We start from the raw sequence: 94,724 nt of genomic DNA, 5'->3' as shown, positions 1-94,724 counted from the left end.
CGAAGCGCATGCGACGAAGTCGCGAGTCTCGACGGCTCGGACGCGAGACACCAGGGGGCCGCGAACCCGCCGCGCCGCAGGCGCGGCAATTAGACACAGCCGCAGGTGCGGCAAATCCAACACAGTAGTTTGTTCGCATGGCCCGAACTCTGCTGGTTACCAACGATTTCCCGCCGCGGCCGGGCGGTATCCAGTCGTATCTGCAGGCGTTGGCTGGTGAGCTGCCGCCCGATGATCTGGTCGTTTACGCTCCGCGGTGGCGTGGTGACAGTCATCTGAAATTCGATGCGAAGCAGAAGTTCCAGGTGGTGCGCCATCCGACCACGTTGATGTTGCCGACCCCGCTGGTGCTGCGGCGGGCGGCACGCCTGCTGCGCAGCGAGAACTGCGACACGGTGTGGTTCGGTGCGGCGGCGCCGCTGGCGCTGCTGTCACCGAGGCTGCGGCGCGCGGGCGCCTCCCGGATTCTGGCCAGTACGCACGGCCACGAGGTCGGCTGGTCCATGCTGCCGGGTGCGCGGCAGGCGTTGCGCGCGATCGGTGAGCACACTGATGTCGTCACCTATGTCAGCAGATATACGCGCGGGCGGTTCGCTTCGGCGTTCGGACCGAATGCCTCGCTCGAGTATCTGCCGCCGGGAGTGGATACCGAGGTGTTCCGACCGGATCCGGCCGCGCGCGCGGAATTGCGTGAACGCTACGGACTCGGCGATCGCCCGACTGTCCTGTGCCTTTCCCGACTGGTTCCGCGCAAGGGCCAGGACGCATTGATCGTCGCCATGCTCGAGATCCGCGCGCGGATTCCCGGTGCGGTGCTGGTGATCGCGGGCGGCGGACCATACGAGGAAAAATTGCACGCGCTCGCGGCGGCCATCGGTGTCGGCGATGACGTGATCTTCACCGGCCGGGTACCGTCCAGCGAACTGGCGGCCCACCACACCCTGGCCGATGTGTTTGCCATGCCGAGCCGTACCCGCGGGGCCGGCCTCGATGTCGAAGGTCTTGGCATCGTGTATCTGGAGGCCTCGGCGTCTGGAGTGCCGGTGGTCGCCGGACGGTCCGGTGGTGCGCCGGAGACCGTGTTGGAGGGCAAGACCGGCCGCGTCGTCGATGGACGCAAGACCACCGAAATCGCCGCCGCCATCGTCGAGATCCTGTCCGATCGCGATGCCGCCGCCGAGATGGGCGCGGCGGGACGCGCGTGGGTCGAGGAACGGTGGCGCTGGGATAGCCTGGGCGCTCGGCTGCGTCAACTGCTGCAATAAAGGCGACGGCGGCTCACAGGTCGGGACTGTGATCTACTACGCTCGGGCTGTGAACGAGCGCCGGCGAGTGAACCAAAGACACAGCGCGCATTTGCGCACGGCGGAGCCGAGCGTCAGCGAGGCGCAGCCGTGAGCGAGCGAACCATGTGCCAGCGCGCTCTGCGCACGGCGGAGCCGAGCGTCAGCGAGGCGAAGCCGTGAGCAGTATTCAGGTCGCTGATCAGACGTTTGTCGCCGCCCCCGGGGCGGCGGTCGCCGAGATCCTGTCCGGGGAGAACAATTGGCGCCGCTGGTGGCCCGATCTGACCCTCGGCGTCCGGGAAGACCGGGCCGACAAGGGTATTCGCTGGTCGATCACCGGTGCGCTGACCGGAACCATGGAAGTATGGCTGGAGCCCGCTCTGGATGGGGTGATCCTGCATTACTTCCTGCACGCCGAACCGAAGGCGCCGACACGGGATCTGGCCGCAGCCAATCGGGCGCGCCGGGTGGCGGGCAAGGATATGTCGTTCGAGATCAAGGCCAGGCTGGAGGCGGGCCGCGCGGCCGGTGTCGCACCGGCACACACCGTCCCGACCGCCCGCTGACGCACACGAGCACAGCAGAAGCAGCTGAAAGGAATCGTTGTCCGCCATGGCCGACAGGACCCAGAGGTCGATCATCATCGATGCACCGTCGCAGCGGGTGATGTCCGTCATCGCCGATCTGGAGTCCTACCCGCAGTGGGTCTCGGCGGCCAAAACCGTTGAGGTGCTGGAGAAGAGCGCTGGCGGCCGGGCCCGGACCGCGCGCTTCGTTCTGGATGCCGGAGTTGTCAAGGACACCTATGTGCTGTCCTACACCTGGCGGCCCGACGACAAATCGGTCAGCTGGACGTTGATCAGCGGTGAACTGCAGAAGGCGCAGGACGGCACCTACCAACTCGTCGACCAGCCCGACGGCACCACCGAGGTGACCTATGAGCTGACCGTCGACCTGAATATCCCGATGATCGGCATGTTCAAGCGCAAGGCCGAGAAGGTGATCACCGATACCGCGCTCAAGGAACTGAAGAAACGGGTCGAAGGCTGATCGCGCACAAACCCGAGGCGGCCGGTACTCGGGTCGAACTATTCATCGGCAAAGGCGGGGTCGGCAAGACGACATTGGCCTGCGCTACCGCCATGGCCTATGTCAGGGCGGGGCAGCGGGTGCTGGTGGCCTCGCTGGATCAGGCGCATTCGCTCGGTGACGCACTCGGCTTCCGATTTCCGCACGATCCAGGCACCGTGCCCGGGGTCGCGAGCGTACTGCCCGGCCTCGATGTGATCGAGGTCGATTCCCTTGCGCTGTTGGAGGATCGGTTCCGCGAGGTGGTGCGCGTGCTCGCGACCGGAACCGACCACGATCACGGCATCGACCTGGCAGCACTGGATCCGGCGGAACTGACCGGACTGCCCGGCGTGCAGGAACTGCTGATGCTGGTGGAGATCACCCAGTTCGCCGCCGAGGACGACTGGGATGTGATCGTCGTGGACTGTCCGCCCTCGGCGGACATGTTGCGCATCATCACCGCGCCGGAAACCCTGCTCGGTTATGTGGAGCGGATATGGCCGCCGCATGAGCGGGCGATGAGTATGGTCGGCACCGATCTGCGGCGCGTGGTGCTGGCCACCACGGTCGAACGGATCGTCAAGGCGGTGACCGAGGTACGCGACCTGCTCGCCGATCACGGCCGCACCGGTGCGCGACTGATCACCGTCGCCGAACAGGTCGCCATCGCCGAATCGGAGCGGGTGCGTTCGGCGGCGGCGCTGCTCGGGCTGCGGCTGGACGCGGTGGTGGTGAACAAGGTGCTGCCCGCCGTGCCCCCGCCGACCGCACTCGAGGTGGCCGCCCATCCCGCCGTGCAGTGGTATGTGAATCGACGCGCCGAACAATTGGATGTGGTGAACCGGCTGCAACGGGGTATGAACGGGACACGGGTGCTGATCGCACAGCACACCGGGCCCGAACCGGTCGGGCTCACGTCCCTGTCCGCGCTGTCGTATGCGATGGATTCGGGTGAGCGGTTGAATGCCGACTCGAAGCTGAGCGACAATCCGGCGGAGGTTCGCACAAGTTCCGGCGAGCCGGTGGTTCGATTGGAATCGGGCACCGGTCTGCATTCGGTGTACGCGTTGCGGATGCACCTGCCCGTCGTCGATCCGGCGACGTTGCGACTGGGACGAGTGGAGGACGATTTGATCGTGGGAGCGGACGGGGTCCGACGCCGGGTGCGCCTGGCGCCGGTATTGCGGCGGTGCACGGTCGACGGCGCCGAACTCGACGACGGCTATCTGATCGTGCGTTTCCACCCGGACCCGGAAGTGTGGCCGGTATGAGCGAGCTCAGCGAGGCGCAGGCATGAGCGAATCGAATGACTGGCCCGGCGCTGCCGAGCCCGGTGACGGCCTCGGCGAATTCGCCGAGGAATTGAAGCTGCTGGCCGAGGCGGTGCTCGAACGGGTCGAACCCGTACTGCGCCGCGCGGCCGACGGACAGCCGGACTGGTCGAGCTGCAGTTGGTGCCCGGTCTGCGCGGCCGCGGCGCTGGTGCGCGGTGAGCATCACGATGTGCTTGCGGTGGTGGCCGAGCACGGAACCGCGATCGTCACGGTACTGCGCGAGGCGCTCGCAGGGGTCCCGGTCGATCCGGTCATGCCCGAAGACGGTGTGCCGCACGATCATTCGTTCGCTCCCGAAAAGCACGACGACGCACCGGATACGGAATCCACACCTGCCGAAGCGGATATCCGCACGCGGCAGTCGAACTCGTCCGGGCGCAAGCGATCCCGCTATATCGGCATCCCCGTAACGATCAAGGCATGACGGCGCGAGTAGCGGATGCGCGACCACTGACCGTCGGAATCGACGTCGGCGGCACCAATATTCGCGCATCGGTGGTCGACGGCGACGGCGAGGTGCTCGACACCGTGGTGGCGCCGACACCGCATTCGGCACGCGCGCTGGAGAACGCGCTGGATCGCGCGGTCCGCGAACTGTGCCGCAGACATCCGATCGGCGCGGTCGGCCTGGCAGTCGCCGGGTTCATCAACGCCGATCGCTCGACGGTGCGCTTCGCACCGCACCTACCCTGGCAGGACACCCCGGTCGCGCAGCGGCTCACCGAACGCCTCGAACTGCCGGTGATCCTCGAGCACGACGCCAATGCCGCCATGTGGGCCGAGTACCGATTCGGTGCGGCCGCGGGCGGACACAATTCAGTGCTCGTCGCGATCGGCACCGGCATCGGCGCGGCGCTGCTCATCGACGGCGAACTGTATCGGGGCACGCACGGTGTCGCACCCGAGCTGGGACATCTGCAGGTAGTGCCCCAGGGCCGGTCCTGTCCGTGTGGCAAGCGCGGCTGCTGGGAAAGGTATTGCAGCGGAACGGCTCTGGTCGATACCGCGATCGAAATGCTGGCCACCGATCCGGTGCATTCGACCGTGCTGGCGCGTGAGGTGCTGCGCGATCCCGGTTCGCTGACCGGACGCCGGGTGGCCGGGGCCGCCCAGGACGGCGACCCGTTGGCCGTGGCGGTCATGGCCGATTTCGCCCGCTGGCTCGGGCTCGGGCTGGCATTCGTCAGCGATATCTTCGATCCCGGGCTGATCGTGATCGCCGGTGGCGTAAGCAGTTCGGCGCCGCAGTTCCTGGACGAGGCGCGCGAGGAGTACGCGCGGGCGATCACCGGTGCGGGGCATCGACCACTCGCCAGGATTCGGACCACGCAGCTCGGTGAGGCGGCGGGGATGATCGGCGCGGCGGAGCTCGCCAGGGCCACCCTCGCCGAGACCGGCCGCGGCCGTTCCTGGGTGGCTCGTTCCACCCACTGAGTGGTCGGTTATCAGTACTCGAGAACATGTGGTGAGATACGCCGCTCGGCTTGGATGTGATCTCTACCCAGCGGTAAAGTCGGCAACAGACGGTTGTACCCGTAAACGATCCCGGCCGCGGGGGTTAGGACGCCATGCTCTACTGGATGCTGAAGTACCTGTTCCCAGGACCGTTCATGCACCTCTACAACCGTCCGACGGTCGAAGGCGTGGAACATATCCCCGCCGACGGACCGGCCATCCTGGCCGGGAACCACCTGTCTTTCTCCGACTGGTTGTTCGCTCCCCTGATGAGCCCGCGTCGGATCAGCTATCTCGCCAAGGCCGAGTACTTCACCGCCCCTGGCTTCAAGGGCCGGCTGCAGAAGTTCTTCTTCAGCGCCACCGGCCAGTACCCGATCGACCGCAGCGGCGCCGGCGCGGCCGATGATGCGCTCAACGCCGCACGCAAACTGCTCGACAAGGGTCACCTCGTCGGCCTCTACCCGGAGGGCACCCGCTCCCCCGACGGTCGGCTGTACAAGGGCAAGACCGGCCTGGCCCGTCTCGCGCTCGAGACCGGCGTCCCCGTTATCCCGGTCGCGGTCATCGGCACCTTCGAGGTCTGCCCGCCCGGGCCGTTTCGTTGGCGCCGCCACAAGGTGACCGTCAAATTCGGCGCCCCCCTCGACTTCTCCCGCTACGAAGGCATGGGCGGCAACCGCTTCGTCGAACGCGCCGTCACCGATGAGGTCATGTACGAACTCATGCAACTCGGCGGCCAGGAATACGTCGACGTCTACGCCGCCAGCCTGAAGAAGGGTGTCCCCAGCGGTCCGGCCCCCGAACCCACCCGCATCCCGGAGACGGCCGCCAGCTAGCCCTCCTACCTCCACGAGCCCGGTGCCGAACGCACCGGGCTCGTTCGGTTTTCGGTGGTTGCACAGCCCGGCGCATATCGTTTAGTCGTGACTGTGCGGGCAAAGATTTGCGGGATCAGGTCCGAAGACGATCTGCGGATCGCGCTGGCCGCCGGTGCCGACGCCATCGGATTGATCTCCGGTATTACCCATTTCAGCGAAGATGCCCTCGACGCCGAACACGCCGAGGCGCTGTCGCGGCTCGTTCCCCCCTTCGTCACCCGTGTCCTGGTCACCCATCTGGAGGACGCGGCCGCGATCGTGAACCTAGCCGACCGAATCGGCGTGGACGCAATCCAGGTGCACGGTCTCGTCGCCATCGACACTGTTCGTGAAGTCCGCAAGACCGCTGGTGGCCGGAAGATCATCAAGGCGGTGCACGTCACGGGACCGGAGGCGACTGACGCCGCACGTCAGGCCGCCGCGGATTGCGATGCGGTACTACTCGATTCACGCACCGCGGACCGCTTGGGCGGCACCGGACGAACCCACGACTGGTCGGTGAGCGCGGCCATCGTGACAGCGCTGCACGAACTGGGCTGCCCGGTCATCCTCGCCGGTGGGCTCGGCCCGGACAATGTCGCCGATGCCATCGCACGGGTGCGTCCGTTCGCGGTGGACGTCAATAGCGGGGTCGAAACAGCCACCGGGGCTAAACAATCCGAAGCATGTGCGGCGTTCGTGGCGGCAGCGCACCGGATGCCCGGGGCGTTCGCGCCTCGAGTCCTACGGCCATGAGCACCAGCAGTAGTGCACGGGATTCGGTACCCTACCGGCCGATCGGCGGCCCGCCGCTCGCGGATGGGCGATCTCGGCAACACCGGGTCGCCGCATTGAACGAACTCCCCGAGCCCTGACGAGATCTCCGTCACACGGCGGTGCCTCCCATCAGGGGCATTCGCCCGCTGATTCGCACTCCGGCAAAACCTCTCACATCCACGCCGTCACGTTTCGGACCGCTCAACCGTCTTATGCGTACCGGTTTCCGATCGAGGAGGAGATGACAATGCCTGTGCTGTCCATTCGTCACGAGGTGGCGCCACTCGGCTCGGACGGGAGCCAGCGATGAGTTCGAAGGCGGCGCGGCATGCCGACGCCGCGGATGAGCGGTACAGCGCCGCGGCCTTCGTGAAACGCTCGATCAATAAGGTCTTTCCGACGCATTGGGCCTTCCTGCTCGGCGAGATCGCCTTGTACAGCTTCATCATTCTGCTGATCTCGGGCATCTACCTGACGCTGTACTTCGATCCATCGATGACCGAAGTGGTCTACGACGGCGCGTATCAACCGCTGCGCGGTGTGCATATGTCGGCGGCTTATGCCAGCTCCCTGGACATTTCGTTCGAGGTGCGCGGCGGTCTGTTCGTCCGGCAGGTACACCATTGGGCCGCGCTGATGTTCCTGGCCGCGATAATCGTGCACTGCCTGCGGATCTTCTTCACCGGCGCGTTCCGCAAACCGCGCGAAGCGAATTGGGTGATCGGGTCGACGCTGTTGATACTGGCCATGTTCGAGGGCTACTTCGGTTACAGCCTGCCCGATGACCTGTTGTCGGGGACCGGCCTGCGTTCACCGCTCGGCGGGATCACGATGAGCATCCCGATCGTCGGCACCTGGATCCACTTCGCCCTTTTCGGCGGCGAATTTCCGGGCGAGGTGCTGATTCCTCGTCTGTTCATCACGCATGTGCTGCTATTCCCGGGCATCATGCTCGCGCTGATCGCAGCGCATATCGCGCTGGTCTGGTATCAGAAGCACACGCAGTTCCCGGGGGCGGGTCGCACCGAGCGCAATGTCATCGGTGCGCGCATCGTGCCGGTCTTCGCGGCGGACCAGGGTGCGTTCTTCATGTTCACCCTCGCCACGGTCGCGGTCATGGGCGGTGTCTTCCAGATCAATCCGATCTGGGAACTCGGGCCCTACAACCCAGCGCAGGTGTCGGCGGGTTCGCAACCGGACTTCTACATGATGTGGACCGATGGCCTGGCCCGGCTCATGCCGCCGTGGGAGATATACCTCGGCAACTACACCATCCCGGCGGCGTTCTGGGTGGCGGTCGTGATGGGGCTGGTGCTCGTGATCCTGCCCGCCTATCCATGGATCGAGAAGCGGCTCACCAAGGATTACGCGGCACACAATCTGTTGCAGCGGCCGCGAGATGTGCCGGTGCGCAGCGGAATCGGCGCGATGGCGATCACCTTCTATGTGGTGCTGACGCTCAGCTGTGTCAATGACATCATCGCGTTGAAGTTCGATATCTCGCTCAATGCCACCACCTGGATGGGCCGCATCGGCCTGTTGATCGCACCCCCGATCGCGTACTTCATCACCTATAGGTTCTGCATCGGTCTGCAGCGCAGTGACCGGGCGGTGCTGGAGCACGGCATCGAAACGGGCATAATCAAGCGACTGCCGCACGGTGAGTATGTCGAGGTGCACCAGGCGCTCGGGCCGGTCGACGAGCACGGTCATCCGATCCCACTGGCCTACCAGGGCGCGGCGATCCCGAAGAAGATGAACAAACTCGGTTCCGCGGGCAAACCGGGCACCGGTAGCTTCCTGCGACCCGATCCCGCGGCGGAATCCGAGCGGTTCTTCGAGATCGAGCACGCCGAGGAACGCAAACAGCTCGCCGTGCTGCAGAAGTACCAGGACCGAAGCACCGACGGCGAAAGGCACACCCCATGATGTGGCTCACGCGCTCGCATGAGCCGGTCACCGAGGACTACGGGCTGCTCGTCGCGGCAGCGACGGTCGCCACTGAAGCCACCGCCCGCACGGTCCGCGGCCTATTGCGTGATAACGGGATCCGCGCCACCATCGGCCCGGCTCACCCGGCCCGCCACCGGGTACTCGTCTTCCCGGAAGACGCCGTCCGTGCATTCGAAATCCTCTGCGACAACACCATCTGAGGCGTGCACCAGAAGACCCGAACCATCGGTTCGGGGTCTTCTGTCATCTGGCGTCCGGCCCCGAAATGATCACCGAAGTGGAATGCTGTTAGGCGGACAGTTCCGAGCGGTAGGGGAGCGAATCATGAGTTTTCAAAAGATTCCGGCGGGCACCCGAGGTTCCCGACCGCCCTCACCCAATCCGGTATTCCGTTTCTTCATCCGGGCGATGGAGCGATATCACCGCTTCCGCCACGACCGATTCATGGGGATGGACCTGCTGTATCTGACCACCGTCGGCGCGAAGAGCGGTGCGGAGCGTCAGGTGACGGTGAGCCGGTTTCCGGCCGATGACGGCGGCTGGCTGATCGTCGCCTCCATGGGCGGCGCGATCCAGCATCCGGGCTGGTATCACAATATCGCCGCACATCCGGATCAGGTCTGGGCCGAGGTGGGCGGTACGAAGTACCACGTCACGGCTGAACAGTTGGACGAGCAACGCCGTGAGCAGGCATGGAAGCAGATCACCGCCGTGCAACCGCGCTATCTCGGCTACCAGAAGAAGACCGACCGACTCATTCCGATCATCGAACTCCGACCACGCAGCTGATACCGGCCGCTTGTTGGCCGAGCCGATGATGGGAGTTCACATGGTGTTGGACTCCCTGCGCCAAGGTGAGCCAATGACTGGTTCGGACTTCGGCATCTCCCGGCGCACCCTGCTGCGCACCTGCGCCCTCGGTCCCGTCGCGGTCCCCGTGCTCGCCGCTTGCTCGAACGACGGACCCACGCTGGTCCGTCCTCGCCCGAATCTCACCCACGGCGTCGCGGTGGGCGATCCGCGCACCGATGGCGCGCTGATCTGGGCGCGCTCCGATCAGCCCGCGAAACTGATCGTGGAGACCGCCGCTACCGAATCGTTCACCGACGCCAAACGATTCACCGGCCCACTGCTCACCCCGGATTCCGATGGCACCGGGCGTGTGCGCGTCAACGGTCTGCCCGCGGGCCAGCTGGTGCACTACCGGGTCAGCCTGGAAGGCGAGGACGGCGCGACCTCCGAACCGATCACCGGGGTCTTCCGCACCGTGCCCGCTGCCGCGTCGGATATCAAACTGCAGTGGTCCGGCGATGTGGTCGGCCAGGGCTACGGCATCAACCCCGACCTCGGCGGTATGAAGATCTTCTCCGCCATGGCCGCGCGCGACCCGCACCTGTTCATCCACTCCGGTGATTCGATCTACGCCGATGGTCCGCTGCGGGAATCGGTGACGCTGCCCGACGGCCGGATCTGGCGCAATACCGTCTCCGAGGCGAAAAGCGCTGTCGCGCAGACGCTGGAGCAGTTCCGCGGCAACTATGCCTACAACCTGACCGACCAGAACTACCGCCGCTTCAATACCTCGGTCGCCCAGGTGGTCCAGTGGGACGATCACGAAACCGTCAACAACTGGTACCACGGCGGACTGGTCGCCGAGACCAAGGGTTACAGCGACCGCAGCATGGACATCCTCGCGACGCGCTCCTGGCAGGCCTTCCACGAGTGGATGCCGTTGGAGCCCAGGGAGGCCGTCGACGGCCGTCTCTACCGCAAGATCTCCTACGGTCCGCTCTTGGAGGTCTTCGTGCTCGATATGCGGACCTATAAGGACATCAACGACACCGACAACGGACCCACCGGTCGCATTTTCGGTCCGGAACAGACGAAGTGGCTCATCGCAGGTCTGCGCGATTCCAAGGCCACCTGGAAAATCGTCGCCAACGACCTACCGCTCGGACTTGTCGTCAAGGACGGTGAACAAAAAGTGACGGCCTATGAGGGCCCCGCCAATGGCGACAACGGCGCCCCATCCGGCCGGGAAACCGAAATCGCCCAAGTGCTCTCGGCGATCAAGGCGAACAAGGTGGGCGGCGTGGTCTGGCTGACCGCGGATGTGCACTACACCGCGGCCCACCACTACTCGCCCGAGCGCGCCTCCTTCACCGACTTCGACGAGTTCTGGGAGTTCGTGTCCGGACCGCTGAATGCCGGCGCGTTCGGCCCGAATCCGCTCGACGGCACCTTCGGGCCGGAGGCGGTATTCGTGCACGCGCCCGCCGTTCAGAACGCCTCACCGCTGGACAGCTTCCAACATTTCGGCGAGGTACTGATCGATGGCAAGTCAAGAGAACTGACGGTCAATCTGTGCGATGCGACCGGATACGTCCTGTTCAGCCAGCGGCTGGCGCCGCCAGTCCGGTAACAGTAGAGATCGAACGAGCATCGGAGACCGCGCTGTGGTTAGCTTTCGATCCATGAGCACGCCGCACACTGTCGCCGCCGAAGAATATCTACCTCGTGACACCGCGGATGTCGTTCGTACGGTGCGGAATTCACGCGGTCGCGCGGAAAACCTCACGGTGCGTGGCGGCGAACCGATCGACGATGGTCTGTCGTTACCCGATCCGCGCGCTGTGGTGTCGCTGCGGAAGATGAATGCGGTGCTCGATATCAACCTCGGCAGACGGACCGTCCGCGTGCAGGCGGGCGCCAAACTCTCCGATATCGATCGACGCCTCGGCGCGCACGGGCTCGGGCTGCCGATCGTCGGCGACCACCGCGATATCACCGCGGGCGGTTTCGCCTCGGTCGGCGGTGTCAGCACGGCATCGCACAAGTACGGCATGTTCATCGATCAGATCGTGGACCTGGAGTACGTCGATCCGGACGGACGCATCGGCACCTGCGGTCGCAACCACCACACCGAGCGCTTCCACCGGATCCTCGGCGCGGGCGGGCGCGCGGGCATCATCACCGCACTCACCCTCGATGCGGTCGACATCGATAAGGACCACACCTGGCTCACCACCGACGCCGACCGCTTCCTGGACTTCGACTCCTTCGTCGAACACGCCTACGCCGAAATCGCCCGGCCGGGCAATGTCGCACTGCAGGTCGGTCGTTGGGTCGATACCGCGCCGCTGAAGGTGTCGCGTCCGGTCGGCACCGGCCACGTGCAGTTGGGGACCGTGCGGTTCGGTCAGTGGTCGAGCCTCTACCCCACCACGCCCACCCGCTCGCTGCGTGCGCGACGTGAGGTCGGCACCAAGACCAGGAAGTCGTTGGGCGTCATCGCCTCTGCCGCGGGCGGGCGCGCGGGCGCACCGGTGCGCAATGCCGCGGCGGGCGCGCTCATGTTCGCCCCGAAGGTGCTGACACTGCGCGATGCGGAGTATCTGGCCGACACGGTCATCAGCTCCTCCGAACGCGGACCCGCCTACCGGGTCGCGATTTTCGCGCCGCTGTCGACCTACGCCTCGGTTTTCTACAGACTGCACGATTTATTTGCTGGACACCGGGAGCGGACCGGATGCTTCACCGTCATCTCCGCGATGACCTACGGCGTGCGCTCGAAGTACCTGCGTGAGGAGGCACAAGCGCACGGACTCGCGGTCGAGGACCACGGACTGATCACCTTCACCTGCCGTTTGCGGCCCTCCGCGCTGCCCTCAGAACTGTTGCGCGACATCGTTACCGGAATCGATGAGATCTGCGCATCCGAACACGCCCTGAGGTACGACTCCACGGATTAGACTGTGTCGCGCCGCATATAGTCGCCAGCAAATAGCCTCACCGTCCCTTCGGCGGTCGGCTATCTGTCGGCGGCGGCGGTCGCCTTCGGCACTGTCGGCGGGGTGTCGATGCGTTGGTTCAGCCCATCTACGGTGAAGGTTGCTCTGATGCTCGAATTCCGCACTGCCCCGACCCATCTGCCGGATCGTAAGCGTCAGCGGCCCGAATCCGTCGAGGGGCTACGGGTTCTCGTGACGGATGCGTGCTCCGAAATCGGTCGCGCCACCGCCACGCTGCTTGCCGCACAGGGGGCGCAGTTGCTGCTGGTCGCCCGGCGCGGGGATCAACTCGTCGCCACCTGCAATCAGATCGTCGATGCGGGCGGTGCGGCGAATTGGTTCCGCTGCGATATCTCCGCACTGGGTGATGTCGATCAGCTGGTCGAGTGGGTGCTCAGCGATTTCGGCCGGGTCGATGTGCTGATCAACAACGCGGGCCGACCGCTGCGCCGACCAGTCTCGCAATCACTGGATCGCTTCCGCGACTACCAGCGCATGATGGCGACCAACTACTTCGGCCCGCTGCGCCTGACGCTCGGCCTGCTGCCCGCCATGCTGGAATCCGGCTCCGGCCATGTGATCAATGTCGGCCCGTGGAGCCTGAAGACCGGCGCCACCCCGAATTTCGCCTCCTACGCCAGCTCCCAGGCCGCCTGGACCACCTTTGGTCAATGCGTGGACGCCGAACTCTCGCCGCGCGGCATCCAGGTGACCGACGTCCAATATCCGGCCGTGCAACCCGATACCGGCACCATCGCGCACTACGTCACCGAACCCGCACTGGAACCGTCCGACGCCGCCCGCCTGATCGAAACCGCCATCCGCACCCGCCCAGCCCGTCTCGAACCCCGCTTCGCGCGCACCCTGCGCGGACTGGCCGGCGTCGCACCCCGCTGCACCAACCGCATCCTCTCCCGCTTCGCCCGAGCGGACATGTCCGCGTGAACACTTTCGACGAGCATCCGGGATTCGTGCTGCGCGCACCGATCGACACACTGGTCCCGAAGCCCGATCGCGATCATTCATTACGACGCCGCGCGAGCCTCGGCCGTCGCACGTGGCAGACTGCGCCGAAACGCCGAAGCGCCTCACCGGATTCCGGTGAGGCGCTTCGGAAAGAGCTATTCGCTCAGTGCTTTTCGGGGCCGAGGTAGTACTCGAACACGAGACCGGCGGCCGCACCGAGGATGCAGACCACACCGATGCCGATCAGCCAGAACTGGAAGAACGCCAGGCCGAGAGCGGTGATGGAGCCCGCGCCGGCCAGGGTGATGGGCCAGAAGCTGCCGGGCGAGAAGAAACCCAGATCGCCCGCGCCGTCCACGATCTCGGCATCCTCGTAGTCCTCCGGACGCAGGTCGAGGCGACGTGCGACGAAACGGAAGTAGGTGCCGATGATCAGCGACAGACCGGCGGTCAGCACCGTCGCGGTGGTGCCCGCCCACTCGACACCGGTCCGCGACTGGCCGGTGAAGTAGCCGTACACGACTGCCACGATGATGAAGAACACCGTGAGCAGTTCGAAAATCCGCGCTTCGATCTTCATTTCAGATCAGTCCTCACTTGCTCTCTACCGCGGACGCGCTCTTGGTGTCGCGCTTGGTGTTGAACGGCTGGGTGGAGGTCGCGACCGGGGATTCACCGATGGACTCGAGCGCCTCGGCGTTGGTCTTACCCGCCTTGCGCGCATCGATGTACTTGGTGAACTTCTCCGGCGATACCGCGCGGACCTCGAAGTTCATCATCGAGTGGAAGGTGCCGCACATCTCGGCGCAGCGGCCGACGAACGCGCCTTCCTTCTCGATCTTGGTGATCTGGAAGACGTTATCCGAGTGATTTTCCTTCGGATTCGGCATCACGTCGCGCTTGAACAGGAACTCCGGCACCCAGAAGGCGTGCACCACATCGGCGGCGGCCAGCTGGAATTCGATGTTCTTGCCGGTCGGCAGCACCAGCACCGGGATCTCACTGCTGGAGCCGACGGTCTCGACCTTGTCGTAGTGCAGGTAGGACAGGATGTCGTTCTCCGGCTTGCCGTGCACCGGGCCCGGCTGCGGGTGACCGTCCTTGGTCCGCTCCTTGTACTCCTCGAGCTGCTCCTGGTTGGCGTCCTCGCGGGCCTTATCGATGCCGTCGAAGCGGTAGCCGTCCTTGAAGTCGACATTGCGATAGCCGAACTTCCAGTTCCACTGGAAGGCCGTCACGTCAACAGTCACGTCCGGGTCGGCGACCTTCTCGTGCACGTAGTTCTGCACGACCACGGTGAAGTAGAACAGCACCGCGATGATGACGAACGGGACGGCCGTATAGGTCAGCTCCAACGGCACGTTGTAACCGGTCTGGCGCGGGAACTCCGGGGAGTCCTTCTTCTTGCGGTGGAAGGTGACGGTCCAGAAGGTCAGCCCCCACACCAGCACACCCATCGCCAATGCCGCGAGGACCGACCAGGTCCACAGTTCCCGCATCCGGGTGGCCTGCGGCGTGATGCCCGAGGGCCAGCCGAATCGCAGCCAAACATTGTCGATCGAGCAGCCCGAGACGAGCATCGCGGTGATCCCCAAGGACACCGCCAAGCCGACCCGCCGAAGGAGACGGCCCTGCCGACCCTTCACGGGTCGTGCCCCGATCTCTTCGCTCGCCTTGTGCGCCACGCTCACGCCTTCCTGGTCGCCACACATTCCGACAGTGCACCGCTCGGGTTGCGATCGCCCGGCGGTACGTCCTAAGCACGTTTCAGGGCATTCCGGTCTGCGCACGCGCCACCTAAGAATGTCCTGAGTACTACGCAGCGTAGACCAAACCGGCGCCCCGTTTGACGTCGGGTCGCATTCGACACTCCGCCGCCTCCGGGGGTGGGTCCGGTCACCCGGACATCGTCCCAGGACAGGGCGCGCGCCGCGACCGGATCCGATGCATGCGACGCACTCGGACACGACATTTCGGGTGCCAGGCGAGCTGCGCGTTCCTGCGCTCGACGCCGCACCGTCCACGCGGGACACGGCAGGCTGATCCGGTGGGGTGCGACGCACTCGGATATGAAATTTCGTCGCGCCGTCGGACGCCAACGAGGCATCGGTAGATAGCGGCACCCAGCGGGCCACGGCCTTCATGGAACACGGTGGGCGCGACACACGAATCCACCCAGTGCGGCATACTCGGACACGAGATTTCGTCCTGTGCGCCCACCTATCGGGCGCAGCCACCCAATGAATCGGGCCAGCGCCCGTACCAAGTAGGAAACGAGGTTGCCGACGCCGTGTGTGGACTGCTCGGATTTCTGACATCTGATGCGGCAACCGACGACGTGGTCGGGAGGGTGTACGACGCCCTGCACTGCGTGCGCCATCGCGGCCCGGACGAGCGCGGGACCTGGCACGACGATCACGTGATCTACGGTTTCAACCGGCTGTCGATCATCGATATCGAGCATTCGCACCAGCCGCTGCGCTGGGGACCAGCGCAGAACCGGGAGCGCTACGCGCTGACCTTCAACGGTGAGATCTACAACTACATCGAGATCCGCGAGGAACTCGCGAAGGCGCATGCCGAGGAGTACCCGGACGGCAGGATCTTCGAGACCGAGGGCGATAGCGAGGCGATCGTCGCGGCCTTCCATTACTGGGGTCCGGAGGCGGTGCGCAAGCTGCGCGGCATGTTCGCGTTCGCGATCTGGGATACCGAAACCCAGGAGCTGTTCCTGGCGCGCGATCCGTTCGGGATCAAGCCGCTGTTCCTGGCGACGGGGCCGGGCGGGACCGCGTTCGGCAGTGAGAAGAAAAGTCTGCTGGAGTTGCTGCCCTCGCTCGGGCTGTCCGATGCGCTGGACCCGCGGGCGCTGGAGCACTACACGGTGCTGCAGTACGTGCCGGAGCCGGAGACGCTGCACAAGGACATCCGTCGGCTGGAATCCGGGCACTACGCGACCGTGCGTGCGGGTGCGGCGCCGCAGATCACGCGCTACTTCAACCCGCAGTTCAGGGTACGGCCCTTCGCCCCCGGTTCGGCGGCCGCCCGATATCGCGATATCGCCGAAGCCCTCGAGGACTCGGTCGCCAAGCATATGCGCGCGGATGTGACGGTCGGATCGTTCCTGTCCGGCGGCATCGACTCCACTGCCGTCGCCGCGCTGGCCATGCGGCACAACCCGAAGCTGATCACCTTCACCACCGGCTTCGAACGCGAGGGCTATTCCGAGGTCGATGTGGCCGCCGAGAGCGCGGAGGCGATCGGCGCGCGGCACATCGTCAAGGTGGTCTCCCCCGCCGAGTTCGCGGCCGCTATTCCCGAAATCGTCTGGTACCTCGACGATCCCGTGGCCGATCCGGCGCTGGTTCCGCTGTACTTCGTGGCCAAGGAGGCTCGCAAGCACGTCAAGGTGGTGCTCTCCGGTGAGGGCGCCGACGAGCTGTTCGGCGGCTACACGATCTACCGGGAACCGTTGTCGCTCAAGCCCTTCGAGTACTTGCCGGGCGGGGTGCGCAAGCTGGCGGGCAAGCTCTCGGAGCGGATTCCGGACGGCACACGCGGTAAAAGCCTGCTGCACCGCGGTTCACTGCCCTTGGAGCAGCGCTACTACGGCAATGCGCGCAGCTTCAGCGATGCGCAGCTGCGCGCGGTGCTGCGCGAATTCCGGCCGGAATGGACGCACCAGGACGTCACCGCGCCGATCTACGCGCAGTCACGCGGCTGGGATCCGGTGGCGCGCATGCAGCATCTGGATCTCTACACCTGGCTGCGCGGCGATATCCTGGTCAAAGCCGACAAGATGACCATGGCGAATTCGCTCGAGCTGCGCGTACCTTTCCTGGACTCCGAGGTGCTGCAGGTTGCCGAGCAGCTGCCCTACGAGCAGAAGATCACCAAGGAGACCACGAAATACGCACTGCGCCAGGCGCTCGAGGGCATCGTGCCGCCGCATGTGCTGCACCGGGCGAAGCTGGGTTTCCCTGTCCCGCTGCGGCATTGGTTGCGCGGCACCGAACTGTACGACTGGGCGCACCTGCAGATCGCCGAATCGCAGACCGATCACCTGCTGGACAAGGGCGCGATCAAGGGCATGCTGGAAGACCACCGCGCGGGCCGCGGCGACCACAGCCGCCGGTTGTGGACGCTGCTGGTCTTCATGGTCTGGCACGGGATCTTCGTCGAGAAGCGCATCACTCCCGATATCCAGGAGCCGGTCTACCCGGTCTCGCTCTAATCGCTGCCGCCGCGCACGTTTCGCCCGCCGCGCACCGATTCACGAGCAAACCCGTGCGCGACGCGACACAACACGCGCGGCACCGTCGATGCAATGCGACTGTGCCGCGCATCTTTTCGCGCGCCGCGCATGGATTGGCCCGGTGAATTCGTACGTGTCGCGCGAAAACGTCCGCGGCAGCGGAGTCCGCGTGGGGAGTAATGCGAACGACCGCACCGGGGACGGTGCGGCCGTGGAGGTTGGCGTCGCTCAGAGCATGGGTTGCTGTCGACGGGAGCGCAACACAACGCGCGCAGCACCGGTGTGAGGAGGTGTCGTCACCTCGGTGCGATGCGCACTGTAGCGCAGAGCTTTTCGCGCGACACGCATGGTTTTGCGCGACGCGCATGGTTTTGCGCGACGCGCATGATTTTGCCCGATGTATCGTGCGTGGCGCGCGAGAACGTGCGCGGCAGCGGTATCGGCGCGGGGAGTAGACGCGAACGGCCGCACCGGGGATGGTGCGGCCGTGGAGAGCGGTGCGGGTCAGAGCAAGGGCTTGATGTCGGCGGCGGCTTCGGGGCCGTAAGCCTTGGTGAGGCGCTCGAGCGCGTCGTCCTTGTTGAGGGTCCACTCCTGGGTGCCCATGGTCTCGAGCACGAGAACCGCGATGAGCGAACCCAATTGGGCGGAGCGCTCCAGCGAGAGTCCGGTGGTGTGGCCGGTGAGGAAGCCCGCGCGGAAGGCGTCGCCGACGCCGGTGGGCTCGACCTTGTTCACCTCGGGAACCACACCGACGATCACCTCGGTGCCATCACGGTCGACGATCTGCACACCGTCCTTACCGAGCGTGGTGACCCGGATGCCGACCTTGCGCGCGATCTCTTCCTCGCTCAGACCGGTCTTCTGCAGCAACAGCGCCCACTCGTACTTATTGGTGAAAAGGTATGCGGCGCCTTCGATCAGCTGCACTGACTGATCGCCGTCGAGGCGGGCCAGCTGCTGGGACGGGTCGGCGGCGAACGGAATGCCGAGTTCGCGGCATTCGGCGGTGTGGCGCAGCATGGCCTCGGGATCGTTGGCACCGATGAGCACCAGGTCGAGGGTGTGCTGCTCGGCGAGTTCGCCGATCGAGATATCGCGGGCCTCACTCATCGCGCCCGGATAGAACGAGGCGATCTGGGCCATATCGTCATCGGTGGTGCAGACGAAGCGTGCGGTATGGGCCTGGTCCGAGATCTTGACGGTGGAGCAGTCGACACCATGCTTCTCCAGCCAGGCGCCGTACTCGGCGAAATCGGCGCCGACCGCACCGACGAGCAGCGGCGTCCGGTTCAAAACGCCCATGGCGTAGGCGATATTGCCCGCGACACCGCCCTTGCGGATCTGCAGATCATCGACGAGAAAGCTCACCGAGACGTGGTCGAGCTGATCGGCCAGCAGCGCGTCGGCGAACCGTCCGGGGAAACGCATGAGATGGTCGGTCGCAATGGACGCGGACACGGCGATAGACACGAGGCTGAGCCCCTTCGGGTAGGCGGCAGACGACGAAAGGCGCGGGATTAACCCGCGCCTTCACCGTAGCTCACCCGACTCGCCGAGTCTCTTGCCGATCGGTGAGTGCCCGAGGCTTTCATGGCGGACCAGCGGCCGGTGCCCAGTTCAGTTCTGGACGTCTCCGACGACTTTCCCCCGCATCCCCAGACTATTGCCGACGGTTGGGTACGTTTCGTCGCGGGCCCACGGTCGAGTTCGCCGCCGAGTTCTGGGCGCGCCCGGCGAGTTACCCATATTCGTACGAAGTCAGCCGTTTCGCCGACGGCGGTGGCCACTATGGCCGATGCCGTTCGGGGAAACCGGCCGAGGCGTCAGTTGAAGGAGTCGCCGCAGGCGCAGGAACCCGTGGCGTTCGGGTTGTCGATCGTGAAGCCCTGCTTCTCGATGGTGTCGACGAAGTCGATCGAGGCGCCCTGCACGTACGGCGCGCTCATCCGATCGACGGCCAGCTTTACGCCGCCGAAGTCGACGGTCAGGTCACCGTCGAGCGAGCGGTCGTCGAAGAAGAGCTGGTAGCGCAGGCCCGCACAGCCGCCGGGCTGCACGGCGATACGCAGGGCGAGGTCGTCGCGACCCTCCTGGTCGAGCAGCGCCTTCGCCTTGCCGGCGGCGGCATCGGTCAGGGTCACACCGTGGGTGGTCGTCTCGTCTTGCACAGTCATGAACTCTCCTCAGGACAGCTGTGTTCAACCCGTGAACAGCGCACGGCTCGTGGCTGTCAACACCACTCAGCGGGCTGTTATTCCCCCATCTTGCCACCACCGGCTACTGCGGTGGACACAACCTCCCACCGACCTCATTTCCTGCGGGGTACCGCATCGAATAGCCTGGTCGCGTGAAATTGTTCCGTCGCGGCGAGTCCAGCACCACCGACGAGAGCGCCGACAAGACGGCGGGCTCGGATGGCGGCTCGGCCGCAGTCTCCACCACTAAAGCGGCCACCGTCACCGAGGGCAAGGGCCGACCGACGCCGAAACGTCGTGACGCCCAAGGCAAGCGGCGCGGTCCGGTGGCTCCGGCGCCACTCACCGCGAAGGAAGCGCGCGCCCGGCGCAAGGCGACCCGCGGCAGTCGCGAGGACCGTAAGACCGCCTCGGCCGAGCGTCGGCTGGCGGCCCAGGACCGGCGCGCCAGGATGCTGGCCGGTGAGGACAAGTACCTGCTGCCTCGCGATCAGGGCCCGGTTCGGGCCTTCGTGCGCGATATCGTCGATGCCCGGCGCAACCTGGTCGGATTGTTCATGCCGATGGCGTTGGTCTTGATCCTGTCCATGTTCGTCGCGCCCGCGCTGCAGACAATTGTGACGTTGGCCATGCTGGTGATGATGTTCTTCATGATCGCCGAGGGCTTCCTGCTCGGCCGAATCGTCAACGGACGGGTGCGTGAGCGCTTCCCGGAGAGCACCGATACCGGCTACAAGCTGGGTTGGTACGCCTTCGTCCGCGCCTCACAGATCCGCAAGATGCGGGCGCCGAAGCCGCGGGTCGGACCGGGCGACGCTGTTTGATTTGCAGCGCCAGCGGCGCCGCGTGTTCGCGGCCCTCTGGTGTCTTCCGTCCGCCCCTTTGGAGCGGCCTGCAAGCTAGCGGCGCCGTCGAGAGTCGCGACTTGGTCGCAACGCTTCGACGACTCGGACCGCGAGACGAGCCGCGCGTAAAACTCGCTCCCTAGTGGTCGGGAGAGCGGCCCTGTCCATCGTGCGGCCTCAGTGGTGATGTGAGTGGGCGATGATGGCGGACAGATCGGACTGCAGGCGCTGGGCGTCGCGATCGATGACATTCGCTGATCCGGCGTGACCGCCTCGTGTGACGAGGACCGCGAAGCCCACTACGACCGCCATGCTTACGAGAAAAGTTATCATGGCAGTAATTTTGCGCTCGGTGATTTACCGCCGAAAGTGGCTGTTCTGACATTGTTCGTAAAGATTCAGCCAGGTACGCTCGATGCATGCTGTCCAAGGTCGCGGTGGTGCTCTCCGAGCGCCTGGCAATGTTCGAATTCGGTGTGGTCTGCGAGGTTTTCGGACTCGACCGAACCGCGGACGGACTGCCCGGATTCGATTTCAAGGTGTGCGGGGCCGAGCCGGGGAAGCCGCTGCCGTCCACGACTCCCGGTATCACCGTCACACCGGAGTTCGGGCTCGAGGAGCTGGCGAAGGCCGATCTGGTGGCGATTCCGGCTTTTCCCGCATCGGCCTTCGAGAAGGGACTCGATCCGCGGGTCCTCGACGCGATCAGGGACGCGTCGGATAGTGGAGCGATCGTGCTCACCGTATGTTCCGGTGCGTTCCTGGCCGGGGCAGCCGGGCTGCTCGACGGTCGCAAGTGCACCACGCATTGGCGCTATGTCGACCAATTGGCAGCACAGTTCCCTGAGGCCACGGTCGATCCCGACGTGCTATTCGTCGACGAGGGCAATCTGATCACCTCGGCGGGCACGGCCGCGGGCATCGACGCCTGCCTGCACCTGGTGCGCCGGGAGATCGGCAGTTCCGTCGCGAATGCGATCGCGCGGCGCATGGTGGTGCCGCCGCAGCGCGATGGCGGGCAGCGCCAATTCATCGAGCGTCCGGTGCCCGAATGCACCTCCGACAGTCTCACCTCCACGCTGCAGTGGATGAACGAAAACCTCGACCTGCCGCACACCATCGACGATCTGGCCGCCCGCTCGATGATGTCCACCCGCACCTTCGCCCGCCGCTTCGCCGCAGAGACCGGAACCACACCGGTGAAATGGCTGACCAATCAGCGTGTGCTTTACGCCAAGCATCTGCTGGAGGACACCGACGAGGGGCTGGAACAGATCGCCGCACAAGCGGGTTTCGGATCCGGTGCGCTGTTGCGGCATCACTTCCAGAAGGTCGTCGGTATCGCGCCGACCGAGTACCGCCGTCGGTTCGGAGGCACGGAGGCGACTGAGCAGCGCGCCTGAGGGAGCGATCTATCAAACAGCGCTTATGCGGTCGTGCCGGAACCGGGCGCCAGCGAGGTGCAGGCATGAGCGAGCGAAGCGAGTGATCTATCAACACAGCCGCTTATGCGGTCATGCCGGAACCGAGCGCCAGCGAGGTGCAGGCATGATCGCGGCGGATTGATACGGTGCTGCCGTGTCGGATCGCTTATCTATCAGCAGCCGCGCGCACCGCATCCTCGTGCTCGGCGGCGCGCGATCCGGTAAGTCGGCATTCGCGGAGGTGTTGGCGGCCGAGGGCGGCCCGGTGCGCTATATCGCCACCGCGATTCCCGATCCCGCCGACCTCGACTTCGCCGAGCGCATCGCGCGCCACCGCGATCGCCGGCCCGCGGACTGGACAGTCCTCGAAAGCGCCGATCCGGCAACGGTTCTCACCGCCGCTCCCCCAGCCGGAACCACACTGATCGACGATATCGGCACCTGGCTCACCGCCCGAATCGACGCGCGCGAGGCCTGGGATGCCCCGCGCGGCACCATCGCACCAGACACGGACGGCTTGGTCGCCGCCGTCACTGCCTACCCCGGTCGCTTGGTGATCGTGACCCCCGAGGTAGGTATGGGCGTCATCCCCGCCACCCGCTCCGGCCGCCTCTTCCGCGACGAGATCGGCACCCTCAACCAACGCCTCGCGCAAACATGCGACGAGGCCTTCTTAATCGTCGCCGGGCTCCCTCTCCGCCTGAAATAGGACCGCACAGCTGCGGCGATCACGTCGCGTCACTCGCGAGAGCCGCGACGTATCGGGTGTCGTGCCAACCGAACAGGATGCGCCGCGCGGACGGCCGGGTGGGCCGCGAGCGCGCGGGAGGAGGCATCGGGTGCGGGGTGGGTGGTGCGGATGGGTGGGGGTGGCGGCAAGATTGGGCCGGATATGGACTGCGCGGTGTAGGAATGAACTGCCCCGACCCGGAAAGGCTCGATAGTGACAGACGGATTCGGACCGGTTGTGCCACCCGATGCGGGGGCTCGGGCGACAGCGGAGCAGCGGCAGGCGCAGCTGACCAAACCCGGAGGGGCGCTCGGGCGGCTCGAGACGCTTGGGAATTGGGTGTCGGCATGTCAGGGCGTGTGCCCACCGAAGCAGTTCGAGCGGGCGCGGGTGGTGGTGTTCGCCGGAGATCACGGCATTGCGCGCCACGGTGTTTCGGCATATCCGAGTGAGGTGACCGCGCAGATGGTCGCCAATTTCCTCGGCGGCGGCGCGGCGGTGAATACGCTGGCCGGAGTAGCGGGTGCGACCGTGCGGGTCGTCGATATTTCCGTCGATGCCGATACCGATCCGCAGGTCGCCAAGCACAAAGTGCGGCGCTCGAGCGGGGCGATCGATCGCGAAGACGCGCTCAGCGAGGACGAGATCCATGCCGCGCTCGCCGCGGGCAAGGCGATCGCCGACGAAGAGATTGATGCGGGCGCCGACCTGCTCATCGCGGGCGATATGGGCATCGGCAATACGACACCGGCCACCGTCCTCATCGCGACCCTTACCGATACCGAACCCATCGCCGCTGTCGGCCGGGGTACCGGCGTGGACGATGCGGGCTGGATCCGCAAGGTCGCCGCGATCCGCGATGCCATGCGCCGCGCCCGCCCGGTCGCCAAGGACCCGGTCGAATTACTGCGCGTAGCCGCAGGCGCCGACTTCGCCGCCCTGGCGGGCTTCCTCGCCCAGGCCGCAACCCGACGGACTCCGGTCATCCTCGACGGCGTGGTCGTCACGGCGGCCGCCCTGGTCGCCGAGGATCTGGCCGCGGGTGCCAGCGCCTGGTGGCTCGCGGGCCACCGCTCCACCGAACCCGCGCACACCCTCGCCCTGCGCCACCTCCGCCTCGAGCCCCTCCTCGACCTGGACATGCGCCTCGGCGAAGGATCCGGCGCCCTGACCGCCCTCCCCGTCCTCCGCGCCGCCGTGGCCACCCTCGCCGAAATGGCCACCTTCGTGGAAGCCGGTGTGAGCACAGCCGATTCGGTCGCCGAAGCCGAAGCCGAAGCCGAAGCCGAAGCCGAAGCCGAAGCCGAAGCCGAGACCAGCATCGCCGCCGAAGCGACCGCGCAACCGGACTTGCGGAAATAGACGGTGACCGCACGCGCCTTCCGCAACGAGCGAGCGTTGCGCTTCGGGCAAGCGGACCGCGCTCTCGGTCCGAAGCTCCGCGACAACCGCCATCGGCAGCCGACGGTTCCGACTCGCAGGGCGACCCCAACCACCGGCGGCAACACACGCCTCCGGCGACAGGCGGGCCGGGCACTCCGAGCCGACGGAACGCTCAGCATGAACGATGCACGGCGTAGGGCGTGCGCGACGGCGGTTTCGCTGCGTGGATCGGACGATGGCGATGGTCGAGCGATTACAGGTCGGCAAATATGAACGCTGTGCGGCTTGCGGTGTCGTGGCTGACGGTGCTGCCGGTGCGGGGGCCGGAGAGTGTCGATCGGAGCGCGGCGGGGCGGGCGATTGCGTTGGCGCCGTTGGTGGGGGTGGGACTCGGGGCCGCCGGGGTCGGGGTGCTGTGGGTGTTGGTGTGGGGTGGGGTGAGTGCTGCGGTCGCGGGGCTGGTGGTGGTTGCCGGGTTGGCGCTCATCACTCGGGGGATGCACCTGGATGGGTTGGCCGACACGCTGGACGGGTTGGGGTCCTATGGGTCGCCCGAGCGGGCCAGGGAGATATTGAAGCGTGGTGACACGGGGCCGTTCGGGGTGGCGGCAATTGTGTTCGTCGTTGGGATCCAAGCGTTTTCGTTCGCCGCACTGGCCCAGGCCGAGCGTTGGTTCGCGGTGCTGCTCGCGGTGGCAGTCGGCCGAGTGGTCGTGGTCCTCGCATGTCGGCGTGGCATCGCTGCCGCGCCCGGCACCGGCTTCGGCGCATTAGTCGCCGGGACCCAGCACCTGATCACCGTCGCGCTCTGGTCCGCCCTCGCCGTTGCCGCGGGCATACTCGCCGTCCCGAACCACCGCTGGCTCGGCCCCGCCGTTGTCCTTGTCGCCCTGGGCATTTCAGCTCTATGGGCCCGACACTGCACTCACCGCTTCGGCGGACTCTCCGGTGACATCCTCGGCGCAACACTCGAGATATCCGTCGCCATCACCGCCGCCGGACTAACCCTGGGCACCTGACTCACAACAGCGTCGCCAGCAACGCGTTGCCATGCCGCCCTTGATATTTCAGGTTTCATGACCCACATCGGCCCCCACGCCGGGATAGCGGATCGGGCCTGAGCGTGCGTTCTCGCGTGGACCACGCGGAAAATGCAGGCTCAGACCCACTTCGCCCGTCAACTGGACAGGGCAGCGGCGGTATTCACTCGCATCGGGCCGGCGCCTGCCAACACGGCGGCTTCGTCAGTCCGGTGACCACGTACACGCGCACGCCCGCACTCGCACCGGACACATTGCCCGCGATGAGATAGCTGGCACGGTGCGCGAATTGTCTGGGTCAGGCAATACAGTGGACGGTATGCCTTCCGAGCGTCTGTATTTTCGTCAACTGCTGTCCGGTCGAGATTTTGCCGTGGGTGATCCGATCGCGACACAGATGCGAAATTTCGCGTATCTGATCGGCGATCGGGAGACCAGCGAGTGCGTGGTGGTGGATCCGGCGTATGCGGCGGCGGATCTGGTAGATATCGCCGAGGCCGACGGACTGCGGCTGACCGGGGTGCTCGCCACCCATCACCACCCGGACCATGTCGGCGGCACCATGCTGGGATTCACCCTGCGCGGAGTGCGGGAGCTGCTGGAGAAGACGAGCGTTCCGGTGCACGTCAATGCCGAGGAACTGTCCTGGGTCGCCAATGTCACCGGCATCGCGCCGAGCGAACTCACCGGACACCAGCACTGTGACAAGGTCAGTGTCGGCGCCTTCGATATCGAACTGCTGCACACCCCCGGCCACACGCCCGGCAGCCAGTGCTTCCTGTTCGACAATCGCCTCATCGCGGGCGACACCCTGTTCATCGACGGCTGCGGCCGCACCGACTTCCCGGGCGGCGACTCCGAGGCAATGTTCCGCAGCCTGCGTTACCTAGCGGACCTATCCGGCGACCCGGTCGTCTACCCCGGTCACTGGTACTCCCAGGACCCCTCCGCCGCGCTCTCCACGGTCAAGGACGCCAACTACGTCATGCGCCCGCAAACCCTGGAGGAATGGCGCACATTCATGCCCAGCTGACCCGCGACCGGCACACGGCTGCGGTATTTCGTGAGAGTGCCGCAGTCACATACCGCGCATCCACCCGTGGATATCGGCGAAGGTGCCGCGCTGGATCCCGGTGAGAGTATCGCGCAGCGCCATGGTGACCTCGCCCGGTTCGCCACCGCCGACGGCGAACTCACCATCGGCGGAGCGAACCCAGCCGACAGGTGTGATCACGGCGGCAGTACCGCAGGCGAACACCTCGGTGATCTCGCCGGATTCGGCGCCCTTGCGCCACTCCTCCACCGAAACCTTGCGCTCCTCAACCACATAGCCCGAGTCGGCGGCGAGGGTGAGCAGCGAATCGCGGGTGATGCCGGGCAATAGCGAGCCGGACAGTTCCGGGGTGACCAGCCGCGCCTCGGAACCGGACCCGAAGACGAAGAACAGATTGTTGGTACCCATCTCTTCGACATAGCGACGCTCACAGGCATCGAGCCAGACGACCTGATCGCAGCCCTTCTCCGAGGCCTGCGCCTGGGCTAGCAGCGAGGCCGCGTAGTTACCGGCGACCTTCGCCTCACCGGTGCCGCCCGGTGCGGCTCGCACGTATTCGGTCGACAGCCAGATCCGCACCGGCTTCACACCGCGCGGGAAGTACGCGCCCGCAGGCGATCCCAGCAGCAGGTATTTGTAGGCGGCGGCGGGCTTCACACCCAGCCCGGCCTCGGTGGCGAACATGAACGGCCGCAGGTACAGCGACTCCTCACCACCGGCCGCTGGCACCCAGCCGCTATCGACCTCGAGCAGTTGCCGCACGGATTCGATGAATAGTTCCTCGGGCAGTTCCGCCATCGCCATCCGGCGCGCGGACTTGCGGAAGCGCGCCGCATTCGCGTCGATGCGGAAGCAGGAGACGCTGCCGTCGTTCTGCCGGTAGGCCTTCAGACCCTCGAAGATGGCCTGGCCGTAGTGGAACACCATCGTCGCCGGGTCCATCGCCAACGGAGCGTACGGCTCGACCCGGGCATTGCCCCAACCTTCACCCTCGATGTAGTCGATGGAGACCATGTGGTCGGTGAAGAAGCGTCCGAATCCCGGTGCCGCCAGAATCTCCTGTACCCGCTGCGCCGGGGTGGGCGCGGGATGCGGAACATGGGTGAACTGTGCAGCAACGGTCATGAGGCAGATCCTATCGGTCGCGGTTTCGCCGCGGTGCGAGTGTCGGCGCGCGCGAATGTACCCGCGTCACCCGCCGACCTCCGCAGTACAAGACAGACGCCGACTATTTGGTCTTCGTGTCGACGAACGGCGGGCGTACGACCTCGCAGCGCAACCGTCGCCCACGAACATCGACATCGACCTCCGTGCCGGGTTCGATAGCCGCTTCGGTATCGAGCATGGCGAGGGCGATACCGATCTGCAGCGTCGGCGAGAAGGTGCCGGAAGTGGTTTCGCCGACGGGCTCGCCGGCACGCAGCACGGCCTGTCCCTGACGCAGCACACCGCGATCAAGCGCCTTCAGCCCCAATAGGATTCGACGCGGACCGGCCGACTTCTCCTGCTGCAGTGCGTCTTTGCCCCAGAACTCGGACTTCTTCCAGCCGATCGCCCATCCGCAGCGCGCCTGCACGGGCGAAATCTCCAGCGACAGTTCATGTCCGTGTAGCGGATAACCCATCTCGGTGCGCAACGTGTCGCGGGCACCGAGCCCGGCGGGCTGCCCATCGTGGGCGCGGACCTGCTCGACGAGTGCGCGGAACAGCGGCTCGGCATCGGCCCACCGCGGCAGCAGCTCGTAGCCGTGTTCACCGGTGTATCCGGTGCGACAGACCCGAATCCGGCGGCCATCCCAATCGGCGTCGGCGTAGGCCATGTACTCCATATCGGTCGGCAGCCCGAGCGCGGTGAGCACCTCGGTCGAGCGCGGTCCCTGTACCGCGAACACCCCGTACTCGCGGTGCTCATCGGTCACCGTGATGCCCTCCGGCGCGACCTTCTGCAGTTCGGCGACGACCGCCGCGGTGTTGGCGGCGTTGGGCACCAGGAAGATCTCGTCATCGCCGACGTAATAGGCGATCAGATCGTCGATCACACCACCGTCGGGCGCACAGCACAGCGTGTACTGCGCCTTGCCCGGTCGGATCCGACCGAGATCGTTGGTGAGGGCCGAGTTCACGAACTCGGCCGCACCGGCGCCGTGCACCGTTGCCTTGCCGAGATGGCTCACATCGAACAGGCCGACCGTCGTGCGCACCGCCTGATGCTCGCCGATCGTCCCCGCATACGACACCGGCATCTGCCACCCGCCGAACGGCGCGAACTTCGCCCCGAGTTCGACGTGGACGTCATGGATCGGCCCTTGCAGCGGATTGGTATCGGTCACCCGGCGAGCTTATCCCGGCGTTGTCCGCCCCTGGGCTCGTACTCGACCTGCTGGCGCGGCGATCTCGATCAGCCGCGGAACCACATGGGAATCAGCGTCGGGCCGTCCTCCGGGAGGGTGTGGGTGTGCCCTTCGCGCACGAATCCCTTGCGCGTGTAGAGCCGGGCCGATCGTTGCGTACTGGCTTCCAGGAATGCCGGAATACTCGCATCGGATGCGGCCTTCAGCCGGTCGGTCAGGATGGCGCCGCCCGCGCCCTTTCCGCGATGCTCCGGAACGGTGACGATCACCTGGAGGTAGCGGTGCGGGAATTCGCGTGGATGTTCCCTGGCGAGCAGGCCGGTGACATAGGCCGCGCGGCGCAGCGCCGAGACCTCGGGGGCAGCATCGGCGGCGGCCCGGAGTTCGGCGGCCTCGGCCGCGTGGCGGTCGACGGAAGTGACGGTCTGCCACAGCGATACGGCTCGGATGCTGCCGTCGGCCTCGGCAATCCAGATCTCGTCCTCGCACAGCGCCTTGTCGATGAGATCGGGCACCCAGCCCGCGAGGAACCGGTCGGCGGGGTGGCCATGCAATATCCACACGGTCACCGCCTCATCAAGGGCGGCCGCGGCGAATGCGGCGATGAGCGGATCGCGATCCGCCGCGGTCGCCTGCCGAACGGTCGAACCGGTACCCATAGCGCAATCCTCTCGCCGCGAACGATGTGTTCATTGGCCAATGTAGGTCGGACATACCGGGGTTGCTAGCGATGACCGAATTCGTGCTGGCCGAAAGTGCACCCGCACCAACGACATCGGCGGACCGACAGGCCGAACTCAGCCACTTCGCCCGGTCCCGAACTGGACTTCGCCGCCCTGCTCGATACCGGCCTCGAACTGCTCCTCGACGGGATAGCGGCACGTCTGCCCAGTAACCTGTGCCCATGACCGCTGTTGCAGATCGTTCGCTCGGACCGGAACTGGACCTGGTCGACACCATCGGCCCCGACACCGACGTACTGGTGATCGGATTGGTGTCCGGCGACGACGGCCCGACAATCGCCACCTTGGAGGACGACTTCGTCGACACCATCCTCGCCGCCGAGGTGCGCGCCGCGCTTCAGGAACAGCTGCGCGCAGTCGGCGCAAAGGGCAAGGCCGAGGAACTGACCAGGATTCCGGCGCCTGTCGGTCTCGGTGCGAAGAGTGTGCTCGCCGTCGGACTCGGCGCCGCGGATAAGATCGATGCCGAGCAGATCCGCCGCTCGGCCGGTGTGGCCGCTCGCTCGCTGACCGGTGTCGGCCGGGCCGTGACGACACTGTCGGGTCTGGAGGGCGGCATCGGCCCGACCGCCGAAGGGTTCTTCCTAGGCGCCTACACGTTCACCGCGTTCAAATCCGAGAACGCCAACGGCAAGCCGGATGATCAGCCGGTGCGCAGGGTCGAACTCCTGGTCGGCGACCCCAGTGCGTCCTATGGCAAGGGTTTCGCGCACGACTGGGTGGTCGCCGAATCGATCGCCACCGCACGCGATTTCGTCAACACCCCGCCCAGCCACCTGTACCCGGCCGAATTCGCCACCCGTGCAAAGGCCCTCGGCGAGGCCGCCGGTCTCCAGGTGGAGGTGCTCGACGAACAGGCGCTCGCGGACGGCGGCTACGGCGGTGTGCTCGGCGTCGGCAAGGGTTCCTCGCGTCAGCCCCGGCTGGTCCGCCTGACCTATCGCGGCGGCGATAAGAAGATCGCGTTGATCGGCAAGGGCATCACCTTCGACACCGGCGGCATCTCCATCAAGCCCGCCGCGAATATGGAGAATATGACCTCGGATATGGCGGGCGCCGCGGCGGTCATCGCCACGACCGTCGCCGCGGCCAAGCTGGAGCTGCCGGTCACGGTGATCGCGACCGTCCCGATGGCGGAGAATATGCCGTCGGCCACCGCGCAGCGCCCCGGCGACGTGCTCACCCAGTACGGCGGCAAGACCGTCGAGGTGCTGAACACCGATGCCGAGGGCCGCCTCATCCTGGCCGACGCCATCGTGCGCGCGGGCGAGGACGAGCCGGACTACCTCATCGACGTCGCCACCCTGACCGGCGCCCAGATGGTCGCGCTCGGCACCCGTACCCCCGGCGTCATGGGCACCGACGATTTCCGCGACCGCGTCGCCCGCTTGTCCCGCCTCGCGGGCGAAAACGGTTGGGCCATGCCGCTTCCCACCGAACTGCGGGCCGACCTGAACTCCAAGGTCGCCGACCTCGCGAACGTCGCACCGCACCGTTGGGGCGGCATGCTCTCCGCGGCGATCTTCCTCCAGGAGTTCGTCCCGGAAGGCGTGCAGTGGGCGCATCTGGACGTTGCGGGCCCCGCCTATAACACCGGCGGCCCCTTCGGCTACATCGGCAAGGGCGGCACCGGGGTTCCGGTCCGCACGCTGGTCTCGGTGATCGAGGACATCGCCGCCGAGGACGCACCCACCGCTGAGTAAGCCGCCCATCGCAACGGCATGCGCGGCGCCCGAAGCCGTTCGGGCGCCGCACCGGTCGCGGCGGGATCGACGGTAGTGAAATGGTGGTTTGCGAGGGCGTTCGAACCGCCTCTCACTACCGTCGACAGCTACCCACCTCGGCTGACGGGCAAGCGCCGCGAACATATTGAACGAAACGAACAGTGCTACGGGTCGCGCAATTCGCGTTCGAACGCTCGCTGGCGCTCTACCCGCCTGCGGGCGTCATAGTCGCGCATCCGTTGCGGATAACCGGTCTTGCGAACGTCGTAAACCGGAATCCGCAAATCACCGGCAAGCCGTCGCGCCCCACGCTCGCCGACGATGCGGCGGGTCCATTCACCATCGGCGGCAATAAGCACGACAGTGACATCCGTCACGGTTGTCTTGGGCTCCACGTACCCTTCGACCCCGGTGTGGGCGCGCACCCACTCGGCGAGATAGCGGGCATCCTCGCCACTACCCGAACCCCCACGTAAAACGCTGCCACCCCGGGCCGCGCCGCCTCGGAAACGATCCAGCAAACCCAACGACGCCGACCTCCTTCCACCTGTGACCGAGTGCTCGGCACCGGTCATTCCATCTTGCCAGCCCCGTGCAGTTCGCTGCCCTGTGCTACACGTCTCGCAGACGAGTGCAAGGATGGATCGCGGTACAAGAACCACACAGATCTCCGGTGCCACGCACAATGATCGGTGGCTTTCGGACACCCATCGCGACCCGCGGTGGGTGTTCGCAGTGAGATCAACTGTTGTAGAACCCGTCGAGCAGTCAGAGGAGTCAACGGACATGGCCTTCTCCGTCCAGATGCCGGCTCTTGGTGAGAGCGTCACCGAGGGAACGGTGACCAGGTGGCTGAAGCAGGAAGGAGACACGGTCGAGGTCGACGAGCCACTGCTCGAGGTCTCCACCGATAAGGTCGACACCGAGATCCCGTCGCCGGCGGCGGGTGTGTTGTCGAAGATCGTCGCCGCCGAGGATGACGTCGTCGAGGTCGGCGGTGAGCTCGGTGTGATCAGCGAAGCCGGCGAAGCGCCCGCGCCCGCCGCCGCACCCGCACCTGAAGCCGCGCCTGCACCCGCCCCCGCACCGGAGCCGGAACCGGCCCCCGCGCCCGCGGCCGCCGCTGCGGCCCCCGCGCCAGCGGCTCCCGCCGCAGCCCCGGCCGCCGCGTCGGGCACCCCGGTCAAGATGCCGGAACTCGGTGAGTCGGTCACCGAGGGCACCGTCACCCGCTGGCTCAAGCAGGTCGGTGACCAGGTCGCCGTCGACGAGCCGCTGCTCGAGGTCTCCACCGATAAGGTCGACACCGAGATCCCCTCGCCCGTCGCGGGCACCCTGCTGGAGATCTCCGCGCAGGAAGACGATGTCGTCGCCGTCGGTGGACAGCTCGGCGTGATCGGCAGCGGCGCCCCCGCGGCCGCCGCACCGGCACCCGCCGCCCCCGCACCGGCCCCGGCAGCTCCGGCGCCCGCTCCGGCACCCGCGCCCGCCGCTGCGGCCCCTGCACCAGCTGCGGCCCCTGCACCAGCTGCGGCCCCTGCACCAGCTCCGGCCCCTGCAGCTCCCAAGCCTGCTCCGGCTCCGGCCGCCACGGCTCCGGCGCCGACCCAGGACACCTCTGGCAACGGCGCGGCCCCCTACGTCACCCCGCTGGTCCGCAAGCTGGCCGAGGAGAACGGCGTAAATCTCGCCACCGTCACCGGCTCCGGTGTCGGCGGACGCATCCGCAAGCAGGATGTGCTCGCCGCCGTCGAGGCCAAGAAGGCGCCGGCTCCGGCCGCCGCCCCCGCGGCCGCCGCACCGGCCGCAAAAGCGCCCGCCGCGGCGGCGGTCCCGTCACAGCTGGCGCATCTGCGCGGCACCGTGCAGAAGGCGAGCCGCATCCGCCAGATCACCGCCACCAAGACCCGGGAATCGCTGCAGACCACCGCGCAGCTGACCCAGGTGCACGAGGCGGATGTCACCAAGATCGCGGCACTGCGCAGCCAGGCCAAGGCCGCGTTCAAGGACCGCGAGGGCGTCAACCTGACGTTCCTGCCGTTCTTCGCCAAGGCGGTCGTCGAGGCGCTCGGCGTGCACCCGAATGTGAACGCCAGCTACGACGAGTCCACGAAGGAGATCACCTACCACGCCTCGGTGCACCTCGGCATCGCCGTCGACACCGAGCAGGGTCTGCTGTCCCCGGTGATCCACAACGCCAGCGACCTGTCGCTGGCCGGACTGGCCCGTGCCATCGCCGATATCGCCAACCGGGCCCGCACCGGCGGCCTCAAGCCGGACGAGCTGGCCGGTGGCACCTTCACCATCACCAATATCGGCAGCCAGGGCGCGCTGTTCGACACCCCGATCCTGGTTCCGCCGCAGGCGGGCATGCTCGGCACGGGTGCGATCGTGAAGCGCCCGGTGGTGGTCACCGATGAGACCGGCAACGAGTCCATCGGCGTTCGGTCCATGTGCTACCTGCCGCTCACCTACGATCACCGCCTCATCGACGGCGCCGACGCCGGTCGCTTCCTGACCACCATCCGGCACCGGCTCGAGGAAGCGGCGTTCGAGGCGGACCTCGGTCTGTAGTCGGAAAGGATCGTCTGTCGCGTATGAAGGTGGTGATCGCCGGTTCGTCCGGGCTGATCGGGACGGCGCTCGTCGCGGCATTGCGCCGCGACGGGCACGAAGTCGCCCGATTGGTACGCCGCTCCCCCAACGCGCCGGACGAGTACCGCTGGGATCCCGCTCGCGCCGATCTGGACGAGCGGGCCCTACGCGGCGCCGATGCGGTGGTCAACCTCTGCGGAGCAAGCCTCGGACGGCGGCGCTGGAACGGCAGCTACAAACAGGAGCTGCGCGACAGTCGGCTGACCCCGACCGATGTGCTGGCCAATGCGGTCGCCGTCGCTGGTGTGCCGGTGCTCGTGAATGCCAGCGGCGTGCACTACTACGGCGGTGCCACCGGCAGTAGGGTGGTCGACGAAACCGCTCCCGCGGGAACGGGTTTCCTCGCGACCCTCTGCCAAGATTGGGAGGCCGCGACCAAACCCGCCGTCGATGCCGGTGTGCGCACGGTGCTGTTGCGCAGCGCGGTGGTGCTGTCTCATCACGGCGGCATGCTCGGCATGCTGCAGCCGTTGTACTCGCTCGGGCTCGGCGGCCGACTCGGCAACGGACGTCAGTACACGCCGTGGATCTCGATGGCCGACGAGATCGGTGCGATCATCTTCGCGCTCACCCACGACAGCATTGCGGGGCCGATCAATTCGGTCGGTCCGGCACCGGTCACCAATGCCGAATTCAATCGGGCACTCGGCCGCGTCCTGCATCGGCCGACCCCATTCGTGGTGCCCGCGTTCGCATTACGCGCGCTGATCGGCGAATTCGCCGAAGAGGCGATCCTGAACGGGCCGCGTGTGATTCCGACGGCGCTGGAGGCGGCGGGTTACCCGTTCCAGCACCAGACGATCGGCGCGGCGCTGGCGGCGGCCTTGGGCCGTGATGATGAACGATGACGACGGACACCGAGACCGACACGGTATAGACCGCGCGCCGACATTCACCGGCAGCACAACGATCCAGGCACCGGAGCCAATTACCAAGCGCCCCAATGGAGTAGATCGATGACCGAGCTAGACACCCGAGGTGCCACCGTCATCCGCGACGCGCACGAGGGAGATCTGCCCGAGATCCTGGTCATCCACAACGTGAATATCGCCACCTCCACCGCCATCTGGGATCACGAGCAGGTCGATCTCGACGATCGACGCGCCTGGTTCCGCGGGCGCACCGCCGCCGGACTGCCCATTCTGGTCGCCGATATCGGCGGCGAGGTCGCCGGTTACGCCAGCTACGGCCCCTGGCGGACCCGATCGGGTTACCGCTTCACCGTGGAGAATTCGGTCTATGTAGCCGACCGTTTCCACCGTCGCGGTATCGCCGGCGCCCTGCTCACCGAGCTGATCGGGCGTGCCCGCCGGGCGGGCACCGTGCACGCAATGGTCGCCGCCATCGAGTCCGGCAATACCGGTTCGATCGCGCTGCACGAGCGGTTCGATTTCCGCACCGTCGGAGAACTGCCGGAAGTCGGCCGGAAGTTCGGTCGCTGGATGGACCTGACCCTGATGCAGTTGACACTGCCCGTCGAGGGCGACTAGGCCGGTCGGCAGTGGCCGCAGCCCCAGTGCCTGCGCCCGATGCCAAACCTGGCAACCCTGTGGCATCGCCCACACCGGGTTGGTTTATTGGATGGCCGCGCTCGGCGTACCGTCAAGGGCGTGAACGACACGCGCACCACCTGGTCCGCCCGATTCGATACGACCCCGATCGTGGTCGAGGATCTCGGACTCATCGATTACCACAGCGCCTGGGATATGCAGCGGTCGATCGCCGCGCAGCGGGCCGCCGGGGAGGGCTCCGACCATTTGCTCCTGCTGGAGCACCCGTCGGTCTACACCGCCGGTCGCCGCACCGAGGCCGAGGATCTGCCGATCGACGGTAGCCCGGTGGTGCAGGTCGATCGCGGCGGCAAGATCACCTGGCACGGGCCGGGCCAGCTGGTCGGCTATCCGATTGTGCGACTGGCGGAGCCGGTGGATGTCGTGCATTACGTGCGCAGGCTCGAAGAAGCGCTGATCACCGTCTGCACCGGGCTCGGTCTGGACTGCGGCCGGGTCGAGGGCCGTTCCGGTGTCTGGCTGGCCGCGACCGAGCTGTACTCCGAGCGCAAGGTCGCCCAGATCGGCGTGCGGGTGCAGCAGGGCGTCGCGCTGCACGGCATCTCGCTCAACTGCAATTCCGCACTCGACGGCTTCCAGGCGATCGTCCCGTGCGGCATTCGCGACGCCGGTGTCACCACGCTGTCGCGCGAACTCGGTCGCGAGGTCACGGTGGCCGAAGTCAAGCCGCTCGTCGCCGATGCGATCACTCGCGCGCTCAATGGCGTACTGCCGGTGACCGCGCGCGACATCGCCCGCGCCGCACCGGCCGTCGAGCCTGCGAAAGCCGAATGAGTCGGCTGCTGTCGCGTTGCCCGGCACAGTGATGGACTGCATCCGACGGCGGCGCACGGCAGGCGTAAGGTCGATCGAGTGACCTCAGCTTCAGCACCGGCAGGACGCAAACTGCTACGCATCGAGGCGCGCAACGCGGAGACCCCGATCGAGCGCAAGCCTCAATGGATTCGGACCCGAGCCAAGATGGGCCCCGAGTACACCGAACTCAAGGGCCTGGTGAAACGCGAAGGCCTGCATACGGTGTGCGAGGAGGCGGGCTGTCCCAACATCTTCGAATGCTGGGAAGACCGTGAGGCCACCTTCCTGATCGGCGGCGAACAGTGCACCCGCCGCTGCGATTTCTGCCAGATCGACACCGGCAAACCCGCCGCACTCGATCGCGACGAGCCGCGCCGGGTCGCCGAAAGCGTCCAGGCGATGGGTCTGCGCTACTCCACCATCACCGGTGTCGCGCGCGACGACCTCGACGACGGCGGCGCCTGGCTCTACGCCGAAACCGTCCGGGCCATCAAGGCTTTGAATCCGAACACCGGCGTCGAACTGCTCATCCCGGACTTCAACGCGGTCCCCGAGCAGTTGGCCGAGGTCTTCTCCACCCGCCCCGAGGTGCTCGCGCACAACCTGGAGACGGTGCCGCGTATCTTCAAGCGGATCCGCCCGGCATTCCGCTACGAGCGCTCCCTCGCCGTACTGACCGCGGCCCGCGAAGATGGCCTGGTCACCAAGTCGAACCTGATCCTCGGCATGGGCGAAACCCCAGAGGAAGTCACCCAGGCCATGCGCGACCTGCACGAGGCCGGCTGCGACATCCTCACCATCACCCAGTACCTGCGCCCCTCCCCGCGCCACCACCCGGTCGACCGCTGGGTCAAGCCAGAGGAGTTCGTCGAGCACTCCCGCATGGCCGAGGAAATCGGCTTCGCCGGTGTCATGGCCGGACCGCTGGTCCGCTCCTCCTACCGCGCGGGCCGGTTGTACGCCCAGGCAATGGCCCACCACGGGCGCGAAATCGCCCCCGCCATGGCCCATCTCGCCGAGGAGGGCACCGCCTCCCAGGAGGCCAGCTCCGTCCTGGCACGCTTCGGCAGCTGAGTGCCGCTGCGGCGATCGGACCAGGCGGCTGAAGCTGCTGGGTTCGATCGCCAGTGGCCCAAATGATCTCGGCTTCTCTGCGACGAGTCAGGTTGTCGCGGGGTGCGCCGCCTGGATGACACCGAGTTGCTGCATCATGCCGAGCGTGTCCCAACATGACCAGCTCTCGACGATCTTGCCGTCCTGGAAACGATAGATTGTGATTCCCTGAACGACCGCTGATTTGCCTGTCGGGGACATGCCCATCATCTCGCCGTCGTTGGTGCCTGTAGCCGTCCACCGGGTAGTGACGAAATCGCCCTCGGCGATCTGTTCGTTGACCAAGAACCGTTGATCCGAGAATGCGGCGAGATACATCTGCACGAGCCTTTTGAAACCGTCGGGGCCATGAACCTCGGCGAACGGGTTCTGTGGATCGTGGTTGATGCAGTCAGCCGCAATCACCTCGTCGAATACGCTGAGGTCTCGCATGTTCCATGCGTCGAGGACACGCTTGGCGGTGGCCTTGTTCTGCTCTGACATGACGCTTCCTATCGCTTGCTGGGCCGAACTGGCGGGGCGGCCATAGTCGCTGCAGGCAGCATTCGCGGTGCCCGGCATCGAGCGTGGTGTGCAGCGCGGCCGCGATGCCAACAGCGGACCCAGGCGCCGCCCCCAATATATGGACGCTGTCATCACGACGGATGCCCGTCCGAATGTTCTCGGCGGACATCCAGCTACCCGCCGATCACAAACCCTGAAGCCGGTGTATCGCAACCATTGTGCGCCTCTTTCGTGCACGCGGTAAGGGGACAACGGAGACTACTCCGAGCCTGTGCCAGGCTCGCACGGCATCTACCTGTGCATTGATTGTTCAACATGTTGGGTTGGGGTCGACCGCGAGGACGCCTCGGACGGGGACACCGTGGTGACGTAGGCGCGGTTCGGCGCACGACTCGAGCAAACGAGCCGATTTGGCTAATATTTAGTTAACCTACGTTCACTTATGTCGTAGCAGAAGTTCTGAGTGTCGGCAGTTCCAGCAGACAGCCGGAAGGCGTCGATGCGACCTTGTGGCCCGAAACGCAGACAACCGCCCGCCCTTGACACCCCGGATCCGGGTAACCCGACCTGAACCCCACATGCACACCACCCCACGCGCACCTGAACACATCGGATCTTCCGATCCGGGCACGCGAGGCGACCGCTGGTGGGAAGCTCGAAGGACCGTAGGTGTCGACCGAGAAAGCGAGACACATGGTCGAGAAAGCGAGTGCGTCCGCAGGGACCAACGGTAAGGCTGTGACGGCGCAGCGGCCGGAAGACATCCGGAATGTGGTGCTGGTCGGGCACAGCGGGTCGGGTAAGACCACGTTGGTGGAGGCGTTGGCGCTCACGGCAGGCGCGGTGAATCGCGCGGGCCGGGTGGAGGACGGGACGTCGCTATCGGATTATGACGAGATCGAACATCGTCAGCACCGGTCGGTGCAGCTGTCGGTGGTGCCGATGGTGTGGCACGGGATCAAGATCAATCTGCTGGATACCCCCGGATACGCCGATTTCGTCGGTGAGCTGCGCGCGGGTCTGCGTGCGGCGGATGCCGCCCTGTTCGTCATTTCCGCGGCTGAGGGCGCCGAGGCCGTCAGCGGCGCGACCCGTGCGCTGTGGGAGGAGTGCGCGGCGGTCGGGATGCCGCGGGCCATCGTGATCACCCACCTCGATACCGCGCGCGCCGAATTCGACGAGATGACCGAGACCTGTCGGCTGGTGCTCGGCGGTGGGTCCTCGGAAAACATTCTGCCGCTGCATCTTCCGGTGTACGGGCCGAAGAATCCGGACGGTCATCGGCCGGTGACCGGTTTGGTCGAACTGCTTCCGCACTGCATCGCGGACTACTCCTCCGGGGAGGAAGTCCAGTGCGAACCGTCCGACGATCAGCTGCCGCAGCTCGAGGAGGCGCGCAACCGGCTGATCGAGGGCATCATCGCCGAGAGCGAAGACGAGACGTTGATGGAGCGCTATCTCGCCGGCGAGGAGATCGAGCTGGCGGCACTTGTCGAGGACCTCGAACGCGCGGTCGCCCGGGGCAGTTTCCATCCCGTGCTGTTCGGCGCACCCGCTCCCGAGGGGGCCAAACAGGGCCTCGGCACCATAGAACTGTTAGAGCTGATCACCGGCGGATTTCCCACACCATCGGAACATGCGGTCTCGGCGGTCACCACCTCCGACGGAGCGGCGCCGACCCCGTTGCACTGCGATCCCGACGGCGCGTTGGCGGCCGAGGTGATCCGCACGGCCTCGGATCCGTATGTCGGGCGCGTCTCGCTGGTCCGCGTCTTCTCCGGCACCCTGCGACCCGACGACACGGTGCATGTCTGCGGTCACGGCCTGGAGGACCGCGGCCACGAAAGCCACGATGTGGACGAGCGCATCGGCGCAATCACCGCACCGTTCGGCAAACAGCAGCGTCCGCTCGGCCAGGCCATCGCCGGTGATATCGCCTATGTCACCAAACTCAGCCACGCAGAAACCGGCGACACCCTCTCCGGCACCGCCACCCCGCTGTTGATCGAACCATGGCAGATGCCCGATCCCCTACTGCCCATTGCCATTCAGGCACGCAGCAAGGCGGATGAGGACAAGCTCTCCAGCGGCCTGACCCGGCTGGCGGCCGAAGATCCCGCGATCCGGCTGGAACAGAATCCCGATACCCATCAGATCGTGCTGTGGTGTCTGGGTGAGGCGCACCGCGATGTCGCGCTGGAGCGGTTGCGCAGCAGGTTCGGTGTGCAGGTCGACGTGATCGACCACAAGGTCGCGCTGCGAGAAACGTTCGCGGGCAAAGCGACCGGTAAGGGCCGACACGTCAAACAGTCGGGCGGGCACGGACAGTACGCGGTCTGCGAGATCGAGGTGGAACCGCTGCCCGGCGGATCTGGTATCGAATTCGTCGACCGGGTGGTGGGCGGAGTCGTACCGCGACAGTTCATTCCGTCGGTGGAGAAGGGTGTGCGCGCCCAGGCTGCGCGCGGGGTGGCGGCCGGGTACCCGCTGGTCGATCTGCGCGTGACACTCTTCGACGGCAAAGCGCATTCGGTCGACTCCTCCGATGCCGCATTCCAGACCGCGGGTGCGCTCGCATTGCGCGAGGCCGCTGCCGCCGCGGGTATCGCCCTGCTCGAACCGATCGCCGACGTATGGGTGGTGGTCACCGACGATTACGTCGGTCCGGTACTCACCGATCTGTCCGGACGGCGCGGACGCGTCCTCGGTACCGAACCGCACGGCACCGGCCGCACCCGCATCCACGCCGAGGTCCCCGAACTCCAACTCACCCGCTACGCAATAGATCTACGCTCGCTCTCACATGGCGCGGGTGATTTCACACGCTCGTATATCCGGCACGAGCCGATGCCGAACGCATTGGCGGGCACGGTCCGCGAGCACGCCAAGAAGTCGGGCTGATACCCCAGCGCCACAGGATGTTTCGCTAGCGTCGAAGGAGCCGGGTGAGCAGTCCAGAGCGTTTCGTCGTCGACACCGAGCATTTCGGCAAGATCGTAATCACGCGGGCCGACGAAAGAGTGGTCACCGCACCGGTATTCGACGATGCCACCGTGGTGACCATCGAGCGCGTCGGTCCGCGCACACGTCAGCGTGTTCCCATCGGTACGCGAAATGTCAAGCGGCTGCGGGCATCGATCAATGATCGCCCCATCAGGTTGACCGTCGGCCGTGGGCATTTCTACTACCGGTGGACCTATAGAGCCCTCGCCGAGGTCGACGGCAAGATTTTGCGGCTGATGCCGACGAATCTGCACTCCAGCACATTGATGCTCGGGCAGAAGGGTCAGGACGATCATGTTCTCGGCGAATTCATGCTGACCGGAACGCACCAGATCAATGCCGTTTGGGCACTGCCCTTCACCTCACGCGACCACAAGATAGCCGTTCGGCAGCCGAATCTGGAGGACGCACTCATCGCCTACGCCTTGGTGACGGCTTTCGGCACGGGAGGCGTCTCACTATGGGACCTGGTCGAGATGGTCCTTCCGATCTGAACTACTGCTGTCGCACAAGGTATGCGGAGTTCGCGCAGACTATAGAGACTGTTGCCGAACGGGGCCGATTTCGGCCGTGCCACAAATCAACTGCCCGGACGGACTACTGCCAGGTGATCATGCTCGCCGGTAGGTGATTTGGTCCCCCGCTGTGACGTCACGATCGCGTGCTGGGCGTATTCGGCAACAGGCTCCATACGGTGTGCGCGATCGTGAAAGTTTGTGCGGCAGCTCGCGGGTTCGGCCGCGGACGCCAGGCTGAGCTGAATGGGATCGGGCCCACTCCACCGGAAGGAGTGGGCCCGAACCGTTCTCGCTAGCTCACCAGGTTCTTCCGAAGTTGTACGAGGGTGCCGCCGTCGAGACCCAAGCCCTGGGTCAGGAACTTCCCGAAATCGCCATAGGCCTGATCCATCGCAGCGATCGCCGTATCCAAGTACTGATCACCAACCTCTTGCAACGGAATCAGCAGATCGGGATTCTGCATCAGCCCTGCCTGCTTCACCTGCTCACGCAACTTGGCATCCGCCGCGGCGCGATATTGATTCGACAGCAGATAATCCTGCCGCGCAGTAGGTTCCGGCACTCCGACCGCCCGCAACACCACATATGTCAGCCATCCAGTGCGATCCTTACCCGACGTGCAATGATAGAGCGACGCCCGATCGGTCGCCGCCAAATCTCGAATCGTCTGCCCGAACTTGGCTCGCGAATCATCGGTGAAGAAGCTCCGATACACATTGGCCATAATCTCCTCGGCCTTCCCGTTCCCGAGCAGTTCCTCTTGCTTCTGCGGATCCCGAGACTGAATGGCCGCCAGCATCTGCTGGAACAACCCGGTGTCATCGATCGGCCGCGCCACCTGCTGCACCCCCGCAGGCACCTTGTCAGCCCCCGCGAACTGCACCTCCGCAGGTGTCCGCAAATCAATAACCGCTCTGAGATTCAGGGTTCCGAGCTTCTGCACATCGGAGTCTGTCAACTTCTCCAACGAATCCGCCCGAATAACCTTCCCCGCCTTGACCTTCGCCCCGTCATAAGTCCGATACCCTCCGATATCCCGAACATTGACCGCCCCCTGCAAATCGATCTTCCCGCCGACAGCGGTAACACTCGGCTCGGCCATCGCCGAAGGCTGGAGCCCCGTCGCAGTCAGAGCCAAAGTCGCTGCGGCAGCACCTATAAGTGAAACAATTGAAATCCTCATGGCGCGGGACAGTAGAACCCCACCCGCACCTCGTGCGCCACTTCGCACCGATCCCACCGCCATTACCCCACTCACCGGTATCCCCGTGCCGCTCAATGGGATTCAGACTGGTCATTGGGTGCCGAAGCGCGCAGTCGCCAGCGAAACCCGAGATCGGTTGCGGCAGTGCCGAAGCAGTATATGCCTACTCGAAAGTGCGCGCGCGGTATACAGCTTCGACCACCGGCTACGGCAAGAGGTGACCCGACGCCGCCTCCTCCGCGCTCGATCGAACTACTCGCGAGCCGTCCGTCGCTCTCCTGCGGGAATCCGTTACGCAGCTCGTAATCGGCCAGATACTGATCCAGCGATATCGTGCCGAACCGCCCCATCAGATCGCGATCAAACGCAACGCCGCAACGCATAGCACACGCATGTCGTCGGGGCCAGGTTTTCTGTCCGCGAGTAGTCCGGAAACGACGGAGCCCCACCCGTCGAAACGGATGGGGCTCCATGCCTTACAGCGCAGGAGTGAAGCCTGCGGAGCGACCGAAGGGCCTACACGTCGAAGTACAGCTCGAACTCGTACGGGTGCGGGCGCAGGTTCACCGGCGCGATTTCGTTTTCGCGCTTGAGGCTGATCCAGGTCTCGATGAGGTCGGGGGTGAAGACGTTGCCTTCGGTCAGGTAGTCGTGGTCCTGTTCGAGGCGGTCGATGACCGAGGCCAGGCTGGTGGGGGCCTGCGGGATGCCCTTGGCCTCCTCCGGCGGGAGCTCGTAGAGGTCCTTGTCGACCGGAGCCTTCGGCTCGATCTTCTTCTTGATGCCGTCCAGGCCGGCCATCATCATGGCGGCGAAGGCCAGGTACGGGTTACCCGAGGAGTCGGGCGCGCGGAACTCGATGCGCTTGGCCTTCGGGTTGTTGCCGGTGACCGGGATGCGGACCGCGGCGGAGCGGTTGCGCTGCGAGTACACCAGGTTGATCGGGGCCTCGTAGCCCGGAACCAGGCGGTGGTAGGAGTTCACGGTCGGGTTGGTGAACGCCAGCAGCGACGGGGCGTGGTGCAGGATGCCGCCGATGTAGTGACGCGCCAGGTCCGACAGGCCCGCGTAGCCGGCCTCGTCATGGAACAGCGGCTTGCCGTCCTTCCACAGCGACTGGTGCACGTGCATGCCCGAGCCGTTGTCACCGAAGAGCGGCTTCGGCATGAACGTGACGGTCTTGCCCTCGGCCCACGCGGTGTTCTTCACGATGTACTTGAACAGCTGCAGGTCGTCGGCCGCGCCGAGCAGGGTGCCGAACTTGTAGTTGATCTCGGCCTGACCGGCGGTGCCGACCTCGTGGTGGCCGCGCTCGAGTTCGAAGCCCGCGTTCTGCAGGTTGGTCGAGATCTTGTCGCGCAGGTCGACGTAGTGATCGTACGGCGCGACCGGGAAGTAACCGCCCTTGTTGCGGACCTTGTAGCCGCGGTTGGGGGTGCCGTCCGGGTTGAACTCCGCGCCGGTGTTCCAGGAGCCGGAGATCGACTCGATCTCGTAGAAGGCGCCGTTCATGCCCGAGTCGTAGCGGATGGAGTCGAAGATGTAGAACTCGGCCTCGGCACCGAAGTAGGCGGTGTCGGCGATGCCGGTGCTCTTCAGGTACTCCTCCGCCTTGCGCGCGACGTTACGCGGGTCGCGGCTGTAGGCCTCGCGAGTGAACGGGTCGTGCACGAAGAAGTTGAGGTTCAGCGTCTTGGCCGCGCGGAACGGGTCCAGCCGAGCGGTGCTGAAGTCGGGGAGCAGCAGCATGTCCGACTCGTCGATGGACTGGAAGCCACGGACGGAGGAGCCGTCGAACGCTAGCCCTTCCTCAGCGAGGTCAGCGGTGAAAGCCTTCGCGGGAATCGAGAAGTGCTGCTGCACACCCGGAAGATCGCTGAAGCGGATGTCGACGTATTCGACCTCCTCTTCCTTGATGTGCTTGATGACCTCGTCGGCCGTGCTGAACGTCACTTGTTCTCCTTACGGATCGGTTCCCAGCCAGTGTCGATTGCATGGGTTCGTCGCGTCCAGACGGTATGGACGCGGTGTTTCCCAGCAATCAAGGCTGTGTTTCGCCAGTGTTACACGTGCGGCTGGCCGGGTGTTCAAGGCCACCCGGGCTCGAACAGCATGGTAATCCTGCCGACATTACCGACGCCCGCCGAGGTCAACTTGGGTTAATGCGGTGTCCTACGACCGGTCGTAGAGGCCTATTCTGGGGGTTATGGCACGCATCAGCGGATACTGGCTCTCCGGACCTTCGGCGGACCCGGGCGATCCGGCAACCCCCGAGTTCCCCGGTCAGTCCCTTGGTCTGCCCCGCTCCGGCGCCGGGGCGCTGGTGGGTATGTTGCGGCGCATCGTCGCACTCGTGGTGGACTGGTTCATCTCCCTCGGTGTGACCGCGATCATCGTGCGCCCGAATCCCGACAAGATCATCGCCGGGATGGATATTCCGGCCGGGCAGCCGCGTCCGTCGAATTTCGAGGCGATTGTGAGTGCGCTCACGACGCCCAACCTGATCGTGTGGTTCGTGATCGGTGTCGTCGCGGTGTCGCTGTTCGGGTACACGCCGGGGCAGTACTTCCTGCGCCTGCGCGTCATCCGCGTCGATGCACCGGTGGCCGTCGGTTTCGTGCGTGCGTTGGCCCGCCAGGTGCTGCTGGTCTTCGTGGTTCCGGCGCTGTTCACCGACGCCGACGGTCGCGGCATGCACGACCGAGCCACCGGCACCGCGGTCGTCCGCTCACGCTAGTGCCTCCAGGCGGGTGTCGGAACAGTACGCTCCGGCGGTGTCTCTGAATCCCGTCATGCTGGCGGTCCGCCTGTTCCTCGAACTCGCCGCCATTTCCTCATTCGCGGTCTGCGGTTGGCGCGCGTTCGATTCGCCCTGGCGCTATGTGGTGGTCGTCCTGCTGCCGCTCGCCGCCGCCGCGGCTTGGGGAACGTTCGCGGTGCCGGGCGATCCGAGCCGCAGCGGAAAGGCCCCGGTCGCGGTGGACGGCTGGGTTCGTCTGCTGGTCGAGATCGTGGTGCTGTTCGGTGGCGCGGCGGCATTCTGGATCGCGGGACTGCCTCGCTGGGCGCTGGTCTTCACCACGGTGCTCGTCGTCTACCACGCCATCGGCTACGACCGGATCACCTGGTTGCTCAACACTGGGCGAACCGGAACGACCCCTTAGGAATGCGAAGGCCCGCCTCCCACGGGATGCGGGCCTCGAAGCAGCATCAGCGCCGACGGATGGTGCGCTGCACCCCGCGCATCTTGGCGCCCGCGGGCATCGGGCCCTTGGGCAGTGCGGGACCGCTGCGCGAACTCAGCGCGGCCAGCCGGCCCTCGATGAGGTCTATGCGCTTGGTATCGATATTGCGAGGCAGCTTGGTGAGGTGCTTCTGCAGTTCCTTCAGCGGGATCTGGCCCTCGTCGTTACCGATGACGATGTCGTAGATCGGGGTGTCGCCGATGAGCCGCGCGGTGCGCTTCTTCTCCTGTGCCAGTAGCGATTTCAGCCGCTGCGGGGAACCCTCACCGATCAGGATGACGCCGGGCAGGCCGATCACGCGGTGCACCGCATCAAGCTGAGTCGTCGCAGCGACGCCATTGCTGACCCGCCATTTACCCTGCATGTTGTCCAGTACCCAGGCCGCCGCACCCGCCTGCCCCTCGGCCTTGGCGTATACATTGCGCTGCACCCGGCGACCGAAGATGATGAACGCGACGAGCACGCCGAGCAGCAGTCCGAGCGGCAGCAGGAACCACTGCAGCCCGAAGATCAGGCCGACCACCAGGAATACGACCGTGATCCCGACGACGGCGCCGACCATCAAAGGCAGCAGCAGCTTGTCTTCCTTGCGCTGCATCTGGAACGCCTGCCAGAGCTGCTGGCGGCGTTCTTTCGACTGCTGCTTGCGGGCCACCTTCGCCGCGGCCTTCGCTTCCTTGGACGGCGTGCCGCCCTTGCCTACTGCCATATTCACAGAATAGTGGCACGTCGGGCGGGTCTCCGCACCGCGTCAGTTCACGCCGCGACGCGCGATCTCACCCAATGCGGTGAGATCCAGATCACCCGAGGTCTCGGTCCAACCCATGGCGCGCAGCTCCGCGGGCGCGCCGACGCCGAGAGCGTCGTGCAGCCCGACGGCGACCGAGCGCGCGAGTCTGCGCAGAGTGTCCAGAGACAGTGGCCAGAGCAGCGTGCGGGTCCAGTTGTCGATTTCGCGACGCGCGACGGGTTCGCGCCAGCCGAGATCGCGCAGCATGCGTTCACCGGTCGCCGAGATGGGCTGCGCGAGATAGGAATTGCCCGCCAGTTCGACGGTCAGCTTGATGTCGTATTGCACGAATTGGACATATCGATTGCCGGGGGCGGCGATGATCAACGTTGCGCGGGAAGGTAGTTCGAAAAGGCACTGCGCCAGCGCCCGCCCGAATAGGTCCCAATCCGTGGTCACCGACTCGGTCATGCCCTCGCCTCGCTAACACTCAGCTCCGGCATGACCGCGCAACTCGGCTGTATTTACTGTTCACTCGCTGCGCTCGCTCATAATTCCCCCGGGGGACCCGCACTGGCCCGATCATACGCCGCGCTGCCTGGGACACCAGCCGAATCGTGTTGGCCGAGTATGACCTTCACCCAGCGATAGCGAAAGCAAATAGCCCGCCGTTCTCGCGAACAGCGGGCACCCGCTTCACGCGGTCACGGCAATCGGTCCGGGCGTCACATCTTCCGATTCCGAAACCCGGCCGAGCCCGCGGAATACGGGCACGTCCAGCTTGCGGCTCGCGGGCCGCAATGCCCACGACGCCACCACGCACAGCGCGAAAAAGCCGGTGTAGATCAGATGATTCGCGGCGGAACGATGTGCGATGTGCGAGACGAATCCGCCGGTCAGATCGAAAAACGCACCAGCATAGGCCCATTCCTTCACCAGCGGAAAGCGCGGGACGGCGAGTGCGATGGCGCCGAGCACTTTCCAGAATCCGAGGATGGTCATGACATAGGTCGGATAACCCAATTCCGTCATGCCGGCCGCGGTCCCGCCGCGGTGCAGCAGATCGGCGATACCGCCCGATGCCAGGACGAAAACCGTCAGTCCGGTAGTGGTCCAGTAGCCGATCGATCGTGCGTTGCTCATGGTGTCCTCCTGCGTCGTGCCTTTCCCGCCGTCACACCCCTGACCAGCGCGGCGGCCGAGATGTGACAGCCACGGGTCATCCCGCCTGCAGTTCCATGAGTTCCAAGGTCTCCGGGTCGGCGAGCAGATCGATGGCCACGATCCGACCTTGGGACACGGTGAAATCGAAGACCACGCGCGGTATGCCGCCGACGGACCACACAAGTCCCGCCCGGCCGTCGATGAGCGCGAGCTGGGCTGCCCTGGCCCGGCCGGAGAAGGTCTGCGCGACCGCATTCGCACCGGACGCGCCCGCGGCACCGGTGGCGAGGGCGGCGGCATCGACGCGCAGCACCACATCCGGATCGAGCAGCGTCAGCAGCGCCTCGAATTCACCCCCGCGTGAGGCGGCGAGGAATGCGTCGACGACCTCACGCTGACGATCACGGTCGGCGGTGGCTCTTGCGCCCTGCACCCGCCGCCGCGCCCGACTGGCCAATTGCCGGGCGGCGGTGGGGGTTTTGCCGACGATCGGCGCGATCTCGTCGAAGGGCACGGCGAACATGTCGTGCAGTACGAACGACAGCCGCTCCGGCGGGGCGAGGGTGTCGAGTACGACAAGTAGGGCGAGGCCGATCGAATCGCCGAGCATCGCTTCCTGTTCCGGGCCCTCGACATCCGGTACCGGTTCGAATTCGTCGAGCGGTTCCTCGCGCCGCGTCTTGCGCGACTGCAGCATATTCAGACAGACCCGGCCGACAACGGTGGTGAGCCAGCCGCCCAGATTCTCGATCTCATCGCTATCGGAACGGCTGAGTCGCAGCCACGCCTCCTGGACAGCGTCATCGGCCTCGCTACCGGAGCCGAGCATGCGATATGCCACCGCGAGCAGATGCGTGCGGTGCTCCTCGAAGCGCTCGGCGAGAAATTTCTCGTCCACTTGTCACATTCTCCCGTTCGGGCTGGTCATGTACGTGAACTGGAAACCGCGACCGCGAACAAGGAGCCAATGATGACCGCTGGACTGCAGACCATCGTCTACCCCGTCACCGACCTGGTCAAGGCGAAGAGCGTGTACGGCGCGCTGTTCGGGGACCCCACCGCCGACACGCCGTACTACGTCGGCTACCGGGTGGCGGGCCAGGACATCGGCCTGGACCCGAATGGCCATAAGAAGGCAATGACCGGCCCGATCGGCTACTGGACCGTCGAGGACATCGAGAAGCAGCTGGCCACCCTGGTCGAGGCCGGTGCCGAGGTGACCCAGCAGCCGACGAATGTCGGCGGCGGGAAGCTGATCGCGACGGTCAAGGACACCGACGGGAATGTCTTCGGGCTCATGCAGCCCTAAGCGAGGATGGCTCCATGCCCTCCGAGACCTATGACGTGCGCCCGATCGGCCGGGTGCGCTCGCCACTGACCGATCCGGCGGATGCGCCGAAACAAGGCGACGAAGGCGCACCGCCCGCCGAGATCGTGCTCGATCCCGAGGTCTCGGCGGGCACGGTGGGCTTGCGCCCCGGCGATGCGGTGTTGGTATTCACCTGGTTGCATCGGGCGGATCGGGAGGTGCTCTCGGTGCATCCGCGCGGCGATCGCAGCCGCCCGGTCACGGGGGTGTTCGCGACGCGGGCACCGCATCGACCGAATCCGATCGGGCTGCATCGGGTCACGATCGCCGAGATCGATGGGACCGTGCTCACCGTGCACGGTTTGGAAGCGATCGACGGCACACCGGTGCTGGATCTGAAGCCGGTCCTCGGACCGACCGCGCAGCGCTGAGTGACACCCCCGTTCCGGGGGCTGGACTATTGACCAGCAGCAGTCGATAGTTCTCGGGTGACTGTGCTGTTGCGTGGGATGGCCGGGGTTTTGTTGATGCTCGCGGGGTTGGCGCCGGTAACGGCAGCGGACCCGATCGGTGTGCCTTTCCAGTGGTCGCAGAGCTTCATCACCGCGCCCGACGGCACCCGGCTGCACGCCGATATTCTGCGCCCGCACGGCGTTTCCGCGGATACGCGCACGCCGGTGGTAATGACCGTCAGTCCGTATCGCTCGCATACCGCTTATCTGAGCGTGCCGCGGCTCGAGGGTGGGCCATCCACCGACGACCTGCACGTCGCGATGTTCCTGAACGCGGGCTATACCTACGTCATCGTGGATCTACGCGGCTACGGCGGCTCGTCAGGATGTCCGGATTTCGGTGGGCCAGGCGAACGTTCGGATGTGACCACCGCCGTGGAATGGGCTGCGGGGCAGCCGTGGTCGACCGGTCGGGTCGGAATGATCGGCACCTCATATGAGGCCTGGACCGGGATGATGGGGCTGGCCGCCAAACCCGCGGGCCTGGCCGCCGTCGCGGCGTTCGGACCGGATGTCGACCCCTACGCCTATATGTACATGCAGGGTGTCGCGTGGAAGTTCTCCGGTAAGCCGGTCACCGAGAGCGGCATTCGCCCGGCCGAAATGACGGGTTTCGAGCATCTGCTCATTGCCTCCACACCGGGCCGCCCCGACGACTCCCCCGAGTACCAGTCCAATGCCGTCCAGATACCGGCCGGGTGCTATGAGCAATTCGCCGCGAACACCACCAACCATGACGCCACCACCCCTTTCTGGCGCGAGCGCGATCTCGTGGAACGGTTGCGCGGCAATACCATTCCGCTATTCGTCGGCCAGGGTTTTCTGGATTACAACACCCGGGCGTATCGCATCTTCGACGTCTGGAATGCGCTCGGACCCGGCGATCATCGAGCCTGGTTCGGCCAATGGGGCCACAGCGATTGCGATAGCAAATGCGGTGCACCGGATTTCGATACCCAACTGCTCGCCTTCTTCGATAAGCATGTCGCCGGTCGCGATATCGAGGTGCCCGGCCCGCGCATCACGGTCGGCCAATTCGATGGCGGCTGGCGCTCCGAAACCGCATGGCCGCCGGCTGACGCGCACCGCGTTCAGATCGATCTGCGCACCGGCACCTATACCGATCGCGGTCTGCTGCCCGGACCCGACCGCGAGATCTGGTCCATTTCCGAACCGCTGAATACCGCGCAGCACATCTCCGGAATTCCGACGGCAACGCTGCGTCTGTCCGGTCCAGCGACCGCGACGGTCGCGGTCGAACTGTTCGATATCGCCCCCGACGGCCGCGGCACCATCATCACCCGCGGCATCGCGCCGGTCGCCGACACCGCCGATATCAGACTGTTGGCGCAGGACTGGCCGATCATTGCCGGGCACCGTCTCGGCATCCGGATCACCGATGTCGTCGACGACGTCTGGTCCCATGCCGCCGCCAATGCCGAGGTCACCGTCCTCGCGGCCCGCCTGGACCTGCCCCTGCTCAGCACCCCGCGCACCCCCGACCGCGCCGGCGGCACCAGCGAGGCCTGGGCGAAGTGGCGCGACCAAAAGGTCCGCACACTCGGGCCCGAGGTGTTGAACAATGCAGTGATGCCCATGAATTTGCCGAATGAGACCGGTCCTCGATGACAGGTAACGCCGCCCGGACCCACACCACGCCGATTGTCGTCGATACGCACGTAGCCGAACGCCTCGCGCTGGCCTTGCGCTGCGCGACGGTTTCCTACGAGCCATCGGATACCGCGGAGCCCGCAGAACCCAGCGACGCCGAATTCCTCCGGCTGGGCGCACACCTGGAACAGTCGTTCCCCCTGGTCCACACCGAACTGGAATTGGAGCGATTCGGACACAGCAGGCTGTATCGCTGGCCGGGTGTCGAACCGGATCGGGTATCGGCGATTCTGCTCGCCCACCAGGATGTGGTGCCGGTCGATGATCTGCGGCGGTGGACGCATCCGCCGTTCGCGGGCGTGGTGGATGACGAATTCATCTGGGGCCGTGGGGCAATCGATGACAAGAGTCGATTGATCGCGATTCTGGAGGCGGTCGAATCCGCACTCGCCGCGGGAATTCGCCCGCGACACACCATCTATCTGGCCTTCGGGCACGACGAGGAGGTGTTCGGGGATGACGGTGCGGTGCGAATGGCGCAGCGGCTGCGCGAATCCGGGGTGCACGCCGATCTGCTGCTCGACGAGGGCGGTGTCATTCTCAACGGTCTCGCCGACGGCATAGACCGGCCGGTGGCCTCGATCATGGTGGGCGAGAAAGGCTATGCGACCGTTCGTCTTTCGGTATCGGCGGTGGGCGGACATTCGTCCATGCCCGGCAAACAGACCGCGGTGGGACGGATCGCCCGCGCGGTCGGCCGCCTCCAGGACCATCCGATGCCGTTGCGCCTGACACCGGTGGTATCGGACATGGTCACCAGGCTGCGCCACGTCATGCCCGCATATCGCCGCCGCCTGCTCCGATTCGCCGGACTGGCCACGCCGGTGATCACCCGGATACTCGCGGCGCGTCCGCAAACCGAGTCGCTGGTGCGCACCACGACCGCGCCGACGGTCATCCGCGGCGGCGTCAAACCCAATGTGCTGCCACAGCAGGCCGAGGCCCTGGTGAATTTCCGCATTCTGCCCGGCGATTCGGTCGCATCGGTGCTCGAACACTGCCGAAAGGTGGTGCGCGACGCGGACGTGCGGATCGAACTCGTCGGCATGACCTCGGAGCCCTCAGTCGGCAAATCACCCGGCCCGGCATTCGACATGATTGCGCGCCTGGCCGAGTCCGTCGTCCCGGGCATCGCGGTGACCACCGGCATCGTCCCGGGCGCGACCGATTCCCGGCACTACGACGACCTCGCCGCCACCCGCTGCAACTTCGCCCCCATCCTGCTGACCAAGGCCGACGTGGAAACGATCCATGGAACCGACGAGCGCATCTCGCTGGTGAACTACGCTCGGCTCATCGAGTTCAATCGGCGGCTGATCGATCAGCTCGCGGCGCCGCCACGTACCCAAGGAGCCGATGCATGACAACCGACCCGAAGGCCGGCGAATCCCCCGACCCGACACCGGGCACCGAGGGCGAATTCGACGGCATCGGCAGCCGAATCGCTTGGCGCGCATGGCTTCCCGACACCAAGGCGCGTGCGGCGATCGTGCTCGTGCACGGCGTCGCCGAACATTCCGGCCGTTACACCCATGTCGGAAAGCGCCTGGCGGACAACGGTTTCGCGGTCTACGCGCTCGACCACCTCGGCCACGGCAAGTCGGCGGGCAATAACGCGAATATCGGTTCGATGGCGGGCTCCGCAGACAATGTCGAGGAGATGCTGAAGATCGCCCGCCGCGAATATCCGGGTGTGCCGCGGTTTCTGCTCGCGCATTCGATGGGCAGCCTGATCACCTTGTATCTGGCGGTCCGGGCGCCGATCGACGTCGAAGGGATCGTCTTGTCGGCACCGCCGCTCGATATCGCCGTCGGCAATCCGCTGCAGCGCCTGCTCGGCCCGCTACTGTCCCGGTTCGCGCCGAATGTCGGTGTGCTGAAACTGGATTCGTCGATGATCAGCCGCGATCCCGAGGTGATCCGCGCCTACGACAACGATCCGCTGGTATTCCGCGGCAAGCTCCCGGCCCGCACCGGTATGGAGATGCTGAATGCCACCGAATTCGTCAAGAGCCGTCTGGACAAGCTCACCGTGCCGCTGCTGGTGTTGCATGGCACCGCCGACACCATCGCCGCACCGTCGAGCACCGATCTGATCGAGCGGGGCGCGGGCTCGAAGGACCTCACGGCGATCCGCTACGAGGGCCTCTACCACGAGGTCTTCAATGAACCCGAACAGGACAAGGTGCTCTCCGATGTCCTGGAATGGCTCGAGGCCCACGTAGCGGACGAGTGAGGACCTAGCGGTAGTTCGTCAGGCAGGCCTGCTCGCCGTCGAGGACGCCGGTGCGGAACGCCTCCAACCGTTGGAAGCCGCTCGGCACCACCTTGCCGTCCACATCGCTGGCGACCAGACCGTCGGCGAGCAGTCCGGAGACGGCCTCGTCGAGGTCGTTCGCCGATAGCCGTGGATCGCTGCCCGGCTCGCTCAGCTTGGTCGTGACGACGCCGGTGAGGCATGCGGTGCGCAGTCCGGAGGTCTGCGCTCCGGTGATCGTCAGCTTGCGCTCCTGTTGCAACGCAAGGACATAGCGGGAGATGAACACGGCGAAGGCGTTGTAATCACCGTCCACCACCGCCGAGAGCGGTTCGTCATCGCCCTTCATCGCCCCGCCGCGTTCGGCGAGTTCGGGGACATCGGTGCCGATCTTGTTCGAACTCGGGCAGTACGAGACCGGCTCGGTGGCGGTCACTTTCGAGCAGTTCTCGATGATCCCGTTGTAGTCGTACTGCGGCGCCTGCTGCAGCGGGAAGATCTTCGCCAGCGCCTGGCTCAGGCTGGTCAGCGACGGCACATCGACAGCAAGCTGAGCGTCCTGCTCGCCGTCCTCGTATGTCGTCGGCAGGGTCCCCCGACGCTGTTCGATCTCTTTCTTATTGATCTTCTTGCAGCCTTGGGCGCCGTCGGTGTAGCCGATCTGCACCGCGGTCACCCGCTCGAAGGCGGAGCCGTGCACATTTTTCGGGTTATCCGGATCGGAATCGCGCACGGCGATGGTGGCACCGAGGACCGCGTTGAGCCCGTCGGTCATATTCAGCGTGAAATGCGCGGAATTCCCTTCGGCCACATGACGCAGGAAGACACCGGCCAGGCAGTCGGCCTGCTGCTCCTTCACCAGCGTGCCGGTGAAGAATCCGGCGATCTTGGCCTGGCCCTGGATGGAGTGACCGTATTCGTGCGCGAGCACCATCACGATCGCCATATCGCTGTACTTCTCCTGCAGCAGTGGCAGCAGCACACCGCGGTCCCAGCCGATGGTGTGGTCCACGCTGCAATAGGCGGCGTTGACGAGGTGATAGGTGCTGGACTTGCAGAATTTGATCGCCTGCTCCTTGGACGCCTTGGCATCCCAGGAGATGTAACGGCTCACCGGCTTGAAGGTGCCGGGAAAGTTCTTGCCGTACTCGGTCTTCCAGAAATCTTCCAGATCGGCGATGGTATTGAGGGCGAGTTTGTCGACCGCGCCGCCGTCGCCGTTCTCCGCGGTGAGCGGTGCGTCCGGGACCCCCTTGCGCGGGCCGCTCGGTCCATTATTGGAGACCGCGCCGGTCAGCTCCCACGGATTGTCCGCGGTCACCGCGCTCGCTCGCTGCTGTCCCGCCTTGCTATCACAGCCGACCAGCGCCGCACCGACCAACAGCAATACCGCGACCACCCCGAACCGCAGCCCTCTAGTCCTCATCAGGTCTTTCCTCCCCGAACTCACTGTGGGCCCGTCCTCGGCGAACCCGACCCGATGGGTGCTTTGCGCACACACGTCGAGCGATCACATGGTAATCGCCGGAAGCTCGGCGCGTGTATACGTCTCGGCGGCCCATGGCCTCAGCGCCCATTCATGACCGAAATCTGCGGGATCGCGCACAGCCACGGAATGGGCGTTGAGGCCAATACATCAGGCGTTCAACCGCACCCGAGCCAGCACCGCGCGGTGATCCGAGCCGGGGATGGTCAGCGATCGCACATCGGCGGACGTTCCGTCGGCCACCAGGATGTGGTCGATGCCGATCACCGGGCCCCAACGGCGATCCGCGGGATAGGTGAGCAGCGGCCCGGCGCCCGCCTGGTCCGCCGCCGCGACGAACCGTCCGCGCAGCAGATCACGGAATGCCGAGTGATCGCGGGTGGCATTGAAATCCGCGCCGACGATCGCGGGACCCTGTTGCGCGTCGAGAATTTCGCGAATCGTGCGCAGCTCCGAACTCCACACCGGGAAGTCGACCGAGGGCGGCACCGGATGAAATGCGAACACCGCGACCGGTCCCCGCTGTGGATGCTCCATGGTGGCGGACAAATTGTTCATCCAGAAGCCGTCGTATTTCTTGGTGTCCCGCAACGGGTATCGACTGTAGATGCCGGTACCGCCGGCAAGTCGACCGGCCTGTAGGAACTGATACGGCAGCGACTCCTCGATTCCGGCCGCCGCGAGCCGCTGCGCCACCTCCGGTGTCAGCTCATCGACGGTGAGCACCTCGACCTGGTTTTCCCGAACCGCTCGAACCACCGCCGCCGCATCCGCCTCCCCGAGCAACAGATTCGACTGCATGACCGAAATCTCCCGCCCACTCGCCGCCCGCCCCTCCGGCACGAACATCGGCACCTGCATCCATAACACCGCCGCGACGATCACTCCGGCGGCCGCCGCACTCCGCCACCCCCGCGCGATCAGGAAAAGCACCAACCCCGCCACCGCCCCCAGCATCAGATACGACGCCCCCGATGCCACCAGTACCAGCACCTGCCACCGCCAAGCCCCGAAATGCAGCACAATCCCGAGTACTCCCGCGACCAGCGCACACCATCCGATCCCCAGCACCACCCGGTCCACCCATTTCCGCATTCCCCGACCCTAATGGGCGACAACGCAGGACTTGTGCCGCGATTGTGTGGATTCCGTGTAGGCGCGACCCACGGAATCGTCCGACGCGCCCCGTACACTGTCGGGAAGTGCATCGGCGCGGGGAGTCGAGGTGGTCGCGATGTATGTCGAGGAGTTCACGGCGACGGGTGTGCTCACTGCGGACGCGGCCACAGATCTTGCCGACACCGCAGGCCGGTTCACCTCTCGGATCACCGTGACCTGCAATGGCCACACGGTGCTGACACCGGTGCTGCCGTGGTGTTGGAACGAGTTGCGGGTGTGCGCGGGAAGCACGGTATCGGTCATCGTCGAGCAGGGGTACCGCCCACCCGACGATGAGGACCGCATCGCGCTGCGGGAATTCGTGCGCCGCTTCCAGGTGCTGACCGCGGTCGGTCCGGCGCGGCTTCCGCTCAGTGGCGGTGCATCCGCTCGACGAGCACGGCGGCGTCCGTGGTGAGCGAGCCACCGGCGAAAGCCAGTGTGGCCAAGGAACGTTCGGCTGCGGCCGGATGGCCCGCACCGCAGGCATCGGTCACCAGAATCGGGAAATAGCCCAGGTCCAAGCTGTGCCGGACGGTGGGTTCGATGCCGACCTCCAGAGCGATGCCCGCGATGGCGTACGTGTCGATGCCCAAGTCGCGCAGGGCGAAATCGAGCGGGGTCGCCGCGAAGGCGGACATGGTGATCTTATCGATGACCACCTCGTTCGGACCGGGCGTCAGCTCGGGGACGAGCTGATACTGCGGCGAACCCTGCGGGAAGCTGGAATTCACCTCGTTCGGATTGTCGACCCGCTGCCACTCCATGGCCATACGCAGTTGCGAGACACCGGCCGACGCGGGCGGCAATGACATGTGCCTGGTGTAGAAGACGCGAAAACCGTTCTCCCGCGCCGCATCCCGCAGCTGCACACAGGTCTGGACGATCTTGTCGCCGTCTGGCAGCTGCCGCACGATGCCGACCTGCATGTCGTAGATGATCAGCGCCATCCTGGTCGGATCGCAGGCACCCGCGAGGGTCAGCGGAATGCTGAGACCGTAGGCGTATTGCATCAGGCCGACCCCACCTTCGTCCGGTCGTAGGGCTCGGTGACATCGACGGACGGATCCATCAGCGCCTCCAGCGGCAACGGCGCCTGCACCGGAACGTAGGTCCACTCGAGGTGACCGGCCTTGGTCAGCGGGAAATCGTCGACATAACGCTTGGCCTCTTCGACGCTGTCGACCTCGAATACGATCACCACGCCCGGCTCATCGGCGCGCGCGTAGTTCTCGCGCACGATGCCCGCCTTCCACAACCGCCACACATTGGCGACCTCTTCGGGAAGGTAGGGGGTGATGGTCTCCATCGTCACGCCGGGCTTGAAGCTGTCGAAAACGATGACTTTCATGGGAAATCGAACTCCATGTCTGCAGAATGTGGTGCGGCCGCGCCGCGTGCGAGTTCCATGTAAGTCCGATGATTACAGTGTTACAAGAACGCACTTTTTGGTGAGTACCGGAGGCGAGCGATGCCGGAGAAGCGCTATTACTGCGCGGTGGAGGTGACCGTCGATCTCATCGACGGCAAATGGAAGCCGGTCATCCTGGCCCACCTCAAGGAGGGCGTGCGCCGCTACGGCGAATTGCGGCGCCTGATGCCGAGCACCAGCGAAAAAATGCTCGTCCAGCAACTGCGCGACCTGGAGTCCGACGGCCTCATCCGCCGCACCACCTTCGACACCGTGCCACCCCAGGTCGAATACGACCTGACCGAGGAAGGCTGGAGCCTGGTCCCGGTCCTCACCGCCCTCTACGAATGGGGGCGCAAACGCGCCGACCGCGCCGGTATTCCCCTGCCTTGAGCGGCCTCAGCCACCGAAGACGCGCTCCACCACCGCTTTCGCCCGCCGAGTTATGCGCATGTAATTGTCCAGGAACTCGCTGCCATCATCGTTCGGCCAGCCCGCCACCCGCGCGACGGCCGATAGTAGAGGGCCCGGGCCGGGTAGTTGATCGGCCGGCTTGCCCCGTACGAGCACCAGTGCGTTACGCGCCCTGGTCGCCGTGATCCAGGCTTCGCGCAGCAGCGAAACATCTTCGACAGCAAGCAATTTGGTCTGCTCGATGACATCGAGGGATTCCAGCGTCGAGGTGTTGTGCAGTGCGTGCACATCGTCGGCGTAGCGCAGCTGCATCAGCTGTACGGTCCATTCGATATCGGCGAGGCCACCGCGCCCGAGTTTGGTGTGAGTCGCCGGATTCGCTCCGCGCGGCAGGCGTTCGGCGTCGATCCTGGCCTTGATCCGGCGGATCTCGCGCACCGACTCCGCCGAGACCCCGCCCTCGGGATAGCGCACCTTATCGATGGTGCGCAGGAACCGGACACCGAGGTCCTGGTCCCCGGCCACCTGATGCGCGCGCAGCAGGGCCTGCACCTCCCACGGCTGCGCCCACTGCTCGTAGTAGGCGGCATAGGCGGCCAGCGTGCGCACCAAGGCGCCGTTGCGACCCTCCGGGCGCAGTCCGGCGTCGACCTGCAGCGGCGGATCGGTACTCGGCGCGCCGAGCAGCCGCTGCACCTTCTCCGCGACGCCGATCGCCCATTTCACGGCCTTGGTCTCGTCCTGGCCGGGACGCGGGTCGCAGACGAAGAGCACATCGGCATCAGATCCGTAGCCGAGTTCCAAACCGCCGAGTCGCCCCATGCCGATAACCGCGAAATCGGCCGGTACCGGCGCCCCGAGTTCGACCTCACTGGCCCGAATCACCGCGCGCAGTGCGGCTTCCAGCACCGCGACCCACACCGAGGACAATGCCCTGCACACCTGCGGCACGTCCAGCATGCCGAGCAGATCAGCGGAGGCCACCCGAGCCAATTCATGGCGGCGCAGTGAACGGGCAGCGGCCACAGCACGTTTCGGATCGTCGTAGCGTGCGGCGGCGGTAAGGATCCCGCGCGCAACGTCTTCCGGCTGCGGACTGAGCAATAGCGGCCCGCCCGGACCGTCGGCATACATCCGGATCGTGTCCGGTGCGTTGATGAGCAGATCCGGCAGATATTCCGAGGAACCGAGCACGATCATCAACCGCTGTGCGATCGCGCCCTCGTCGCGCAGTTCGCGCAGGAACCAGATCTGATCGTCCAGTCCCTCGGAGACCCGTCGGTAGGCGAGCAGTCCGGCATCGGGATTCGGTGTGTCCCCGAGCCATTCGAGCAATGTCGGCAACAACAGCGCCTGAATGCGGCCCTTGCGCGACACTCCGCCGGTGAGCGCTTTCAGATGCCCCAGTGCGTTCTCCGGCGCCGCATAACCGAGCGCGGCCAGCTGGCGGATCGCCGCGTCCGGGCTCAGCCGCAGCGCGTCGGGATCCATCTTGACCACCGATTCGAGCAATGGCCGATAGAAGAGTTTGGCGTGTAATCGCCGCACCCGCACCGCATTTCGGCGAATCTCGGTGCTCAGCACGCCGATGGCGTCCTGCCGTCCGTCCGGGCGGATATGAGCCGCGCGCGCCAGCCAGCGCATGCCCTCTTCGTCATCGGCGGCGGGCAGGGTGTGGGTGCGCTTGAGCCGCTGCAACTGCAGCCGGTGTTCGAGCAGGCGCAGGAATTCGTAAGAGGCGGTGAGGTTCGCGGCATCGTCGCGGCCGACGTACCCGCCTGCGGCCAATGCCGTCAGCGCCTCGACGGTGCCCTGCACATGCAGGGTCTCGTCCACCCGGCCGTGCACCAATTGCAGTAGCTGCACGGCGAATTCGACATCGCGCAGGCTGCCGTGGCCGAGTTTGAGTTCGCGCTCGCGCAGATCGGCGGGCACCAGATCCTCCACTCGGCGCCGCATCGCCTGCACCTCGGCGACGAAGTCGGGGCGCTCGGAGGCGGTCCACACCATCGGCATCAACGCGTCGCGGTACTGCTCCCCCAGCGCCAGATCGCCGGTCATCGGCCGCGCCTTGAGCAGTGCCTGGAACTCCCAGGTCTTGGCCCAGCGCTTGTAGTAGGCGATATGCGAGTCCAGGGTGCGCACCAGCGCACCGGCCTTGCCCTCGGGCCGCAGTGCCGCATCGACCTCGAAGAAGGCCGCGCTGCCCACGCTCATCATCTCGGCGGCCAATCGGGCGGCGGCGGCATCGGCCGGTTCGGCCACGAAAACGACATCCACATCGCTGACGTAGTTGAGTTCGCAAGCACCGCTCTTGCCCATGGCGATCACGGCCAGCCGCACCGGCACCGGCGCATCCTTGCAGACCCTGGCCACCGCGACCGCGAGCGCAGCGGTCAATGCGGCATCGGCGAGATCGGTGAGATGGCGGCCGACCACCTGGTACGGCAGCACCGGCTCGTTCTCGACCGTGGCCGCCAGATCCAGCGCGGCCAAAAGCATGAGTTGGTCGCGATATCGCTTGCGCAGCAGCGGAATTGCCTCGGGACCGGACAGCTCGGCCCGGTACAGCACCGCATCCGCGTGCGCACACTCGGCCGGCACTGCCTGCACCGCCGCCAACAGGTCCGCGACCAGCTCCTCGCGCGCGGGTAGCTTGTCCCGCAGCAGAATTCGCCATGCGGCCGGATCGGCGACCAGATGATCAGCGAACGCGCTCGACGATCCGATGAGCGCGAAAAGCCTGCCGCGCAAGGCAGTATCGGTACGCAACGTCGAATCGAGTTCGAGCCAGTCGTCGCCGAGCGCGGTCTGCAACCGCGTCAGCGTCAGCAGTGCGAGATCGGCATCGGGCGCGCGGGACAGCGCCCACAGCACCGGAATGCTGTCGATATTGTCCCAAGCCAACTCTCGTAACGAGGTGGCGGCGGTCGGCTCGAGCAAGCCGAGCCGACCGACACCAGGAACAGCTGAACGAGCAGACGGCGGCCGGACCATACGTCCAACTTAGTTGGCCGATCATCTCTTTCCACCCGGCCGGGGTGGAAAGAGTCGTAAACGTAGCCGACCGCGCTGGTTTAACCGGCTAGAGGCCGAGGTACTCTTTCAGCTCGTACGGGGTCACCTGGCTGCGGTAATCCGCCCATTCCCGGCGCTTATTGCGCAGGAAGAAGTCGAAAACGTGCTCCCCGAGCGTCTCGGCGACCAACTCTGAGCGTTCCATCGCCTGCAGCGCCTCATCGAGCGTGCCGGGCAGCTCGCGGAAGCCCATGGCGCGCCGCTCGGCGACGGTCAGCGACCACACATCGTCCTCGGCCTCCGGCGGCAGCGTGTAGCCCTTCTCGATGCCACGCAGACCGGCCGCCAGCAGCACGGCGAAGGTCAGGTAGGGGTTGCAGGCCGAATCTGGACTGCGGATCTCGACGCGGCGCGAGGAGGACTTGTTCGGGGTGTACATCGGCACCCGCACCAGCGCGGAGCGGTTGGACCGGCCCCACGAGGCCGCCGTCGGCGCCTCGCCGCCGTGGATGAGTCGCTTGTAGGAGTTCACCCACTGGTTGGTGATCGCGCTGATCTCCGGTGCGTGCTCCAGGATGCCCGCGATGAAGGCGCGTGCGGTCGCCGACAGGTTGATCGGATCGTCGGGATCGTGGAAGGCGTTGGCCTCACCCTCGAACAGGCTCATATGGGTGTGCATGGCCGAGCCCGGGTACTGGGCGAACGGCTTCGGCATGAAGGTTGCGCGCACGCCCTCGTCGATGGCCACTTCCTTGATCAGGTAGCGGAAGGTCATCACGTTATCGGCCATGGACAGCGCGTCGGCGTAGCGCAGGTCGATCTCCTGCTGCCCCGGAGCGCCCTCGTGGTGGCTGAACTCCACCGAGATGCCCATCGACTCGAGCGCGTCGATGGCGTGGCGACGGAAGTTGGGCGCGGAGTCGTGCACGGCCTGGTCGAAGAACCCGCCGCTGTCTGCCGGGGTCGGCTGGCGGCCGTCCTGGGGACCGTTCTCCAGCAAGAAGAACTCGATCTCCGGGTGCACGTAGCAGCTGAACCCGACATCACCGGCCTTGTTGAGCTGACGCCGCAGCACATGGCGCGGGTCGGCCCAGGACGGCGAGCCGTCGGGCATGGTGATATCGCAGAACATACGCGCGGAGTGCTGGTGGCCCTTGCTTGTCGCCCAGGGCAGCACCTGGAAGGTCGAGGGATCCGGCCGCGCGACCATATCGGCCTCCGACACCCGAGCGAAGCCCTCGATGGCCGAACCGTCGAAGCCGATGCCCTCTTCGAAGGCGCCCTCTAGCTCGGCCGGAGCGATGGCTACGGACTTCAAATAGCCCAACACATCGGTGAACCAGAGACGCACGAAGCGGATATCCCGTTCTTCGAGCGTCCGCAGCACGAATTCCTTCTGGCGATCCATGTCGCCGAGCGTAAGCATCCGGCGTTAAATCCGTGTTACATACACGCTTAGGGATTGCAATCCCATCATTCGGAATGAATCTCACAGGGCGCAAGATCACCTTGTGAGCGAGCGAGCCGCGGGCACAGTACGCCCCCCACACGACCGGGCCGGGCGCCGGCGAGGCGCGGTCGGGAGCGGGGAATCAGCAGGTCAGACCGGACCCTGGGACCTTCAGATCGGTGAGGTAGGAGATCACCGCGTCGTCGAGGCACTGATCACCGGCGACCAATGCCGCGGTGTGCCGGGTGCCCCGGTAGGTGATCAGCGCGGCGCCGAGCTGGTTGGCCAGATCGACACCGGCCTGATACGGCGTCGCGGGATCCTCGGTGGTCGACACCACCACCGTCTTCGGCAGACCCGGCGCCGAAACCTTGTGCGGTGTGCTCGTGTTCGGCACGGGCCAGACGGCGCACAGTTCCAGCGGTGCGGTTCCGGTGCCGCGACCGTCGTCCAGGAACGGTGCCGCCTTGCGGTATTCCATGTCCTGTCGGCCCACCACGGCACGATCGTTGATCGGCGGATCATCGACGCAGCGGATGGCGTTGAAGGCCTCCTGCGTGTTGTCGTAGCTGCCGTCGTCGCGGCGACCGTCGTACAGATCGGCGAGCTTCAACAGCGTGTCGCCACGCCCGTCGCGCAATTCGGACAGACCGAGGGTGAGCACCTTCCAGAAATCATCGGAGTAGAGCGCCTGCTGCACGCCGGTGATGGCGTCGCCGTAGCTGAGTCCGCGTGGATCGGTGGTCGCGGCCGGTTTGGTCTCCAGCGGATTCACCAGCGCGCGGAACTTCGCGACAGCCTGGGACGGATCGGTGCCGAGCGGGCAGTCCGCCTGCTTGGCGCATTCCGCGGCGTAGGCGTCGAAGGCCTGCTGGAAGCCCGCCGCCTGCCGCAGCGATTCCTGGATCGGATCCTGGGATGAGTCCACCGCACCGTCGAGCACCAGGGCGCGCACATTGTTCGGGAACTTCTCGGCGTAGGCCGAGCCGAGCTTGGTGCCGTAGGAGTAGCCGAGATAGCTGAGTTTCGGATCGCCGAGTACGGCGCGGATCACGTCCATGTCCTGTATCACCTCGCGGGTGCCGACATGGGCCAGGAATTCGGTGCCGGTGCGCTCGACGCAGTGGCCGACGAACTCATGGTTCTCGTCCTCGGCCTTGGCAATGCCGTCGGGAGTGTTGTCGGTCGGCGGTTCGGCGCGTTCGGCGTCGTTCTGCTGCGGGGTCAGGCAAGCGACCGTCGGGATCGAGGATCCGACACCGCGCGGATCGAAACCTACTCGGTCGAAGCGCTCGGCCAGCGGCGTCTTGCCCGCGATGCCCACCATCGACAAACCCGATACGCCCGGACCGCCCGGATTGAGCAGCAGTGAGCCGATCCGGTTGCCGCTGGCCGGAATTCGGGCCAGCGCGATCTGCGCGGTGGCGTCCTCGGGCTTGCTGTAATCGACGGGCACGGTGATGCGGGCGCATTCGGTATTCGGTGCGAGGCGGTCGTCCGGGGAGCCGAAATCGCCGCAGGAACCCCAGTTCGCGGTCTGGCTGTAGAACTTCTCGAGGCCCGCGGGCGATGTGGGTAACGCAGTGCCCGGCTCGTCCTTGGATGCGGTGCATCCGGCCGCCACCACCGCCAGCGCCACCGCGACCAGCACCCCACGCGACCCATTCCGCACCACAGACATGGGAAAGATCCTGGCATGCCTGCCCCACCTCTGGCGAAACTCCGGCCGGCCGTGAGTACTCGAACCTCGATCACCGCACCGACCGTTGGGACTGCGACGGGTTCTGGGCGTACACGAGTTACCCATGTTCGTGCGAAATCAGTCGCTGCGCTGGGCTTGCGATGTGACCAATTGCATCGCCTATGGCCTTAAACGGGCGAGGCAGGGGGTGCACACTGGATTCGTCATACAAACCCGGGGACCCGAACGGGCCTCGAGGCGACAACCACGAAAGGGACGATGATGTCCGTATCCGAATCGGAAACCCCTGCCTACGGCGCTGCCCCGGCTGCCAAGCCGACAAAGCGCAAGACGCGGGTACCTCATCTGCAGCAGATGAAGGCCGATGGCGAGAAGTGGTCGATGTTGACCGCCTACGACTATTCCTCCGCTCGCATCTTCGAAGAGGCCGGAATCCCGGTCCTACTGGTGGGTGATTCCGCCGCCAACGTCGTCTACGGCTACGACACCACCGTGCCGATCACCGTCGACGAACTCATCCCGCTGGTGCGTGGTGTGGTCCGTGGTGCACCGCACGCACTGGTGGTGGCCGATCTGCCGTTCGGCACCTACGAGTCCTCGCCGCAGCAGGCGCTGGCCACCGCGACCCGGTTCATGAAGGAGGGCGGTGCGCACGCGGTGAAGCTGGAGGGCGGTGAGCGCGTCGCCGAGCAGATCGCGCTGATCACCTCGGCCGGTATTCCGGTGATGGCGCATATCGGCTTCACCCCGCAGAGCGTCAATACCCTCGGTGGTTTCCGGGTGCAGGGTCGTGGCGACGGCGCCGAGCAGCTCATCGCCGATGCCATCGCGGTCCAGGAGGCCGGTGCGTTCTCCGTGGTAATGGAGATGGTGCCGGCCGAACTCGCCGGCCAGGTGACCCGCAAGCTGACCATCCCGACCGTCGGCATCGGCGCCGGCGCGGAATGCGATGCGCAGGTGCTGGTCTGGCAGGATATGGCGGGCTACACCAGCGGTAAGACCGCCAAGTTCGTCAAGCGGTTCGGCCGGATCGGCGATGAGTTGCGTTCGGCCGCGGCCGCTTACGCCGACGAGGTGCGGCGCGGGACCTTCCCCGGCCCCGAGCACAGCTTCTGAGTTCACGATGACCGGCCGAGCGGTGCACGCACCAGCGGCGCTGCTCGGCCAACCCGTGCAGCCGATGCTCGACTGGGCCACCGGAGTTCTCGCCGATCGCGGCGTGAAAATCGTTGGTACGCCGGAGGAAACGCGACGGCGGTCGTGGTCGTTGATCGTGCGCATCCCGACCGATGCGGGTCCGATGTGGTTGAAGGCCAACGCCCGAGCCGGTGCGCACGAGGGTCCGTTGCTGCAGGCATTGGCCCGGCTGCGGCCCGGTAGTGTGCTCGAACCGCTTGCGGTGCAACCGGATCGCGGCTGGATACTCAGTCCCGACGGCGGTGCCACCGCGCGGGATTCCGCGGCGGCGTGGACCGAATTGGTCCGCCGCTACGCCGACCTCCAGTTGGCGATGGGCGACCACATCGCTGAACTGCGCGACACCGGCACACCATATCTGCCACCGCCCCAACTGATCACGGTGTATCAGCATTTCGAGCCCCGTGTCCCCGGCCTCGGCGCGGCGATCACCGAAGCCGCTGCGGCGCTCGCCGAATTCGGCAGACTGAGCATCGAACACAATGATCTGCACCCGGGCAATGTGTTCACCGACTCGGACATGCTGTTCGACTGGGGCGATGCCGTGGTTACCCACCCGTTGCTGTCCTGGCGGGTACTGCGAGGTGCGCACCGCACCGAATATCTGGAACGGTGGCGGCGATCCGGTGCCGTTACCGACGCAGAAATCGCTCTCGCCGACCGGCTGGCACCGTTGATCGCCCTGCATCCTTGGCGCACCATCGACGCATCGCCACCGAGGTTTGCGCGCTTCCTGCAGGGCTTGCTCGACGAGCTGCGTGCGGGCTTTCGCCAGGTTTGATCGGCGGCGCCCAGCAAAATCGCGCGGGCCACGCGGGGCAAATAATGGCAGACTCGAAGCCGACAATGCCGACACGAGCAGAGGGTACCGATGCCGCAAACCCGTTGGATTTCACGCAGCACGCTGGTGGTAGCGGGGATTTTCGCAGCCGTGGCGCTCACCGCCTGCGGGAACGACTCGAGCCCGGCGCCCACCGGCAGCTCGAGTTCGACCACCGGATCGGCCACGACCACCAGCGCGGGCAAGACCACCAGCGCACCGACGACCACCCTGGAGATCTCCGACGCGTCGGCCACCCAGCTGTGCGACATGATCCGCCCGGAGCTGTCGAACTGGCGGGTACAGGGTCCGACGCTGGGCCGGATCGGGCTCAATGCTCTGGTGCACGAATGGGCGCTGCGCAATGGCGGCATCAACGGCCATGTACTCGCCGATAAGCCGATGATCGACCGGATCACCACCAAGAGCTGCGCCGATGTGCACCAGCAGGCGATCGAGGCATTGGAACTGCCCGATCTGGCTTCGGGGATCGCCTTCTGATGCGAACTCACTACCCCGCGATCGAGCCGTACCAAACGGGCATGCTCGATGTCGGCGCGGACCAAGCCGTGTACTGGGAGGTCAGCGGCAATCCAGACGGTAAGCCCGTGGTGTTCCTGCACGGCGGACCCGGTGGCGGCACCGAACCATTCCACCGGCAGTTCTTCGATCCGGCCGCATACAAGATCGTGCTGCTGGATCAGCGCGGCTGCGGACGGTCCACCCCGCATATCGCGGACGGGGCGAGTCTGGAGACCAATACCACCTGGCACCTGATCGCCGATATCGAAGCGCTGCGCATTCATCTCGACATCGACCGCTGGCAGGTATTCGGCGGCTCCTGGGGTTCTACGCTCGCACTCGCCTATGCGCAACAGCATCCGGAGCGGGTCACCGAACTCGTACTGCGCGGGATCTTCCTGTTGCGGCGCAAGGAAATCGACTGGTACTACAACGGCGCCGCAGGCTACATCTACCCCGACGAGTGGGAGAAGTTCCTGGCCCCGGTGCCGCAGGACGAGCGCGACAGCGATCTGGTTCGGGTGTATCACCGGCTGCTGCACTCCCCCGACGAGAAGGTCGCACAAGCGGCCGCCGTCGCCTGGTCCACGTGGGAGGGCGCGACGAGTTCGCTACTGCCGCACCCTGATCGGGTACAGGAGAGCGCCCAGCCGCGGTTCGCACTGGCATTCGCCAGGATCGAGAACCACTACTTCGTCAATGGCGGCTTCCTCGACGAGGGACAGCTGCTGCGCGATATCGACAAGATCGCGCATATCCCCGCCGTCATCGTGCAGGGACGCCACGATGTCGTCTGCCCGGCGACCAGCGCATGGGAACTGCATCGCGCCTGGCCCGGTTCGGTACTGCACATCGTCGACGATGCCGGTCACGCCGCCGCCGAACCCGGAATAACGCACCATCTCGTCGAGGCGACCGACGGATTCGCGAAAGTGAGCTGATCATGGTCACGGCCGGAACCGCCATCGTCGCGGCGCTGCGCGACGACGTCGACCGGCTGCTGGCCGCCGAACCGGATGTCCGTGCCGACGCCTGGGATTCGGTGCACCAGATGCGGGTCGCGACGCGCAGACTGCGCAGTGTGCTGCGCTCCTACCGGACGCTCTTCGAAGCCACACCGATCGCCGAGATGCAGCACGAACTCGAGTGGCTGGCCGATCTACTCGGTGTGGCGCGCGATGCCGAGGTGCGGGCGGAACGGTTCACAGCGCTGTTGGCCGCGCATGCGCCACAGGATGAATTCGCCCGGCTCGCAATGGAAACGGCCGTTCCAAAGGCGGCAGGCAACAGCTATGTGCCCGGCACCACCGAGTACGTGCGCACCGAACTGGTCGATGCGGAACGCGACCGGTACCGAACCGCACATGCCGAGGTCCTCGCCGCCCTCGATCACCACCGCTATCACGCACTGCGCCACCGTCTTTCGGCCTGGCGCACCGACCCACCGCTCGACGCGGACCAATCGAAACAGCCAGCCGCCGAGGTCTTCGAACGAATCCTGCGCAAGGACCGCAAACGCTTACGGCGACTGGTCTACGCCGAGCCCGCCGTTTCGCCCGCCGAGCGCGTCGAACTGCTGCACGATATCCGCAAGGGCGCCAAACGCCTGCGTTACTCGTGCGAAGGCGCGATCTACGTACTCGGCGATGCCGCAAAGGATCTCGGCACCGAGGCGAAACGCCTACAAACCGTACTCGGTGACCACCGCGACGCCGTCGAATCCCGCGAAGCCATCCTGGCCCGCGCCGCCGAAACCCACGCCACCGGCGTCAACGCCACTATCTATGAACTCCTGGCCGATGCCGAAGAAATCGCCGCAGGCGAGGCACTGGCCAAATACCCCGCCGCCGCGGCGTTCGTATCGGCTTGATCGGCCCCGGTCACTTCACCCCCGTAGCGAAGATCAGAATGGCGAATAGCAGCATGGAAACGCACAGCTGAGCGCTGTAGCCGGCAGCACGAGCACGAGAAGCGCGTCCGGCCGTTGTCTGCGCGGCAGCTAGGGCCGCAGCACCGACACCAGGAACTCGGTCTGGTCGTAGACCGTCTGCTCGAAGACATCGTCGAAGTAGACATCGAAATGTCCTACCGGATAACGCTTTACGATCGCGTGCTTGGTGCGTTCGGCCGCGCGCATGGTCGGTTTCGGTGGGGCGATGGTGTCGTTGTCGGCGATCGCGTAGAAGACCGGCATCTTCAATGCCTTGGCCCGGCGGCCGGGGGAATCGAACAGTGTCGAGAAAGCCACGCGGGCAGCGACTTTCGGTTCGTAGGTCTCACTCTCATCCGCGAGCCTGCCATAACCCTCCGGCGCATCCGGCGCGCTCATCAGCGCCGCTGAACGCTTGCGACCGGCCAATCGGACGCGAATGGGCTTGCGCCGGATCGGACCGACGAGCAGATCGGTAGCCGCGATGGTGGCCACCTTGGTCAGGCTGGTCGGGCCCTTCGCCATGGCCGAGGCCCAGCCGCTGGTGAACGGTACCTGGGCGACGACCGCCGCGATGTAGTCGTCGTCGGGCGCTACCGTCAGCACATGGCCACCGCCGAAAGAAGTGCCCCACAGCGCAATTCGGGTCGCGTCGAAGCCGCGCAGCGTGCGTGCGTAAGCGATGGCCGAGCGCCAGTCCTCGCGCTGACGGGCGATATGTAGTAGCTGACGCGGCGCACCTTGACTGGCCCCGAAATGCCGGTAATCGAATACCAACACACCCATCCCGGCGGCGGCGAAGCGCCGGGCGTACCTATCCAGCCCCATCTCCCGGTTTGCGCCGAGACCGTGCCCCATTACAACGAGTGGGCGGGGCTTGGGGATGCCAGCGGGGGGATACAGCCAGGCAGCGCACTGCTCGCTGCCCGAGGGAAAACTGACCTCGACACGTTCCATGGCACCTCACCGTACTGTTTCGATCCGAACTACTACCCCCCGACCGGTCACGGGTCAGGCCAGTGATCAAGGTACCCCTTGATCAAAGTAGGCTAAACGCTGCGGACGAGTTGGCCGGGCGGCCGCGGTGATGGGAACGGGTACGTGAGTGCCGCAGCCCGTCGCCGAGGAAAGTCCGGACTCCACAGAGCAGGGCGGTTGCTAACGGCAACCCGGGGTGACCCGCGGGAAAGTGCCACAGAAAAAAGACCGCCCACGATCCCCCGGGATCGTGCGGTGAGGGTGAAACGGTGCGGTAAGAGCGCACCAGCGCCCCGGGTGACCGGGGCGGCTAGGTAAACCCCGCCCGGAGCAAGGTCGAAGGTCCCACCGTTCGCGGTGCGGCTGCGCAGGTGTTCGAGGGCTGCTCGCCCGAGCCTGCGGGTGGACCGCTCGAGGCACCCGGCAACGGTGTGTCCAGATGGATGGCCGTCACCCGGTGTGAGCCGGGGACAGGATCCGGCTTACAGGCCAACTCGTCCGCCCCCTGCAATCCGGTGCTCACCGGTGCCATGATGGAACTGGACCGCTGAGCCGGAATTCGGTGCGGTCAGGCACTTCGCACGGGGTGTAACCATGGATATTCTTGCCGTTATCGGGGCGATTTTCGGGGTGGGGGCGATCGCGGGCGGGATAGTCACCGCGATGAGCGCGCGCATTGTCACCCAATACGAGAAGGGGCTGGTGTTCCGGTTCGGCCGGGTGGTCGGAACCCGAGATCCCGGACTGCGAATGCTGATTCCATTCGTCGACCGGATGCGCAAGGTCTCCACGCAGATCGTCACCATGCCGGTGCCCGCGCAGGACGGCATCACCCGCGACAACGTGACCGTACGCGTCGACGCCGTGGTCTATTTCCGGGTGATCGATCCGGTCTGTGCGGTGGTGGAGGTACAGAACTATCTTTTCGCGGTAGGGCAGGTGGCGCAGACGTCCTTGCGTTCGATCATCGGAAAGAGTGATCTGGATAGCCTGTTGTCCAATCGTGAGGAGTTGAACAAGGGGCTGGAGATCATGATCGATAGCCCGGCGCTCGGCTGGGGAATCCATATCGATCGGGTGGAGATCAAGGATGTATCGATACCGGATTCACTGAAGCGCTCGATGTCGCGGCAGGCCGAGGCGGAGCGGGAACGACGGGCGCGGGTGATTTCCGCCGAGGGCGAATTACAAGCGTCGAAGAAGTTGGCCCAGGCGGGTGCGCAAATGTCGGAATCGCCGGCGGCACTGCAGCTACGATTACTGGAGACCGTGGTTCAAGTTGCGGCGGAAAAGAATTCGACATTGGTGCTGCCGTTTCCGGTGGAGTTATTGCGGTTCCTGGAACGCGGTACGCCGTCCGGGGCGAGCGCCGCCGAGTCCACCCCGACCGCACCCCAGCCCACACCGGAAATCACCCCGCCCGAGCCGACACCGGCGCTCGGTCACGGCAACACGCCAGCGGCCGAACAAGATGGAATGCGCTCGTAACACAACGGGCGTATACCGATACGGGTACGGTTGACCGTTTCGATCGACCCGCAAACAGTCGCTACGGCCGATTGCGCCGTACGACCGCATCGGTAGCACAACGTAAGGAAACCGGGCCGATGTCCATACTGATTCCCGTGATCGCGATCATCGTCATGATCACCGTCGGGTACGTGTTGAAATACCTGCCCAATTACTTGCCGTGGCTGAAGGATTGACTATTTCAGCTCAGCAGAGCATCTTCGCCATCTGATAGATGGCCTGGGCCTCCTCCTTGGAGGCCTCGGAGGCGCCCTTCGTGCGCTTGATGACGTTCTGGACGACCTCGTCCTCGCTCTTGCCGTCCTTGATGTCTTTGCAGGTCTGGACCAGAATGTCGCCGATCTTGGCGTCGTCTTTGCCCTCGGCGAGCTTGGGGAAGGCGCTGCGGTAACTGACGACGAACGTCCCCGCCTTGACGTTGTCCAACATCTCGCCGCCCGCGGCCTTCGCCGCCGAAGTCGTCGCGGAAGCGGGCGCGGCGGAAGAGTCTTTGTCATCGCCGCAACCGGCAAGAAGCAGGGCTAACACGGTGCAGCTGGCCGCGATCGCGGCGGTAGTTCTGGTCACGCAGCGGATGCTAGCGGCACTTGGGAAACGTCGCCTCCCGTCTGGTTAACGGAAGGCGACGAAGACCGCATCGTTGACGGTGAGGTCAGAGCGGGTTGACCATGAAAACCTGAGCCCAATACGCCGCCTGCTCAGGACCGAGCAGAGGCATCAGGTAATCGAAAAGAATCGTTGACATCAGTGGATAACTCCCAATTGTCGACGTACGGGTCACTTGCGAATGTGCGGGAAAAGCTCGATCCCGCCACGCCGGGGAACCCTAGCAGCCGGGCTCTGACGCCGCCGGGTTCGGCGTGTCCGGCATGGCGATTCGGGTGGCACTGGCCTAGAACGTGAGCGACGTCATAGAGTAGGCGCCGTTGGTAAGACCCGTTGCCGGTCCGCCACAAACTCACATTCTTCGATCACGGAAGCAGGCACAACTCTATGCGGATTGTTCGTTCACTGGTCGCCGGTGCGCTGATCGCCGGGGCCGCATCGGTTTTCGCCATGCTGGGCACCGGGTCCGCCTCGGCGGTCGCGGTTACCCCGCTGGCGGGTGGGGTCCAGGTCGACCTCAACTCGGCCGACACCGCCTGGGTGCACCAGAACCACATCGGGCAGGCCATCGCCGGTCTGCCGCATCCGTCGGCGGCCTCGTTCGGCCAGGCGCTGGATGCGGCGGCGGACGTTTCCGCCGGCGTCCCGGGTGGACGGGTGACCTTTACCGTGTACGGGCCGCTCAATGAATTGAACGGCACCATGCTGGCACTGCAGTAGAGACCGACTGCGACAGCGTGGAACTTCACCAGCGGATCGTGTCGGCGCCGGTCGATTTCGGCGCCATTCGATCCGAATTCGGATTGGCCTCGGCGTATCCCGCCGAGGCCACCGCGGCGGCCCGCGACGCGATCGACGCGTTCGCGGGCGCTCGCGCCGATCGCACCGATATTCCATTCGTCACCATCGACCCGCCCGGCGCCATGGATCTGGACCAGGCGGTGCATATCGAACACACCTCTTCCGGTTTCACTGTCCACTACGCGATCGCCGATGTCGGCGCCGTAATAGATCCCGCGGGCCCGCTGGCCCAGGAAGCGGGCGCGCGCGGCCAGACCTTCTATCTACCCGACGGCACCGTGCCGCTGCACCCGCCGATCCTTTCGGAGAATTCCGCGAGCCTGCTGCCCGAACAGACCAGGCCCGCGGCGCTCTGGACCATCGAATGCGATGAGACCGCCGAGCCGCAACGATTCTCGGTAATCCGGGCTACCGTGCGCTCGCGGGCCCGACTCGACTACGCGAGCGTCCAAGCCGACGCCGACGCGAACCGCCTGCATCCCTCGATCGCGGCCCTGCCGGAATTCGGTACGCGGCGCATCGAGGCCGGGCTGGCCCGCGGCGCGATCGGACTGCGCCTGCCCGCCCAGAGCGTTATCCGTGACGACAAGGCCGTCGGCCACTGGCATCTGGTAGTGGAACCGCGCACCGCCGCCGACGACTGGAACGAACAGATTTCCCTGTTGACCGGTATGTGCGCTGCGCGAATCATGTTGAACGACAGTGGATCCGGTGGCGTGCCCCGGGCCGGTGAGCGGATCGCATTGCTGCGGACCATGCCGCCGCCCGTAGAATTGGCGATTGATTCGATGCGCAGGACGGCTGCGGCGTTGGGGGTCGACTGGCCTGCGGATCAGTCCGTCGGGCGGATGTTGGCCGGACTCGATCCGAATGCGCCTGCGACGTTGGTCTTGATGTCCGAGGCGACAGGGTTGCTGCGTGGTGCGGGATATACGGTGCTCGATGGCGTGGCGGCCGCAGGGGCAAACGGTTCCAGGGCCGGTGCTCAGGTGGCTGATGGTGCGCTGTCGTCGGGTGGTGTGGAGTTGGTGGCCGATCCACGGTCGGCAGGAGCTACCGAGTCGCTAGGTGGCGTGGGCCCGCCGGGTGGTGCCCGTTCCATCGGCGGCGCGGCTGCGGCGGGCAGCGCGCGTGCGGTGGGCGTTCGGGGGACCGGCGCCAAGCCAACGAGAAACCCACAGACCGTGAACAACCTGCAGCACAGTGCGATCGGCGCCCCCTACGCGCACGTCACCGCACCGCTGCGCCGCCTCGCCGACCGCTTCGCAACCGAGATCTGCCTCGCCCGCTGCGCCGGAACCGAAGTCCCGCAATGGGTCCGCGATGGCCTCGCCCCCACCGCCGAGTCGATGAAACGTAGCGACAGCCTCGCAGGCAAGGTCGAACGCGCCTGCATCGACCTCACCGAATCCACCCTGCTGGCCGAACGCAGCGGCTCGATCTTCGAAGCCGTAGTAGTACGCGAAGCCAACGGCACCCGCCCCGCCGAAGTCTTCATCGCCGACCCACCGGTAGTCGGGCCGTGCGCCGGCGCACCCCCGGAAGGCGCGCAGGTCCAGGTGCGCCTGGTCGCCGCCGACCCCACCACCCGCAAGATCAGCTTCGGTTACCCGATCTGAGCCTTCTTCACGCACCGTCGACGTCTACGAAACGGATTGCCGCGCAACGGGGGTAGGTCTGCCCGGGTGACACCGTGATCACATCGCACACTTTGACCAATCGCTCGGGTACCCCGCCGCCGCGCCCCAGCGCAGGGCCAACTTCCCTACTCCCGCCATACGAAATGCACCATGGGTCTGCTCCAGGGCGCATTCGCGGATCGGTATCCGAGTGGTTCGAGCGGTCGTTGGCCAGACCTCTGACCAGGCTATTACGTTTATCTCCGCTGGGGTTGCTGCTCCCTCCGAGGTCATTCGTCCGGGGTGTATTCGGCGTACTGTCCCGACTTGGGGGAGGTGGCTGCGGCCAACTCTCGGGCAGCCTGGACCAGTGCGTCTATGGCCCGGTGCTCCGGACCGAGGTACCGGCCCACCTCCTCCGTGATCTGTTGGAGCTGGTCGCGCAGCCTCGCTGAGGTTTCCTTGTCGAGTGCGCCGGGGGGTTCGGTGGTAGGCATGCCGTTCCTCTGGTCAGAATCGGTTAGGGCACTTGGAGGTTGGTACCTCCACCCTCACCGGCCGACCGATCACCGAGCCTGACACGCTGGCTCAGCTCGACCTTGCGCCCAACGAGACAGCGATTGAAGTTCCGAAGATCAGGAGGACGTTCTACGGTGCTCTACCTTCAGCATGAGCCGCCGGACTGGGTCGCCCTATTCCGCGATTGCAAAGCCGAAGCGTTCCATCTTGAAGTTCGGGACGCCTACGCCGTGCCGACCGAGTCGGACCGTTTTCGCCGGTTCCTCGAAGGTCAGCCCGCGTTGCCGGATGAGCACAAGGACCGATGGAACGATCTCATCCGGGAGACAACCGGCCGTGGTGTGACCGTGAGCCGGGTACGTGTGGTCACGGTCCCGCACACCGACTATCACCGTTGGTTGCTCTCGGTGACCGACACCAACACCGAAGCGGGTGAGGACATCCGTTACGTGCCTCGGCATCTCGCCGGGGAGGTGCCTTCGGATGACTGGTGGCTCATTGACAACGAGCGGGTTGTCTTCAACCTCGTGAACGAGCAAGGAAAGCCAGCGGGTCTGGCAGTGACCACCGATCCGGGAATCGTCGGCTACTCCCGGAGTGTGAAACAACGACTGTGGCAGCTGGCCACGCCGTACGCGGAGTACGTCAGCCAGTGACCAGCGTCCACGATGCGCGGGAAGCTCTCGGGGTACGACTTCGGGAGCTTCGCCGTACGGCCGGGCTCACCAACCGGAAGCTTGCCCAGCTCTCCGGTTGGCACGAGTCGAAGGTGTCCAAGATCGAATACGGCCGGATCAAGCCGTCTGACGACGACATCCGGGCGTACTGCGAACACGCGAACGCCAGTGACCAACTCCCAGACCTGTTGGCCACCCTTCACAACATCGAGGTTGCGTACCTCGAATGGCGGAAGATCCTCGGAACCGGGCTGAAGCGTCGGCAACAGAAGTCGCTGAAGCTCGAAGCGGAAGCAACTCACATCCGCGACTATCAGCCGCAGATCATTCCCGGCTTGTTGCAAACGGCCGAGTACGCCGAGGCCAAGCTACGCCGGGGTATCCAGTTCCACCAGGTACCCGACGACGTAGACGAAGCCGTGTCGAAGAGAATGGAACGGCAACGCATCCTGTACCAGCGTCACCACCTGTTCCACTTCCTGATTGCTGAGCAAGCGCTCTACACCACCGTCGGCACCGATGCCGTCATGATCGGCCAGCTCGACCGGCTGGCCTCCATAATCGGAATGCCCAGAGTCACCATCGGCATCGTTCCGGCCACAGCCGAGGCCCTTGTGGTGTCCACCAACTTCGCCATGTTCGACAACCGGCTGGTCATGGTGGAAGGGACAGCCGCAGAGCTGACCATCACTCAGCCGCGCGAGATAGCGACCTACGGCCGCGCGTTCACAATCCTTGCCGGACAGTCTATTACCGGTGAGACTGCACGGAAGTTGATCGGGGCAGCACTCGACAAACGACGCGGACGATGATCCAGCGCGATCCTGCGAGTACATGGGCGGGACCGGTATGCTGAGGCGATACGGCCCGGTCGTCAAATGATCGGCCACGTCGATGGCTGGATGCGCCGCGAAGCATCATTGCGATGGAATTAATTGTCTGCCAAGACTTACACTCCCTTGGGAAGGGTATTCCCGCGCGCCGGTGACGGCGGCGCGGGTGCGCACCCGCTCTGAACTTCGTCGGCAACGCCGTCAGCGTTCGCATGGCTGTTGGAATCATTTGCTCGCGGCACCGCTTTGGCCCAAGCACGGTGTCAACCTCGGCACCTTGCTTCGCACGTGTGATGCGGTCGGTGCGTGTATGGCGGTGCCGCGGCGGCCGTGGGTGCCCGATGCGCTCGACCACGGCAATACGCTGCGCCACCGTCAGTGTGTGCACTGGATCGACGGGCGGGTCGATCGGTGGCTGCAGCGTCAGCGGGACGGGGGTTCGGCGATCGTGGGCGTCGAACTCACCGACGAGTCCATTCGACTCGCCGATCTGCCCGTCGCCCGCAAACGCACCGTCATCGTGCTCGGCCACGAGTCCACCGGTATCCCGCCGGAAGGGCTGGAACTGCTGGATATGGCCGTCGAGATCCCGATGGTCGGCACCGGACACAGCCTCAACGTGGCCGTCGCCGGATCCCTGGTGCTCTACAAACTCGCGGGTCTGTGCTGAGCCGGTGGAGTTCGAGCCGTCGATGTAGGTCGCGGTAGATTGCGGTGGAGTTCACGGCGGAAGTGGGGAGCGGGTGATGACCGATCCATTGACATTGGAGATTCGGCGGCAGCAGGTGTTTCATCGGCTGCGGGAATTGCGTGGGGAGCTGGCCGGGCTCGATGCCGCCTATGGTTCGTTGCAAACCTCGGGGATATTGGTCGATACCGAGGGGATCGGGGCGCTCACGACCCCGGCTTACTGCATTGCCGGGGCGCGGGAAGTCTTCGAGGAGACCATGATCGAGCTCGATGCCGCCGCCGATGCGCTCGATCGCGCCGGGGCTTACACCACTCGGCTGCGCCCGGTCGTCCTCGAATAGTCCGCACTGGGCAAACCTGTCGGTGCCCGCGACTACAGTCGCCTGCCATGAACCTCGCGACCGCGACTGTCGCCGATATCGTCGATGGGATCACGCCGCTGGATGCTCTCGAGCGGCAGCACATCGAGGACACCAAGGCCTGGCTGGCCTCCACCGATGATGTTTTCCGTCGCGTCAAACCCGACACTCCCCCACGGCATCTGGTCTCGTACGTGGTGCTCGTCGACCCGCGGGCACGCAGCGTCCTGCTCGGCCGCCATCTCCTCGCCGGACTGTGGCTGCCGACCGGCGGCCATGTCTCACCGGGAGAACATCCGCTGGCCGCCGCCGGACGCGAGGCCGCGGAGGAGTTGGGCATCGACCCCGAATTCACCGTCATCGGAAACGAACCGCTGTTCCTCACTGTCACCACGACGGTCGGCACCCACAGCGGACACCAGGATGTCAGCCTCTGGTACGTCATCCGCGGCGACCGCGCCCGCGAATACACCTTGGACCCGCGCGAATTCGGTGCAGCACAGTGGTGGGATATCGACACCTTCGACCGCACCGACGCCGATCCACATTTCGCGCGCTTCCTCGCGAAACTCGAACCGCTACTCCCCGGGAGGATTCCAGCCCCTCGAGCGACTACCGATCGACCTCTTCCGGCCCCACGTACTCGATTCCGGTGACGATATCGGGCAGGATTCTGGTCACTCGATCACCGGCACCGACCGTGCGAGAGGGCAAGAACTGTTGATAGTGCACGATTTCGTGTTGGTCGCGGACGGTGTCGGCGATACCGGTCACGATCACACACCAGCCGAGGGAGGTTTGGTGGTCGATCGCGTCCACCTCGTAAGCCACGACCTGATGATCGAGCGAACCGGTCGTTGCGGCGTCGGCGTAGATGACCAGGTGATCCTCGACCAGTGCGTGGCTGACCGGGCGAATCGCGGGTAAAGCGTAGCGCGAGAACGCGACACGCCCGAATCCGATCGTGCCCAGCAGGTGCAGTGCGGTATCAACCGACAGTTCGCGTGACTCCCGCACATCGTCTACTGCCATACCCCATTGTCCACCAGTTCGCGCTGCGAAGCAGCCCCTATCGATGACCTTACTTCGGACAGGCGGTGATCATGTTGCCTACCAAGCGATTACACGGTACGAAGGATGAACAGGTATCGGTTTTCCGAAGGAGCCGTTCATACCCGCCGAAATCGGGCGCAGTAGAATGGCCACGTCTCCGGGGTCCCGAAACGTGGCCACCAATACGAATCAACGACTCAGGAGGACTTTCGATGCCCGATGATGTGCGGTCGAGCTCCCGGACCGGCGCCCGCGGGGGCAGCAGCCGAAGCACGTGGCGTAGTAGGCCGCGACGATCATTCGGCCCCACCAAAGAGCTATCCGGAAACGCCACCGCGTTCACCGATTCCAGCGATCGGCTGGTGCGCCGTCTCTTCGACACGGGGCTGCGGCTGCACAAACTCCGTATGGTTTTCGATCGGCCGGATCCGAGCGCCGCCGAATTGCGGACGGCCAGCGATGCGATCGCCGCGATGCTCGACGATCTGGACGGACTGATCCGCGAAACCGGACTTGCGATGCTGGATATCGCCCACGAACGCGACACCGAGACAACCGAATCGCTGCGCAATCAAGCGATACACGACGGACGACCGACGAATCGTCGCGGACGACTACGCTGATCCGACGACTCAGCGCATATTGTCCAGAATCGGCACGGCATCCCAGACGGCCGGACATCCATCGCGCGTTTGCGTGTGGCAGCGGTGTCGGTGGCCGATCGCCGGATGAGGGTGCGGCAGTTGGGTGGAAGCGAGTGGACGGTCGCCCGAGAGATCCGGCTAGATGCTTTGGCGGGATCGCCACCGGGGACGTTCGCTTCGACGTTCGAGGTGGCGTCGCGGTGGGATGAGCCGCAGTGGCGGCAGTGGATGGGTACGCGGCTGCTATTCGTCGCCGAGCGCGACGGCCGGGTCGTCGGCTCGGCGGGCATCGTCACCAAGGCTGATAGCAGTCCGCCGATCGTGGCGTCGGTCTGGGTGAATCCGAGCGCACGCGGCACCGGGGCATCGGATCTCCTTCTCACCGCCACCGTCGACTGGGCCAGGGCTCATGGTCACGGCGAACTTCGGCTCTGGGTTGTCGAAGGCAATCATCACGCCGAGTCCCTGTACCTACGAACGGGTTTCGCCTTCACCGGACGCCGACAACGCTGCGGCGAGGATGATCCGCGGCTGGAGCAGGAAATGTCCATTGCGGTGACGTACGGTTCAGGACCCACTCGACTTCCCGGATGACATCTCGACGGGCGCACGAGATCCGATACACGGCACCGAAGTTCACAATCCGGCCCGCCGCACCCCACTCACCTCCAGCGCCGCGAACAACGCAACCCACACCGCACCGATCAACAGGAAGGCGACCCCGAGCCCGGTCAACTCGAGCAGACCCGAGAATGCCAACACCACCAGCCCCAGCGCTGAGATCACATTGACCCCGATAACAGCGACCGCATGGCTCCCCACGAGATCCGGGTACCCGGCAATGAGCAGCAGCGCGAGTCCGCCACCGACCATCGCGACGCCGAACGGGATGGACCACGCGGTCGGCAGCCCCAACGGCCCGCGCAGCGCCGCCGCCCCGGCCAGCATGACGATGCCGAACACCCCGGTGCCCCAGCCGTCCAGGCGCAACACGGTACGCAGGTAGTCGGTATCGGCGCGCGCGGCGAGTGTGCTCATCTTCTCTCCTCTTGTCGATCCGGCAGCCCGATCGGCTCCCGAAACCGACCATGCCGGACCTGAGGTGAAGGTCTCAATAACCTCTGAGGTCATGGCCGAACGCACACCGCGCTGATTAGCCTGCCCGGGTGGCGGTAAATCAGACGGAATCGCGGGTCGGCGCATTGCTGCGCGACTGGCGGCACCGACGCAGGCTCAGCCAGCTCGATCTGGCACTGGCCGCGGACAGCTCCTCGCGCCACATCTCGTATATGGAGACCGGCCGGGCTAAACCCAGCCGAGCCATGATTCTGCGGCTCTGCGACGCGCTGGATGTGCCGCTGCGCGAGCGCAACACATTGCTGCTGGCCGCCGACTATGCACCCGCCTACCGAGAGAGCAGCCTCGACGACGCGAGCCTGGCCGCGGTCCGCTCCGCACTCGACATCATGCTGACCGCGCACGAGCCCTATCCGGCGGTCGTGGTGGACCGCTTGTGGAATGTGGTCTCAGGAAATAGCGCCATGAACCTGTTCATGGCCGATATCCCCGAAGCGCTGATGTCTCCGCAACCGAATGTCTACCGGCTGGTGCTGCATCCCGACGGCCTCGCGGCCCGCCTCGCCAACCTGACCCAGGTGCGAGAGTTGTTCCTGGAGAGACTGTCTCGCCAGGTCAATGCCACCGGCGACGCCGCACTCCGAACACTCTACGGCGAGGTCGTCGCCTACCCCCCACCGCCGGATTTCAGCGACGCACCCGATGACGATGCGGCATCACCCAATCCGTTCGAGGTCCCGCTGCGCATCCGAACTCCGTTCGGCGAACTACGCATGTTCAGCACCATGGCCACCTTCGGCGCGCCCGCCGACGTCACGCTGTCCGAACTCGCGATCGAATTGTTCTACCCACTCGACGAATTCACCGCCGCAGCACTGCGCGGATTCGCGGCGGATCAGATGAGTTGGAATCCGCTACCGACCCCGCCGACGGCGTCCACGGCCTGGAGTATCGGATCGATCGGCGCGAAAAATGCCGGTGAATGAATGGGTATCGCCGGGAAGATGCATGGAATATTGAATCCGACGCCGTTGATTCCGGTCAGCCGCCCCTGATTCATGCCGACCAGTCGATCACCGACGGTGACCGGTCCACCGGAATCGCCAGGCTTGGAGCAGGATTGGTTGATCGTCGTGCCGTCCAGCGACCCCCAGACCACACCGCAGTCGAATCGACTGCTGCGCCCGCTCGTGCACACCGGTTCGCCGGGTGCGGGTGCCGCACCGAATCCGGCGATGGTGGTCGGTCCGACATTGCGCACGGGCGTGACCTTGTCCGAATCGAATTGCAGCACTGCGAAATCGAGGCCTTCGCCGTCATCGGAGTATGCGACCGTGCCGATCACACCGGCATCCAAAAAGCGCTCGGCGCCGAATCGCGAGCCGGTCGGGGCGCAGTGCCCCGCGGTCAGTCCGACCAGGTGTCCGGCGCTGTCGTAGCCGATCGCGGTCAGCGAGCACGCGACGTTGTTATCGAAGACCAGGCCGGAACCGCCGCCGACCACGGCATTTCCGGCCGCCTGCGCGGTTGCGGCCCCCACGAGTCCCACAGCGGCCGAGCACATCGCGATCATTCCCAACTTCACGGCAACTACTCTCCTTCTCGAACTGGCCGACCTCGGAATCGACTCACGCGTCGACCAACCGCACACACACGATGGAGAGCCGCCCCGACAGCTGCGGCCACCCCGGAACTCTAGTTCAAGCTTCCGGTTAACCGCACCCATCGGGGCCAAACCGATCAGGCGTCGAGCATTTCGGCACCGAGCTCCCGGTCCGGATCCGGATCGGCCGCCGCGAGCGCCGAGTCCAACTGCACCGCGACCTCGCGAACATGCGGTTCGGTCATCATGTGCAGGTGGTCGCCGGGCACCGGGACCAGCGTGAAGCGCCGGGCGGCGTACTGCTCCCAACCGTTGTTCGCGCTGTCGAACATGCTGCCGACGACCTGGTGCGCGAGATCCACACCCGGCGGCAGGGCCTCCTCGGCGCGCAGCAGGGTGATATCGCGGTCATAGGGTTCGAGCTGGTACTCCAGCAACGCCGTGTAGTTGGCGTAGAACACCTCGTAGAGCCGCCGGATCGCCTGCGGTGAACTGTCGGCGGGCAGGATGCCGGAGCGGATCGACTCGGCGAGCATCGAATCGAAGAGCTTCTCGGTTGCGTGCACGTCGGGTTCGAAATCAACCAGCGCGGCCTTATTTCCGCGGGCGTACCACAGCAATTCGAGGAAGAACCAGCGAATGAGCTGTTCCTCGGCAATGGGTTCGCGGGCCTGCTGACGCAATGCCATGGTGTCCAGCAGCGTCACACTGGCCACCTCCCGCTCGGGCAGTTGCCGCGCCATCTCGAGTGCGACATTCCCGCCGAAGGACCAACCGGCCAGGTGGTAGGGCCCCTCCGGATGCACGCGACGCACCGCCGCCAGGTAGGACTCGGCCATCCCCACGATCGTCTTCTCCGGCGTACTGCCCGCATCGCCGCCCGCGGCCTGCAGGCCGTAGATCGTACGATCCGGATCGAGGTAGCGGGCAAGTGCCAAGTAGCACAGCACATTTCCACCGATCGGATGCACCAGGAACAGCGGCGGCTTATGACCGCCTACGGTGATCGGCACCAGCGGGTCGAATGTGCGCCGGGCATTTCCGGACCGGACCAGCGCCGCGAGTTGGGCGGCGGTCGGCGCGCCGATGAACAGATCCAGCGGCACGTCGACACCGAAGCGCCGGGACAACCCCATCACTACGCGCATGGCACCGATGGAGGTACCGCCCGCGGCGAAGAAATCGTCGTCGAGACCGATCGAGCGTAGACCCGCGTACTCGGCGAGTAGTTCGACCGCGGAGTGCTCGTATTCGTCGGCCGGCTCCCGCTGTGCGGCAACCGATTCCGGTGCGGATTCGACGATCGAACGCAATGCGCCGTCATCGCGCTTGCCGCTGGGCGTGCGGGGCAGTTCGTCGAGGAAGACGAAGCGCGAGGGCACCATATGCGCGGGCAGAACGCCGCGCAGATCGTGGCGCAGCGCTGCCAGATCGGTCTGCTCGGCATCGCCGACCAGGAAGGCGATCAGCGCGCCATCAATGCCGCCGAACCCCCGTGCCACCACGGCCGCCTCGGTGATGGTCGGATACTGCTCGACGAGTCCGAGGATGCACAGCTCCACCTCGGCGGGCTCCACCCGGAAGCCGCGAATCTTGACCTGACTGTCACTGCGGCCGAGGCAGACGAGATCTCCGGAGGCCAGCCGCACGCCGAGATCGCCCGTGCGGTAAAGGATTGCGCCGCCGTGAGTGGCCACGAACCGCTGCGCGGTCAGCGCCGCCCGGTCTTGGTAGCCCCGCGCGAGGGACCGGCCGCCGAGATAGATCTCACCGATCACACCGTCGGCGACCGGACGCAGGGCACTGTCGAGCAATTCGACGGTATCGCCGTCGACGGGGCGGCCGATGGGCGGCAGCGCCGGATAGTCGTCGGGTGAGCCCGCGAGCGTGAATATGGTCGCGACGTGGGATTCCGTTGGGCCGTATTGGTTTTCCAGCAATAGCCCCGGCACCACTTTGCACAGTGCGCGGATCTCGTCGGTGATGCGCAATTGCTCACCGGAGGACGCGAGTACTTTCAGCTCGACCGGGAACTTTCGCCGGGCGACCACGGCCTCGGCGAAGGCCTGCAGTGCGACATAGGGCAGAAACAGCCGCTCGATACCTTCGGCCACAACGGTATTCAGCAATTCATCGACATTGGAACGCAAATCCGCCGAACTCACCCGCAGCGTGGACCCCGCGGCCAGGGTCGTGAAGATCTCCTGGAACGACACATCGAAGCTCAATGGCGCCAACTGCAATGTGCTGGCCAGGTTCAGGCCCGATGGGCTGCGGTTTTGCCAGTCCACCAGCGTGGTCAGGCCGCGGTGCGGCATCGCGACGCCCTTGGGCTCGCCGGTGGAGCCGGAAGTGAAAAGCACGTAGGCGAGCGCGTCGGGCGAAATGTGATCCGGGACAGCGAAATCCATATCACTGTCAGCGGTCGGATCGAACACCTCCGCTGTGTCCAGCACCAGTCGAACATTGTCGACGATCTCGGCATACGCGGCGTCGGCGATCACCCGGTGCGGGCGGGCGCGGTCGATCATGAGATTCAGCCGGGCCCGCGGGTAGCTGACATCGAGCGGCATGCAGGCCGCGCCCATTCGCATGAGTGCCAGCACCAGTAGCACCAATTCCGGGCGACGGCTCATCAGGATGCCGATCCGGTCACCTGGTCTGATCCCCAAACCGTTGAGCCACCGGGCGAGTCGTTCGCTGCGCTCGATCAGGTCGTCGTAGGTGAGGCTGGATTCGTCGCCCCGGACGGCGACGGTGTGCGGATTGAGTGCTGCCGCGTCGGCGACCAATGTGCCGATATCGCGCGCGGTCGCCGGACCCGTGCCGCGGTCGATCGCCGCATCCGGATCCGCGACGATCGCCGCCAATATGCGCAGCTGAGTCACTGCCACGATTTCGCATTGATCTTTGGTCAGCGTGTGGTCACCGTTGACCCGCACCCACATTCGGTCGTCACGCGGATCATGGGCCACCGTGACCAAGAGCTGGAAATTGGTGTCCTCGCGAACGTCGAAGTCGTGCAGGGTGACTCGGTCCGTACCGAGGATCGGTGCGAAGAGGTGGTAGTTGATGAAGTTGAATGCCGTCTCGAAGGCAGGCCCGCCATCGGCCAGGATCGACCGCAGCGGATAGCGCCGGTGCGGGTAGGCGTCGCGATCCCGGCGCGCTATCTGCTCGACGGCGGCGCGCCAGGTGGTGGCGGTATCGTCCAGCCGCATCGGCAGCGTGTTCAGAAACAGGCCCGCGATGCTCTCCGCGCCTGCCCGATCCGGTCGGCCGTGGCTGACCACACCGGTGGTGATATCGGCGCGACCGGTCACCGTGCGCAAGGTCAGGCAGTGTGCCGCGAGGTAGACCGCCTTCTCGGGCACCTGGTGCCGAGCGGCGAATGCGGTGACCCGCTCGGCGAGCCGACGCGGCAGCACGGCGGCGGCCTGCGGTTCCTTCGCACCCGTACCCTCGTGGACACCCAGGGCGGTCAGCGCGGTCGGCTCGGCTCCGGCCAGTGCCGCGCGCCAGTACGCACGGGCCGAATCATCGTGCACCGCGGCGATTTCGGACTGCGCGTACTCGGCCAGGACAGTGGCCGCATGCGGCGTGTCATCGATACCGGTTTCGATCAGTCCCAGCGTATTCAGGTAGTCGACCAGCAGTTCGAGCACCGCGGTAGCGACACTCCATCCGTCGAGGATGGCGTGGTGGAAGCTGAGCACCAGATCGACGGTCTGGAGGGCGCTTTCGGACGGTCGCAGGAATACCCGCACCGCATGTAGTGGGGCGCGTGCGAGGTCGTACCGGGCGTGTCTGCGCTCCTGGGTGTAGTCCTCGACCTCCTGATCGGCCAGCACCGGATCGAGATCGGAGACATCGACGATCTCGAGTTCGTATTCGATCGCGCTGTGCACTACCTGGACCGGGACTGAATACTTACTCAGCTCGAACGAGGACCGCAGGGCGGGCTGACGGCGTACGAGCCGGCCGAATGCCGCGTGGAATTGTGCAGCGTCCCAGGGCATTTCGAACCGATAACGGAATACGTCCTTGTAGGTCACCGAATCCGTGCGCTCGATGCTGTGGAAGAGCATGCCGAGCTGCAGCGCGGTGGCCGGGAAGGCATCCTCGGCCTGATGCAGTGCGGCGCGGTCGATCAGCGGCACCGTCGCCAATGCAGCGGCGATGCGAATCCGGTTGCCGTCCGGACCATCCGAGGCGATCTGGGCCAGTTCGGCAATGGTCGGATGCTCATAGAAGGCATCCACATCGAAGAACAGTCCGGCGCGTTCGGCGGCGGTGCGCACAGATAGCGCGAGTATGGAGTCGCCGCCGTGGGTAAAGAAGTTGTCGTGTACACCGATGGAGTCGATACCGAGCACGGTCCGCCAGACCTGTGCCAGTTCGGCCTCGACCGGTGTCCGCGGTTCGGTCGGCACGCCGACGAAATCCGCATGCTGAGAAACCTCCGCCGCCCGTGCCAATGCCTTGCGATCGGTCTTGCCGTTGGGGGTCAACGGAATACGGTCGACGCGCAGCAGTCGGGTCGGAATCATATAGCGCGGCAGGCGAATCGCGATCTGTGCGGCGATCTCGTCACCGGTCACGTCATCGCCGACGAAATATCCGACCAGATGCAGTTCATGCGTCTCGGACTGCTCGTCGACGACGACCGCGGCGCGCACCCCCGTGCACCCCAGGATCGCGTTCTGCACCTCGCCGAGAGTGATCCGGTTGCCGCGGATCTTGACCTGATCATCGAAGCGGCCCAGGTACTCCAGGGTGCCGTCGGCCAGCCAGCGCGCCAGGTCACCGGTGCGGTAGCGACGACGGCCCGGCACGGTCAGATCGTCGACGAATGCGGCCGCGGTCAGGTCCGGGCGGCCGCGGTAGCCGCGCGCGACACCGACTCCGGCGATATTGAGTTCACCGGTTACGCCGATGGGCATGCGGCGTCCGGATTCGTCGAGCACCAGCAGGGCGGTATTGTCGATCGGACGACCGATAGGCACCAGATCGAGCGAATCACGCTGGTCGTTTCGAGCGACCTGCAAGCAGTCGCCGGCGGGTGGGCAATCGAAATACGAGACGTCCACGGTGGCCTCAGTGGGACCGTAGAGATTCACCAACTGCGGTGGCCGCTGCGCGACCGCGGCGAAGGCGGCGTGGAAGCGGCGAACCAGCGCGGGCGGCAGCGCCTCACCACTGCAGAACACCCGGCGCAGGCCCGCGATGCGCGGCACGATCGTGCGATCGGCCTCCAGTTCGTCTACGAAGGCCGCCAGCATGGACGGCACGAAGTGCATGACGGTCACCGCATTCGCCTCGATGGCCTCGGCAATGCGGCGCGGATCGCGCTCACCGCCGACCTCGAGCAGTGCCACCTTGGCTCCGGTGATGGCCCACCAGAACAACTCCCACACCGAAACGTCGAAGGTGACAGGCGTTTTCTGCAGGATCACGTCATCGGCGAACAGTGGGTAGCGGCGCTGCATCCAGGTCAGCCGGTTGACCACCGAGCGATGCTCGACCATCACGCCCTTGGGCACCCCGGTCGAGCCCGAGGTATAGATGAGATAGCTCAAATCGTGTGGGTGCGAGACATTTTCGACGGTGCCGGGAGGTGTGTCGGACACCGTGATGTGGGTGACGCCGAGGTTTTGGTAGACCCGCGCATGTTCGCTTCCGGCGACCACGAACCGCGCTTCGCAGTCCGCGAGAACCGTTTCGATGCGCGCCGCCGGATAATCCGGATCGAGCGGCACGTAAGCGCATCCGGCACGCAAAATGCCGAGCACCGCGATAAGCATGTCGGACGAACGGGGCAGCACGACCGCAATGCACTCGTTCCCAGTTGCGCCGAGCTCGTGCAGCCGAGCGGCGAAACCCTCTACCAGACCGGACAATCGGGCGTAGGTCAGTTCGCGGGAATCCGCGGACACCACCGCCACCCGTTCCGGATGATCGGCGGCCTTTTCGATGAACAGCCGATCAATGGTGGTGTAAGGAAATTCGATACGCGGACCCGCCTCGAAGGCCGCCACTTCGGCACTGTCCCGCGCCGAAAGCAGCGGCAGCGCACCCACCGGAGTCTCCGGATGGTCCAGCGACGCGGTGACCATTTCGCCCACGCTGCGCAGCGCCGATTCGATCGGAAAGCTCGCGTCGAAAATGTCTTTGTCGTAGAACAGCTGGAGGCTGAACGAGCCGTCCCGGCCGTTCTCCGCCGTGACGATGGTGAGCGCGTTGGTCACCGAACCCGGATTGTGCACCGTCCATTTCGAAATCAGTTCGTGGACGTAATCGGCATCCGGCAGCTTCGTGTGGGAAAAGGCGACGTCGTAGAGTGGCGGCGCGGCCGGATCCGGATTCAGTGCCCGGGTCAGCTCACCGTACGGGAAGCGCTGATGCTTCTTGAGCTTTCGAATCTGCTGGGTCACCTGCTCGGCGATCTGCCTGAGCGGCACGTCGCGATCGACGCGCACCGGCAGCGGGACGACATTGGCGCGGTGGCCCTGCGTGCGATAGGTCTCCGCGGAGTGCCGGTTCAGCATCGGGACGCCGATCACCACCTGATCGGTGCGGTGGATCGTCGCGAGATACGTTGCCACCGCAGCGGTCAGATACGCGAAAACGGTCACACCGGTGGCACGAACACGATTGAGGTACTCTCCCGAAATCATCGTGTTGTAGTGGCCGCGGGCAATTCTCGGCGAGCTGGTCCGGTTGGGGAACAGCGCGGGTTCGACGCCGTCGAGCGCGGCGAGCAGACCGTCACGGTCGGCTGTGTACTGCTCGGAAGCCCGGTACGTCTCGTCGTCCTCGACGATCCGCCGATAGGTGGCCACGGAACGGTCGGTGTGCTCATCGGCCGGCTCAGGCACCGCAAGCTGTTCGAGCGGAACATCTTTCATCTTGTAGCTGGTATCCAGCGTAGCGATGACCGGATTCATGCCATAGCCGTCGGCCAGCGCGTGATGGAACGACATGAACAGGAAGAACCGGTCCGGTCGATCCACCACCGCGGCCAGCCGCGCGGGCCGATCCGGAAGCTCCGGCGCGCCGACCTCGCGCCACAGCCATTCCTGGGTGGCGGCCTCCGGATCCGGCGCATCGGTCAGGTCGACGACCTCGACCGCCGGAATCTCATTCGAAATCCATTGGCGGAATTGGCCGTTCTCGAAGGTGAAGCGCAATCGCAATGCGTCATCGCTCATCAGGGCTCGCTGCCAGCAGGCGCGCAGCCGCGCTATATCCAGCGGCTCATCGATGCGCAGGCTATAGGTCTGCTGCGCAACGGGTTCCGGTGCCAGCCGGAATGCCAAGCCGAGTACGTCGCGCTGATATGCGCTGACCGGCCATGCTTCGATCGGTCTTTCGGGATTTGCGGTGGTTTTCGACGTCACAGTCACTCCTATCGCGACAGCCGCGGCACAGACCGTGCGCAAACTGTCCAGGACCCGCCCCTGATGACGCCGAAACGCAAAGCCGTTACCACTTGTATCCAGTTTTCAGATAGCGCGAATTACCGGCATCGACATCGATGCCGGGATTCGCCCTCGTTTATGGGTGCGAGTCGGTCAGATCACCGACAGCAATGCGCGCACACTCTCATCGGCAAGTCGCTCGGCGCGCCCACGAGAAACCGCCGGCTCGACATAGCCGAGGTTGAACGACAATTCGCCGTGTGTGGCATTGGCGGTGGCCATGATGAAGCCGCTCACCGACATGCCCGAGACGAATTGCGCGCCCGAGAGCTGCCACGCGCCGATCTTGTCCGGGAACGGGTAGCGACCCAGGTAGGTCATACACAGGTGACCTGGACCGCGGGTGTCCATCAACTTGACCGTGGATGCACTGGCGGCCACCGATTTCGGTGCGGCGACCTTCAGCAGGCTCAGTGCCGCGAGATGGTCGCGACGGTCCATTCGTGCGCCGTACTCGCGCTCGATCTCGCCGGCGATCTGCCACAGCGAGGACCACGGCGCGTATTTCGCCAGGGTCGCGATCATGCCCTGGTAGGTGCCGACCTCGGTGTCGGCGACCGCGCCGTCGAGGTGGCCGCGGAAGTTCACCGAACTGCCTACGGTGTACCAGGATTCGGTGTAGGTGCCCGACTCGCGTGCCGCCGCGATGAGCAGCGCCGCCGAGAGCGCGGCCTGCAGGCCGACGCCGTGACGCTCGCAACCTGCGGTCAATGCGTCGAGTTGATCGGCATCCAGACTGCGGTGCACAACCCGGCTACGTCGCCGCGACGGCGGGGCGAGTTCGGTCGGCTCGAGTCGCCGCGGCCGCTTCAGCTGCGACTTCTGGTCGCGCAGCAGCGATCCGACCGTGCGGCCGAAGCCCTTGGCGCCCTGGAACTTCGCCGGGAACAGCTGCTCCGGACCCGGCCGAACCGGGGCGGGCTCGAGATCAATGCCATCGCCCGCGGCGACCTGCAGCACCTGCTTGGCCACCGACATAGCGCTCTCACCGTCGGCGATCGCATAGTGCAGGGTGACGATCAGATCGCTGGTCTCACCGGTGGCATCCGTGATGAGCACGGCGCGCGCGAGCGGACCGGAGTGCCAGTCGAAGGGCTCGCGCAATTCGACATCGTCGACCTCGGCCAGCCAGGCGTCCGGACCGGCGGACTCGACCACACGCAGCGGAATCGGTGTCGGCACCGGCACGAAACGCGGTGCGCTGCCATCGGGTTCGGCTGCCACCGCGACACCGAGCAGCGGATGTCGATGCCGCACTTCGTCGAGGCCGATTCGCACCTGCTCGGCGGTGATCGAGCCGTGCACCCGCACCCGGGCCAGAATATGCAGCGGCGCAAGCTGATCCGCGATCCAATGCCAGCGCTCCACCGGAGACAGCTGGCGCGGCAGTCGCGCGGTCGGTCCCTCCAGCGGCGGGAACGACATCGGCTTACCCAATTCGCGCAGGAAGAATTCCGTGGGTGCGTGCCGGAAGTAGGTGTCGCGAGCCTTCACCAGTTTGGGATCGGTTGTCTGCTCGATCTTGCCGAGCGACCACGAACCGTTGACGAACATGGCCGTCCGCTCGGCGCGCACCTGCTCGTAACGACGCAGGCCCGCAACGGGATCCAGCGAGGTCTTCAGCGTGTGGGCGAGTACGACGGCGTCCTCGATGGCGGAGTTGGCGCCCTGACCGAGGCTGGGCAGCATGGGATGCGCCGCATCGCCGAGCAGGGTGACCCGGCCGCGACCCCAGCCATCCAGCGGCGGACGGTCCTGGCAGGGCACGGCGAGCACATCGGCCCAGTCGGTCTGATCGATGCAAGCGCGCACCTCCGGCGCCCAGTCGGCATAGAGCCGCTGCAAATCTTCCTTGGTGCCATGCCAATCGGCGGCCTCATCGCCCGGCATGGTCATGGTGCCCCACCAGTACACCCGGCCGTGGCCAATGTCGTGGATGCCGAAACGCATTCCGGTGCCCCAATAGTGCGCGGAGTAGCCGTGCGGCACGGCCGGATGTTCGAACGGGACGCAGGCCAGCCAGGCGACGAAATTGCCGGGGCGCGGTTCGGCGCGGCCGTGCAATTGGGCGCGCACCACGGAGTGGATGCCGTCGGCGCCGATCAGCAGATCGCCCTCGGCGATGCGGCCGTCGGCGAATTCGACGCGCACATGCTCACCGTCATCGATGAACCGAGTCGCTTGTGCGCCAACATGAGTCGGAGTGTCGCCGATCGCGCGCAACAGGACCGCATGCAGATCCTTGCGGTGCAGGGCGACACTCGGTGCGCCGAGTCGCTCGTCCTGACGGTGCACCGGAAGCACTCGGATGGGGGTGCCGTCCGGGTTGTTGAAGCGGAAGGTCTCGACCTTCCCGCCACGCTCGAACAGTTCTTCCTCGATGCCGAGGCCGATCGCGCGCAACGCCTTGATTCCATTGGCCTGCACCGAAAGTCCGAATCCTTGGCCACGCAGCTCGGGTGCGGCCTCATAGAGCTCGACCACGAAGCCCGCCTGTCGCAATGCGGCGGCCGTCGTGAGCCCTCCGATCCCCGCACCGAGCACGATAACCTTGATCGGACTACTCATTCGAACCTGCGCTTCCATCGAATCACTCGACCGCACAGGACTCTTCATCGTTCGAAGCGACCACCGAGCAACGCTGCCCGCCAGCTCTCATCCCCCCGAGCAGCACTGTTCGAAGACCTTGGTTATCCCCGACCAGACAGGCGGGGCGGGATGCCTGTGCCTGACCGACCCGAAGCCTACCGCTATAACCGTGTCTGAAACGTTACCGTGTGAGATTCAACCCAAAGGGACCGGTTCGACAGGCCGAATCCATTGCGATGCGCCATAATTCACGGTTCACCGAAAAACATACGGGTTGGTCCGACGCTCGAGTCCTCAGAGGTAGGACGTGTCGTTGACCAACCGAACCGATGAACCGCCGTCGGGATAGAACTCCGCGATCGAGAGCGACGCCAGGTCCAAGTGCAGGCGGTACAGCAGCGACGGGCCGACACCGAGCGCCAGTTGCAGCAATGTCTTGATCGGGGTCACGTGGCTGACCACCACGATGTTCTGGCCGGGATAAAGGGCGAGTAAATCGCGGCGAGCCGCCTCGACTCGTTCGCGCACCTGATCGAAACTCTCACCGTTCGGTGCGGGAGTCGAGGGATCGCCGAGCCAGCGGGCGTGTAGTTGCGGATCTCGTTGTGCCGCTTCCTGGAAGGTGAGGCCCTCCCAGTCGCCGAAGTCGGTTTCGGTGAGACCGTCGAGTACGCGCACCGGAATATCGAGTGCGGTGGCGGCGGCTTCGGCGGTCTCACGGGCGCGGCCGAGCGGGGAGGTGACCACCGCGGCGATACCCCCCTTCGCGGCGAGCATTTTCGCGGCGCGGGCGGCCTGTTCACGGCCGAGGGCGGTGAGGGGCGGGTTGCCGCGCCCGGAGTAGCGGCGCTCTATCGAGAGGGCGGTTTGGCCGTGGCGCAGCAGCAGGAAGCGGGTCGGACGGCCGGTCGCGCCGGTCCAGGCGGGGGCAGCTTCGGCGGCGGTCGGCGTATCGCGTTCGGCGGCTTGGGTATTGGATGCGCGTGCCTCGTCGATCCAACTCGGCAGGTGCTCTTCGACGCTACGCGCGGAGGGCTGCTCATCGGTCCAGCTGAGCAGCTGTTCTTCGGCCTCGCGGACCTCTTCCGCCAGGTTGGCGGCGACCGCGCCCGCATCGAGCAACTGCCGCTCGGCGGCATGCACCTCGCCGATCAGCGTGGCGTCATCCATCGCCTCGTTCGCCAGCCGGTCGGCATGTGAGTTCTCGGCGCGTGGAATCCAGGTGAACGTCACGCTGTCGAATCCGGCGACCAGCCTGCGGGCCCGGTCGGCCAGCGGAATCATGGACGCGTGTTTGACCTTCCAGCGTCCCGACATCTGCTCGACGACCAGCTTGGAATCCATGCGCACCGACACCACGCGCGCACCCAATTCCGCCGCCGCCTCCAAACCAGCGATGAGCCCACGGTATTCGGCGACATTATTGGTGGTGATGCCGACGTATTCCTTGCGTTCGGCGAGGATACGGATGTGATCGGCGCCGAAGACGACCGCGCCGTAACCGGCCGGGCCCGGATTGCCCCGAGAACCGCCATCGGCCTCGACGATCACCTCGCGCTCGGTCATTGTTCCTCTCGTCCTCTTCGACAGCCGACCATCCGTCGCTGGGAGCGGACCGACGCGAGTACTGATACCCGCACCGGAGACCTCACAAACCCGATTCTTTGGTGCGCACCAGGATCGCACCGCATTCGGGGCACCGCACGATCACGTCCGGCGCGGCCTTAGTGATGCGCGCGATCTCACCGCGGTCGAGTTCGATCCGGCACGCGCCGCACCGGCGGGCCTGCAGCAGCGCGGCGCCGGTGCCGTGCTGGGTGCGCTGTCGGTCGTAGATGCTCAGCAGTTCGTCCGGGAACAGCGCGACCAGATCCTTGCGATCGGAATCGCAACGCCCCTGCGCCACATCGAGATCGGCCAGCGCCTCGTCGCGCAGGCGTTGCGCATCGGCCAGCTCCTGCTCGGTCTTGCTGAGCCGCGCACCCGCGTGATCGTGATCGGATGCCGACGCCTCGCGACGCTCCATCACCTCGAGCAGCTCGTCCTCGAGCACCGAACGGCGACGCTCCAGGCTACCCAGCTCATGCTGAATCTCGGAGAGCTGCTTGGCGCCCACCGAACCGGCGGTCAGCATGCCGCGGTCGCGCTCCTCGCGCTTGCGCACCGCATCGACCTCACCCTCCAGCTTGCGGATATCCCGGTCCAGATCGTCGAGCATGATCTCGACCGCCACCGCCGCATCCTTGTGCGCATTCCGCTCTGTCTCCAGCCGTGCCACATCCTGCTGCTCGGGCAGCACAGTGCGCCGATGCGCGATCCGCGTCAGTTCGGCGTCGACGGCGGCGAGCTGGAGCAGCTTGGACTGGACAGCTGGTTCGACATTCAACGCGGACAAACTCCTGGACGCTGTGGACGGATGGAGGCACGCGAGCCACGGGCGTGGCGATGCCAGTCTTCAACCGTACCCCGGATGGCGGGTGATTCGGTCCGAGGGGAGTGGTCGGTGCGTCATCGACCGCGGAATAAGCGCGAGCTGGCGATGGTGGTGCCATCGGAACACAGATCCGACGTCTTTATCCGGCCTCTGTGTCAACTGCCCGGCGCGCGGGTTTTGATGGCGTCGCGGGAGATGAAGACGTCGTAGGTGCCCGGGGTGGCGATGACGGCGTTGCCGTAGGCGGAGCGGACGAAGGGGTCGGTCCACCATTTGTGATTGCGCATATCGTTGAAGAAGTCCTGGTCGTCGCCGTTGACGAAGATCTGGTTCTGCGTGGTGGCGACGCCGTCGAGGCGTTGGCCGTAGAGGCGGGTGACCTTGTAGCCGGAGTGGAAACCGAGGGCGTTCACCCACGGCTCCAACTCGACGATATTGGCCTGCAGCACCCATAGGTCACCCTCGACCTGATATTTCTCGTGCTTGTCGGGGTGGTGGTCGTCGCCGTAGAGGGTGAGGTCGACCTCGAGCCGATGGTCTTGGCCCGCAACCTGATTCACCACCACGTGCGCGGCCTTGACCTCCCCGCTCAATCCCAGGAATGTCTGTACGAGCGTGATCACCCACAGCAGC

88 protein-coding genes and 1 other RNA gene (1 of these 89 cut by a window edge) are annotated in these 94,724 nt (G+C 65.7%); 55 read left to right on the top strand and 34 right to left on the bottom strand.

Features of this window, described 5'->3' with window-relative positions; genetic code table 11:
• Positions 1–137: 137 nt before the first annotated feature.
• The 14 genes from ACIBI6_RS30740 (at position 138) to ACIBI6_RS30675 (ending at position 13,472) form a co-directional block, all read left to right on the top strand.
• Positions 138–1,265, top strand: a complete 1,128-nt coding sequence (locus ACIBI6_RS30740) for a glycosyltransferase family 4 protein (RefSeq protein ID WP_364345233.1) — start codon at positions 138–140, stop codon at positions 1,263–1,265.
• A 197-nt stretch (positions 1,266–1,462) separates the two neighbouring features.
• Positions 1,463–1,852, top strand: a complete 390-nt coding sequence (locus ACIBI6_RS30735; RefSeq protein ID WP_364345235.1) for a polyketide cyclase / dehydrase and lipid transport — start codon at positions 1,463–1,465, stop codon at positions 1,850–1,852.
• A gap of 46 nt (positions 1,853–1,898) precedes the next feature.
• On the top strand, positions 1,899–2,336 hold the full coding sequence (locus ACIBI6_RS30730) for an SRPBCC family protein (RefSeq protein ID WP_364345237.1): 438 nt from the start codon (positions 1,899–1,901) through the stop codon (positions 2,334–2,336).
• Positions 2,333–3,628 (top strand): ArsA family ATPase, encoded by a 1,296-nt coding sequence (locus ACIBI6_RS30725; protein WP_396958651.1) that lies wholly within the window; start codon positions 2,333–2,335, stop codon positions 3,626–3,628. Before ACIBI6_RS30730 ends, ACIBI6_RS30725 begins: the two co-directional genes overlap by 4 nt.
• A gap of 22 nt (positions 3,629–3,650) precedes the next feature.
• On the top strand, positions 3,651–4,115 hold the full coding sequence (locus ACIBI6_RS30720; RefSeq protein ID WP_396958641.1) for a hypothetical protein: 465 nt from the start codon (positions 3,651–3,653) through the stop codon (positions 4,113–4,115).
• On the top strand, positions 4,112–5,125 hold the full coding sequence (locus ACIBI6_RS30715) for an ROK family protein (RefSeq protein WP_364345241.1): 1,014 nt from the start codon (positions 4,112–4,114) through the stop codon (positions 5,123–5,125). Before ACIBI6_RS30720 ends, ACIBI6_RS30715 begins: the two co-directional genes overlap by 4 nt.
• Before the next feature lie 134 nt (positions 5,126–5,259).
• Positions 5,260–5,985 (top strand): lysophospholipid acyltransferase family protein, encoded by a 726-nt coding sequence (locus ACIBI6_RS30710; RefSeq protein ID WP_396958640.1) that lies wholly within the window; start codon positions 5,260–5,262, stop codon positions 5,983–5,985.
• Between the two features lie 87 nt (positions 5,986–6,072).
• A complete protein-coding gene (locus ACIBI6_RS30705) occupies positions 6,073–6,762 on the top strand; it encodes a phosphoribosylanthranilate isomerase (protein WP_396958639.1) in 690 nt (229 codons plus the stop codon).
• Between the two features lie 327 nt (positions 6,763–7,089).
• Positions 7,090–8,712, top strand: a complete 1,623-nt coding sequence (locus tag ACIBI6_RS30700) for a cytochrome bc complex cytochrome b subunit (protein WP_396958638.1) — start codon at positions 7,090–7,092, stop codon at positions 8,710–8,712.
• Positions 8,709–8,936: a hypothetical protein gene (locus ACIBI6_RS30695; RefSeq protein WP_396958637.1), complete on the top strand. Its 228-nt coding sequence runs from the start codon at positions 8,709–8,711 to the stop codon at positions 8,934–8,936. Before ACIBI6_RS30700 ends, ACIBI6_RS30695 begins: the two co-directional genes overlap by 4 nt.
• A gap of 124 nt (positions 8,937–9,060) precedes the next feature.
• Complete coding sequence (locus ACIBI6_RS30690; protein ID WP_364345251.1) at positions 9,061–9,525, top strand: nitroreductase/quinone reductase family protein; 465 nt, start codon at positions 9,061–9,063, stop codon at positions 9,523–9,525.
• A gap of 73 nt (positions 9,526–9,598) precedes the next feature.
• Entirely contained in the window at positions 9,599–11,158 is a 1,560-nt protein-coding gene (locus ACIBI6_RS30685) for an alkaline phosphatase D family protein (protein WP_396958636.1), read from the top strand.
• Between the two features lie 52 nt (positions 11,159–11,210).
• Positions 11,211–12,488, top strand: coding sequence for an FAD-binding oxidoreductase (locus tag ACIBI6_RS30680; protein ID WP_364345255.1), 1,278 nt, complete (start codon positions 11,211–11,213; stop codon positions 12,486–12,488).
• A 147-nt stretch (positions 12,489–12,635) separates the two neighbouring features.
• A complete protein-coding gene (locus ACIBI6_RS30675; RefSeq protein WP_396958635.1) occupies positions 12,636–13,472 on the top strand; it encodes an SDR family NAD(P)-dependent oxidoreductase in 837 nt (278 codons plus the stop codon).
• Between the two features lie 184 nt (positions 13,473–13,656).
• Here ACIBI6_RS30675 and ACIBI6_RS30670 read toward each other — a convergent pair whose 3' ends face one another.
• Together ACIBI6_RS30670 and ACIBI6_RS30665 are read right to left on the bottom strand one after the other, a co-directional pair.
• On the bottom strand, positions 13,657–14,073 hold the full coding sequence (locus ACIBI6_RS30670) for a cytochrome c oxidase subunit 4 (RefSeq protein WP_040688533.1): 417 nt from the start codon (positions 14,071–14,073) through the stop codon (positions 13,657–13,659).
• A gap of 13 nt (positions 14,074–14,086) precedes the next feature.
• Positions 14,087–15,139 (bottom strand): cytochrome c oxidase subunit II, encoded by a 1,053-nt coding sequence (locus ACIBI6_RS30665; RefSeq protein ID WP_364345712.1) that lies wholly within the window; start codon positions 15,137–15,139, stop codon positions 14,087–14,089.
• Between the two features lie 644 nt (positions 15,140–15,783).
• Between ACIBI6_RS30665 and asnB the strand changes: the two genes are divergently transcribed.
• Entirely contained in the window at positions 15,784–17,727 is a 1,944-nt protein-coding gene (asnB, locus tag ACIBI6_RS30660) for an asparagine synthase (glutamine-hydrolyzing) (RefSeq protein WP_396958650.1), read from the top strand.
• Between the two features lie 525 nt (positions 17,728–18,252).
• Here asnB and ACIBI6_RS30655 read toward each other — a convergent pair.
• Positions 18,253–19,221, bottom strand: a complete 969-nt coding sequence (locus tag ACIBI6_RS30655) for a carbohydrate kinase family protein (RefSeq protein ID WP_364345260.1) — start codon at positions 19,219–19,221, stop codon at positions 18,253–18,255.
• Positions 19,222–19,574: 353 nt separating this feature from the next.
• Positions 19,575–19,925, bottom strand: coding sequence for an iron-sulfur cluster assembly accessory protein (locus ACIBI6_RS30650; RefSeq protein WP_330253730.1), 351 nt, complete (start codon positions 19,923–19,925; stop codon positions 19,575–19,577).
• Between the two features lie 173 nt (positions 19,926–20,098).
• On the opposite strand from ACIBI6_RS30650, the gene ACIBI6_RS30645 reads away from it, so the two are divergent.
• A complete protein-coding gene (locus ACIBI6_RS30645; protein WP_396958634.1) occupies positions 20,099–20,770 on the top strand; it encodes a DUF3043 domain-containing protein in 672 nt (223 codons plus the stop codon).
• A gap of 198 nt (positions 20,771–20,968) precedes the next feature.
• Here ACIBI6_RS30645 and ACIBI6_RS30640 read toward each other — a convergent pair whose 3' ends face one another.
• Complete coding sequence (locus ACIBI6_RS30640; RefSeq protein ID WP_364345264.1) at positions 20,969–21,103, bottom strand: hypothetical protein; 135 nt, start codon at positions 21,101–21,103, stop codon at positions 20,969–20,971.
• Positions 21,104–21,210: 107 nt separating this feature from the next.
• Between ACIBI6_RS30640 and ACIBI6_RS30635 the strand changes: the two genes are divergently transcribed.
• The 5 genes from ACIBI6_RS30635 to ACIBI6_RS30615 all read left to right on the top strand — a co-directional run bounded on the left by ACIBI6_RS30635 (position 21,211) and on the right by ACIBI6_RS30615 (position 26,401).
• The gene (locus tag ACIBI6_RS30635) at positions 21,211–22,194 is read left to right on the top strand and encodes a helix-turn-helix domain-containing protein (protein WP_364345266.1); all 984 of its coding nucleotides are present in this window, start codon (positions 21,211–21,213) and stop codon (positions 22,192–22,194) included.
• A gap of 175 nt (positions 22,195–22,369) precedes the next feature.
• Positions 22,370–22,924, top strand: a complete 555-nt coding sequence (cobU, locus tag ACIBI6_RS30630; RefSeq protein ID WP_396958633.1) for a bifunctional adenosylcobinamide kinase/adenosylcobinamide-phosphate guanylyltransferase — start codon at positions 22,370–22,372, stop codon at positions 22,922–22,924.
• A gap of 234 nt (positions 22,925–23,158) precedes the next feature.
• Complete coding sequence (gene cobT / locus ACIBI6_RS30625; protein WP_364345270.1) at positions 23,159–24,307, top strand: nicotinate-nucleotide--dimethylbenzimidazole phosphoribosyltransferase; 1,149 nt, start codon at positions 23,159–23,161, stop codon at positions 24,305–24,307.
• A gap of 290 nt (positions 24,308–24,597) precedes the next feature.
• Positions 24,598–25,347, top strand: a complete 750-nt coding sequence (locus ACIBI6_RS30620) for an adenosylcobinamide-GDP ribazoletransferase (protein ID WP_396958632.1) — start codon at positions 24,598–24,600, stop codon at positions 25,345–25,347.
• A 340-nt stretch (positions 25,348–25,687) separates the two neighbouring features.
• Positions 25,688–26,401 (top strand): MBL fold metallo-hydrolase, encoded by a 714-nt coding sequence (locus tag ACIBI6_RS30615; protein WP_364345274.1) that lies wholly within the window; start codon positions 25,688–25,690, stop codon positions 26,399–26,401.
• Between the two features lie 45 nt (positions 26,402–26,446).
• Here the strand turns inward: ACIBI6_RS30615 and ACIBI6_RS30610 are convergent, their stop codons facing one another.
• The 3 genes from ACIBI6_RS30610 to ACIBI6_RS30600 form a co-directional block, all read right to left on the bottom strand.
• Positions 26,447–27,547, bottom strand: coding sequence for a branched-chain amino acid aminotransferase (locus ACIBI6_RS30610; protein WP_396958631.1), 1,101 nt, complete (start codon positions 27,545–27,547; stop codon positions 26,447–26,449).
• Between the two features lie 103 nt (positions 27,548–27,650).
• Positions 27,651–28,751: a glycine cleavage system aminomethyltransferase GcvT gene (gene gcvT / locus ACIBI6_RS30605; protein WP_396958630.1), complete on the bottom strand. Its 1,101-nt coding sequence runs from the start codon at positions 28,749–28,751 to the stop codon at positions 27,651–27,653.
• A gap of 68 nt (positions 28,752–28,819) precedes the next feature.
• Entirely contained in the window at positions 28,820–29,431 is a 612-nt protein-coding gene (locus tag ACIBI6_RS30600) for a GNAT family N-acetyltransferase (RefSeq protein ID WP_396958629.1), read from the bottom strand.
• Between the two features lie 245 nt (positions 29,432–29,676).
• Here ACIBI6_RS30600 and ACIBI6_RS30595 point away from each other — a divergent pair, with 245 nt between their 5' ends.
• Entirely contained in the window at positions 29,677–31,218 is a 1,542-nt protein-coding gene (locus ACIBI6_RS30595) for a leucyl aminopeptidase (protein ID WP_364345282.1), read from the top strand.
• 185 nt (positions 31,219–31,403) lie between these two features.
• Here the strand turns inward: ACIBI6_RS30595 and ACIBI6_RS30590 are convergent, their stop codons facing one another.
• Positions 31,404–31,766 (bottom strand): oxidoreductase, encoded by a 363-nt coding sequence (locus ACIBI6_RS30590; RefSeq protein ID WP_396958628.1) that lies wholly within the window; start codon positions 31,764–31,766, stop codon positions 31,404–31,406.
• Positions 31,767–32,025: 259 nt separating this feature from the next.
• On the opposite strand from ACIBI6_RS30590, the gene sucB reads away from it, so the two are divergent.
• The 5 genes from sucB (at position 32,026) to lipA (ending at position 37,334) form a co-directional block, all read left to right on the top strand.
• Positions 32,026–33,813 (top strand): 2-oxoglutarate dehydrogenase, E2 component, dihydrolipoamide succinyltransferase, encoded by a 1,788-nt coding sequence (gene sucB, locus ACIBI6_RS30585; protein ID WP_396958627.1) that lies wholly within the window; start codon positions 32,026–32,028, stop codon positions 33,811–33,813.
• Positions 33,814–33,836: 23 nt separating this feature from the next.
• The gene (locus ACIBI6_RS30580) at positions 33,837–34,742 is read left to right on the top strand and encodes a TIGR01777 family oxidoreductase (RefSeq protein ID WP_364345288.1); all 906 of its coding nucleotides are present in this window, start codon (positions 33,837–33,839) and stop codon (positions 34,740–34,742) included.
• A 108-nt stretch (positions 34,743–34,850) separates the two neighbouring features.
• Positions 34,851–35,384, top strand: a complete 534-nt coding sequence (locus ACIBI6_RS30575) for a GNAT family N-acetyltransferase (protein ID WP_396958626.1) — start codon at positions 34,851–34,853, stop codon at positions 35,382–35,384.
• A 120-nt stretch (positions 35,385–35,504) separates the two neighbouring features.
• Positions 35,505–36,239 (top strand): lipoyl(octanoyl) transferase LipB, encoded by a 735-nt coding sequence (gene lipB, locus ACIBI6_RS30570; RefSeq protein ID WP_364345292.1) that lies wholly within the window; start codon positions 35,505–35,507, stop codon positions 36,237–36,239.
• Positions 36,240–36,317: 78 nt separating this feature from the next.
• Positions 36,318–37,334 carry a lipoyl synthase gene (lipA, locus tag ACIBI6_RS30565; RefSeq protein ID WP_364345294.1) on the top strand — a complete coding sequence of 339 codons (1,017 nt, stop codon included), beginning with the start codon at positions 36,318–36,320 and terminating at the stop codon, positions 37,332–37,334.
• Between the two features lie 87 nt (positions 37,335–37,421).
• Here the strand turns inward: lipA and ACIBI6_RS30560 are convergent, their stop codons facing one another.
• On the bottom strand, positions 37,422–37,856 hold the full coding sequence (locus ACIBI6_RS30560; protein ID WP_364345296.1) for an ester cyclase: 435 nt from the start codon (positions 37,854–37,856) through the stop codon (positions 37,422–37,424).
• 714 nt (positions 37,857–38,570) lie between these two features.
• Between ACIBI6_RS30560 and ACIBI6_RS30555 the strand changes: the two genes are divergently transcribed.
• Entirely contained in the window at positions 38,571–40,778 is a 2,208-nt protein-coding gene (locus ACIBI6_RS30555) for an elongation factor G-like protein EF-G2 (protein WP_396958649.1), read from the top strand.
• 44 nt (positions 40,779–40,822) lie between these two features.
• The gene (locus ACIBI6_RS30550) at positions 40,823–41,374 is read left to right on the top strand and encodes a hypothetical protein (RefSeq protein ID WP_396958625.1); all 552 of its coding nucleotides are present in this window, start codon (positions 40,823–40,825) and stop codon (positions 41,372–41,374) included.
• Positions 41,375–41,690: 316 nt separating this feature from the next.
• Here ACIBI6_RS30550 and ACIBI6_RS30545 read toward each other — a convergent pair whose 3' ends face one another.
• Positions 41,691–42,581, bottom strand: coding sequence for a tyrosine-protein phosphatase (locus tag ACIBI6_RS30545; RefSeq protein ID WP_396958624.1), 891 nt, complete (start codon positions 42,579–42,581; stop codon positions 41,691–41,693).
• Positions 42,582–43,118: 537 nt separating this feature from the next.
• On the bottom strand, positions 43,119–44,555 hold the full coding sequence (glnA, locus tag ACIBI6_RS30540; RefSeq protein ID WP_364345304.1) for a type I glutamate--ammonia ligase: 1,437 nt from the start codon (positions 44,553–44,555) through the stop codon (positions 43,119–43,121).
• Positions 44,556–44,808: 253 nt separating this feature from the next.
• On the opposite strand from glnA, the gene ACIBI6_RS30535 reads away from it, so the two are divergent.
• Positions 44,809–45,339, top strand: coding sequence for an RDD family protein (locus tag ACIBI6_RS30535; protein ID WP_396958623.1), 531 nt, complete (start codon positions 44,809–44,811; stop codon positions 45,337–45,339).
• 37 nt (positions 45,340–45,376) lie between these two features.
• Positions 45,377–45,766: a YrdB family protein gene (locus ACIBI6_RS30530; protein ID WP_364345308.1), complete on the top strand. Its 390-nt coding sequence runs from the start codon at positions 45,377–45,379 to the stop codon at positions 45,764–45,766.
• Positions 45,767–45,812: 46 nt separating this feature from the next.
• On the opposite strand, the gene ACIBI6_RS30525 is transcribed toward ACIBI6_RS30530, so the two are convergent.
• The 4 genes from ACIBI6_RS30525 to ACIBI6_RS30510 form a co-directional block, all read right to left on the bottom strand.
• The gene (locus ACIBI6_RS30525) at positions 45,813–46,556 is read right to left on the bottom strand and encodes a DUF4191 domain-containing protein (protein ID WP_396958622.1); all 744 of its coding nucleotides are present in this window, start codon (positions 46,554–46,556) and stop codon (positions 45,813–45,815) included.
• A gap of 42 nt (positions 46,557–46,598) precedes the next feature.
• Positions 46,599–47,048, bottom strand: a complete 450-nt coding sequence (locus ACIBI6_RS30520; protein WP_396958621.1) for a TY-Chap domain-containing protein — start codon at positions 47,046–47,048, stop codon at positions 46,599–46,601.
• Between the two features lie 225 nt (positions 47,049–47,273).
• Positions 47,274–47,720, bottom strand: coding sequence for a DoxX family protein (locus tag ACIBI6_RS30515; protein ID WP_396958620.1), 447 nt, complete (start codon positions 47,718–47,720; stop codon positions 47,274–47,276).
• A 76-nt stretch (positions 47,721–47,796) separates the two neighbouring features.
• Positions 47,797–48,639 carry a sigma-70 family RNA polymerase sigma factor gene (locus tag ACIBI6_RS30510; RefSeq protein ID WP_364345316.1) on the bottom strand — a complete coding sequence of 281 codons (843 nt, stop codon included), beginning with the start codon at positions 48,637–48,639 and terminating at the stop codon, positions 47,797–47,799.
• 72 nt (positions 48,640–48,711) lie between these two features.
• On the opposite strand from ACIBI6_RS30510, the gene ACIBI6_RS30505 reads away from it, so the two are divergent.
• Genes ACIBI6_RS30505 through ACIBI6_RS30485 form a run of 5 tightly spaced genes read left to right on the top strand, consistent with a single transcriptional unit; the run spans position 48,712 to position 53,469 of the window.
• Positions 48,712–49,050, top strand: a complete 339-nt coding sequence (locus ACIBI6_RS30505) for a VOC family protein (protein WP_364345318.1) — start codon at positions 48,712–48,714, stop codon at positions 49,048–49,050.
• A gap of 14 nt (positions 49,051–49,064) precedes the next feature.
• Positions 49,065–49,481 (top strand): tRNA (N6-threonylcarbamoyladenosine(37)-N6)-methyltransferase TrmO, encoded by a 417-nt coding sequence (tsaA, locus tag ACIBI6_RS30500; protein ID WP_396958619.1) that lies wholly within the window; start codon positions 49,065–49,067, stop codon positions 49,479–49,481.
• Positions 49,482–49,538: 57 nt separating this feature from the next.
• Positions 49,539–51,191: a CocE/NonD family hydrolase gene (locus tag ACIBI6_RS30495; protein ID WP_396958618.1), complete on the top strand. Its 1,653-nt coding sequence runs from the start codon at positions 49,539–49,541 to the stop codon at positions 51,189–51,191.
• Complete coding sequence (locus ACIBI6_RS30490) at positions 51,188–52,597, top strand: M20/M25/M40 family metallo-hydrolase (protein WP_396958617.1); 1,410 nt, start codon at positions 51,188–51,190, stop codon at positions 52,595–52,597. The genes ACIBI6_RS30495 and ACIBI6_RS30490 overlap by 4 nt, the downstream gene beginning before the upstream one ends.
• Entirely contained in the window at positions 52,594–53,469 is an 876-nt protein-coding gene (locus ACIBI6_RS30485; protein WP_396958616.1) for a lysophospholipase, read from the top strand. Before ACIBI6_RS30490 ends, ACIBI6_RS30485 begins: the two co-directional genes overlap by 4 nt.
• A gap of 4 nt (positions 53,470–53,473) precedes the next feature.
• On the opposite strand, the gene ACIBI6_RS30480 is transcribed toward ACIBI6_RS30485, so the two are convergent.
• Positions 53,474–54,916 (bottom strand): metallopeptidase, encoded by a 1,443-nt coding sequence (locus ACIBI6_RS30480; protein WP_364345328.1) that lies wholly within the window; start codon positions 54,914–54,916, stop codon positions 53,474–53,476.
• A gap of 210 nt (positions 54,917–55,126) precedes the next feature.
• On the bottom strand, positions 55,127–56,071 hold the full coding sequence (locus ACIBI6_RS30475) for an endonuclease/exonuclease/phosphatase family protein (protein WP_364345330.1): 945 nt from the start codon (positions 56,069–56,071) through the stop codon (positions 55,127–55,129).
• Between the two features lie 139 nt (positions 56,072–56,210).
• Between ACIBI6_RS30475 and ACIBI6_RS30470 the strand changes: the two genes are divergently transcribed.
• Complete coding sequence (locus ACIBI6_RS30470; RefSeq protein WP_364345332.1) at positions 56,211–56,552, top strand: hypothetical protein; 342 nt, start codon at positions 56,211–56,213, stop codon at positions 56,550–56,552.
• On the opposite strand, the gene ACIBI6_RS30465 is transcribed toward ACIBI6_RS30470, so the two are convergent.
• Positions 56,506–57,147 (bottom strand): cysteine hydrolase, encoded by a 642-nt coding sequence (locus ACIBI6_RS30465; protein WP_396958615.1) that lies wholly within the window; start codon positions 57,145–57,147, stop codon positions 56,506–56,508. The two genes, ACIBI6_RS30470 and ACIBI6_RS30465, sit on opposite strands and share 47 nt — an antisense overlap.
• Positions 57,147–57,485: a hypothetical protein gene (locus ACIBI6_RS30460; protein ID WP_364345336.1), complete on the bottom strand. Its 339-nt coding sequence runs from the start codon at positions 57,483–57,485 to the stop codon at positions 57,147–57,149. Before ACIBI6_RS30460 ends, ACIBI6_RS30465 begins: the two co-directional genes overlap by 1 nt.
• 120 nt (positions 57,486–57,605) lie before the next feature.
• On the opposite strand from ACIBI6_RS30460, the gene ACIBI6_RS30455 reads away from it, so the two are divergent.
• The gene (locus tag ACIBI6_RS30455) at positions 57,606–57,938 is read left to right on the top strand and encodes a helix-turn-helix domain-containing protein (RefSeq protein WP_364345338.1); all 333 of its coding nucleotides are present in this window, start codon (positions 57,606–57,608) and stop codon (positions 57,936–57,938) included.
• 6 nt (positions 57,939–57,944) lie between these two features.
• Here ACIBI6_RS30455 and ACIBI6_RS30450 read toward each other — a convergent pair whose 3' ends face one another.
• The 3 genes from ACIBI6_RS30450 to ACIBI6_RS30440 all read right to left on the bottom strand — a co-directional run bounded on the left by ACIBI6_RS30450 (position 57,945) and on the right by ACIBI6_RS30440 (position 64,108).
• The gene (locus ACIBI6_RS30450; protein ID WP_364345340.1) at positions 57,945–60,956 is read right to left on the bottom strand and encodes a bifunctional [glutamine synthetase] adenylyltransferase/[glutamine synthetase]-adenylyl-L-tyrosine phosphorylase; all 3,012 of its coding nucleotides are present in this window, start codon (positions 60,954–60,956) and stop codon (positions 57,945–57,947) included.
• Positions 60,957–61,044: 88 nt separating this feature from the next.
• Positions 61,045–62,385 carry a glutamine synthetase family protein gene (locus ACIBI6_RS30445; RefSeq protein WP_364345342.1) on the bottom strand — a complete coding sequence of 447 codons (1,341 nt, stop codon included), beginning with the start codon at positions 62,383–62,385 and terminating at the stop codon, positions 61,045–61,047.
• A gap of 184 nt (positions 62,386–62,569) precedes the next feature.
• On the bottom strand, positions 62,570–64,108 hold the full coding sequence (locus ACIBI6_RS30440) for an alpha/beta hydrolase (protein ID WP_364345344.1): 1,539 nt from the start codon (positions 64,106–64,108) through the stop codon (positions 62,570–62,572).
• A gap of 282 nt (positions 64,109–64,390) precedes the next feature.
• On the opposite strand from ACIBI6_RS30440, the gene panB reads away from it, so the two are divergent.
• The 5 genes from panB to ACIBI6_RS30415 all read left to right on the top strand — a co-directional run bounded on the left by panB (position 64,391) and on the right by ACIBI6_RS30415 (position 68,538).
• Positions 64,391–65,245, top strand: coding sequence for a 3-methyl-2-oxobutanoate hydroxymethyltransferase (gene panB / locus ACIBI6_RS30435; protein ID WP_364345346.1), 855 nt, complete (start codon positions 64,391–64,393; stop codon positions 65,243–65,245).
• Positions 65,246–65,252: 7 nt separating this feature from the next.
• The gene (locus tag ACIBI6_RS30430) at positions 65,253–66,107 is read left to right on the top strand and encodes a phosphotransferase (RefSeq protein ID WP_364345348.1); all 855 of its coding nucleotides are present in this window, start codon (positions 65,253–65,255) and stop codon (positions 66,105–66,107) included.
• Between the two features lie 90 nt (positions 66,108–66,197).
• Entirely contained in the window at positions 66,198–66,647 is a 450-nt protein-coding gene (locus ACIBI6_RS30425) for a hypothetical protein (RefSeq protein ID WP_396958614.1), read from the top strand.
• Positions 66,647–67,609 (top strand): prolyl aminopeptidase, encoded by a 963-nt coding sequence (gene pip / locus ACIBI6_RS30420; RefSeq protein WP_364345352.1) that lies wholly within the window; start codon positions 66,647–66,649, stop codon positions 67,607–67,609. The genes ACIBI6_RS30425 and pip overlap by 1 nt, the downstream gene beginning before the upstream one ends.
• A gap of 2 nt (positions 67,610–67,611) precedes the next feature.
• Positions 67,612–68,538 (top strand): CHAD domain-containing protein, encoded by a 927-nt coding sequence (locus ACIBI6_RS30415; protein ID WP_396958613.1) that lies wholly within the window; start codon positions 67,612–67,614, stop codon positions 68,536–68,538.
• Positions 68,539–68,667: 129 nt separating this feature from the next.
• On the opposite strand, the gene ACIBI6_RS30410 is transcribed toward ACIBI6_RS30415, so the two are convergent.
• Complete coding sequence (locus ACIBI6_RS30410; RefSeq protein ID WP_396958612.1) at positions 68,668–69,555, bottom strand: alpha/beta hydrolase; 888 nt, start codon at positions 69,553–69,555, stop codon at positions 68,668–68,670.
• 106 nt (positions 69,556–69,661) lie between these two features.
• Here ACIBI6_RS30410 and rnpB point away from each other — a divergent pair.
• Positions 69,662–70,077: RNase P RNA component class A (gene rnpB / locus ACIBI6_RS30405), an RNA gene on the top strand.
• Between the two features lie 93 nt (positions 70,078–70,170).
• The gene (locus ACIBI6_RS30400) at positions 70,171–71,064 is read left to right on the top strand and encodes a slipin family protein (protein WP_396958611.1); all 894 of its coding nucleotides are present in this window, start codon (positions 70,171–70,173) and stop codon (positions 71,062–71,064) included.
• A 228-nt stretch (positions 71,065–71,292) separates the two neighbouring features.
• Here ACIBI6_RS30400 and ACIBI6_RS30395 read toward each other — a convergent pair whose 3' ends face one another.
• Positions 71,293–71,673, bottom strand: coding sequence for a hypothetical protein (locus ACIBI6_RS30395; RefSeq protein WP_364345360.1), 381 nt, complete (start codon positions 71,671–71,673; stop codon positions 71,293–71,295).
• Positions 71,674–72,099: 426 nt separating this feature from the next.
• Here ACIBI6_RS30395 and ACIBI6_RS30390 point away from each other — a divergent pair, with 426 nt between their 5' ends.
• Both ACIBI6_RS30390 and ACIBI6_RS30385 read left to right on the top strand, forming a co-directional pair.
• The gene (locus ACIBI6_RS30390) at positions 72,100–72,432 is read left to right on the top strand and encodes a hypothetical protein (protein WP_364345362.1); all 333 of its coding nucleotides are present in this window, start codon (positions 72,100–72,102) and stop codon (positions 72,430–72,432) included.
• Positions 72,433–72,449: 17 nt separating this feature from the next.
• Positions 72,450–74,132 carry an RNB domain-containing ribonuclease gene (locus tag ACIBI6_RS30385; protein ID WP_396958610.1) on the top strand — a complete coding sequence of 561 codons (1,683 nt, stop codon included), beginning with the start codon at positions 72,450–72,452 and terminating at the stop codon, positions 74,130–74,132.
• A gap of 290 nt (positions 74,133–74,422) precedes the next feature.
• Here the strand turns inward: ACIBI6_RS30385 and ACIBI6_RS30380 are convergent, their stop codons facing one another.
• Positions 74,423–74,629: a hypothetical protein gene (locus ACIBI6_RS30380; RefSeq protein ID WP_364345366.1), complete on the bottom strand. Its 207-nt coding sequence runs from the start codon at positions 74,627–74,629 to the stop codon at positions 74,423–74,425.
• Between the two features lie 156 nt (positions 74,630–74,785).
• Between ACIBI6_RS30380 and ACIBI6_RS30375 the strand changes: the two genes are divergently transcribed.
• From ACIBI6_RS30375 to ACIBI6_RS30355, 5 genes are all read left to right on the top strand, one after another.
• The gene (locus tag ACIBI6_RS30375; protein ID WP_396958609.1) at positions 74,786–75,307 is read left to right on the top strand and encodes a DUF6879 family protein; all 522 of its coding nucleotides are present in this window, start codon (positions 74,786–74,788) and stop codon (positions 75,305–75,307) included.
• Positions 75,304–76,140, top strand: a complete 837-nt coding sequence (locus ACIBI6_RS30370) for a helix-turn-helix transcriptional regulator (protein WP_364345376.1) — start codon at positions 75,304–75,306, stop codon at positions 76,138–76,140. Before ACIBI6_RS30375 ends, ACIBI6_RS30370 begins: the two co-directional genes overlap by 4 nt.
• 82 nt (positions 76,141–76,222) lie before the next feature.
• Entirely contained in the window at positions 76,223–76,831 is a 609-nt protein-coding gene (locus ACIBI6_RS30365; protein ID WP_396958608.1) for a TrmH family RNA methyltransferase, read from the top strand.
• 76 nt (positions 76,832–76,907) lie between these two features.
• On the top strand, positions 76,908–77,192 hold the full coding sequence (locus ACIBI6_RS30360) for a hypothetical protein (RefSeq protein ID WP_364345380.1): 285 nt from the start codon (positions 76,908–76,910) through the stop codon (positions 77,190–77,192).
• Positions 77,193–77,239: 47 nt separating this feature from the next.
• Positions 77,240–77,866, top strand: coding sequence for an NUDIX domain-containing protein (locus tag ACIBI6_RS30355; protein ID WP_364345382.1), 627 nt, complete (start codon positions 77,240–77,242; stop codon positions 77,864–77,866).
• On the opposite strand, the gene ACIBI6_RS30350 is transcribed toward ACIBI6_RS30355, so the two are convergent.
• The gene (locus tag ACIBI6_RS30350) at positions 77,823–78,242 is read right to left on the bottom strand and encodes a pyridoxamine 5'-phosphate oxidase family protein (protein WP_364345384.1); all 420 of its coding nucleotides are present in this window, start codon (positions 78,240–78,242) and stop codon (positions 77,823–77,825) included. The two genes, ACIBI6_RS30355 and ACIBI6_RS30350, sit on opposite strands and share 44 nt — an antisense overlap.
• A 233-nt stretch (positions 78,243–78,475) precedes the next feature.
• On the opposite strand from ACIBI6_RS30350, the gene ACIBI6_RS30345 reads away from it, so the two are divergent.
• Positions 78,476–78,886: a hypothetical protein gene (locus ACIBI6_RS30345; RefSeq protein ID WP_364345386.1), complete on the top strand. Its 411-nt coding sequence runs from the start codon at positions 78,476–78,478 to the stop codon at positions 78,884–78,886.
• Positions 78,887–78,991: 105 nt separating this feature from the next.
• Complete coding sequence (locus ACIBI6_RS30340) at positions 78,992–79,501, top strand: GNAT family N-acetyltransferase (RefSeq protein WP_364345388.1); 510 nt, start codon at positions 78,992–78,994, stop codon at positions 79,499–79,501.
• A gap of 42 nt (positions 79,502–79,543) precedes the next feature.
• Here the strand turns inward: ACIBI6_RS30340 and ACIBI6_RS30335 are convergent, their stop codons facing one another.
• Positions 79,544–79,945: a hypothetical protein gene (locus ACIBI6_RS30335; protein WP_396958607.1), complete on the bottom strand. Its 402-nt coding sequence runs from the start codon at positions 79,943–79,945 to the stop codon at positions 79,544–79,546.
• A 128-nt stretch (positions 79,946–80,073) separates the two neighbouring features.
• Here ACIBI6_RS30335 and ACIBI6_RS30330 point away from each other — a divergent pair, with 128 nt between their 5' ends.
• The gene (locus ACIBI6_RS30330; RefSeq protein WP_364345392.1) at positions 80,074–80,970 is read left to right on the top strand and encodes a helix-turn-helix transcriptional regulator; all 897 of its coding nucleotides are present in this window, start codon (positions 80,074–80,076) and stop codon (positions 80,968–80,970) included.
• Here ACIBI6_RS30330 and ACIBI6_RS30325 read toward each other — a convergent pair.
• From ACIBI6_RS30325 to ACIBI6_RS30300, 6 genes are all read right to left on the bottom strand, one after another.
• Positions 80,880–81,569 (bottom strand): S1 family peptidase, encoded by a 690-nt coding sequence (locus ACIBI6_RS30325; protein WP_364345394.1) that lies wholly within the window; start codon positions 81,567–81,569, stop codon positions 80,880–80,882. The genes ACIBI6_RS30330 and ACIBI6_RS30325 overlap by 91 nt on opposite strands.
• A gap of 155 nt (positions 81,570–81,724) precedes the next feature.
• Positions 81,725–88,987, bottom strand: coding sequence for an amino acid adenylation domain-containing protein (locus ACIBI6_RS30320; RefSeq protein ID WP_396958606.1), 7,263 nt, complete (start codon positions 88,985–88,987; stop codon positions 81,725–81,727).
• Positions 88,988–89,161: 174 nt separating this feature from the next.
• Positions 89,162–91,636 carry an FAD-dependent monooxygenase gene (locus ACIBI6_RS30315; RefSeq protein WP_396958605.1) on the bottom strand — a complete coding sequence of 825 codons (2,475 nt, stop codon included), beginning with the start codon at positions 91,634–91,636 and terminating at the stop codon, positions 89,162–89,164.
• A 315-nt stretch (positions 91,637–91,951) separates the two neighbouring features.
• Entirely contained in the window at positions 91,952–93,223 is a 1,272-nt protein-coding gene (locus tag ACIBI6_RS30310; protein WP_364345400.1) for a bifunctional RNase H/acid phosphatase, read from the bottom strand.
• Positions 93,224–93,305: 82 nt separating this feature from the next.
• Positions 93,306–94,043 (bottom strand): zinc ribbon domain-containing protein, encoded by a 738-nt coding sequence (locus ACIBI6_RS30305; protein WP_396958604.1) that lies wholly within the window; start codon positions 94,041–94,043, stop codon positions 93,306–93,308.
• 203 nt (positions 94,044–94,246) lie between these two features.
• A protein-coding gene (locus ACIBI6_RS30300) for a hypothetical protein (RefSeq protein WP_364345404.1) crosses the window boundary here: on the bottom strand, positions 94,247–94,724 show its 3' portion. 167 nt of this gene lie beyond the right edge of the window; the window shows 478 of its 645 coding nt (coding positions 168–645); the start codon falls outside the window, past its right edge; its stop codon occupies positions 94,247–94,249.

This window comes from Nocardia sp. NPDC050412, assembly GCF_044458825.1.
GTDB lineage: Bacteria > Actinomycetota > Actinomycetes > Mycobacteriales > Mycobacteriaceae > Nocardia.
This window is presented reverse-complemented; position numbering and strand designations above follow the sequence as displayed.

Excerpts from the sequence above, each read along its gene's own strand:
- tsaA (WP_396958619.1), top strand. The coding sequence starts at position 49,065 with ATGCCCTCCGAGACCTATGACGTGCGCCCGATCGGCCGGGTGCGCTCG.
- sucB (WP_396958627.1), top strand. The coding sequence starts at position 32,026 with ATGGCCTTCTCCGTCCAGATGCCGGCTCTTGGTGAGAGCGTCACCGAG.
- ACIBI6_RS30560 (WP_364345296.1), bottom strand. The coding sequence starts at position 37,856 with ATGTCAGAGCAGAACAAGGCCACCGCCAAGCGTGTCCTCGACGCATGG.
- ACIBI6_RS30445 (WP_364345342.1), bottom strand. The coding sequence starts at position 62,385 with ATGGATCGCCAGAAGGAATTCGTGCTGCGGACGCTCGAAGAACGGGAT.
- ACIBI6_RS30695 (WP_396958637.1), top strand. The coding sequence starts at position 8,709 with ATGATGTGGCTCACGCGCTCGCATGAGCCGGTCACCGAGGACTACGGG.
- ACIBI6_RS30720 (WP_396958641.1), top strand. The coding sequence starts at position 3,651 with ATGAGCGAATCGAATGACTGGCCCGGCGCTGCCGAGCCCGGTGACGGC.
- ACIBI6_RS30535 (WP_396958623.1), top strand. The coding sequence starts at position 44,809 with ATGGCACGCATCAGCGGATACTGGCTCTCCGGACCTTCGGCGGACCCG.
- ACIBI6_RS30485 (WP_396958616.1), top strand. The coding sequence starts at position 52,594 with ATGACAACCGACCCGAAGGCCGGCGAATCCCCCGACCCGACACCGGGC.
- ACIBI6_RS30525 (WP_396958622.1), bottom strand. The coding sequence starts at position 46,556 with ATGGCAGTAGGCAAGGGCGGCACGCCGTCCAAGGAAGCGAAGGCCGCG.
- ACIBI6_RS30450 (WP_364345340.1), bottom strand. The coding sequence starts at position 60,956 with ATGGTCCGGCCGCCGTCTGCTCGTTCAGCTGTTCCTGGTGTCGGTCGG.
- ACIBI6_RS30480 (WP_364345328.1), bottom strand. The coding sequence starts at position 54,916 with ATGAGGACTAGAGGGCTGCGGTTCGGGGTGGTCGCGGTATTGCTGTTG.
- ACIBI6_RS30555 (WP_396958649.1), top strand. The coding sequence starts at position 38,571 with ATGGTCGAGAAAGCGAGTGCGTCCGCAGGGACCAACGGTAAGGCTGTG.
- ACIBI6_RS30425 (WP_396958614.1), top strand. The coding sequence starts at position 66,198 with ATGCCGCAAACCCGTTGGATTTCACGCAGCACGCTGGTGGTAGCGGGG.
- ACIBI6_RS30740 (WP_364345233.1), top strand. The coding sequence starts at position 138 with ATGGCCCGAACTCTGCTGGTTACCAACGATTTCCCGCCGCGGCCGGGC.
- ACIBI6_RS30335 (WP_396958607.1), bottom strand. The coding sequence starts at position 79,945 with ATGAGCACACTCGCCGCGCGCGCCGATACCGACTACCTGCGTACCGTG.
- ACIBI6_RS30365 (WP_396958608.1), top strand. The coding sequence starts at position 76,223 with ATGGCTGGATGCGCCGCGAAGCATCATTGCGATGGAATTAATTGTCTG.
- ACIBI6_RS30430 (WP_364345348.1), top strand. The coding sequence starts at position 65,253 with ATGACCGGCCGAGCGGTGCACGCACCAGCGGCGCTGCTCGGCCAACCC.
- ACIBI6_RS30390 (WP_364345362.1), top strand. The coding sequence starts at position 72,100 with ATGCGGATTGTTCGTTCACTGGTCGCCGGTGCGCTGATCGCCGGGGCC.
- ACIBI6_RS30455 (WP_364345338.1), top strand. The coding sequence starts at position 57,606 with ATGCCGGAGAAGCGCTATTACTGCGCGGTGGAGGTGACCGTCGATCTC.
- ACIBI6_RS30515 (WP_396958620.1), bottom strand. The coding sequence starts at position 47,720 with ATGAGCAACGCACGATCGATCGGCTACTGGACCACTACCGGACTGACG.
- ACIBI6_RS30355 (WP_364345382.1), top strand. The coding sequence starts at position 77,240 with ATGAACCTCGCGACCGCGACTGTCGCCGATATCGTCGATGGGATCACG.
- ACIBI6_RS30640 (WP_364345264.1), bottom strand. The coding sequence starts at position 21,103 with ATGGCGGTCGTAGTGGGCTTCGCGGTCCTCGTCACACGAGGCGGTCAC.
- ACIBI6_RS30690 (WP_364345251.1), top strand. The coding sequence starts at position 9,061 with ATGAGTTTTCAAAAGATTCCGGCGGGCACCCGAGGTTCCCGACCGCCC.
- ACIBI6_RS30615 (WP_364345274.1), top strand. The coding sequence starts at position 25,688 with ATGCCTTCCGAGCGTCTGTATTTTCGTCAACTGCTGTCCGGTCGAGAT.
- ACIBI6_RS30575 (WP_396958626.1), top strand. The coding sequence starts at position 34,851 with ATGACCGAGCTAGACACCCGAGGTGCCACCGTCATCCGCGACGCGCAC.
- ACIBI6_RS30470 (WP_364345332.1), top strand. The coding sequence starts at position 56,211 with ATGTATGTCGAGGAGTTCACGGCGACGGGTGTGCTCACTGCGGACGCG.
- ACIBI6_RS30475 (WP_364345330.1), bottom strand. The coding sequence starts at position 56,071 with ATGCGGAAATGGGTGGACCGGGTGGTGCTGGGGATCGGATGGTGTGCG.
- ACIBI6_RS30460 (WP_364345336.1), bottom strand. The coding sequence starts at position 57,485 with ATGAAAGTCATCGTTTTCGACAGCTTCAAGCCCGGCGTGACGATGGAG.
- ACIBI6_RS30650 (WP_330253730.1), bottom strand. The coding sequence starts at position 19,925 with ATGACTGTGCAAGACGAGACGACCACCCACGGTGTGACCCTGACCGAT.
- ACIBI6_RS30415 (WP_396958613.1), top strand. The coding sequence starts at position 67,612 with ATGGTCACGGCCGGAACCGCCATCGTCGCGGCGCTGCGCGACGACGTC.
- ACIBI6_RS30520 (WP_396958621.1), bottom strand. The coding sequence starts at position 47,048 with ATGACCGAGTCGGTGACCACGGATTGGGACCTATTCGGGCGGGCGCTG.
- ACIBI6_RS30610 (WP_396958631.1), bottom strand. The coding sequence starts at position 27,547 with ATGACCGTTGCTGCACAGTTCACCCATGTTCCGCATCCCGCGCCCACC.
- panB (WP_364345346.1), top strand. The coding sequence starts at position 64,391 with ATGTCCGTATCCGAATCGGAAACCCCTGCCTACGGCGCTGCCCCGGCT.
- ACIBI6_RS30700 (WP_396958638.1), top strand. The coding sequence starts at position 7,090 with ATGAGTTCGAAGGCGGCGCGGCATGCCGACGCCGCGGATGAGCGGTAC.
- ACIBI6_RS30715 (WP_364345241.1), top strand. The coding sequence starts at position 4,112 with ATGACGGCGCGAGTAGCGGATGCGCGACCACTGACCGTCGGAATCGAC.
- ACIBI6_RS30600 (WP_396958629.1), bottom strand. The coding sequence starts at position 29,431 with ATGGGTACCGGTTCGACCGTTCGGCAGGCGACCGCGGCGGATCGCGAT.
- ACIBI6_RS30580 (WP_364345288.1), top strand. The coding sequence starts at position 33,837 with ATGAAGGTGGTGATCGCCGGTTCGTCCGGGCTGATCGGGACGGCGCTC.
- ACIBI6_RS30595 (WP_364345282.1), top strand. The coding sequence starts at position 29,677 with ATGACCGCTGTTGCAGATCGTTCGCTCGGACCGGAACTGGACCTGGTC.
- ACIBI6_RS30350 (WP_364345384.1), bottom strand. The coding sequence starts at position 78,242 with ATGGCAGTAGACGATGTGCGGGAGTCACGCGAACTGTCGGTTGATACC.
- ACIBI6_RS30545 (WP_396958624.1), bottom strand. The coding sequence starts at position 42,581 with ATGAGGATTTCAATTGTTTCACTTATAGGTGCTGCCGCAGCGACTTTG.
- ACIBI6_RS30670 (WP_040688533.1), bottom strand. The coding sequence starts at position 14,073 with ATGAAGATCGAAGCGCGGATTTTCGAACTGCTCACGGTGTTCTTCATC.
- ACIBI6_RS30400 (WP_396958611.1), top strand. The coding sequence starts at position 70,171 with ATGGATATTCTTGCCGTTATCGGGGCGATTTTCGGGGTGGGGGCGATC.
- ACIBI6_RS30730 (WP_364345237.1), top strand. The coding sequence starts at position 1,899 with ATGGCCGACAGGACCCAGAGGTCGATCATCATCGATGCACCGTCGCAG.
- ACIBI6_RS30635 (WP_364345266.1), top strand. The coding sequence starts at position 21,211 with ATGCTGTCCAAGGTCGCGGTGGTGCTCTCCGAGCGCCTGGCAATGTTC.
- ACIBI6_RS30310 (WP_364345400.1), bottom strand. The coding sequence starts at position 93,223 with ATGACCGAGCGCGAGGTGATCGTCGAGGCCGATGGCGGTTCTCGGGGC.
- ACIBI6_RS30380 (WP_364345366.1), bottom strand. The coding sequence starts at position 74,629 with ATGCCTACCACCGAACCCCCCGGCGCACTCGACAAGGAAACCTCAGCG.
- ACIBI6_RS30685 (WP_396958636.1), top strand. The coding sequence starts at position 9,599 with ATGACTGGTTCGGACTTCGGCATCTCCCGGCGCACCCTGCTGCGCACC.
- ACIBI6_RS30315 (WP_396958605.1), bottom strand. The coding sequence starts at position 91,636 with ATGAGTAGTCCGATCAAGGTTATCGTGCTCGGTGCGGGGATCGGAGGG.
- ACIBI6_RS30465 (WP_396958615.1), bottom strand. The coding sequence starts at position 57,147 with ATGCAATACGCCTACGGTCTCAGCATTCCGCTGACCCTCGCGGGTGCC.
- ACIBI6_RS30340 (WP_364345388.1), top strand. The coding sequence starts at position 78,992 with ATGAGGGTGCGGCAGTTGGGTGGAAGCGAGTGGACGGTCGCCCGAGAG.
- ACIBI6_RS30360 (WP_364345380.1), top strand. The coding sequence starts at position 76,908 with ATGACCGATCCATTGACATTGGAGATTCGGCGGCAGCAGGTGTTTCAT.
- ACIBI6_RS30675 (WP_396958635.1), top strand. The coding sequence starts at position 12,636 with ATGCTCGAATTCCGCACTGCCCCGACCCATCTGCCGGATCGTAAGCGT.
- ACIBI6_RS30505 (WP_364345318.1), top strand. The coding sequence starts at position 48,712 with ATGACCGCTGGACTGCAGACCATCGTCTACCCCGTCACCGACCTGGTC.
- pip (WP_364345352.1), top strand. The coding sequence starts at position 66,647 with ATGCGAACTCACTACCCCGCGATCGAGCCGTACCAAACGGGCATGCTC.
- ACIBI6_RS30410 (WP_396958612.1), bottom strand. The coding sequence starts at position 69,555 with ATGGAACGTGTCGAGGTCAGTTTTCCCTCGGGCAGCGAGCAGTGCGCT.
- ACIBI6_RS30345 (WP_364345386.1), top strand. The coding sequence starts at position 78,476 with ATGCCCGATGATGTGCGGTCGAGCTCCCGGACCGGCGCCCGCGGGGGC.
- ACIBI6_RS30680 (WP_364345255.1), top strand. The coding sequence starts at position 11,211 with ATGAGCACGCCGCACACTGTCGCCGCCGAAGAATATCTACCTCGTGAC.
- ACIBI6_RS30620 (WP_396958632.1), top strand. The coding sequence starts at position 24,598 with ATGAACGCTGTGCGGCTTGCGGTGTCGTGGCTGACGGTGCTGCCGGTG.
- ACIBI6_RS30710 (WP_396958640.1), top strand. The coding sequence starts at position 5,260 with ATGCTCTACTGGATGCTGAAGTACCTGTTCCCAGGACCGTTCATGCAC.
- ACIBI6_RS30490 (WP_396958617.1), top strand. The coding sequence starts at position 51,188 with ATGACAGGTAACGCCGCCCGGACCCACACCACGCCGATTGTCGTCGAT.
- ACIBI6_RS30440 (WP_364345344.1), bottom strand. The coding sequence starts at position 64,108 with ATGTCTGTGGTGCGGAATGGGTCGCGTGGGGTGCTGGTCGCGGTGGCG.